This window comes from Mucilaginibacter gossypii (assembly GCF_017569325.2).
GTDB lineage: Bacteria > Bacteroidota > Bacteroidia > Sphingobacteriales > Sphingobacteriaceae > Mucilaginibacter > Mucilaginibacter gossypii.
Window position 1 is genome coordinate 4,725,720 of sequence record NZ_CP071878.2, and the last position, 115,343, is coordinate 4,841,062.

Here is a 115,343-nt window from a genome sequence, read left to right on the forward strand (position 1 = left end):
ACTGTGCCGAAAGTATAACTGCCACCAATAATTGGAATGGGTTATTATAGTGCAGCTCAGTAACCGGGTTAGGCTGGTTTTTAGAAAAATAATCAACAAAATGGCGATAGCGTTCGGCTTTTAACATTAGTTCACTGGTTCACTGGTTCATTCGTTCATTAGTTTATTGGTGCTTTGCTTATGGCAAATACATCCTTATAAACCACTTTCCAAAACTATCAAACTTTTCACCAATGAACGAATGAACCAGTGAACTACTGAACCATCTTAAAATAGAAAGGTTCATAAATCACTTATTGGGTTTTGGTTTTCGATTCGCATCGGTAACCTTTTCAACAATTATGATCTATGAACCAGTGGGGGAATCCGCAATAAATACTAACGTAAGCTTTTTGAATAATCCAGGATCTGGTGTATAGTTTGCACTTTGGGTTTCCTGATCAGCAGGTCCAAATCAGCACGAATTGAATTGTAAAAAATCACTTCGTCGGCGTCCAGATTTTCTTGTACATTCCTGTTCATTTCAGCTTCGTTAGCTAATGCATTTAACGTTTTTGTAAAGGTTTCATCCATAAGCTTATTTTACTATAATTTTTATATGGTTTATAACGGTGGCTTAAAGATAATATTTTGTTAAATGAAAATTAAATGAAATTTTTATTTAACAAAATTAGCTACCGGAAGCTATGAATTACGTTATTGCAACAGTAAATAACTTTATATCAGAAACTAATGAAACAATAACGGAATTTTAGACAAAAAATAAGGTTAGAATATTATTATCCGGTTTAACCTAAACAATAATATCCTAACCTTTATATCTAATCTCTTATACCGAAAAACTAATTTTTCAGGCTGAGCTCTTTGCTCTGCATCATTTTGCGGAGGTTATTAAGGGCATAGCGCATACGGCCAAGGGCGGTATTGATGCTAACATCGGTAATATCGGCAATCTCTTTAAAACTCATATCCCCAAAGTGGCGCATAATGAGCACCTCCTTTTGTTCGGATGGAAGCAGTTGGATCAGTGCTTTAAGATCTTTATGGGTTTGATCCCTAACCATCTTGTCCTCGGTACTTTCGTCATAATTACCAAGCACTTCAAAAATGTCGAAATCATCGCCATTGCTGATCATAGGCGCACGTTTTTCACGGCGAAAATGGTCAATCACCAGGTTATGTGCAATACGTGTTACCCACGGCAAAAATTTACCCTCTTCGTTATATTTACCGGCTTTAAGGGTGTTAATCACCTTTATAAATGCATCCTGAAAAATATCTTCGGCAAGGTATTCGTCTTTTACCAGCAAATAAATAGAAGTATATATTTTTGATTGGTAACGCCTTATCAATTCTACTAAACCGGCTTCGTCGCCGGCTACATATAGATGGATTAGATCCTGATCACTCTTCAATTGAAAATCCATAGAAAGTACTACTTAAAACTTAATTCTTAGTTAAAACCTTTTAAAGTAAAGTATATTCTATAGCGTGCTCCTTAGGGGTTAAAGATTTGTTTGCTCAAATAAAATAAATTATTGGTAAAATAACAAATAAAATTTTTTTTTTCGCGCCCTACTTTACTATTAATCGGTATAATTACCTATAAAACCATCATTTATTTGGCACACTTCCGTTAGACTTATTTTTAATACCGAAGGTTTAATCATTCGCCAAAATAAATTTTTTAAAAAGTAGTTGTTAAAACAACATTAAGTTTTAAAAAGTCAGCAAACTGTAAACTCCAATATTCCACGTAGTTTAATCCAATAAACAATCAAAACTCATTTGGATTCTGCTAAATTTTTTAGGATTTTTGCATTCGCAAAATAAAGTCCATAGCCGATAGCCCATAGACCATGGCACTGATTTAGCTATGGTCTATAGGCCATGGACTATCGACCAAAAAACAGCATGAGTAAAGAAGCAGAAAAAGATCCGCAAAAGCATATTATTATAAAAGGCGCAAGGGTGCACAACCTTAAAAACCTTGATGTGGCTATTCCCAAAAATAAACTGGTGGTAGTTACCGGCATGTCGGGTTCGGGCAAATCATCGCTCGCTTTCGATACTTTGTACGCCGAAGGTCAGCGCCGCTATGTGGAAAGCCTTTCATCATACGCCCGCCAGTTTTTGGGCCGTATGAACAAGCCCGATGTTGATTATATTAAAGGCATTGCACCGGCTATAGCTATTGAACAAAAGGTAATTACCTCAAACCCACGTTCAACTGTTGGTACATCAACCGAGATCTACGATTATTTAAAACTGCTTTTTTCACGTATCGGTAAAACGATATCGCCCATATCAGGCAATATCGTAAAAAAAGACTCAGTGACCGATGTGGTGAACTTTGTGCTTTCATTGCCTAACGAAACCCAGGTAACCATTCTTGCTCCACTTCACCCGCACAATAACCGGAGCCTTAAAGAAGAGCTTGCGGTATTGATGCAGAAAGGTTTTGTTCGTGTTGAATATAATGGCAAACTTTCGCGTATCGAATCTTTATTAGAGGATGAAACAGTAGAGAACGTTCCTTTAATGGCGGCTGAACCAATAGTCGAGATCAAAAAAACAAAGACAAAAAAAGTAGCTGCAGAAACTACCGAAATTGATCAACAAATTGTAGTACGCATAGTTGTTGACCGCGTTACCAAGAATGAAGAAGACGAAACTATTAGCCGCTTAGGCGACTCCATACAAACCGCCTTTTTTGAAGGCAAAGGCGATTGTTTTGTTCGCTTCCAGCAACCTGACAACGATACCGAGCATGAGCGCTTTTTTTGCGACCGTTTTGAGTTAGACGAATTAAAGTTTGAAGAGCCTACGCCAAACTTCTTCAGCTTTAATAATCCGTACGGTGCCTGCAAAAAGTGCGAGGGTTATGGCAAGGTGATCGGTATTGACGAAGACCTGGTTATTCCAGATAAAAGCAAATCCATTTATGAGGGGGCCATTGCACCCTGGCGCGGCGAAAAAATGCGCGAATGGAACGATGCACTGGTAAGACATGCCTTAAAGTTCGACTTCCCTATCCATCGTCAATACAATCAACTAACCGAAAAAGAGCAGCGCCTGCTCTGGACCGGCAATAAGTTTTTCCGTGGCCTTGACGAGTTTTTCAAAGAAATGGAAGAACAAACGTATAAGATCCAGTACCGTGTTTTGCTGTCGCGATACAGGGGCAAAACTACCTGCCCGGAATGTAAGGGCAGCCGATTACGAATGGATGCCTCGTACGTAAAGATCAATGAAAAGTCGATAACCGATGTGGTACTGATGCCGCTGGATAAAGCCTTTGAATTTTTTAAATCGCTTGAACTCAGTGAAACTGAGACCAAAATCGGCAAACGCTTGCTGATGGAAATAACCAACCGCCTCGGCTTTTTAAATGATGTGGGCTTGAGTTATTTAACGCTCAATCGTTTATCAAATACACTATCAGGTGGTGAGTCGCAGCGAATCAACCTCGCTACGTCATTGGGCAGCAGCCTGGTAGGTTCAGTGTATGTTTTGGATGAGCCAAGCATCGGTTTGCACCCGCGTGATACTCAAAGGCTGATCAGCGTATTAAAATCCCTCCGCGATGTGGGCAACACCGTATTGGTTGTTGAGCACGAGGAAGAGATCATGAAAGCTGCCGATCACATTATTGATATTGGTCCGGAGGCCGGTACCCATGGCGGCGAGCTGATTTTTACCGGTACTTATAACGAAATTATAAAAGACGATAAAAGCCTCACCGGCAAATACCTGAGCGGCAGGGAAGAAATAGCTATCCCAGCAAGCCGCCGCAAATGGCACGATTTTATTGAAATAAAGGGCGCGCGCGAAAACAACCTGAAACACGTTACCGCCAAATTTCCGTTAGGCGTACTTACTGTTGTTACCGGCGTATCCGGCTCGGGTAAAACCAGTTTGGTAAAACGCATCCTTGCCCCCGCTGTTCAAAAGGCATTGGGCAATTATTCGGGCGAACAAACAGGTTCATATGATGCTATTGATGGCGATTACAGCAAAATTGAACAAGTTGAACTGGTTGACCAAAACCCGATAGGCCGTTCATCGCGCTCAAACCCGGTTACTTATGTTAAAGCCTGGGACGAGATCCGCAACCTGTACGCCGCTCAGCCGGCAGCAAAAGCCGCCGGGCTAAAACCCTCTGCATTTTCATTTAATGTTGAAGGCGGCCGTTGCGATGTTTGCCAGGGCGAAGGTGAAGTTAAGATAGAGATGCAATTTATGGCAGATATCTTTCTTACCTGCGAAACCTGCGGGGGGCACCGTTTTAAGCAGCATATTTTAGATATCCAGTACAAAGAAAAAAATGTATCGGAGATCCTGAACATGACCATCGATGAGGCAGTTGAATTTTTTGCCAAAGAGCCTAAAATTATTGCCAAGATAAAGCCATTAGTTGACGTTGGTTTGGGATATGTTCAGTTAGGCCAGTCGTCAAATACCTTGTCAGGTGGTGAGGCCCAGCGTATTAAGCTGGCATCGTTCCTGGTAAAAGGCAACAACACCAATAAAACACTGTTTATTTTTGACGAACCTACCACCGGTTTGCACTTTGCTGATATTAAAAAACTGCTGAAATCATTTGATGCCCTGCTTGATCATGGCAATACCATCATTGTTATTGAGCATAACATGGATGTGATCAAATGTGCAGACTGGGTTATCGATATTGGCCCGGAAGGCGGCGACCGCGGTGGTAAAGTAGTATTTGAGGGCGTTCCTGAAGACCTTCTAAAACAAAAAGACAGCTATACGGGCAAGTTTTTAAAAGAGCGGTTTTAATTTAAAGTGCTCGTATAACAAAACGGGCACTTTAAAATTTGCTTTATAAACATATTCCTATTTTAGGCCTTTCTCAACCAATGCCGGAATTGCCCTGAAAATCCCGGCCCAACTCTTTGAATATCAGCCTTGGTATTCCAAACGTGAATATTTATATTTACCTAAGTCTTCCATACCTTTTTAATCTGAAACATCCGTTTACAGCAATTAATTTTATTACTAATACCTAAATTTCATTATCATGCCAGGTACAAAAGAATTTTATGACACTATCCGTGCGTCTGTATTTAAAGGCCACATTTTACAAAGCCAGATTGACGGTATCGAAGCCATTTTAAAGGCCGCAGCAGATGCCGGCGTTACCGATCAGCGTAAAGTAGCCTACATGTTAGGCACCGTTTACCATGAATGCGCAGGTACTATGCAGCCGATAACTGAATTTGGCAAGGGTAAAGGTCATCCCTATGGCGAAAAATTTAAAATGGGCGGTGGACCAGGTCACCGTGTTCCTTATACAACGCCCGATCAGCTTTATTATGGCCGCGGTTTTGTACAATTAACATGGTACGAGAACTATGACGCCATGGGCAAGCATTTACATCTCGACCTGCTTAACCATCCCGAATTGGCGCTTCAACCTGATATAGCTGCCAATATCATGATTAAAGGTATGACAAAAGGCATGTTTACCGGCGTTGGCTTAGGCAAATATTTTGACACCACCCATGCCGACTGGATCAACGCCCGCCGTATTATTAACGGAAATGATCACGATGTGCTGATTGCAGGTTATGCCAAACATTTTTATAAGGGATTGACCGGTATTGATGCGTAGTAAAGTTAGATTCAGTTGCCAGGTTTATCGGTGCCAGGCAACTGAACCACTATATAAAAACTTATAAGTATTTTCGCGTTGTTGAAACGATGGAAATAGTTAACCTGATAGAGAAATACAACGACCTTGGCATAGCCGATGTGATTGACCACAACCGGTTTAACCTCATTTCTATTGACCATCACTCTACACGGATTGAAGGCTCAACATTGACAGAGGTAGAAACACAAGTGCTGATCAACGAAGGGCGCACGCCCAATGGCAAGCCATTGGAAGAAAGCTTGATGGTAACTGATCATCATGCAGCGCTTCTTTTCACCATTGAAAACGCAAGGGCAAAAAAAGCGCTATCCGTTTCTCTTTTAAAGGAGATTAATTCTTTGGTGATGAAGAATACCGGCAAAGTATACAATACTATGCTGGGTACCGTGGATTCCCGAACCGGAGCATTTCGAAAAGGCAACGTCACTGCAGGTATCTCCTATTTCCCGAATTTTGACAAAGCAGAACGGTTGACGAGCGACCTGGTAAAAAGGCTCAAAGAATCCATCGGTCCCGCCTTATCTGTTGCTGAACAGTTGAATCTTTCCTTTGATGCACATTTCAATCTCGTAAGTATACATCCTTATTATGATGGCAATGGACGCACCTCGCGATTATTAATGAACTACATTCAGGCATATTATAATCTTCCATTGGCAATAGTGCGGAGTGAAAATAAAGTAGCCTATATCCAGGCGCTGATTGATACCCGCGAACAGAAGAATATTGAAGTATTTCGTGAATTCATGGCAGGTGAGTATTCTTTTTTGCTCAATCAGGAAATTGAAAAGTTTGAAGAAATGAAAAAGCCATCAAAAGGAAGTGGTTTTACTTTTCTATTTTAATTTTAGCCATCGCCGGCAATCAATCATCCCCGCGTAATAATCAGCTATTCATTCACACAGCTAACGCAACATTTAATATATTAGCTTAAATGAATAAGCTGATCACTTACCTTTTTGTACTATTCTCCATTCAGCTTTGTTCCTGCCATACGGATACTTCTTCCGATCAGCACAAAACCGTTTTTAATATCAATCTTGAAGAAGGCCTTACCTCGCTTGATCCTGCCTTTTGCCGTAATCATTATACCATTTGGATGGACAACCAGCTTTATAACGGCCTGGTACAGATCAACGACAGTTTAAAAACCATTCCCTGTATTGCTGAAAGCTGGGAAACATCAGCTGATGGTTTATTATATACCTTCCATCTGCGTAATGATGTATATTTTCATGACGACCCTCATTTTGCAAATGGTACAGGTCGAAAGGCAGTGGCCTCAGATTTTGCTTATAGCTTCGGTCGTTTGATCGATCCCAAAGTCGCTTCATCCGGCTCATGGATCTTCAGTGATAAGGTAAAGGATAAAAGCGCCTTCATGGCACCTAATGACAGTACTTTCCAGATCAGGCTTAAACAGCCTTTCGCTCCCTTTTTAAGCTTACTCACGGCACAATATTGTTCTGTAGTACCCAAAGAAGTGGTTGAGTTTTATGGCAAGGACTTCAGGAGTCACCCGGTAGGTACCGGCCCCTTCAGGTTTAAATACTGGAAAGAAGGCGAAGTACTGGTGTTTTTAAAAAACGAGCATTACTGGGAAAAAGACGAAAAAGGCAACCGCCTCCCCTACCTGGATGCCATCCGTTCTACCTTTATTGCTGATAAGCAAACTTCATTCCTGGAGTTTGTAAAAAAGAATATCGATTTTTTGAATGATATCGACGGCAGCTATCGCGATGATATCCTCACCAAAGTAGGCAAGGTAACGCAAAAATATAAGGGTAAATTTATACTCAATACCGCTCCTTACCTGAATACCATTTACCTGGGCATGCTGGTTGATACCACTTTGCCCATTGTAAAAAAATCGCCCTTAAAAATACTTAAGATCAGGCAGGCCATCAACTACGCCATCGACCGCGAAAAGATGATCAAATACCTCCGCAACAGTATGGGTACACCGGGCTACGGAGGTTTTGTGCCCGAAGGCATGCCAGGCTTTAACGGCACCGGGGTAAAAGGTTATATATACGACCCGGAAAAAGCCCGTTGCCTGCTCCGAGACGCCGGTTATCCCAATGGTAAAAACATGCCCGAAATTACCCTGGCTACCACCGTTGGTTACCGCAGTTTAATTGAGTATGTACAAGGCCAATTGGAACGCATTGGTATAAAAACAAATGTAGAGATAACCCAGGGTGCCAGCCTGCGCGAACTGATCTCAAAAAACGGCATCAACTTTTTTTACGGCTCCTGGATAGCCGATTATCCCGACGCCGAAAACTACCTTTCTGTATTTTACTCCAAAAACAAAATCCCTTTCGGCCCAAATTACACCGGGTTCAACAACAAAAGGTTTGATGAGCTTTTTGAGCAAACCTACCAGGTAAAAGATGACGAAAAACGCTTCGCCCTCTACCGCCAGATGGATAATCTGATGATGGAGCAATCACCCATTGTAGTATTATACTACGATAAACTGGTAAATCTGTATCAAAACAACATTAGTGGCTATAGCCTTAATGGTCAAAATTTATTGGTACTTAAAAAGGTGGTGAAGCGGCTTTAGTGATTAGAGGTTGGAGGTCAGAGATTAGTTGTACTTGGCTCGTCGCTACTTCTAATCACCTGACAAATTTCAAAACCTTGCGAAACCTATTACACAAAAAAATCCCGGAGGGAAAACCTACCGGGATCTCTTTTATAAAGTTTTTGCAGGGTTATACACCTAACAACAACCTTGCAGGATCTTCAAGCAATTGTTTAACCCTTACCAGGAAGCTTACCGATTCACGACCGTCAATGATGCGGTGATCATATGACAGGGCAAGGTACATCATCGGGCGGATCACAACCTGTCCGTTTACTGCTACCGGGCGCTCAATGATATTATGCATACCTAAAATGGCCGATTGCGGTGCATTAATGATCGGCGTCGATAACATCGAACCAAATACACCACCATTGGTAATGGTAAATGTGCCGCCGGTCATTTCAGGGATGGTCAGTTTGTTTTCGCGGGCTTTACCGGCAAGTACCACAATGGCTTTCTCAATTTCGGCAAGGCTCATGCTATCAGCATTGCGGATAACCGGAACAACCAAACCTTTAGGGGCAGAAACAGCGATAGAGATATCAGCAAAGTTGCTGTATACGATCTCTTCGCCCTCAATACGTGCACCAACAGCCGGCCAGTCTTTCAAAGCCTCGGTAACCGCTTTGGTAAAGAACGACATGAAGCCTAAGCCAACGCCATGTTTCTCTTTGAATTTATCTTTGTATTTACCGCGTAATTCCATGATCGGCTGCATATCAACCTCGTTAAAGGTGGTAAGCATTGCCGTTTCATTTTTAACCGATACTAAACGCTTAGCAACGGTTTTACGCAACGAAGTCATTTTCTCGCGTTTCTCGTCCCTGGCACCGCTTGCTACAACAGGAGCAGCAGTTTGGGCAGCCGGAGCAGGAGCGGCAGGTTTAGCTGCCGGAGCTTGCGCGCCAAGGGCATCACCTTTAGTAATACGGCCGTCAACACCTGAACCTGATACTGATTTTGGATCAACACCTTTTTCGGCTAATATCTTGGCGGCAGCCGGTGATGGCGTACCTGATGCATAAGTTTTAGCACTTTCGGCAGCTGCACCACCACGTGGCGATTCATCGGTAGCGCTAACTACAGCCGGGGTTACCGGGGTAACTGCAGGTTGTGAAGCACCAGCACCTTCAATAGTACAAACTACGGTACCAATCGCTAATACATCGCCTTCTTTAGCTATTGTTTTTAACGTACCTGCTTTTTCGGCAGTAAGTTCAAACGTAGCTTTATCTGATTCCAGCTCGGCAATAGCTTCATCCATAGCAACAGCGTCGCCGTCTTTCTTAATCCACCGAGATAATGTAACCTCCGTGATAGATTCACCTACCGGTGGTACTTTAATTTCGACAGATGCTGATGCGGCAGCCGGAGCGGCAGCAACAGGGGCCGGAGCAGGAGCGTTTACAACAACTTCTGGCTGTGGCTGTGCTACAGGAGCAGCAACTTCAGCGCCTCCATCTTCAATATTGGCAACAACAGCGCCAATTGGTAGTACATCGCCTTCATTGGCAACGATTTTTAAAGTACCGGCTTTTTCGGCAGTAAGCTCAAAAGTAGCCTTGTCTGACTCAAGTTCGGCAATAACCTCGTCCATTTCAACGTGGTCGCCGTCTTTCTTTCTCCAGCTCGAAAGGGTCACTTCTGTAATTGATTCGCCTACGGTAGGCACCTTAATCGCTAAGCTCATATTATAGTATTGTAGATTTTATATTTTTTAATGGATTATATCAGGATATTTAATTGACGGATCAATCAGCCCCGGCATCAGCCATTTTCTTTGTTGTTTTTTTAACAGCTTCTTTAACAGCTTTACCGGCTGGGGCTTCAAAAGCTTTTGAAACTATGTATAACTGCTGGGCAGCATGCTGTTTAGCAAAACCGGTTGCGGTACTGCTGCCTTCTATCCTTGAAATAACGCTCAGGTTAATCACCTTATCATTATGGAATTTACGGCAAATGTATGGCCATGCACCCATGTTTTCAGGCTCTTCCTGTACCCAGATAAACTCTGCCTTTTCATATTTGGCTTTGATCTTCAAAATTTGAGTAACCGGAGTTGGATAAAGCTGCTCTACACGTACAATAGCAACGTCCTTACGGTTATCAGCCTGTTGTTTGTCAAGCAGGTCATAATAAACTTTACCTGTACACAGCAACACGCGTTTTACCTTTTTAGGATCAACATAAGTATCATCTATCAACTCGTGGAATTTACCGCTGGTAAAATCTTCAAGTGGCGAAACACATTTAGGGCTACGCAACAAACTTTTCGGGGTAAAGATGATCAATGGCTTGCGGAAATCGCGGTGCATCTGACGCCTTAAAATATGGAAGAAGTTTGCAGGTGTAGTACAGTTGGCGATTTGAATATTATCATCGGCACAAAGCTCCAGAAAGCGCTCAACCCGTGCAGATGAATGCTCAGGGCCCTGGCCTTCATAACCGTGAGGCAATAACATTACCAAACCGTTGCCACGCTGCCATTTAGTTTCGGCGCTGGCGATGTACTGATCAACAATGATTTGTGCACCATTAAAGAAATCACCAAACTGGGCTTCCCAAATAGTTAAAGCAGTTGGATTTGCAAGCGCATAGCCGTATTCAAAACCTAAAACACCATACTCAGATAATAAAGAGTTATAGATGCTTAATTTAGCTTCGGGGTTAATGGATGCAAGCGGTGTAAATTCGTCTTCCGAATCAACCAGCGTCAATACCGCATGGCGATGCGAGAAAGTACCACGTTTTACGTCTTCACCACTTAACCTGATAGGGTAACCTTCTTTTAACAAAGTTCCGTAAGCAAGCAGTTCGCCCATGGCCCAGTCAAACACTTTGGTTTTGTTCACCATGGCACTGCGGTCTTCAAACAGTTTCTCAATTTTCTTGAAGAACTCTTTATTTGGTGGTAACACAGTGATCTTATTACCAATCTCTAATATGGTTTCTTCGGCTACAGAAGTATCAATAGCTTTTACCAGTTCTTTATGGCTTGCCAGGTGCAATCCGCTCCAGGCACCTTCAAACATGGCAATAGTATCAGTAAACCTTTCTTCTGATTTTACTTCATCTAGCTTTTGCTGTAACTCATCTTTGAAGGTTTTTTCGATAGATTTCAGGAATTCAGCATCTATACTGCCTTCATCTATCAGTTTTTGATTGTAAATCTTTAAAGGGTTAGGGTGCGCGTCGATAGCCTTGTATAACAGCGGCTGGGTGAATTTAGGCTCATCAGCTTCGTTATGGCCATAACGGCGGTAGCAAAGGATATCGATAAATACGTCCTCATTAAATACCTGCCTGTATTCCATAGCCAGGTTTACTACATAAGCCAAAGCTTCAACATCATCACCGTTTACGTGGAAAACCGGCGAAAGCACAGTTTTGGCAACATCGGTACAATAAGTACTTGAACGGGCGTCTTTATAGTTGGTGGTAAACCCTATCTGGTTGTTGATAACCAGGTGAATGGTGCCGCCTGTGCGGTAACCATCCAGTTTTTCCATTTGTAAAACTTCATATACTATACCCTGTCCGGCAATTGAAGCATCGCCATGAATCAGGATTGGAGCGATCTTTGAATGATCGCCGCCATATTTAAAGTCGATTTTTGAACGGGTGATCCCTTCAACAACCGGGTCAACAGCTTCCAGGTGCGATGGGTTAGGGCAAAGGCTCAGGTGAACTTTTTTACCGCTTTTGGTAAGCACGTCGGTTGAAAAACCTAAGTGGTATTTCACGTCACCACCAAAAGGCGATTCAGAATCGTAGTTTTTACCTTCAAACTCAGAGAATACCTCTTTATAGGTTTTCTCCATGATGTTGGTCAACACGTTCAAACGCCCGCGGTGCGCCATACCGATGATAAACTCCTCGATACCCAGATCGGCGCCTTTTTTAATTACCGAATCCATTGAAGGGATCAGCGCTTCGGCACCTTCCAGTGAAAAACGTTTTTGACCAAGAAATTTAGTACCCAAAAAGTTTTCGAAAGTTACTGCTTCATTCAGCTTGTTAAGCATTTCCTTCTTTTCATCAAGGGTAAAAGAAGGTGTATTACGACGGCTTTCCATCCGCTCTTCAAACCATTTTATTTTAATGGGATTGCGGATGTATTTATATTCCGTACCTATTGAACGGCAGTAAGTATCCTCAAGCAACTGGCGGATATCGCGCAATTTGGCGGCACCTAAACCAACTTCAACACCGGCATTGAAAACGGTATCAAGGTCGGCTTCGCTCAAGCCAAAAGTTTCAAGCTCCTTGCCTGGGTAATAATGGCGGCGTTCGCGAACGGGGTTTGTTTTTGCAAACAAATGTCCGCGCGATCGGTAACCATCTATCATGTTTAATACATTGATTTCTTTTAAAAAATGTTCAGGAGTAGCTTCGCCAACGGCAGCGGGCGCAATTGCTCCGGCAGCATCGGTATCTTTACCAAAATCAAATCCTTCAAAGAATTTTTGCCATCCAAAATCAACCGATTCCGGTTCCTGTTTGTACTGTTCGTATAGGGAAGATATGTAGGCAGCGTTTCCGCTATTTATATAATTGAGACGATCCATGTGAAACTGATCTTTAAAACGGTACAAAAGTAATGATATACCGCTATATACTTCATAATTAATTGTAAAGAAATTTAGCCATTATTAGGCTTATTTTACCCATTGGGGTGAAAACTCAAATTATGGCGTGTTGTTTTGAAACGGATATAAAATATTTTGATACAGATAATATTTAAGCGCTAACCAAATCCCCTGCTTCATCAATAGATGATGGCTGCCAGGTATTCACAAAATCGGTTTTGGCTTCAAGCTCTTTGGGCAGCTTGGTAACTATAGCATATTTGCTTTCCTTAGCATCGTTAACACCGGCAATAAAGGCCCAGTTACCCCAATTGCTGGCCGGCGAATAATCAATAAGCTTTTCTTCAAAATAAGCAGCCCCCTGTACCCAGTCGGCTTTGAGGGTGTTTACTAAATAGCCCGCTACTACCTGCCGGTTTTGATTACTGATATAGCCTGTAGCATTAAGTTCATGCATTGCTGCATCAATAAGGGGCACTCCTGTTTCGCCGTTTTTCCATTTTTGGAGCAACAGGTCGGCGTCCGGTGCAAGGTCGGTGCCCTGAGCTTCGTCTTTAGCTTTGATAAATTTTTGGCCGTGTTTTTTAAACATGAACCTGAAGTAATCGCGCCAAAGCAATTCAAGCTTTAACAGGTTACCATTACTGCCATATTTCTGAATTTCCCAGTAAACCTGCCTCGGCGAAATACACCCTATCGAGATCCAGGGAGAAAGTTTTGAAGAGCAATCAGAGCCGTTACGCCCATTTTTTTGTTTCAGCAGCTGGTCTGCATTGGCAAAACACTTATGCATTTGCACCAAAGCCGCTGTTTCGCCCCCCTGAAAATATTCAGTAGCGCGCATATCGTCAACAGGCTCGTTTAAACCTAATTGCTGCAAGGTTGGCAATTCGCCGGCATCGGTAATTTCCGGAACACTGATATGATCGGGTTTGGGTACGCACGGGCGAACATTACTGTCACGTTCCACCTTCTTTTTAAAAACCGCGAAACTATCCGGGATATCCTTAATCGGGAAAGGAAGATCTTCCTTATGATACATGGTATGACCGATGAAATGCTTGAGGTTAAGCCTCATTTTCCATAGCGCAGTTTCAACCTGCTCGGAGATATTGGTTTCCTCGTAGGCTACCTCACGGTGATGATAAACTTCATTTACCTGGTATTCCTGTGCAAGCTGCGGGATCACATCGGCAGGGTTACCAATGCGGATGATCAATTCGGCACCAAAACCCTGTAAATTTTTGCGGAGATCGGCAACAGCCTCTAAAAGGAACCTCGCCCTGAAATTCCCTGTTTTTGAAGCCCCCGTTTCGGTATGTTGAAAATAATAAGGATCGAAACAATAAACCGGCAGTATTTTATCAGCCTTGCGTACAGCTTCTAACAAAATTTCGTTATCATTTATGCGCAAGTCGTTTCTAAACCAAACCAGAATAGTTCTATCACTCATAGTTAAACAGGGGTTAACTGAATAATAATAATGCAGTATGCAAATTTGCAATTTATTTGCGCTTCATGCACATTTTACCACAAGATTATGACATCACCCAAACATTCAATTATTTTATTAAACTAAGTAAAATGCTGTAGCTATATAAAATAATTACACCTATAGGGGGATCAGCGTGTAAATATACGTAAATACAGGCAATTAAGTTATATACCTGCCCGGGCGGCTATCCCCCGTCAACCGTTAAAGATCGGGAGCTTTATTGATCGGCTTTGATCTTCGCCCTGATCACCGAATCTTTTTGGGCAGGGCTAAGCTTGTAATTAAACCGGAAAAGTGCCCCCTCAAAATCACCATATGAAGGATTAGGAATAACAATATACCTTTTGCCAAATTCTGTTTGCAGCTTTTGTGTAGTAGCCGTCCTGCTTTCTTCGGCCGGGTGATTATCATACAGCAGGTCAAAATCGGGCAGGTTATCGCCGCAAAGCAGCAGGATGTTATGTGTTTTTAAAACGTTAAGACGGCGCGCTTCCTTGCTCGATGAAGTAGTTTTCAACTGCAGGTGTTCATCATCGGCATTAGGCAATCCATACAATTGCAGATTTTTAAGCGTACTTGCCCGCTCATTTTCATTACGGTTGGTGATGTAAAATATCGTGACCCCTTTTGATGCAGCGTACTTAAAAAAAGTAGGTGCGCCCGGCACTGTATCAGCAAGGGCTTTGTCGGTCCATTGTTTCCAGGTGGCATCGCTGTAATCTAAGTTCTGTAAGGCGCGATGAGCATCATACGGGCTATTATCCAGAATGGTTTCGTCAATATCGGTAACAATAGCCAGTGGTTTATCACCGGGGTTCTTAATCCCTTCATCAACCCTGAGTTTAGCTACGTTATAGGCCTGAAAGCATAATGCCTTGTACTCCGCCGCCCGCTGCTGCCATAATGAAGCCCAGATCTTACCATCGTTGGTAATGCTGGAATTAGGATTGGCTGTTTTTTTAACAGATGAGCAGGCGCTGAATAACAACAGGCCAGATAGTAGATAGCTATAGCTTTTTTTCATATGGGTTGATTAAAAAGAGTGCCGGTCGAGACCTTGTCAAAGACTCATGCGGAAAAAGTACGCTGGCGTGCTTCGACGAACTGCCATATAAAAAACGGGTGTCATGCTGAGGCCCTCAAAGCATGGTGGGCAGGGCCCCTGCGCGCGACCCTTCGACGGGCTCAGGGTGACAGCCCCCTTTGCTTAATATTATTTCATTTTCAGAGTCGCTCGATTTAAACACTCCGTATGATAGGCATCTTATAACAGCTCCGGCTTTATTTTATCCTTAAACTCCTTGGCAAATTTATTGAGTTTTGGCTGGATAACAAACGCGCAGTACGACTTATTAGGATTATCGTTGAAATAATTCTGGTGGTAATCTTCGGCGCTGTAAAATGTGCTTGCCGGGGTGATTTCGGTTACGATAGGATCGTCAAAAACATGCTCGGCAGTTAGCGTTTTGATCATCGCTTCCGAAGCCTGCTTTTGTTCATCTGTATAATAAAATATAGCCGAGCGGTATTGTGTGCCCACGTCGTTACCCTGACGGTTAAGCGTTGTTGGGTTATGGGTTTTAAAGAAAACCAATAATAATTCATCAAACGAGATCACGTCGGCGTCATATTCCAGGTGAATCACTTCGGCATGGCCGGTAGCGCCTGTACAAACCTGCTCATAGGTTGGGTTTAAAACTTTACCGCCCATATAACCCGAGGTTACTGATGTTACACCTTTAAGCGATTGAAAAACGGCTTCGGTGCACCAAAAGCAACCGTTGCCGAAAGTTATTTTTTGAATGTTCATATGTCCTGTTTTATCAAAAGTAATGCCTGTTTAAATAGTTAGCTATGAGGCGGATTTGAATATGTCAATTAAATTACCAAACTTAGTGTTTAACCTTATATTAAACCTATTAATTATGAAAATTGCAGTATTGATTGCCCGCGTTTTGCTGGGCCTGGTCTTCGTGGTGTTTGGTTTAAACTTCTTTTTCCAGTTTCTGCATATGGCCCAACCGCCCATGAGCGATAAGGCACAGGCATTTAGCGGCGGGTTATTTGGTTCAGGCTATTTTTTTCAATACATGAAGGTAATTGAAATAACCAGCGGCCTGTTTTTAATTATCAACCGGTATACCGCATTGTTTGTGTTATTGCTGCTGCCTATTGCACTTAATATATTCCTGTTCCATGCCATTTTGGCACCGGCCGGTTTGCCAATTGGACTGGCGGTTATAGTTTTAGAGGTATTTTTGCTGTTTGCCTATCGCAAGTATTATGCGAGTATTTTTACGGCCACACCAACGGTGTAAATATCTGCCTTATGAACAAATGCGCCTTAGTTATTACTATCCTTACGCTTTCATTCAATCATGCATTTGCTCAGGGTGAACTGAAAACATACGAAGCAAAAGCAACCGCGAGAGACACCAAAATATATCATCTTACATCCATCGATGGTAAAAATCAAACGGTGAAGATCGTTCCTGACTATGCAAACCATGTGCTTAAAATGATTTGCCTCAAAGATATTATTACAATAGATGATTTTTGGGGAGAAACTCCTGACATTAGGTTATTGAATAAAAACTTTATTGAGATTAACTATGCAGTAAGAGGCGGATCGGGAGTTGGGTTAGGAAATACTCTGATCATCTGCGTGGAGGGCCAACATCTATACAAGGCCATGCATGTTTTAAGATATCTTACCGGGGAATCCGGCGAACAACAGGAAGAATACCGCATTAAATTACATTTGGTTGGCAACAGTATTAACAACTGCAAATTAAAAGTCAGTGTACATGATTTTGTTGATTCAAAACCTCGCCCTAAAGAAAACTATGCCTATGACACTAACACAGTTTTAGCCTTCGACATGCAGCAAAATGTCTTTTACAGCGTTAAGCAAGACATATTCGATCACTTTATCACAACAAGAAACAAGACCAAACAAAAAATTGCAGGTAATTTCCCTATGATCATTTTAGGTAAGGAAACTTATTACTTTATAAATGACAGATGGTATTCCGGCAATCTTAACAAAGAAATGTTTGAGTTTCGATAAATCACATGGTCTTCTTTTGCCACGGCGGCCAGAGGCCGCCTTAATAGTTGCCACTCGCCGGAGGCGAGCGGCGGCGATTAGAGGCTTACACCATCTCCCGCTCAAAAATTTCCTGGATCATTCCTACCTGCTCTGCGTAAATGGATTTTTTGCGGGTGCCGAAGTACAAGGTGTTCTCAATTAAATTATATCCTTCCCAAAGCAGTTTGATATTGCCGCTGTCCCGCTCCTTTCTTGAAAGGAAATCAGGGATCACGGCTATGCCCTTACCATTACTCAAACAACGGATAATAGAGCCCATGTTAGGGACGATGAAATTAGGCTTAAAATCAGGTCGTTTGCCAAAGTTAATATGCCAGAAGCGCCGCAGGTGTTCCATATCGCCCGATGAGCCGTACCAGGTTTGGGCTTTAAGCCAGGTTTGAATCTGGTTTAGGTCTTTTGTTTTCAATAGTTCATTAAATTCGTCGGTTGGCGTTTGCGCCCCGGCAAGCACCACTATGCGTTCCTTAAAAAAGGGTTTATATTCCAACCCTTTGTAATCGCCTTTATGAGGCGTAACAATCATATCGAGGATGCCATTGTCCAGGTCGGCCAGCATTTCGGGGTATTCGCCAAATTTAATGATCACATTAAAAGGCAATGTGGGCAGGTAGGATTCAAGCGTAAACTGAAAAGTTTCAAAGCACATGCCTATGCTAATAGTAGGCACATCTTTTTCAGTACTTTTATGAAAGTGCCGTTCGGCATCCTCCAGTTTACAAATTGCCTCCAGGATATAGTTGTATAAGATCTTCCCCCGCTCTGTTGATACCATTTTACGCGAAGTACGATCGAACAATTTGTAGCCCACATAGCTTTCCAATGAGCTCAAATGCAAGCTCACGCCCGGCTGCGAAATAAACAGCGCTTCGGCCGCCCCGGTTAGCGACCCGGTTTCATAGATCGCCTTAAACGTACGGAACCATTCAAAATTAACCATAGTCTATCTATTATAATTATGATACAAATATATAAATTAAACTATTTTAATAATGAATTAAGCCGCTGTAATTTTGATGAAAATTAAAACAGAAAATAAATGACAAACATATTTGTAATAAACGGAGGGCAGCTCTTCGGTCACTCCGGCGGAAGATTTAACAAAACTTTATTGGATACTACCGTGCAGTATTTTACCGGTCATCCCGATTTTGAAGTTCGTTCAACCGACGTAAACCATGAGTACGACCCCATGCAGGAGGCCGAAAATTATAAATGGGCCGATGTGATCATTTACCACACCCCGGTTTGGTGGTTCCAGGTACCGCATGCCTTTAAAAAATATATCGACGAAGTTTTTACCGCCGGATATCAAAACGGCATTTACCGCAGCGATGGCCGCACAGCCGAAAATCCCGGTGTTAATTATGGCACAGGCGGCTTAATGCAGGGCAAAAAATATATGCTTACCACATCGTGGAACGCGCCTGTTACAGCTTTCACCTTACCCGGCGAATTTTTTAACGAACGCAGTGTTGACGAAGGCCCCCTGTTTGGCTTTCACCGCATGAACGCTTTTACCGGTATGCAGGCTTTAGAAAGTATTCACTTTTATGATGTAATGAAAAACGCTAATATTGAGGAGAACCTGCAACGCTACCAGGAACATTTAAACAAGCTATTTACCCAAAACAACCCAAGCCATGAAAATTTACTTAACAGCCTTAGTGAAGTGTAAGGCCGGCACCACTGCCCAAATGAAAGATTTTTTGGATAAGCTGGTAGCAGCATCCCGCCAGGAAGAAGCCTGCCTGCAATACGAGCTATACCAATCAACAACAGATGAAACCCAGTTTATTTTTCATGAAACCTGGGCCAGCCAGGAAGGGCTTGATCAGCATGTTAAGCAGGAGCATTTTCAGTTATTCAGTAAGCAGATTGCTGATATTATAGACGGCCCGCTTGGGATATATAAAACCGATAGGGTGCATTAAAATTAATAGTTAACAAAACGGCCCCCGGTTTCCACCGGGGGCCGTTTTGTTATTTGCCGCAGGTTTTATTGCAATCGCCCGAGGCTTTGCACGATTTGCTGCAGTTGTCTAAACACGTTGGTCTGGTGCATGACTTTGCGCATTTGGTGCAATGGTTCATTTTGTTATTGCAGCAAGGTGTATTAGCAAATGAAATATTAAATATGGTAAATAGCATCACAGTGGTGATGAAAAGAAACTTTTTCATGATTTTTAATTTGAATTTTTAATAAAAAGATACACTATTAGAAACAGGCAGATGTCTTTTTATTAAGCTTTCGGAGGGTTCCAGCAGGCGTTGGCGTAATCGGATAAATTGCCTGCAAGATAAGGCAGAGCAACATTGTTATTAATTACAACGGTAACAGGCCCGGCCTTGAAAGGTTCAACTTTTAAAAAGCAGCAATTGTTGCACGATAGCATGGTCATGCACATACCACCGTCACATCCTTTTTGACCGCCATGCTGTTTCTGTGGCATATGATCCATATGACGACAGCATTCTTTCGACATATTATTCACAGGCGCCGCTTTCCCCGGTATTACGGAAATGAGCACCATAAAAATTAACATGATAAAGGCGATTGCTTTCATTGAATTTTGAAACGTAATGTTGAAGCGAATAGTATTAAACACTGAGAAGTTGTTTTAAATTTGACGAATATCGTTTACAGGTAAATAAAACTTCATTGCCGTTGGTTTTAACCAACGGAATAAAGCATGCACAACAAGAGGGCTTCAGCCCAAATCCGCTTGCATAATTAGGCTAAAGCCAGGAGTTTTCGGCTCTTAATCCGTTGGTTAAAACCAACGGCAATTAATATTCTTGATGAATGTTTTTTGTAGAGACGCATCACATGCGTCTCCCGTAGGACAAGCCGTGCTTAATAGGCGAGCAAGCGTAAAATGCATGCGGGAAGACGCATGTGATGCGTCTCTACATTTGGAAATCATCGTTTTTAAACAGCCTCTAAGATGTAGTTTAATATTCTACACATAATTTAGCATAAAGCGATCCCCCCGGTTAATTTATACTATTCCTTTGCTTTTGGCCTATTATTTATAATTTAGTGTCCAAAATACATTTAATCCCAAACGATATTATGTCATCAATAAAAACCCACCGCGTCGGGGCTTATAAGTTTGCATGCATCCTTGCCGTCCTGACGCTGGCCGCGTTAAAACCTTTTGCCCAAAACCGGCAGAAACTTGATTTTGATAAAAGCTGGCGCTTTAACCTCGGCGCTGTCGACAACGGCGAAAAAACAACGCTAAATGATAGTAAATGGCGAGTGCTCAATCTGCCACACGACTGGAGTATTGAAGGCCAATTTTCAAAGGATAATCCCGCTACTCCCGAAGGCGGCGCTTTGCCCGGCGGCATTGGCTGGTACCGTAAAACGTTTACCGTTCCGGCGGCGTCAAAAGGCAAGCTGGTTTATATTGATTTTGATGGCGTATATCAAAAAAGCGATGTGTGGATCAATGGACATCACCTTGGCTTCAGGCCAAACGGGTATATCTCGTTCAGGTATGAACTTACTCCTTACTTAAATTTCGGCGGTAATAACGTTATTGCCGTTAAGGTTGATAACTCGGTACAGCCAAACTCGCGCTGGTACTCAGGTTCGGGCATTTACCGCCATGTTTGGCTGGTTACCACCAACAAAATCGCCATCGATCATTGGGGCACTTATGTAACTACGAGCGATATCAGCGATGCGTCTGCCAAAGTAAATGTACAGGTGCAACTGCATAATAATGAGGTTTCACCATCATTATTTATTAGCACTAAACTTTATGATACCACCGGTAAAATTGTTGCAATCAGCGAACAGGCTACATTGTCAGCACGGGTTAAAAACGCTGTACTAACTACTGATAATACGCTCACTGTGAAAAACCCGGTATTATGGTCAGTTGAGAAACCTTATTTGTATAAAGCGGTTACACAAGTTCTGGAAGGCAAAGATGTGATTGATGAATATACCACTACCGTAGGCATTCGCTATTTCAATTTTGATGCAGATAAAGGCTTCAGCCTGAACGGGAAGCCGATGAAGATCTTAGGTGTTTGTAATCACCATGACCTTGGCAGCCTTGGCGCAGCCATTAACAACCGCGCGTTGGAGCGCCAGTTGCAGATGCTCAAAGCGATGGGCTGTAATGGTATCCGCACCTCGCACAACCCTCCGGCACCCGAACTGCTCGACCTTTGCGATAAAATGGGTTTTATTGTGATGGATGAAGCCTTTGATTGCTGGGAATGGAAAAAGGCTACTTACGATTATCATCTGTACTTTAAAGAATGGCATAAACGCGACCTGGAAGACCAAATCAAACGCGACCGCAATCATCCAAGCATCATGATCTGGAGTATCGGCAACGAAATCCCGCAACAGGCGGATACCAGCGCGTTACGCATTGCGCCTGAGTTGGCGGCTATTGTTCACAGCCTGGATAAAACCCGTCCGCTCACTACGGCTAATGACCGTCCGGATAGCACCAATAAAATTATAAAATCGGGTGCTATTGATTTGGTTGGTTATAACTATCACCAGTTTGATTACGCTAAATTCCATGACCGTTACCCGGGTAAAAAGTTTATTGCTACTGAAACTACTTCGGGCCTGGAAACGCGTGGTTATTATGAAATGCCTTCGGATAGCATCAGGGTTTGGCCGCCAAGCTACGATAAACCTTTTGTAAGGGAAGGGAACAATGTTTCGGCATATGACAACACCCGACCACCCTGGGGCTCAACCCATGAAATGACCTGGAAAGTGATGAAAAAATACGACTTCCTTTCGGGCATGTTCATCTGGACGGGCTTTGACTATCTGGGCGAACCAACTCCCTATTCATGGCCATCGCGCAGCTCCTACTTCGGTATTATTGACCTGGCCGGCTTCCCTAAAGATGTATATTATATGTACCAAAGCGAGTGGACCAATAAAAATGTGCTCCACATCTTCCCGCACTGGAACTGGCAGCCCGGTAAAATGATCGACATCTGGGCATATTATAACAATGCCGATGAGGTTGAACTTTACCTGAACGGGAAATCATTAGGCATCCAAAAGAAAACCGGCGACGACCTGCACGTGATGTGGCGTGTAAAATACGAGCCGGGAACCTTGAAAGCTATATCACGCAAAAACGGCAAAACCGTGTTAACCCGTGAGATCCATACCGCCGGGGCTCCTGCAAAAATCGAACTGACTGCCGACCGCTCGCAGATCAAAGCCGATGGTCAGGACCTGTCATTTATCACCGTAAAAATATTGGATAAAGACGGCAACGTTGTACCTGATGCTGATAACAAGGTAAACTTTAAGATTGCCGGCGAGGGCTCCATTGCCAGCGTTGACAACGGCGATCCGGTTAGCCATGATCCGTTTAAAGCTGATTACCGAAAAGCATTTCATGGCCTTGCGCTGGCCATGGTACAGGCCAAAGAAAAAGCCGGCACGATCACTTTAACCGCTTCTGCTGATGGATTGAAAAGCGCTACACTGGTACTGAAAAGTAAATAACATCACCCCCGGCCCTCTCCAAAAGAGAGGGAGTTTGGACGTATAAAAAAACGCACCCCGTCTCCCTGTAGATGGGGTGCGTTTTTTTATAAACCGAAGGGCCTTTAAAACGGAGGGAAAGTTTTTTGTAGAGACGCATAATTGCGTCTCCCGGCGGACAAGCCAATTCAAAAGGCTTCTGATTTCGTTCGAAATTGCATGCGGGAGACGCAATTATGCGTCTCTACATTTAAAACAATCAAAGTCAAACGGTTTCTAAGTTTCTGCCGACATTTACGCCTAATGACACTTTGATTACCAATTACAAGCCCCCGCGTAAAAATGTATCAGTGTTCCCCACTTCTGTATAAATTGCCCTGTGTTTGCCCTATTAATTTTGTGCTATCATTTAAAAACAACAAAAATGGCAAAGACAATTTTCATTACCGGTGCATCACGTGGCTTCGGTAAATTATGGGCCGAGGCATTACTGCAAAGAGGCGATAAAGTAGTAGCAACCGCTCGTAACCTGAGCGCTTTGGATGACCTGGTAAATAAATATGGCGACAATATTTTACCGCTGCAACTGGATGTTAATGATCGCGCTGCAGATTTCGCAGCCATCAACAAGGCAAAAGAACATTTCGGCAGTATTGATGTGCTGATCAACAATGCAGGTTACGGTTTATTCGGCAGCGTTGAAGAAACTACCGAGCAGGAAGCCCGCGAGCAGATGGAAACCAATTTTTTTGGACTGCTATGGTTATCACAGGCAGTGTTACCTGTAATGCGTGAACAAGGCTACGGCCATATTATCCAGCTTTCGAGCGTACTTGGCCTCGTTACTTTACCTGTGCTGGGTTTATATAACGCCTCTAAATTTGCGGTAGAAGGTTTAAGTGAAACCCTGGCCGCCGAAGTAAAAGGCTTTGGAATAAACGTTTCCCTGATTGAACCTAACGGCTTTGCAACTGATTGGGCTGGCGCTTCTGCCGCGCAAACCGTGGCAATGCCCGAATATGATGCTGTACGGGCGGCTTTCCAGGCTGGTTTAAATGACACCGATATTTTCGGTGTACCGGAAGCTACTACAGATGCTGTGCTGAAGCTGATTGACACCGAAAACCCTCCGTTGCGTTTATTCCTGGGTAAACACGCACACCCGTGGGTTAAACAAACTTATGAAGGCCGTGCTGCTGAGTGGGAAAGCTGGAGCGAGGTATCTGCCGCTGCGCACGGTAAATAATATGGTATAGCCTATTAATAATCAGACCATGCTTTAGGCTTTAAGCATTCAGCTTCTGATATAAATGGTATTATTTGATATAATCTACGCCGCAATTCGGCGTAGATTTGTTTAACTTTATTCATCATGCAGCATTTTAAAAATTTGGCCGATATGCACCGCTCCAATGGTTTCCCGATGCCGGAGAACCCACTCTTCAGCCTGTACAGGTGCACCCACACCTGTGGGTTTGGCGAAAGAGAGTTTACATCTGATTTTTACATGATCGGGTTTAAAAAACTTAAAGCAGGCCAGATCATGTATGGCCGTACAAAATATGATCACGATAACGGCAGCATGATGTTCATCAAACCCCGGCAGGTGATCCAGTTTAACAGTGTGGAGTATGATGAGGATGCGTTTATCATGTTCATCCACGAGGATTTTCTGAACGGCCACTTTCTGCATAACGAAATAAGCAAATATGCTTTTTTTGACTATGAGGCAAACGAAGCCCTGCACCTTTCGCCATCGGAAGAGCAGATCATGTGGGACCTTTATTACAAGATAGAAGCCGAATATCACAATAACACCGATGAATATAGCCGCGATATTATACTTACGCATATTGATTCTATCCTGAAATATTCGCAACGGTTTTACAAACGCCAGTTTATTAACCGTACAGAGCTTTCGGGTAAAACAGTATCAAAGTTTAATGAAGTGTTAGCAGCTTATTTTACCAACGGCTTATTGCTAAGCCAGGGATTGCCCTCTGTTAACGCGTTGGCCTCACAACTTAATTTATCACCTCGTTACCTAAGTGATATGCTTAAGCAGGAAACAGGAAAAACTGCTATTGAACTGATCCACATTTACCTTATAAACGAGGCGAAAAACCGTCTTAAAAGTGATTACCAAAGCGTTTCTGAAATAGCATACGAACTTGGCTTTGAGAACCTTCCATATTTTTCACGATTGTTTAAAAAGGAAACTGGTATCAGCCCTAACCAGTTTAAAAAACAGTTGGTAAATTGATAAACTAAGGCACTTACGCGGAGAAGTCCAATTTATTTATATTAAGTTTCTGTTAACAAGCCTTTCGGAATAAAACGATTTTGTAATTTTGATTACAATCGTTTTCTTATGAAACTAAAACTCATCGCCGGCATTATTCTTTTATGTGCGGCATTACAATCCTTCGCTCAAACTCCGGGAAAAATTGAACAAACAGGACAGGTACTATTGCCCAACGGCTGGAAGCTTAGTCCCGCGGGCAGGTCTTTACCGCTTGGCGATCTGCCGTTGAACATGCAGCTTTCCGTATCCGGTAAATTATTAGCTGTTACCAACAACGGCCAAAGCACCCAGTCGGTACAGCTCATCGACCCTAAAAATGAAAAACTGCTTGACGAGGTAGTGGTTAAAAAATCATGGTACGGGCTGGCTTTTAGCCGTGATGAAAAAAAACTATATGTATCAGGCGGTAATGACAACTGGATCCTGGTATTTAATATAGCCGGTAACAAATTGGGCACCCCGGATACCATCAAATTAGCACCGAATGCCTGGCCCAAAAATAAGGTTTGCCCTACCGGCATGGTAACTAACAAAAGTAACAACCGCCTGTATTCGGTTACGAAGGAAGACAGCACTCTTTATATTATCGATCCTGATAAAAAAGACATCCTTAAACAGGTAAAACTCCCTGCTGAAGCTTACAGCTGTATTTTATCGCCCGATGAAAAAACGCTGTATATTTCGTTATGGGGCGGCGATATGCTTGGCTTTTACAACATAGCTACGCAAACACTCAGCACCATTAAAACCAGCAGCCATCCTAACGAACTGCTTTTAGATAAGAAAGGGAAATTCCTGTATGTGGCCGATGCGAACGACAATGCGGTATCCGTAGTAAATACTTCAACTCATAAAATAATAGAAACCATTTCTACAGCGCTTTATCCTACCCGCCTCACCGGTTCAACCAGCAACGGCCTGGCCTTATCGCAAAACGGGAAAACGCTTTATATAGCCAACGCGGATAATAACTGTCTTGCTGTATTTGATGTTACTATGCCGGTTAGCAGCAAAAGCAAGGGCTTTATCCCGGTAGGCTGGTACCCAACAAACGTAAAGGTATTGGGTAATAAAATCCTGGTATCAAACGGCAAAGGGTTTTCATCAATGGCCAATCCTAAAGGGCCGCAGCCTGTTAAAAAAACAGATAACAGCGGTTACAAGCAAGGGGCTATCAACAGCCGGGAGCAATACATAGGCGGTTTGTTTAAAGGCACGCTATCATTTATCAACAGCCCGTCGGATGCCGAACTGAAAACTTACACCAGACAGGTTTATGCCAACACGCCGTTTACTGCTAAAATTGCAAAAACAGCCAAAGGCGAAGAAGGCAACCCCATTCCACGCCGCCTGGGCGAAAAGTCGCCCATTAAATATGTGTTCTATATTATTAAAGAAAACCGCACTTACGACCAGGTTTTAGGCGATATGCCGCAAGGGAACGGCGATACTTCGTTGTGCATCTTCGGTAAAAAAGTAACGCCTAACCATCACGCTATTGCCAATGAATTTGTATTGCTTGATAACTTTTACGTTGATGCAGAGGTAAGCGCCGACGGCCACAACTGGAGCATGGCTGCCTATGCTACCGATTTTGTAGAAAAAACATGGCCAACCAGTTACGGTAGCCGCGGTGGCAATTATGATTTTGAAGGAACCCGCAAAGCCGCCTATCCGCGCGATGGCTTTATATGGGATTATTGCAAACGCGCCGGTGTAAGCTATCGTACTTACGGCGAGTTTGTGAGCGATGGTAACCCCGGCAAAGCAAACTTAAAATCGCTTGAAGGGCATTTTTGTATCAAATCGCCGGGCTTTGACCTGAATGTGAAAGATGTTAAAAGGACTGAGATCTGGGCCCATGACTTTGATTCGTTACTCACTATAAATGCGGTGCCGCATTTTAACACCGTGCGCATTTCAAACGACCATACCAGCGGGCAGCGCAAAGGCGCCATATCGCCCATCGCCGCCGTGGCCGATAATGATCTTGCCATTGGCCAGTTCATTGAGCATTTATCACATAGTTCGATCTGGAAAGAGTCGGTGGTTTTTATTTTGGAGGATGACGCCCAAAACGGCCCCGACCATATTGATGCCCACCGTTCACCGGTGTTTGTAGCCGGTCCGTATGTAAAACGCAACGCTGTGATCCACGGTATGTATTCAACCTCGGGTGTTTTGCGTACTATCGAGCTTATTTTAGGCTTGCCGCCGATGAGCCAGTATGATGCCGCAGCTATGCCGCTGTATGATTGCTTTACCAGCAAGCCCGACCTTACACCATATACTGCTAAGCCGGCACAGGTTGATTTGGAACAGCGCAACATAGCAGTAAACGAGAGCAGCAAACGTTCTGAGTTGTTTAATTTTGCCAAAGAGGATGCTGTGCCGGATATCGACCTGAATGAAGTGGTTTGGAAGTACGTAAAAGGAGAGGCATCTGTCATGCCTGCGCCAAAAAGGAGTGCCTTTGTAATTTTAGAACCTAAAAAAGAACAGGATGATGATTGATTTGTTAACTTCGTTGAACCGGAAGTTGTCCAATTAACGAATTCTTAATACATTGGTTTAAGGCCCGGTTTATGATTTATAAAGCCGGGCTTTTACATTAATTATACACCTATGATCACTCATTTAGAAAACGACCACATTAAAGTAGCTATCGACACCAAAGGCGCTCAACTGAGTTCATTTATCAATAAAGCTACAGGTATTCAACATATGTGGCAGGCTGATGAAAAAATATGGCCGTGGCATGCCCCCAATCTTTTTCCGGTAGTGGGCGGCCTCATTAATAATGAACTTTTGGTTGGTGGCGAAAAGTATTCCATGTCGCGCCATGGTTTTGCAAGGCAGTCGGAATTTTTCTTATTAGAGTCGGATGAGACATCGGCAAGCTATTCGTTACCAAACTGCGAAAACACATTAAAGGTTTATCCTTTTAAATTTGATTTACAGATCCTGTACCACCTTATTGATAACGCGCTTAGGATTACCTATAAAGTGATCAACCTCGATAAAAAATCGATATATTTTTCTGTTGGCGGGCACCCGGCTTTTAACGTTCCCTTTAACAAAGGCGAAAACTACGAGGACTATTACCTGGAGTTTGAAACTGAAGAACATTTTAACACCCACCTTTTATCAAAAGATGGCTTTTTTAACGGCGTAACCCATCCTGTACCAACTCCCAACAAAAAACTTTACTTAACCCGCGACTTGTTTAAGGATGACGCGCTTGTTTTTAAAGATCTAAAATCGCGTATGGTAACTATTAAAAGCGATAAACATGATCAAACCTTAGCGCTTGAATTTCCTCATTTCAATTATCTTGGTTTATGGGCCAAACCGGGGGCTGATTTTGTTTGCATAGAACCATGGCTTGGCTGCGCCGATACCGAAGGCAAACACGTTGACATTAAGGATAAAGAAGCTATCCAAAAATTAAGCGTGGGGCATGTTTTTGAATCGGCCTATTTTGTTTGCTTATAAACATTTGGGTTACAATAATTTTATACTTCGGTAAAACATTTTTCGCATTTTTTCTCTTTCATAGAAAGAATCACTTAAATATTAAAACTATGAAAACTAAAGTTTATTTATTAGCCCTCACCATGCTGCTGTCATTTACAGCGTTGAACACCTTTGCTGCTGATAGCCACGCGCTTACCCCCCTAAGCAAGGAAGAAATAGCAACCATGACAACCGAGCAAAAACAAGCCCGTGTTGAGGAGATCAAGGCCCGTGTAAATGAGATCAAAGCAATGGATAAATCGGAGCTTACCAAAGCTGAACGTAAGGAATTGCGTACCGAATTAAAATCAATGAAAAAAGAAGCCAATGCTCTTGGCGGCGGTGGTATTTACCTTTCAGTAGGTGCTATCATCATCATTATTTTGGTATTGATCCTGATATTATAATTTGAATCGTCTTGTATAAAAAACGCCTCCGACGAAAATCGGGGGCGTTTTTGTCGAAAAATATCGTATGCTGCTAATGTTACAACAACAGACAATCCTGCTGAAACCTACGATTGGAAACTAATCGTTATGTTTTACGTGCGTACTCACCACGAAGTACTTTAACGAAATCGACCTCTTTTCTTGGAAGAAAAAAACCGAGGATGCTATTTGGATTGCGGATGCATATTTGTATGTGGTTTTTGCGCTGAATGCCAGATCCGGGAAATGCTTCACCACCTTCCATAAAAGCGCCACGCACCGAGTCAAAAAGCTTAATATTGGAGTTCCCGTCTTTGATGAATTTTTCATGTAAGGCAAATATCCTTTCGTTCATGAACTCAATTACGGCACAGTCTAACTCCCGTTTAAGCTTATCCTTATGCTTATCACCTTTAATATCAGTATTTTCAGGCATTGGTTTACCAAGGGCATTATTGGAAAGCTTCATGAGGGTGTAGTATGCTGAAACAACCTCAATATATTTACTATCTAAAAGATCACAACAGTTACCAAGGTCAATCACTGCTCCAATAACCGCCGCCTCTTTAATCTTTTTCCGCTTTACGTAATCTTCCGCCCATTCTAACGCACGTGTTTCATTATACTCCCAAAAGTACATGCCATGCCCAAGCCAGTCATATGGCTTTTCGCTTTTTTTGATTTGATCGGGATGTTCTAATAATTTATCGCAGGTTTCGCGGTCGCAACCATGAAATCCTATAACCAGATTGGGCCTGCTATCATACATAATAATCAGGCATCGGCTTTCTCAAGTTCTTTGTAGGGTTGGGTATAGTTACCTGCTTCATCCAGTATACCAGCAGCAATAAAAGACTTAAGCGCCTCTTCCTTTGTCAAGGATTTCTCGAGCTCTTTAGCCAATTCTATTAATAACTGCAGATCTTTCTCACTCATATTCGAAGTCTTTCTCCTGGTTAATTAACACAAATCTACAGATATGGTTTAATATCTGCAATATCCCTCTTTTATGAAGAACCACACTATTGCATCGTTTAATAACCTATTCTTTCAATTAACAATGCCTCCGGCGCAAACCATAGTACACAAAAAAGCCCCCGGATATTTCCAGAGGCCTTCAATATATCTTAATTGATTATTTACTATTTTTTGCTGCTGTCGGCTTTAGGAGCTGCCGGTGTAGCAGACGGTGTTAATGCCGGAGTTGATGAAGGAAGCGCGTTGCTTGGTTTTGAAGCTTTTTCAATTTGCTCACGCAGCGCAGGATTGTCTGCATTGTTTGATGAGCCGCCTTTTACAGCAACGTTAATAGCCAATGATAACACCATAAGGGTGATAGCTAACGCCCAGGTACCTTTTTCTAAAAAGTCGCCGGTTTTTTGTACGCCCATTAATTGTGATGAGCTTGAAAAATTTGATGCCAAACCACCGCCTTTAGGGTTTTGGATAAGTACGATAAGCCCTAACAGAGCGCATACAATTACGGTAACAATGATTAAAACGATATACATTTCTTTATATTAATTAGTTTTCTTCTCTAACTCCTCAATTTGGCTTGCAAAGTAACGGCTTTTTTCCGGGAATTTCAACATCAATTTTTTGTAAGTTGCAATAGCTTTGTGATATAACATCTGGTCGATGTAAATCTGGGCTAATGTTTCACTTACCAGGTCATTTCTGTCTTCCGAGCTCTTCTTTGCTTTGTTCTCATTATCGAGCTTATCAATTGATGGCGGCCTGATCTGGGGCTCCTCTTTAATAAATTTCTCAATGATGATGTCTTCCTTTCTTTTTATCTCCGGCACATCGGGCTGAGGGGTTTTCTCCAGCTCCTCCAGAGATTGCGAATGGAAGATATTTTCATAATACTGATGCTGTAATGCATCGGCAGTCTGGCTATCAGGCGCTACAGGTTTTTTGGGCTGTTCAACCGTTTCAATATTATAAGGCTGATAAGTTGATGCATATTCCTTACGGGTTTTATCTAACCACCACATAAAGGTATAAGGCATTTTCTCGTCGTTGTACTTTGATAAAACCTCCTGCTGTTCAGTAGCTTCAATTTCTGCCGGCTGCGGAGCCGACTCCTGCGATATCGCTTTATCATCATTCCTTGTGTCAACAACCGAGTTATCAAACAAAAAATAATCCGTGGATGCGATATTACCGATTATCCATTTTTCAGTTACATCGTCCCTTACGTCTTTAGCTTCATCAACTGTAACTGGCGCCTCATCAGCCACCTCTGTTTTATCGTTTATCGCTGCTTCCGCATTAACATTAGCACCAACAGGTTCATTCACATTAGCCTGGCCTATACTTATATTCTCGATCCCAACAATTTCATCGTAAACCTCATCATCTATATCGTGGGTAGATGAAATTGATTCCCCATTGGGCTCAGTTGCAACTGCTCCCGGATCAGCAACTTCCGTTACCGGTTCTGCATCTGCAATTTCAGGCTCAGGATCATCGATATTGATAAAATTGAAACTGCTTTTATCCTGATCTGTGCCTGCGGCTAAATCTTCGGAGAAAGGTGGCAGTGTATCAGCCAGGTCATCAACAGCTGGACCAATATTAAAATAGTTTTCGGAGGCTGGTGTATTATTTACCGGAACAACATCAAGCAGGTTAATTACCTGTGATGAATTTACCGGAGAAAGGCCTTCGGGCTCCTGAATTAATTTATGCAGTAAAACGGGTTTGTAATAAACGGCCGCGCGCTGTATATCCTTATTGGTACCGGCATGGGCAAGCAAAGCACGCAAAATACCGCTTTGCGGGTAGGCATCAACCAGTTGCTGCAGGTTATAACCATAAAAAGAACCTGTTTCGGCCGGGTTGGCCAACAGTTCATCTAATATTTCGTATTGCCTGCTATTCAAATATTGATCCACGTGGTTGAAAATACAAATTGCCTACCAATTAGAAAAGGCTGCGTTAAAAATATCATCAATTAATTGCTTGTTAATTTGCTGTATAAGCCCCTGTTCCTGCGAAGAAATATCTCCCTTGTAATTGGCAAACTTAGTAAAACTTTGCTCAAAACTAAGCTTTTTATCCGCCGGAGTTTTCGCGGCATCAAATGAAAATTTAACACGCACGGTAATAGTAAGCCTGTTGGCATTAGCAATTGGCGCAACGTTGTTCGCCGTTGCCTCGATAGAAACCGGGGCGATAGAATAACCGGTAATAGCGCCCGACATAGTTGCATCAGCCTCGCCGCGGACTAAGCTTAGGCTGGTTTGTGTACGGATCCTGTCTTTTAACGCTTCGGTAAAAGTTTGGCTCAGGTTATTTACAACCAGCGGCGCGTTGTTTTCAAAAAACTGCACATTGATGGTCTTCAAACTGGGCGGGATTGATTGATTTTTAAGCGTGTAACATGATTGGCATATAAATATCAGCACACACACCGAAATAATCCCCAAAAGTTTTTTCATCAATTTTATAAGTTTAGTTCTTTTATTTTCCTGTATAACGTACGCTCAGAAATCCCCAGTTCATTAGCGGCAAGTTTGCGTTTACCCTTATGTTTTTTCAAAGCCTTACGGATCAGGTCTGATTCTTTTTCAATCAGCGATAATGATTCCTCTACTTCTTCAGCATCATGTGTTATATTAAAACCGTCGATAGTGTTGCTGTTACTGCTGGTGTTTGTAACGGTATTAACGGGTTGTTGTAAAGTAAATTGTGGTTCGTTATTACCATGCAGCTCAATATCGCGGTAAAGCTGATTTAAGGTTTGCGGATTATTGGCATAATGCGGCGAAACACCGCCATGCTCAATAATATCGGCCACCAGTTTTTTCAACTCTACCATATCCCGCTTCATATCAAACAATACTTTATAGAGGATGTCGCGTTCAGAAAAATCCTCTTTAGGCTGATTGTCCAAACGCATCGGCAGGTTACGCGCGCCGGCCTCATGCGGGATATAGGTAAGCAGGGTTTGGGCAGTAATGATCCTGTCGCGCTCAAGTACAGCCAATTGTTCGGCCATGTTTTTTAACTGCCTTACATTACCCGGCCACGAATAGTTGGTTAATACCTGCTGCGCTTCTTCATCAAGCTGGATGGGCGGCGTACGGTATTTGTCGGTAAAATCAGCTGTGAACTTGCGGAACAGCAGAAACACGTCTTCTTTCCTGTCGCGCAATGGCGGAATCTTCAGCGGTACCGTGTTTAAACGATAGTAAAGGTCCTCACGGAATTTGCCGTTCTTCACCGCGTCATACACATCAACATTGGTTGCAGCGATAACGCGTACGTTGGTTTTTTCCACTTTCGACGAACCTACTTTGATATATTGCCCCGATTCGAGCACCCGCAGCAAACGGGCCTGGGTACCCAGCGGCATTTCAGCAATCTCATCTAAAAATATGGTACCACCGTTTACGGTTTCAAAATAACCTTTACGTTCACCAACCGCGCCCGTGTAAGCTCCTTTTTCGTGACCAAAAAGTTCCGAATCGATAGTACCTTCAGGTATGGCGCCGCAGTTAACGGCAATAAAAGGCCCATGCTTGCGCGGGCTCATCTGGTGTATGATGTGCGAAAAAACCTCTTTACCACTACCACTCTCGCCGGTAATCAATACCGAGATATCAGTAGGTGCAACCTGGTTTGCTATAGTTATAGCCCGGTTAAGCAATGGCGAATTGCCAATGATCCCGAAGCGTTGTTTTATTTCCTGTACTTCCATTTTAAAAAAGATTCAAGAAGTCAAGAGTCAGGAAGCAAGATTTAAGAAAAGAAAAACCTTCTCTCAAATATAGCTTCTTAATATCTTGTCTTTTACTTTTACGTAAGGATGTGCTTTATTCATCATCTGAGTTTAAAATGTATTCTCTAAAAGAGAATATCATTTTTTGAACTTCAACAACAAGGTCTAAACACTCCTTTAATTTATCTTTAGAGCCGTAGCCCCGTCGTTCACATATTAATAATTGGGTCTCCACTTCAAACGATGAAGTAAGAGACGTTGTTAAGAACTCGGCAAAATGCGCCTTAGTTCTCTTACCTGAACCTTCCGCTATGTTAGACGGAACTGAACAGGAACATCTGTTTAATTGGTCAATCAGGTTATATCTTTCCTCGATAGGTAATGCTTTACAATAATCATAAGTTAAATCAGTAAGATCCATCGACTTTTGCCAAATCTTCAAGCTCTTAAAATTATGCCTCATCATTATCTGATTCCTTATACTTTTCTTTCTTGATTCCTGACTCTTGACTTCCTGCCTCTATACAACCTTACCTATCAACGTAGCAGTTGTGCTGCGCTCAATCAACACGTTTACGTATTGTCCCGGCTTGTAATTTTCACCAACCGGGAAAATCACCATCGCGTTTTGATCGCTGCGGCCACAATAGTCTTTGTCTGATTTTTTGGAGAAACCTTCTATCAGTACACGTTCTACTCGGCCAATGCGGGCCTGCATTCTGTAAAAAGAATATTCCTGTTGCTTGGCTACAATTTCGGTTAGGCGTTTTTGTTTTACCTCTTCCGGTATGTCATCGGCATAGCGTTTTGCCGCTAAGGTACCCGGCCTTTCGCTGTATTTAAACATGTAGGCAAAATCATACTTTACGTAATCCATCATGCTTACAGTATCCTTGTGCTCCTCATCTGTTTCGCTGCAAAAACCGGTGATCACATCGGTTGAAATTGCACAATCCGGAATGATACGACGAATAGCGTCGATCCTGTTGATGTACCATTCACGGTCATAAGTGCGGTTCATCAGGTCAAGAATACGGCTGTTGCCCGATTGCACCGGCAGGTGGATATAATTACAGATGTTATCGTATTTATTGATGGCGTGCAGCACCTCATCGGTGATATCCTTTGGATGCGAGGTTGAAAACCTAACCCGCAGATCAGGATCGATCAGTGCCACCATTTCTAACAGGTTAGCGAAGTTTACCCCTCCAACCTCCCCCAAGGGGAGGCTTTTATCATTTTCAACGCCTGCTTCAATTTGCCCTTCTAAAGCCCTCTCCTTTGGAGAGGGTTGGGGAGAGGTCCATTTATATGAATCTACATTCTGCCCTAATAAAGTAACCTCACGATAACCTCTGTCAAACAGGTCGCGGCATTCGGCAACTATCGATAAGGGGTCGCGGCTGCGCTCGCGGCCACGGGTAAAGGGTACCACGCAAAATGAGCACATGTTGTCGCACCCGCGCATAATGGATACAAATGCATTGATGCCATTGCTGTTTAAACGCACCGGGCTGATATCGGCATAAGTTTCCTCACGGGAGAGCAGCACGTTAACTGCCTTTTGACCATCATCTACCTGGTTAATGAGGTTCGGCAGATCGCGGTACGCATCCGGACCAACCACAACATCAACTAATTTTTCTTCTTCCAGGAATTTTGATTTGAGGCGTTCGGCCATACAGCCCAATACACCTACTACCAGGCCCGGATTTTTTACCTTGGCAACCGTAAACTCTTTTAAACGGTTGCGTACGCGTTGTTCGGCATTTTCGCGGATAGAACAGGTATTGATGAAAATAACATCGGCTACGCTATAGTCGGCAGTGGTTTCAAAACCGCTTTCGGCCAATATCGATGCAACTATCTCACTGTCAGAAAAATTCATGGCGCAGCCGTAGCTTTCAATATAAAGCTTGCGGCCATTATTTTTAGCTGTTTCGGCTTTTAACATTAACGCCTCACCCTGCCTGCTCTCATCATGTGTTTTATCCGGAATAAGCAAATCCATCATTTATATAAAAAATTAGTTTGCAAAAATAAACAAAATTTAAATACCTAAATGACATATTGTCAGTATTAAATAAAATCTCATTTATTTCAAAAAAAACGGGTAACACTTTCGCGTTACCCGGTTATCTTATTCAAATAAACCGTTACTTATTGCGTTAAAGCTACAGTGGTGGTATTATTGATTTGCCAGATAGCTGCACCGATCGTAGGGAAGCTTACTCCCTTGGTACTACCTTTAACACCGTTGTCCTGGCCAAAATAGTAAAGTGGATGCCCTTTGTACACCAGTTGTGTTTGTCCGAATACGGTTATCACATCAAAGTCGGCTTTATTTAAAATAGAAGGAACATTCTGAACCGCCGTTACCGCATCGATTGGCCAGTTAGCATCATGTGCCGCCACACCTGTACTGAATTTATTTGTCTTAAACGTATCCTTAGTAAACAGGTACAAAGTACGGCCATTGGCATCTGTGATATATTGTGAATTTTCAGTTCCGGCGATACCTTTGCTTGTGTATTGGTTACCATCATGCCCTATCAGTTGCGCGTAGGAAACCATAACGGTGTAATCCGGCTTGGCTATAAACCATGATTTGCCAACGCCATCACCGTTAACATCGGTAACTGCCACGTCTTTTACATAATAATATAAAGGCCAGCCTTTATAGGTAGTTTGCTTGTTGCCGTCGGCATTAGTGATAACGCCGAAGTCGGCAGCTGCCAGGCCGGTACCTATAGGTGGGTTTTCTTTATAAAAGGCAGGCCAGGCTACAGCGCATCCACCGGTACAAGTTGAAACGTTTGCGGCATCATCAGAGAACAGGTACAACGCACGGCCGTTATTATCCGTTATGATACTACCAAAAGTTGCGTTTGAGGTAAGCTGTACGCCGGTAACAGCTTTAGGTGTCGTTGGATTGTTGTCGTGATTTTTTTTGCACGATGCCGCTAATAAAGTTAGGGCGATTGAGCCTGTCAGGGCTAAGTACATTTGTTTTCATCGGGGGTCTTATGATGTTAGTTATGGATATTTATAAACATAACGCCCTGAAATTCCCGAGGATTGCTTTGCAGTTAAACAAAACCTTTATTTGAGTTAAACGCCGGCATATAATCCCGCATTAACAATGATGAATTAAGTATGAGTTTTAACAAAAAATAACTTATCCATCCGCTACGCTATAACAAAAGTTGCTACCTTGCTGTTAAGCATTAAAACACAAGTAAAAGTAACACCGGTAAATGGCACTCAATTTTTTAAAGCACCAGTGGCAAAAAAAAACGTTCAAATTTGTGCTGATACCGGTTATAGTGATATTGCTGCTGGCCGTAGTAGTAAACAGGTATTGGTCGCCCATTTTGGCCGGCAAAGTAAAGGATGTGGTATTAAGCAGTAGCGACAGCCTTTACAAAGCCGATTTTTCGGACGCCGAGCTGCATATCCTGCAGGGTAAAATCATTATTTACAATATAACCCTTAAGCCGGATACAACAGTTTATAATCAAAAAAAGCGTTTACGCCTGGCCCCCAATACCCTGGTTGAGCTTAAGGTAAAACGGCTGGTGCTTAATCATGTGCATCCATTTAGCCTCTATTTTCAAAAAAAGCTTAATATTGGCCAAATCATCCTGAATGAGCCACGCCTGAATGTAAGCTACCAGCTAAACCATACCAGGGATACTGTTGTTAAAGATCGCCGTACAGCCTGGCAACGCATCTCCAAAAGCCTTAGGTCGATCCATATCGGCAGCATCCTGCTCAATGATGTTAACCTGAACTATGAGGATTACTCGGGTAACAAGGTGGCCATTTCCAAACTTAAAGAGCTAAACTTAAGTGCAAACGACCTGCTCATTGATTCGGCTACACAATATGATAAATCGCGCCTGCTTTATTGCAAAGATATCGTCACCGAATTAAACAATTACACCGGAGAAACACCAAGCGGCTTGTACACTTATAAGATCAGGCATCTTAAACTCTCCACCCTCACATCACGCCTAAATATCGAAGGACTTGCTATGCAACCTACTAAATCGGACGTTTTTTTTGATAAAAGCAAGAAAGACCGGCTGGGCTTACTGGCCGATTCTGTGCAGCTAAACAATTTTGACTACCTAAATTATCACAAATACCGCACAGTTTCTGCTTCAAGCCTAACCATGACAAATAGCAAGATAACTGCTTTCACCAATCCGGGTAAGAAACCAGATCCTATAACCGATAAGGTTAAAACGTTCCCCAATATGATGATCAGGAAATTAAACCTTGATTTAAGGATCGACACCATGAAAATCCGGCACGTTGATGTGGTTTATAACGAGTTCAATAAAAAATCTCAAAAAACAGGCACCGTTACCTTTAATAATACCAGCGGGGCTATTTATAATATTACTAACAATCCATCGGCCATAGCCAAAAACAACATTACCCTTGTTGATCTGACAACCTATTTTATGAACCGCGGCCGGCTCGATGTGCAATTGAAATTTAATTTAAGTGATGAAGATGCCGCCTTCAGTTATAAGGGCACATTAGGACCAATGGAATTTGCAAGGCTAAATCCAGCTACTATGCCTTTGGCTATGGTAAAAATGACATCGGGCAGTGTAAAAAAATTCAGCTTTGATATCCAGGCCAACAGCAAGGTATTTAAAGGCAAGGTTGATTTTTTATATAACGATTTAAAGGTGGTATTATTAAAACCAGATACTGCTAACGACCGCTTTAAAAGGAAATCGATCATGTCGATATTTGCTAACCTGTTTGTGATCAGGCGTAGTAATCCTGATGATAAGGGAAAGCTCACTTCGTCATTAGTAATATATAAGCGACCTAAAGATTCGCCTTTTTTTAAAACGGTTTGGAAAACCTTACTCACCGGAATCAAACCATGCATCGGCCTTGATGAAGAAAGCCAAAAAGCCACTAAAGACCGCATCGACGAGCACCTCAAAAACAAGGAAGAACGGTTAAAGAATAAGGCACAACGCCAAAAAAGAAAAGCAGAGCGAAAAAAGCTGATGGACCAGGGGAAGTTTTGATTTGAAAATTATTCAATTTGAAGATTTGAAAATGGAGCCCCTCGAGTTTTCTTCCGCCGCTGTTGGTGTTCGGAAGATAAAATTTGGGCGAAAATGTTCATTTAAAAAAGAGATGACTTTATCTTCGAACACCTATGATGAGAACACCCACAACGGCGGGGTATTGATTGGGGAACTTGTTATAAAAACAACTGATCCCGACGATTGTCCCAAAAGTATAAGAGATGAACAGATGTTTCTGTAACCCGGTAAAATAGAGAAGTGTGTTTACTGATAATTGCAATTCTTACATTGACATCTATAGATGTAGCTTTATACATAAGTGGATATTCTGCTATTAGAGCTACGATGTTTTCAGTCTTTTCTAAAAATTTATCAGCAACTTTTTTTCCGAAACGGATTTCAATAAAGTCGTAAACTGCTATAAATGTTTCGTCCGCATTTTGCGTAGATAGGATTTCTAAACTCATCTTCTGTTTAGAACATTCCTAAATCCGGTGTATGGAGTTAATTTTCCCTCATCAGCTTGTTTTAGTGATTCTTTAACTCCCTTAACCACGTAATCCGGGTAAACTTCGCTTTTTTGTTCAAAAGATATTTTCATGGCTTTCATCACTGCTTTTAAAGCTGCCATCTGCTCCTTATTCTCAGGGTAAACAATTAATGCATCCATATAACAAATATACTAATTCCTTAAAGCTATTTAAAATCCCGGGCGCCGTTCGTGTCCCCTCAGGATCTCTTTTTGAGGATCATGAATTATCCGCAAATTTTTCCTGGATAGAGTAAAGCTTCGTTCATATAGTATTCGACTAAGGCTAACCGTAAGATAATTATCAGCCTTAGGGTCCTCTCCCGAGAGTAATAGCCCATCAAGAGGCAGTAGCCATTTTGTTAATTAAAAAGTTAAACACCTGGTTATTGCCTCTATTGTTATATTTAAATGTGAACTCATTCAGGTATGATTGCAAATGTCTGAGCGATACTTTATGGTATTGACCATATATCCCCCGTTTTAACAATGTCCAAAAGCCCTCAATCGTATTGGTGTGATACTCTCCCCGGGCATACTCTTCTTTTTCCTTGTTTAATACCTGATGTTCACGGAATATTTTATTTAAACCGGCATATCCACCAAAGCCGTCCGTTACAATAGTAGCATCTGTGCTCACTGATTGTTCAACAATGGGTTTGAGCGTTTTCCCATGTGCCTTATCTATGACCTGAAGCTTTAGACGGCCATCCCGCTCCAATAACCCAATCACGGGCTGTTTATCCTGCATGCCGGTGACCTGCAAATTATTATCGCGCCTTTCCTGCCGCTTTTTCTTTGAGTGATTGGCTTTTTTACCACCTAAATAAGTCTCATCTACCTCAACAATACCCTTAAACAAACCGCCATCCCCGCCGTCCCGCATGGCTTCCCGTATCCGCATCTGCAAATACCAGCCTGTCTTACGATTGCATCCCAGATCCCTGCTTAACTGACGTGCAGATAACCCCTTTTTCGCATTCAGCATTAATGAAATAGCCAAAAACCATTGCGGCAAAGGAAGTTTGGTGCCCTCGAAAACAGTGCCGACCAAAACGCTATAGCTGCGGTTACAGCTATTGCAAATATGCCGTTGGCTTTCCTGGCGCTTGCTGCTCCGTTTGCTGTTGCAATACGGGCATTCTGGCAATCCTTGCCATCTTAATCCCTCAAGATAGTCTATGCAACTGGACTGATCTGGAAAACGCTTAATCGTCTCTATGATATTCATTATCATAAATATACAAATTATTCCTGCCTTTTCATGGGCTATTACTCTCCCGAGAGCCCCTGAGGGGACGGAAGTTAATTTAAATTGTGAGCGACCCGAGGGAACGGGGTCTTTCACTTTCAAATCTTCAAATTAACCCATCTTCAAATAAGCCTTATTGCAGCAACAACTTCAAATTAATCCCAAAATTGGTAAATGATGTATTAAACGTTTGCGAAGTATAGGGCTTGGTAAGGTTTGAATCATAAAACAAATTCAGGTTAAAGCGCTGGTTGATCACATAATCAACAGATGGCCTTACGGTAATATTTTGTGCACCCGATGAGATCTCAGCCGATTCAACATCGGCACGGTAAATGAGCGTTTTATTATCGCGTAATGAAAAATCAAGCTTAAAGTTCACGTCCTTATGCTGGATGCCTTCAAACCAGCCAAACGGAAAATGGAAATCTTTGGTGTGGTAACCAAAACCAAAAACAATGATCTTTTCATTTTGCTGCGCCAACTGGCTGTTAAGCATACTTAAGCTGAGCGAGCGGCTCTGGCGATATTCGGCATTGGCGGTCATGCTGTTTTTGAAGCGTACGCTTGCACCCAGCAAAGGCACAAACTGCTCAAAAATGGTAACCTGCGAAAACTGGTACAACGGCAGGAAATCATTATTTAAATCGCGCGAAGTGGCAGCGCCGTTGGCCTCGCGATATTGCAGCAACGAGGTAAAGCCGCTTACATTATATGATGAACGGTAACCATGGCTCAGATCAAACGAGTCAAAAATATCCTGGAACCAGGAGATCTTACCTAAGCCATTGTACGTTACCTGCCAGTTAGGAATAGGAATTTTTGGGAATTGCGACAGGTTACTGCCCGAAGCATTTTTACCTGCATATGCTGCCAGAAACGCCGGCACCAGCACATTTTGCGAATTTGGCCCGTAACCATCGGCATAGCCATCAGCAACCCCTGCCGAATTTGGGTTGGTACGCCCTAATCTTTGCGATATCACAGCGCGGGCATCCAAAAATTTCTGAAATGTAGATGAAACATTGTTTATCCCCTTTGCCGATTCAAAGGCGGTACCAATGGTAAGGAACGATACACTGTAGTTACCCGATGTAACCGGGCTTAATGTTTCGATACTATTGCTCGATGCCAGGTATTTGAAATTAGCCTGGTAATTATGATCCTGGGTTTTAAATGCACTAAGCTCAATCCGCAGATCTTTAAATGGTTCAATAATCCCCCTGAAGTGCATATCCTCGTTTAACGATGTGGTATACAACTGATTTTGCAGGGTATCGGTGGTGATCCAGCCGTTGGCAACTGCTTTAGCCCGGATATCTGTTTGGCTGCCCAATAAAAAGCCTAACCCGGGGGCATTACCATCTGCACCAAAAAAGCCCGACTGCGGTAAGTATCCCGGTAAAAACGTTCCCTGTGTACGGGTATAGGTTGCGCTTAGGTTTTTAACACTGGTTAGCAGGCCTATCAGGATATTGCTCTTTTTATTGTTAGGGTTATTGGCCTTACGGATAAAAGGGAACTTGTTATACAGCGACACCATATTCAGGGTTGGGTTAAGCTGGATTGCCCTTGAGTTTTGAATACTGTTACCAACATCATAAGCGGTGCTATTGATAGCAAACAGCGGCTGTGTTTGCCAGTTAAAGTGTGTACTGTAACGAGCTACTGCCGATATCCAATCCAATCCCGGGATTTTGTTAATAGGTACCGTATAATTAAAGTTGATGGTGTGGTTATAATTGGTTGTACGGCCCAGCTTTTTTAGGTTATCCCAAAGGGTATCGCGCTTTAAACCATTGATACGGCCGGCGGGTTCATCCACAACCGAAAGATTGGTAGCATCAATATCCATCTGCAATGATTTCGACAGGTTCCAGCCTATACCATATACACGGGTAATGTTGAAATATTTATTAAATGTTGTTGTCGGGATAGGGATATAGTTATTGGGATCATTATCGCGCAGGGTATTCTCCGAATAAAAGCGGTTAAAATTGATGCTGAAATTTAATCGCGACGGCAGCAGGCTAAAGTTCAAATCGCGGAACAGGGCCAGCATATTGCTTTTGATGATCTTGGCAAATGGGCTGTAGTATTTGGGCTGATTGGTATAGTTATAAGCGAGTGTGAGATTATAGGTTTTCTCCACATCATTCTGCGTCACAAAATCATGATGATTGTATTCGGTGTAGGCATAAGTGGCATTAAAGTTTTCAATATCCCAAATATGGTTGAGAGCATTTTGGTTTGTACGTGCCTTATGTACGTTGGTAAAGTTGATGCTTTTACGGGTGGTAATATCAATAGCCGCATTCCGGATAGAGTCGCGCTCTTTGGTGCTGGTTGCCGCCGCCAGCGACGCCTTCAGCTCAACATCCGGCGCTCCGGGATCATATTGCGGCATGCTCCTTTGTGATGACAAATTGATGTATGCCGGGATATGGATGCCGCTTTTATCCGGAAAAAACTTACCAAGCTCAACATTGGCCGATACGTCATAGGTTTGATCATCACTCTGGCTCCGGTCATTCAGCCTTGAATCAAGGGTACCGAAACCAATAGTTGTTTTACTGCCCGATACGGTAATATCGGCAAAGTCGGCAAGCTTGGCATCAATCCTCGCGGTAGCGGCCCATCCCCCGCGCTGATCAAAATCGGTAAGGCGCAGCTCATCATACCAAACAGTTCCTGATTTATCCAACCCATCATCGGGCAAAACATTTGTGCCTTTATATGGATTGCGCACGCCAAGCATAATGGTACGCAGCTTGCTTAAATCGGGCTGGCCCTTGATATAAACTACCTTATCACCCTCGGTGTATTTAAAAAGCTGGTTGTAGGCCACGTTGGAGTGATTACGTGCAAGCTTTGCCCGGATCAGCAAATCAAGCTCCAGGTCCATTTCATTAACATCCGGCCATATTGCTCCTGCATCGCTGGTACCCGGCTGGGTTATTTTTAAAGGCAATTCGTACTCATAATAGTTATCCTGGTAATCAACCCCGAGGCGGATAAACGCGTTCAGGTCATTATCCTTCAAATAATCACCCTCGGCATGGATAAACATTTGCATGCGTTTGTATTTGCGCAGGTCATTATAAAAAGTACGGAAGGCGGCCCTTGAATATCCATCGCGCAGGCTTTTTATATTAAGGGACAGTGATTGCTCGTTGAGCTTGGTATTGGTTTGCAGGTTATTGTAATTACGCTGGCGGTTAATACCGGGCGGCACCACATAAGGTATAGGCGTGCGGTTACCGTTCTCTTCAATATTTACGGCCTGCACGTCGATAGTCGAATTATCCATCGGCGGGTTTTGGATAGCCGGATCGGCAATAACATTCAACGGATTTTTTTCGGTATTGAAAGCACGCCACTCGCCGCGCACCAGTTCCAGGGTCGCAAAACGCAGTACTGCAGTATCGGCAAAGTTGGTCATGAACATCCGCATAAAACGGATTGCCTTAAAATCCTGGATATTGCCCACTTTTGATTGATAATCTGAGATTGGGATGCGGAACTGGTACCAGTTAACTGCCTGTGTTGTGCCGTTGGGCAGTTTTACCTGTGCGGTAACTTTATCGCTGATGTAATTTTGCCCTACAACCATATCTGCCGGGCGCATGGATACTTTATATTGAAAATATGAATCTTCCTGGCTCATGTTGTTGTCCCGGTTAATATCCTCGCCATCGGGCAGGGATGTTGAAGCCGAGTTTTGCAAGCCAAGCTCGGCCTGCGATTGCTGCGCCGTTTTCGAGTTACCGTCGGTGCCGTTGTATTTGCTATAACGGTCGAGGATGCCGGCACGGGCCTGGTCGAGCGCCGCGCCCTGGTAATACTGATAATCATCTGACGAAGGGTCGGCAGCGATGGTAGTAGCGGCCTGCGCGTTCAGTTGTCCTTTTATCTGCTGAACAACCGGGGCAAATTTGGTTTGTTCATCCTGGTCATTCATGCCGTCCAAACCAACATCCTGCAGTTTACGGGCATCGGGGTTGTTATCAAAAGCATTAATAACCGGCTGTAGTTTAGACACCCGCCCCCAGCTGGTTTCATCCACCTTGGTCAGGTCGCCGTCAACAGGCAAACCATTTTCCAGGCTTTTACGTCCATCTTTTAAAATATCTTCTGATATCGAACCTAAGTTAAAGTACAAGTCGCCACCAGCCGAGTTTGGTTTGTATATGAACGGATCGAGCATCCAAAACTCGATGTAGGATACGTTCAACGATTCAAAATCATTTGTTTCCAGCTTCCTGAACATACCACCCCAGCGTGTTTTAGGGTTTTGCAAGGTACCATCGGGATTAATGCCGGTGGTAGCATAGTTGTACGGCCCACGGATACTTGGATAAAAAGCCATGTTGAGCGTAGCCAGGCTAATCGGTTGCCCGGTAGCCGACTGCTTGTAAGGGAAAACTTCCTGCTCAATTACCTGCCTTACATAATGGTTGGAAAGCTCGCTTCTTGATATGGGGATGGAACCTGTATTGGTATAAAATATCGGGTCGATATTATAAAATGCCAGGCGGGCACGGTTATAACCATAGCTCAGGTTATCAAACAAAGCCGATTCGCCGAATAGCTGCGGCGTTCCTGAAATTTGCCAGCTGTTAGCTCCTTTAATATCTATTACCGATTGACTGTTCTCAAAATCGTCAAGATAAGATGTGCCGTGTTTGGAGCCGGCAAAATTCAATGCACCGGGACTTCCAGGCATCAGTTTGGCAAACTCGCCATAAAAATTAATGGACGATGGCACTTTGGTATGGATGCCGGGGATCTTATCAACCAACCTGGTTAAAAACCTGGAGTTTGAACTGTAATTGGCATCAAAGCCCCAAATGGTATTGGAGATAGATTCTTCGCCGGCAATTTCATTTTGGGTGATAGGCTGCTCGGTAAGGTGCATCAAAGTAGCACCTAACTGAAGCTTATCGCTGGCATGATAATCAAGCCGGGTGCCGTACAATGACTTTTGCTGTACGCCGAACAATTCATTATTCTCTAACTTTACGGTAATAGGCTGGCCGGAAGATAACAGTGCCTGGTTCAGGATCCTGATCCGCCCGGAATTGTAATCAACCGTGTAATCGTTCCCCTCCTGCAATTTTACCGTACCAGCGGTTACGTTTACTGATCCCTGCGGAATGTTAACTGCATTTAGTTGGTACTCTGAACCACCCGTTGAGGTATAAGTTCCCTTAATTACATACCTGTTTAATGCCGGGAAATATTGCTGCGCGATGGTTTTGGTTGAGTCATACAATGGCTGATAAACGTATCGTTTAACCAGGTCAGTCTCGCCCGGGGTAAATTTGGATGCCAGGTCCGAACCAAAAGGCTCCACCACCGGGAACGAAATCCGCCCGTTTTGCGAATCGATGGTGATTCCTTCTAAAAAGTCAAAGTAGCCATCCGGTTTTTTATCGCTTTGCTGGTTGAGGTTATCAAGCCCTGCTACCTGGAGCCAAAGTTTACCTTTTAGGTTTTGCCCCTCTTCCATTACCGTTTTTTCGATCCCCGTTTTATCATCAAGGCGGGTTACAGTTAGCTTAAAATTGGTAGGGGCTATTTGAAAAGCACCGAGGGAGTAAATGTTTTTCATCATCAAATCCCAGGTAGGCAGGTTGGTTTTCAATAACTCGCCTTTCAGCAATTTCACAAAAAGCACATTAGGCGTATTGGGATTAACCGCAACATCGCTGCTAAATTCACCCACCTGGTATTGTACACCGTTAACAGTATACTGGTAAGCAACCGCCAGCACCTCGTCGTTATTTAAGGGATAATTTAGTGAGATGTAACCTAACTGCGGGTGCAGGGTATATTCCTTATCAGTAAGCTTGCGGGCGTAAGTTAGTTTTGAATAGTTATCCGTATTGCCCGATCCCTGGAAAAAGCTGGCGACATCATTGGAGTTGGTGAGCCTTACATTTTGCGGCAAAACAGATAACAGGTTGTTTGATTGCTGAGCGAAACCTGGCCCTTTAAAACCCGCAGGCAGAGCGCTGCCGCCGCCTACTATCCTGGTTTTATTGTATGGGTTATTTTCACCAAGGTCCATGAAAGCCAATATATCGCGCGAATCGGTAGTTACATTGGTACGGTTGGTTGTCCAAACCTCAATTTTAGTAATGTTTACATTGGAGCTGATGATTGGGATATTGGCAAGCGCCCTGTTATAATTATTCCTGAAATATTGCGACAGGAAGAAGTGCTTGTTGGCCTCATAATCGGCAGGGGTCAACCTAAATTCACCCTGTTGCGAACCATTGGTAATAGTTATCGTTTTTGACTGTGAGCGTTGCTGCGAAAAGATACTGGTAACATCCAGCCGTCCAAATTTCAGCTTGGTTTTAACGCCAAAAAGCGCCTGACTACCGGTGATCAGCGTGGTATTAAGCGGCATACTAACCGTACCGGCTTCAATTTTCTGAATGATCTCGTCGGGCGAGCCTGTATAATCCAGCTTTATCTGGTTTTCAAACTGGAACTGCGCGTCGGTATTGTAATTGGTGGTGATCTTTAACTTATCGCCTATATTACCGGTTACGTTGAGTTGAATGCGCTGATCAAAATTAAAGTTAAACTGGCTGCGCTGGCGGGTGTTAAAAAGCGGGTTTTGGTTTTTATTTATCTGCCCGGCCATGATCATCTCTGCTGATCCTTGCGGACGGATATCAATCACCGAGCTGCCAAAGATCTGCTCAAACGTCCGGCTCCTGACCTTTATAGGCGGTATAAACCCTGGCTGCTGCGAATCATAGGCATAATTATCTGCCAGTTGCTGAAAATAGCCCCGCTGGGTCGATCGTTCTTTAAGTTTTAAATATTGCTCAAACGTAAGATACTGCGGGGGGCGGTAAAGTAAATTACCTACCCTTTCGTATAAAATATAACGGTTTGTGGCCGGATCATATTCAATGGTACGTACCAGGCCTGCCGGGTCGGTATTGAAAATACCTTCCCTCATCCGCTGGCTTCGTGGCGCGGTCAGGTTTATTGGTGCATTTGATTTGGTTGTATCATTTTTAGCCGCAGGCGAGGGCTTTTGTTGTGCATAAACATTTCCCAGCCCCCCGAACACCACAATGAACAACACACTTATAAGTGTCTTATAAGTAAATACTTTGATCAAAAGTTAGTAGATATTTATCCGTAATTATAGCGTTTTTAACGCGAACTTAATTAGTTCTTCAACCGTTAATTCGCCATTATTTTTCTTGATCTCCTGGTCTAATACCTTTTCGGCAACGTTACGCGCAAAGCCCAGCATTACTAATGCAGATAGTGCTTCATCCTTAACCGTCTGGCTCACCGGCACAACAGTTAGAGTATCGGGGCCTTCCTTACGCAGCTTATCCTGCAGCTCCAAAATAATCCGCTGAGCCGATTTTGGCCCAATTCCTTTTATCCGCTGGATCAATGAAACATTACCGCTCACAATAGCCGCCTGGATCTCGGCCGGGCTTATGGACGATAACATCATCCTTGCCGTATTTGGCCCGATACCCGAAATAGAGATCAAATGTAAGAACAACCTGCGTTCACCTTCTGTAGCAAAGCCGTAAAGTGTGTGCGCGTCCTCCTTTACATGTAACCATGCAAAGAGTTTACATTTTTCGTCGTCACTAATGCCCGAATAGGTATTTACCGAAATATTAATATGATACCCTACCCCTCCCGCATCTATAACCACATACGACGGGCTTTTGAACATTAGTTTTCCACTAATATAATCATACATATATTATTACTTTATTAATTTTTAAACAATGATGTTAATGGCAGATAGCTTTTACAGTGATTATCCAAAGATAAAATTCCGGCGTCATTATGTTCATATAATGACAAACAAAAAGCTGCGTTATACTCACCTTAAAAAACAAAGACGCTAAGTATTTAAATACCAGCGTCTTTATCAAAAATGTATTACTAACCCTACTCAAACCCTCCCTTCCGGGGGAACTTTAGAGGGAGTTCTATTTAACTGTTGGCGGCAGCTTTTGCCTGTGCATCAACCACTGCAATAGTAACCATATTTACAATTTCACGTACCGAACTGCCTAACTGCAACACATGCACGGGTTTTTTTAAGCCAACCAATATCGGCCCAACTGCTTCGGCGCCGCCTATTTCCTGCAAAAGTTTATAGGCAATATTACCCGACTCCAGGTTAGGGAAAATCAGTGTATTGGCCGGTTTACCATTGAGTGTTGAGAACGGGAAGTTATCATCAAGCAAATCAGCGTTAAGCGCAAAGTTGGCCTGCATATCGCCGTCGACAACCATGTCGGGGTATTTTTCGTGCAGTATCGCTACTGTTTCCCTGGTTTTTTCCGGTATCTCCCCTTCGTTCGAACCAAAGTTGGAGTATGATAATACAGCTATCCTCGGGCTGATATTAAATTGCTTTACCGAGCGTTCTATCAGCACGGTAATATCAACCAAATCATTCACACATGGGTTTACGTTCACCGTTGTATCGCCAAAAAACACAGGGCCTTTAGCGGTGATCATCATATACATGCCCGCAACACGGTTCACACCCTCTTCAGTACCGATAATTTGCAGGGCAGGTTTCACTGTGGTTACATAGTTTTTGGTTAAACCTGAGATCAGCGCATCAGCACGGCCAAACTGCACCATACAAGCGCCGTAGTAGTTGCGGTCTACCAATTGCTTTTTAGCCTCGTACAGGGTAATCCCCCGGCGCTGGCGTTTGTTATACAGAAACTCGGTATACTCATCCATATGCTCACATCCTTCCCGTGGATCAATAATATGAACATCGCCCAAATCAAGGTCATTATCATGGATGATCTTTTTGATCCTGTCGATATTGCCCAGTAAAATAGGAGTGGCAATACCTTCCTCTTTCACTATCTGCGCCGATCTTAAGATCTTATAATTATCAGCCTCGGCAAATACAACGCGCTTAGGGTTCTGTTTTGCTTTAGCGGTAAGGTTACGCAGCAGCTTATCATTAGTACCCAGGCGCACCCTCAGCTCCTCTGCATACGCATCCCAATCGGTGATAACCTTACGGGCTACACCTGAAGCTATGGCCGCTTTTGCCACCGCCATGGATACCTCGGTAATCAGCCTTTGGTCCATTGGTTTCGGGATGATATAATCCTTGCCAAATTTCAGGTTAGTAAGGTTATAAGCGAGGTTAACGGCTTCGGGAACCGGCTTTTTAGCCATTTCGGCAATGGCGTGTGTAGCGGCAATCTTCATTTCCTCGTTAATGGCAGTAGCTCTTACATCCAGCGCACCTCGGAAAATGTAAGGGAAACCAAGCACGTTATTTACCTGGTTAGGAAAATCGGAACGGCCGGTTGCCATAATAATATCATCGCGTGTGCCGGCTGCAAGGTCATAATCAATTTCGGGTACCGGGTTGGCCATAGCAAAAACAACGGGCTTTTTAGCCATGGTTTTCAGCATGTCGGGGGTTACCACATTACCTGCCGAAAGACCGACAAATACGTCGGCATTTTTCATAGCATCGGCCAGTGTTTTAACATCTTTGCGGTCAGTAGCAAACTCCATCCTGATCTCGTCAAGATCGGTGCGTTCCTGGTTTAGCACACCATTGATATCAAACATTACCAGGTTCTCTTTTTTAACCCCTAATGACAGGTACATTTTTGAACACGATACCGCGGCGGCACCTGCACCGTTAACTACCATTTTTATCTTATCCAGCTTTTTCCCCTGGATTTCGCAGGCGTTCATTAAAGCTGCCCCCGATATAATGGCGGTACCATGCTGATCATCATGCATTACGGGAATATTCATTTCGGCCTTCAGCCTGCGCTCAATTTCAAAGCAGGTTGGCGCCGAGATGTCTTCTAAATTTACGCCGCCAAAAGTGGGCTCAAGCGCTTTTACAATGTTTACAAAGTCATCTACACTTTTGGGGTTCAATTCAAGATCAAACACGTCAATATCAGCATAGATCTTGAACAGGAGACCCTTACCCTCCATTACAGGTTTGCTGGCCTCAGGGCCGATGTTGCCCAGGCCAAGTACGGCAGTACCGTTGCTGATCACGGCTACAAGATTACCTTTGGCGGTATATTTATAAACATCTTCGGTATTGTCAGCAATCTTTAAACATGGTTCAGCCACACCGGGCGAGTAGGCCATGGTTAAGTCGCGCTGCGAATTTGTTGGTTTGGTAGGTACAACTTGTATCTTTCCGGGACGGCCTTGCGAGTGGTAATTCAGCGCGTCCTGTTTTCGGTTAGTTTTATTCATTTTTTTCAAATTGAAGCGCCCAAAATTACAATTCTTTTTATGGAACAAACATAAAAAAGCCCCTTTTTGCGATTATGTTAAAAAGAGGATAAAATATGGTTAAAGTTTTGATAAGATATGTTTAAAAGAACGGATTTGGCAATGTTCTATTTTTTCTTCTTTGCCTTCTCCAAATTTTTCTGAACCCTGAACTTTACAATTTTGGTGATCAGCTCAAGAGGCATAGGCTCATCAAGCGGAAACTGAACCGAGCCTTTGGCTCCCTTATAACCTGACAATTCTTCTTTAAATTCTTCCAATCCCTGCGGGGCCGGATAAAAACCAATGTGATTTTTGAAGCCACCAAAGTGCACCAGATTGCCATTGAGCACAAAGGTTGGAATAGCGTATTTGATAGCCTCCTCGGCATCTGGCGCAGCGGCTTTGATCGTTTCACGCAACTGTTGCAGTTTCCGCTGTACACCCTCCGGGAAACCGGCAATATATTCGTCAATATTTTCCTTTGGCTTTTCCATGCTGATGAGTGGTTGGTTGAAATAAATCTACGAAGCTTTTTTCGCTTTTGGAATCATCTCTTGCGCTCGTTTACAAACCTACCGTGTACCCATATCTTTTAATTATTATTATGAATTAAAAGAAGATGTCATTTCGACGAGCCTGTTGGGAAATGTGCGAATGTGGTGAGGAGAAATCTTATACATCAAGCTCTAAACTATGTAAAGCGGCTCTACAGGGCGTATAAGATTTCTCTTTCGCTCCTATACTTAGGCCTGCCCAGCTCTGTCGAAATGACATTTTTTTAAAGATATGGGTACACGGTAGGTTTGTAAACGAGCGTAAGTTTAAAAACTCCGGGTATAGCGGTCTAAGCTGCTTTTGCTCCGGCGGCCGGAGGCTGCTTGATAGTTGCCACCCGTCAGGAGGCGAGCGGTGGTGAGGGGGGTTAACAGGGTTAACAGAAATCGGGGTTATTTATACTCAAAACGCTGAAAATCAACAAAATAATCAAAAAACGGTGTTAATCCCCAAAAGCCATGGTTCGGCTGGGGCCAAGCGGTGGAAAAATGACTTTTATAACTTTATAAAAATAAAAATCCGAAAGCTGGATCTCAACTTTCGGACTTGCAGACATTGGAATCTCCGAAAAAAAATTAATTCTTTGAATACTGCCCGTCATCCTGCACATTGGCAGCAACTTCGCCGGCAGATACTTTTAACATGGCCCCCACTGTTGCCCGGTTAGTTTTAAGATGGTTCCAAACTTTAAGGTCTGATACTTCACAGCCAAACATATCAGCGATAGAAGCAAGCGTTTCGCCTCTTTTTACTTTATGGTGGGTTGGCATTCGGCGTTCGGATTTTGCCGGGGTATATTGAACAGCGGCATAAGTAGCGGGCCTTGCAGGTGTTGGTTGCACAGGCGCATCAACGCCATTTAATACATTATATAATGCAGCATAATGATCTTTTGCAGTTTGAGGAATAATAAGCCTGCGCGGTGTTTTAGGACTTCCGTTAACTACCGCCATCCTGTACGATGGGTTAAGGATCGTAATCTCTCTTAAACTCACATCAAGCGCCTGGGCAACATTACTTAACGGCACTACCCTTTTTACCATCACCGTATCGGTACGGGTAGAGAAATTGCAGGCTTGTGCAACAATGTTATGTTTATTAAAATAATGCATCACATAATTCATGGCAATGAAAGCAGGCACATAGCCACGGGTTTCAACAGGCAGGTACTGGCGGATGCTCCAAAAATCGGTTACACCACCGGCCTTTTCAACAGCGCGTTCCACATTGCTTTTACCGCAATTATATGAGGCAATGGCCAGTAGCCAGTCGCCAAATTCCTGGTAGGCATCCTTCAGATAGGCAGCCGCGGCATAGCTCGATTGGATAGGGTCACGGCGTTCATCAACATAGTTATCCATGTTTAAGCCATAAGTTTTTGCCGTGGTGCCCATAAACTGCCAAAGTCCTGTGGCCCCTACCCTTGATACCGCGTTCGGATCAAGCTTTGATTCAACAATCGACAGGAATTTTATTTCTTCGGGGATCCCGGCTTCGCGGAAAGCCTTTTCATATATGGGGAAGTAATATTTGGTTAAGCCTGCAACCTGGCCCATTTCATCGCGGTTGTGCATATACAGATCGATATAACCCTGTACATATTCATTATAATCAAGCTGGATATCTTTACGAATGGAATCTAACCGGCGCTTGTACAAACCTCCGTATGTACTTACCGGCAACGACTGGTTAAGCACCGGTAAAATAGTAGTGTCGGCGTTTACAATATCGGGGTTAAATTTGGTTGCCCGGCTTATTTGCTTAATTGACTTTGCCGAATTGGTTGTGTTTGTTTCGGCTTGTAAAACTTGGAGTGATAAGAGGCAAATGGTCAGCGTAAATAATCTCTTCATTTATTCAGGGATTTGATTAATTTATAATGCCCAAAGCATCAGCATTTTACTAAAATATCATTTTTTATTATAGATCGAGAAAATATTTGGCAAAATCTAACAGTTGCTGTTCGCCAAAGTGCTTTGTTAATAACTGTAAACCTAACGGCAAACCGTTGCTGTTATTGCCCGTAGGTATTGATATGGCCGGTACACCGGTTAATGAGGCTTGTACGGTAAATATGTCAGAAAGATACATTACCACTGGATCTTTCTCTTCCTTACCTATTTCAAAAGCCGGTTCGGGCGCCGACGGTACCAATATAAAATCATACTCTTCCAGTATTTCATTAGTTTTTTCCTGGATCAGCCTGCGTACCTTTTGTGCTTTAGCGTAGTAAGCATCGTAATACCCCGCGCTCAAAACAAAAGTACCCAGCATAATACGGCGCTTTACTTCGTTACCAAAACCCTCAGAACGGGAACGTTTATAAGTAGACTGTAAATCTGTAGCCAGCGGACTGCGATAACCGTAATGCACACCATCGTACCTTGCCAGGTTTGATGATGCTTCGGCCATGGCCAGGATATAATAAGTTGGCACCAGATAATCCAACAATTCAAAAGCTATCGGGGTAACTGTATGCCCATCGGCACGCAGCTTATCGATGTATTGTACAAGGTTGTCTTTTACTTCGGTGTCAACACCAGGGCTTGATATGGCTTCCTGCAGGTAAGCTATCTTCTTTTTTCCCGGCTTTTGAAGATTAGTATATGATGCAGGCGGCGGAGTTTGTGATAACGTACTGTCATATTCATCCGGACCTGCGAGTACTTCCAGCAATAATGCAGCGTCTTCTACCGATTTAGTGATAGGACCAACCTGGTCAAACGATGAAGCATAGGCGATAATACCATGCCTTGAAATTGTGCCGTATGTTGGTTTTAAACCAACAACGCCGCAAAATGAAGCTGGTTGCCTTACCGAACCACCCGTATCCGTACCTAAAGCGGCATGGCACATCCCTGCTTGTACGGCTACAGCCGAACCACCTGACGAACCGCCTGCAACTTTAGTTTCATCGGCATGGTTTTTTACCGGGCCAAAGTATGATGATTCGTTGGTGGCACCCATAGCAAATTCATCGCAGTTGCAGCGCCCAATGATCACCGCATCTTCGGCCAGCAGGCGTTCAACCACAGTTGATGAAAAGATGGAAGTGAAACCGGTTAAGATTTTTGAGGAGGCACTAACCTGGTGCCCTTTATAGCAGATATTATCTTTAATGCCGATAACCATACCGGCTAATTTGCCGGCGGTGCCATTCTTTATTTTGTTGTCAACGTTTTTTGCAGCAATCAGCGCTTCATCAGCAAACACTTCATTAAAAGCATTTAAATGAGCATTTTTTTCAATTTCAAGCAAATAGCCTTTTACAAGACCTTCAACAGTAATTTCTGCACGTTGCAACCCGCTCTTTATTTCGGTTAAAGAGGAATAAATATTAGCCATGGGGCTAAAATAAAAAACTTATCCGTTGAAATAAGAAATAAATCAACAGATAAGTTCATATACTCAATAAAAATGGCATTAAAACCTAATCCCTGTTAGGGTATTAAGCTTTTTTTTCTTCAGATGAAGAAGATGAGCCGTCGCTGTTTTGCGCGTCTTTAAATTCCTTAACGCCTTTCCCTAAGCCTCTCATTAATTCAGGTATTTTTTTACCGCCGAATAATAAAAGTATCGCAATGATGATCAGAATAATTTCTGGTGCGCCTAATCCACCCATGATTTTAAGTTTTATGTATGATTAATATTATATTATGATTTGTATTCTTCTTCTTTTTCGGTATCCAGATGACTACCGGTAACAGTCTTATCTAAATTGATATGACTTTGGTGTTCCGGCTCGGCCGGGGTATTTACATGATAATCGCTAATAGCGATTGTATTTGGAACAGTATTTTCAACAACCGGCTTTTCGTGCTCAGCTGCAGCTTCCGGAGCTTCGGAGGCTTTTTCATCTAAAAGCGGTTTTTCTTCTTCTACTTTAGGTGCAGGTTTTTTTTCCTCGTAATTATTGATCTGGTTATTGATCTCACGTTTAACATCTTCAGAGGCATCTTTAAAGTCGCGGATACCTTTACCCAGGCTCCTCGCCAGGCCGGGCAGCTTTTCGCCGCCAAATAGCATCAATGCTGCAAAAAGTATCAGTACCATCTCGCCCGTACCAATATTTAAAAATAACAAAACTGAACTTAACATAGCATTCTGTTTAAGGATACAAATATATACAATTAAAATTTCTTATAGTTCATAACTAATTAGTTAGGCGCCAGCCAGATCTTGGGGTTAACGGGTGTTGTTCCTTTATAAATTTCAAAGTGCGCCTCCGTTTCTCCTGTCGATGGATCAGTTGCCACCGTGCCGATAGCTTGTTTGGTGCTCACTTTTTGCCCACGCGCAACAGTTACCGACCGTAAATTACTATAAGCTGTAAAATACTCCCCATGCAATATAATTACCAAATAGGTCCCGCTCACATCACCCACTTTTACAACCGTACCATCAAATACAGCCCTAACAGTACTGCCCTGGTTAGTACGGATATCAACACCTGTACTTTCACTCCTGATACCCTCAGGCGTGGTATAGGTACCAAATCCCTGGGTAATTATTCCGTTGGATACCGGCCATGGTAAACCACCGCGATTACCCAAAAAGTCGTTCGACAGCTTAGCGGCCTCAGGCGTGGCGTTCAATACACTTGATGTACTGCGCGCCGCAGCCGGCTTAGCCGGAGCCGGTGCAACAGGCGCTGGCTTATTTTCGGCCTTTGCTTTGGCTGCGGCCAGTCTTGCGGCTTCTTCAGCCCTGCGTCTTTCTTCTTCAGCAGCCCTGCGCCTGGCTTCCTCAATTTCCCTGCGGATAGCCTCATTAATGGCACGGGTTGTTTTAACGATCTTGGCCTGCAGGTCCCTCTGTTGTTTTTTCAGGATCCCTTCATGCTGCGACAGATCGCTTACCACCTTAACCTGGTTATTACGTTCATTACCCAGTGTTTCTTTTTCCTTTTGCTGATCTTTCAAGAGATCATTTTTTTCATTCTTGGTACGGTCAAGCTCATTAATTTTAACATGCAGCTCTTTTTGTGTACCCTGGATATAGTTTGCCTGCCGCTCACGGTAGGTACCAAACTGCTGTAAATATTTTAACCGTTTATAGGCCTGGTTAAAGTCTTTTGATGCAAAAAGGAACATCATCTTATTATAGGCGCTCTGGTTGCGGTATGCAAACAGGATCATGGCTGCATACTCCTTTTTAAGCTGATCCAACTGCGACTGTAAGCTACGTACGTTATTATTGCTCTCAGAGATTTGATTATCCAATAATCTTACTTCAGAGTTGATATTTTCAATTTTTTCCTGCCGCAGGTTTATCTGTGCCTTCAGTATGCTTAGCTGCTTTAATGAAGCCTTTTTATTATTTAAAGTTTCATTGTAATCTTCATTTAATTGTTCAAGCTCTTTATTCAGCTGTGCTTTACGACGTTTCAGTTCGTCACTGCTTTGTGCGTGTACATTAACTGCTGCCAGTACCAATAGTAAAAAGAAAACTGCTTTTATAAACTTCATCAAATAAACATATTAATTATTTACCAGGCTCGTACCCATCAGGAATGCTGAACGGATAGTTTTGCTGTACTTCAAAATCGGCCTTAGTATAATGCAAATTAACTTGTATTTTTTTATCTTTTACTACTGATGCGATATCTATTTGTGCCGGCAATACCCGGTTTGTTGCTTCGATAAAGGTATTATTGGTAACCTGTAATGATTGCGCCTGGCGCTGGTTATCTAAATTGGTTTGCGTAACCTTATTATCCGGACCAAGTATCAGCTTGTAAACCAGATCGTTCAGGGAACCGCTCAAGGTTGTATTGCCATCGGCATGGTCAAAGGTCGACTGCTCGTTCAGCAGTTCGGGCACCGCGTTGCCAATCAGCAATGACTCGAGCGTTTTATAATTAACCTCTTTGCTGGCGTAAGTATATATATAACTGAATGGCTTTTTAATGTAAACGTTTTGCAAGCGGTTAATGATCATAATACTGTCGGGTGTTATCACGGCGCGGGCCGCTTCAATGCCTAATACTGCTGTGATGGAAACCCAAATCCTTTTATCTTTTGCTATCCTGATATTCAGGGTAACATCATTGCTGTTATTATTGATGCTAAGCTTGGTTTTTGCCTTGCCCGCAAATGTTGTAAAATTGACCTGGTTTGCCCTTATGGCAGCCAGTTTGCCGGCAATATCACTCGTCCTTGCTGTCGAATCTGCCTTACGGGTAACCAAAACTTGTTTACGTGCTTTACAGCTTAGCATTACCAGCAGGCAGCAAGCTATAAGTAAACTATTCGCTATATTTTTTTTCATTTATCTTACGATCTAAAACAGGTGACTGCTCACCAAAGCCTTTCGCCTTTTTCCAGTTAGTTACGGCAGCATCAGTATTCCCGAGGAAAAACAATATATCACCATAATGTTCATACTTAACCCCGCTATTGTCTTTATCATGCGTGAGGGCCTTCTCCATCCATTCTTTTGCCTGGGCATATTTTTTTTGTTTAAACAGTATCCAGGCATAAGTATCTTCAAACGATGCCGTATTAGGCTGCAACTCGTTGGAATGTGCCGACATTGCTGCCGCCTTTTCCAGCTGCTCATTCCTTAACGATAAATAATAAGCATAATTGTTTAAAGTGAATGCATTATCCGGATTGTAGGTTAAAGCTTTCTCATAACTTTCGTCAGAGCTTTTAATATTCTTCAACTCATGATAGCAATCGCCCAATAATGAAAAACTTAACGAAAGTAGCTCCTTATCCTGAAGTTCTAATGAAGTAGCATTTTTAAGATAACCAACTGCCTTATTGTTATCCTTTTTTTGTGCCCAGGCCACACCAACAAGATAGTTCATCCAGGCCTGGTTCGGAAATAATGACAATGCGTTTTCACCATCTTTAATAGCGGCATCAAGGTCATTGTCGCCTAAATCCAGGCGCACCAGCTGTTCCTGAACATTGTACACCTGGTTATTAAGCTGGGCCGATTTTTTAAGTACTGGCTTTGCCTCTTTATATTTGGTATTCTGGATCAGCATATCGCCGTAAATAGCATAAGCCCTGGCATCGTTAGGATGGGCAACGGTCAGGATCCGGCTTAATTCAAGCGCGCTGGCTTTAGCATTAACCTCCGGAAACTTAGGAAAGTATCCCGATATAATATTAATTTTTTGGTCGATGCCGATATCCGGAATGGCAAATCCCTGGGTAAGCTCATTAAAGCTGGCTTCGTTATTCTTTTTATCGCGATAGATATCGGCCAGCGCGAAGTGCACCAAACCATTTCGCGGATCAAGCTTTTCGGCTTGTTGCAATACTTTAAGCGCTTTATCGGCAAACCCGTTCGAGTTGTAAACTTCGCCAAGGGCCAGGTAGTAACGGATCTCCCCGGGATTAGCGGCTATCTGCTTTTCCAGTTCAGAAGTGGCCTGGTCAATTTTTCCCTGCTTTAAATAGATTTTTTGACGATTGGCTAAAAGATCATCACTCGGGCCGTTCAATTTTTCAATCTCATCATATACCTTAAGGGCATCATCGTACCTTTTCAGGATGGTAAAAGCATTGGCCTTGTCAAAATAATACGCCGATTTATCCGGGTTAAGCCTGATCAGCTGGTTAAAAACATTTTCAAGCTTATCAATGGTATTGGTTTTTTCGTAGCTATCGGCCAATGCCGCCCAATACCATTCGTTATCCTTATTTATTGCTACAGCCTGCTCTAAAAGAGGCTCAGAAGCTGCAAAATCATTTTGCTGCCTTTTAAGGTTTGCCAGTTCATATAAAGAAGCATCATTTGCAGGGTCGGCCTGTAAAACGCGCTCAAACATTTCGGTGGCAAGCTTATAGTTCTCAACCGTTTTTTCGCGCAGGGCCGAAAAGAAAAGCTGCTTAACCATAGCGCTGTCCTGATAACTCATCACCTTACCTGCCGATGCCAGTGTTTTATTATCGCCGTTCTTTTTATGCTGAGCCTGAGAATTTAGAGGCAAGATGGCAAGAGGCAAGAATAAAGACGCAAGAAAAGGCGCAGAAAACAGGTGTGTTTTCCGTGTACTTTCTAATTTAATATTGCTTTTACCAATCTTCATTCTTCTTGTTTCCTGACTCTAATGGTCTTGACTATATTTCTTTCTTGCTTCCTGACTCTTATAGTCCTGACTCTAATTACTTCCCTGTGTGTCCGTAGCCGCCTTCGCCCCTTTGGGTTTCGTTCAGTACTTCTACCTGCTCCCAGTTAACACGCTCGTGTTTGGCAACTACCATCTGGGCTATCCTGTCGCCGGTATTGACCTCAAAATCTTCTGTCGAGAAATTGATGAGTAATACCTTGATCTCTCCGCGATAATCGGCATCAATAGTGCCCGGCGAATTAACAATACCGATACCATGTTTAAATGCCAGGCCGCTTCGCGGGCGGATTTGCGCTTCGAAACCCTCGGGCAATTCAATATATAAACCTGTTGGAATGAGTTTACGTTCCATTGGTTTAAGCACTACCGCAGTTTCTACATCAGCACGCAGGTCCATGCCTGCTGCATGAGCAGTTTCATAAGCCGGTAAACTATTTTTTGATTTGTTAATTATGCGGATGATCATCGTTTAAATATAGCTTTTAACTCTTTGCGTTCAAAGTAATACGCTCCAGCCGCAAATAAAAGTAAAAGCCCGTTACCAACAAAAATATTACGTTTAAATACTGAAAACGACAGAAAAACAAACAATACCGAGACAATTATATACGCAAGGTTCTTTTTTAAGTTATACGGGATGGGATAATTTTTTTGCCCCCACAGGTACGAGAGCACCATCATGGTAGCATAGGCCGCGAACGAGATCCACGCCGAAGCCATATAGCTGTATTTAGGAATAAGCAGCCAGTTTAAAATAACGGTTAATACCGCCCCTACACCAGATATATATAAGCCATACCGGGTTTGGTCAGACAATTTATACCACACCGAAAGATTCATATAAATACCAAGGCTCAGGTAACCGAACAACAAGGGCGGTACAACGCCAAGGCCCTGCCAAAACGGATTGTAAACTATATGATGTTTCACCTCATGCGTTTCCTTTCCTACTATAAGAGTAGCCAGTATATCAACATTGGCAATAAGTGCTACACATATAATGGCCACCATAATTACAAAGTACGTCATGATGCGGGCATAAGTTTCGCCCGAATTTTTGTTTTTTGCATGGCTGAAGAAAAACGGTTCGGCACCTAACCTGAAGGCCTGCACAAAAATACTCAGAAATAATGCAATCTTGGCGCAGGTGCCATAAATGCCCACATGCGTATCGGCGATACTTTGGGGCAGCATTTGCTTCAGCATCACCTTATCTAATGACTCATTAATGATGAACGATATATTGGCTATCAATATAGGCCAACTGTATGCAAACATTTCGCTTAACATGGCACCGTCAAACTTCAGCTTCATTTGCAATATCTCGGGCAATAGCAATAATATGGTAAGCCCGCTTGCTATTGCGTTAGCTAAAAATACATATCCTACCCAATTGGGCCTGTACCAACCTGCCATCCACGCTCCGGATGGCAAATGGTGATTTATTATAAACGGAACGCCGAACAGAAAAAACAAATTGAGCATCATTACAAGGCCGATATTTGAGCATTTGATAATGGCGTATTTTATGGGGCGGCCTTCTGCCCTGATACGGGCAAAAGGAATTACGCAAAAAGCATCAAGCACTAAAATTACGAGGAAGCACTTTACGTAAAAAGTATAGTCGGCATGATCTTTAGCGACGCCGGCCTGCATGTAATTGACAATAGGATTTAGAAATAGTACACAAAAAACCAGGAATATTACTGATACCATTATAACAACACCAAACGCATTATTATAAACCTGCTGTTTGTTATCTGAACGTTTTTGCAGGTACCTGAAATAGGTAGTTTCCATACCAAAAGCCAAAATGGCGTTAATGATAGAAGCACTTCCATATACCGATGTAAAAACGCCGTTAGCATTTACCGGCAGGGTACGGGTATAAATTGGCGTTAAAACAAAGTAGATCATCCGGGAAATGATAGTACTTAAACCATATATAGCAGTTTGCCCGGCGAATTTTTTTATAGTAGACAATGGAGATATTCGATTTAATGGGTTTGTATTTAGTTACAAACGCCTTTTAACAACCTCAAAATTACGATAGTTTTTCAATTCGCCTTCATGGCTTTCAACAGCGGTCACTTCGGCGTCCTGAGGCCCTTCGTTACACCATTCCAAAAACATTTCGAGTGTAGAATTATCAGCTTCGGCTTCCATGTATACATCACCATTGGGCTCGTTGAGCACAAAACCGCGAACACCAAGCTGATCGGCAACTGCTTTTGTTGATTTACGGTAAAAAACGCCGTGTACTTTGCCTTTAACTGTAATATTAATATGTTTGATCATCAGTATTATCGTATATTGATATTGCAAAGTTAACTTTTTCCTGCTAAGCAACCTTTTAACTTTACAAGCGTAATCACTACAAAACGCATTACATTTTATTTTGATTGATATAACTCTAAAATTCTATTTTATGAAAAAAATTATTTTTTCTGCCCTGATCATTGCTCTTACAACCTTTTCGGCTTTCGCTATTTTGGGCAACTGGAAAGTGAAAGACGATGAAGCCCAGGTAACTTTTGAAGGCCACAGGGTAAGCGGTTCATTCAGCGGCTTAAAAGCCGATATAACATTTGATAAAGACCATCCCGAACAAGCTAAAATTTCGGCAACTATCGATGTTACAACCGCAGCAACCGGTTTCTTTATTAAAACCAGCCACGTAAAATCGGCCCTGGGTGCCGACGATTATCCAACCATTAAATTTGAATCAACCTCGGTATCAAAAAGCGGTAACGGCTACGTTGCCAGCGGCAAGCTAACCATGAAAGGCAAAACCAATCCCGAAGCCATCCATTTTACGTTTGACGAAAAAGGCAGCGAGGCCGTGTTTAAAGGCGATTTTAAAGTACTGCCTCCTAAGTATGGCATCGACAGAAGCGGCACACCGCCCGAGGTTACTATCCATTTAGTTGTGCCGGTGAGTAAAGGATGATATCTGCACGAATCCTTGTATAGATTGCTTATAATTTAATCGAATTACACGAATGTTTCCTTGACGTTATTCGTGTAATTCGATCTAATTTGTGAAAATTAGTGTCAATTATATCAGTTTCTTTACTTTGGTTTCGGGTGTGATCTTAAACCCATCAAGGCCGCTGATCAGGTTCAGGCCCGGGGTTTTGCCTGCTTCAAGCGTGCCTTTTTCATCGTCGATACCCAGGTATTCGGCTCCATTACGGGTACCCCATTCAACCAGGCGCGGTAAGCTTATGGAAGGGAACTTTTGTTGAATAGCTCGCATCTCGCTCAGTAAACATAATTTGCTGTTTGATGCAAGGCTATCAGTACCAAGGGTAATATTAAAACCCTGGTCAACAAAAAGATCAATTTTAGGTAAACGCCCCTCAATATAAAGATTGGCATTAGGGCAAAAACACCAGTTTATCTTCCTGTCAAATCGTTTTATGAAATAAATATCTTTTAGGTTGGTACAGGTATTATGTACCAGCAAAACCTTTTGTTTGTTAGAGAGCAGCGGGATAATAGATTGTACAGAGTTACGGGCCTGTGGCTTGAAATAGGATATATCCATACCAAAATGCTCGTACAACTCTAAAAAAGCACCAAGCTTATACCGGTAAAATTTGTTCTCATCCTCACACTCCTGGTTATGGATACTGAGCAGGTTTTCATCGTTGGTATCGCTGTGCTTTTTAATCAGCTTAAATAACTCCTTTGATACCGAATACGGTGCATGCGGGGTTATAGAACATGAGCCGGGCTTAAATTCATTGAGCAGAGCCAGCGCTTTTTCAAAAACTTCAGCAGCCTTTTCGGGCAAAAAACCAAAAGTTTCAACAAAGGTATGATAGTATAATTTGCTTTGTTTTTTCATCGCAACACTGTTATTAGTGTTGGAGATATCACCAACGGCTACAATGCCGTTATCATACATTTCCTGATCGGCTTTAGCTATGGCATCAAGAACCTCCTGCTGATCGGTACTGCGTAAAGATTGAACGTCTTTTATAAAATTTACCAGGCCGCCTTTGGGCTTTACTTTATCTTTTAAATGAGAAAGTTCGGTATGGCAATGCGTATTAATAAATCCGGGGCAAATAACTCCGCTTACTTGTTGCACATGCCCGCTGGGAGGCTTGTTACTATCGGTAACAGCGATGATCTTACCCTGATCATCAACAGTGACTATACCATTTTTAATCGGATCGGCATAAACAGGAAAAACGTAATCGGCTCTAAAACTTTTCATTAAAATTTAAACTTGGTATCGTAACACATAACGTTTTTCAAAACAATCTGTCCTGCAAAATAAGTACAATTAACTTTTAGTTATTGTTTTTTATTAGCCAAAAAAGAATGACTTTAAAAAAAGATAGATTTTTTTAAATTTAAGTACTTTTGCACTGTGAACAATACAAAAGATAAAATCGACATCCGCAGCCTGAGCCTGAATGCTTTACAGGAGCATTTTATCCGTATGGATGAAAAAGGCTTCAGGGCAAAACAGGTGTATGAATGGCTTTGGAAAAAATCTTGCTTTTCTTTCAACGAGATGAGCAATATTTCAAAAGAACTCCGTGCTAAACTGGATGCAAATTTTGTAATTAATAATGTAAAAATTAATTCTTCACAGGTTAGTGCTGATAAAACTATAAAAAATTCTTTTATTTTACACGATAACCACTTAATTGAGGGCGTTTTAATTCCAACTCCCGGCCGTATGACGGCCTGTGTATCATCGCAGGTGGGTTGTAGTCTTACCTGTAAATTTTGTGCCACCGGCTATATGGAGCGCAAAAGGAACCTCAACCCTGATGAAATTTACGACCAGGTAGTTTTAATTGATCAGCAGGCCCGCGAAAACTACAATCAGCCTTTATCAAATATTGTTTACATGGGCATGGGCGAGCCGTTGCTCAACTATGCCAATATGATGAAGTCGATAGAGCGCATCACCTCCGAGGATGGGCTTAACATGGCTGCCAAACGCATTACCGTATCAACAGCCGGCATTGCCAAAATGATCAAAAAACTGGGCGACGACCAGGTAAAATTTAACCTTGCCCTTTCCCTGCATGCGGCAAACGACGAAAAGCGTAATACTATTATGCCCATTAACGAGCAAAACTCGTTAAAAGCCCTGGCCGAGGCATTGAAATATTACTACGCCAAAACCAAAAACCCGGTGACCTACGAGTACATTATTTTTGATGGTGTGAACGATGGCATCCAGGACGCTATGGAGCTGGCTAAATTTTGCAAACACCTGCCCTGCAAGGTCAACATCATCGAATACAATCCTATCGCTTTTGCCAGCTACATCAATGCCGGCGAAGATAAAGTTGAAGCATTTGCTGATTACCTCACCAAACAAGGTATTAACACGCATCTCCGCCGGAGCCGCGGCAAGGATATTGACGCCGCCTGCGGACAGCTCGCCATCAAAGAAAAAGATAAACTGGCCGAAGTTTAAAAAATCCGTATTAAATTGAGGGCATGAAATTACTGCGTGCCTACTTTTCAGATTTTGCCGCCCTGCTGTTCCCGGAACTTTGCCCGGCCTGCCAGGCCAGCTTGGTAGCAGGTGAGCGTATCATTTGCAGCGATTGCCGCTTTAATTTACCCTTTACCAATTTTCATCAGCAGCCTGCTAATATTGTAGCCCAGCAATTTTGGGGTAAAATTAATGTTGAAGCTGCCTACGCGCTCTATTATTTTCATAAAGGAGGAAAAATCCAAAACCTGATGCACCATTTTAAATACAAAGGCATGCACCAGATCGGCAATCTGCTTGGCGCCATAGCAGGGGCACAGCTGGCCGCAAATGATATTTTTAATACGGCAGATGTAATTATTCCGGTGCCGCTCCATCAGCGCCGCCTGCGCGAACGTGGCTACAACCAAAGCGCCTGCTTTGCCCATGGCCTTGCCGAAAAGTTAAAGGGGGTGGTTGATGAGCACAGCCTTGTACGTACAGTGGCCACTAAAACTCAAACTCAACGATCACGCTTTGCCCGGTTTGAAAATATGCAGCATGTATTTGCTGTTAAAGATGCGGCTGCACTTGAAGGCAAACATGTATTACTGGTCGACGATATAGTAACTACCGGCTCAACGCTTGAAGCCTGCGGCGCGGAGTTATTGAAAGTTCCTGGTTTGAAGTTGAGTATAGCTACCATAGCCTATGCGGTGTAGGATCATAATCGAATAAGATTATACTAATCATGCCATTGCGAGGAGCAACATAGGAATAAGTCAGGGATGCGACATGGCAATCGCATGTTATACAGGGCGGTCATGCTTCCATGCGATGGCCGCGCTATCGCAATGACACCTGTTTTAGTACCGGGATTTAAACAAACTAACCTCTAATCTTCAGTCTCTAATCAATAACAGCCTACTGCTGCTGGTACCTGCTTAATTTATCGTAAAGCACCCTCGGGTCAAAGGGTTTAAGGATATAGTCATTCATTCCGGCATTGTTAATCTCGCCCATTTGGTTGCTGAGCATAGAGGCCGTAAGGGCAATGATTGGTAACTGCTGGAAATAAGCTTCTGTTTTAGCGCGGATAATGCCTGTCGCTTCCAAACCGCCCATTTCGGGCATGTGGATATCCATCAGCACTACGTTGTAGTTGCGGTTGGTTTCAACCTTTTCAATAGCTTCAATGCCGTTTTCGGCAAAATCAGCGCTGGCACCCCATTTCTTTAATATCTTATTAATGAGCAGGCGGTTAATCTGATTGTCATCTACTACTAAAACATTTATTTTAAGTCCTTCTTCCACGTTATTACTATTTCTGTTCGACTGGTAGTCTTCTTTTTTAAAGCCTATGGTAAACCAAAATGTTGATCCCTGTCCTGGTACGCTGTCAACATTTATGCGCGAGTCGTGCAGTTCAATTAACCGCTTGCTGATAGCGAGGCCAAGGCCGGTACCTCCAAACTTGCGTGTAGTATCCAGTTCGGCCTGCTTAAACTGCTCAAATATAGTACCCAGTTTATTTGCTGCAATGCCTATGCCGGTATCAATTACTGCAAACCTGATGCGCACATCCTGTTCTGATTGCTGAATCACTTTCAGATCGATGGTAACTCCACCTTTCTCGGTAAATTTAATGGCATTACCAACAAGGTTTAGTAATATCTGGATAAGTCGGGTGCGGTCGCCCAAAATCACTTTGGGTATAGCCTCATCAATGCTTTTGCTAATATATATATTTTTTTCGGCGGCTTTATACTGCATGGAGCTTGTTATGCTTTGAACAAGCTCGGTTAAATCAACCCGCTCCTTCTCCAGCTCAACATTCCCGGTTTCGATCTTGGCAAAATCAAGCACATCATTGATCAGTGTCATCAGGTTTTCGGCCGAGAATTTCAGGATGTTAAGGTTTTCCTTTTGCCCATCAAGCGGATCATCCTCTAGTAACAAATGCGACATACCAATTACGGCATTCAGCGGCGTACGAATCTCGTGGCTCATTACCGATATGAACATATCTTTGGCGCGACTCAGCTGTACAGCTTCCTCCCGGGCATTAATGAGTTCGATTTCAGCCTTCTTTTTAGCAGTTATGTCAATGATAACCTCTATGTATTTATCAACTTCGCCCTTACTGTTAATAATCACCGAGTTGATCACCGAAATCCACAAAGGCTGCCTGTCTTTCCGGTAAACCAGCAGGTCAACCTCAAACGATTGTTTATTGCGGGATAACTCCCGTGCCTTTTGGATAATAGATACGTCGGTAAGCTCCCCTTTTAGCACATCGCCAAGATGGTTGTCTTTCACATCAAGCAAAGTATAGCCGGTTATTTGCTCAAACGCTTTATTGACCCACTCAACCTTACCATCGCTGTTATTAATTACCACGCCACTGGCAGTACTGCTGGCCACCAACGAAAGCATGTTTACCTGCTCTTCGGTTTTCTTACGTTCGGTGATGTCAACCATTACAGCTATCTGTCTTTCAACACTGCCTGTTTCATTAAATAAAGGGCTATTTGACAGAAAGATCCAGATCGGGGTTTTGTCCTTTTTATAAACTTTTATTTCAACTTCATATCCCCGTTTTTCCTCTACAGCTTTTACTGCCGCCTTAAACACATTAAGGTCGGTATCTTCACCAACCAGCATGGTACCAAACATTTTACCACGCATTTCGTCAAACGTATAACCTGTTATATTCTCCAGGGCTTCGTTCATCCAGATCACCTCGCCCGTATTACTGCGGATCAGGATGCCGCTTGGCGATTTACGAGCCGCGAAGGACAGTATCTCCAGTTCCTGTTCTATTTTTTTACGCTGGGTTATATCAATAATAACCCTGATAAATTTATCTGTTTGGCCGGCACTGTCGCGGATCACCGAGTTAAATACCGAGATCCAAACCGGTTCACCACCTTTTTTATCTATCAACAAGTCTACTTCGTAAGATACCTGGTTGCGGATGGCTTCATCAAGCCGTTTTACAGCTTCGGCATCCAACGGTACACCTTTAAGCACATCGCGCAGGCGCCGGTTTTCTACATCGGCCTGGTTATAGCCGGTTATTTGCTCAAAAGCTTCATTGGTCCATATCACCTCATCTGCCGCATTGCTGATAACCACACCACTGGTAACCCTACTTGCCACCAATGATAATAATGCCAATTCATTGGCCACCTTTTTTTGATAGCTGATATCGCGCCCGCTGGCAAACCATTTATCACTTTTAAAAGTTACCGACCAGCTGATGCATTTAATATCGCCCGACGGTGTTATAATATTTGCTTCTATTTCGAAATGGCGTTGCTGCCTGCCTAATCCTTTTTTCAGGGCCGACAGCGATTTAGCCCGCTCTTCTTCCTGGAAAAAGCTCCAGATAGGTTTACCTATAACCTCAACGGTCGAATAGCCTAAAACAGATTTGGCAGAACGATTGATTTGCTCAATGATAAAATCCCGGTCCATAATGCAATGGATATCAGGAGAACTGTCAAAAAGATTATGAAACTCCTGATGGCTTTTCAAATTTTTCTCCAATTCAAGCTTCTGTTTCCGGAGCAGCAGGTGCGACATGACCTCATCGGCCAGTGTGCGGAGCGCATCACGCTGTTCGGCTGTGAGCTTACGCGGCTTTGTATCAATCACGCACAATGAGCCAAGCCTGTGGCCATCCGGGTCAATCAACGGCGCGCCGGCATAAAAGCGTACGCCCATTCCATTGGCTGCGGGATTATCCTTAAACTCCTCATCTTCTTTGGAGTCGGCTATTTCAAGAAGCGCATCAGATTGGATGGTGCGGTTACAAAAAGCGTCGGCGCGGGGTGTTTCCCCCACGTCGACGCCGTATGCTGATTTAAACCATTGTCTTTCTGCATCAAGCAGCGTTATCAGCGCTACCGGTACCTGGCATATGTAGGAGGCTAAACGCGTAATAGCGTCGTACTCCTTTTCAGGCATGGTATCCAAAACATTGTATGATTTAAGCGCTGCTAAGCGCTTATCTTCTATGTTTGATGGATCTTCCTGCCTTAGTGTCATTTTTTACTCTGAGTCCTTATCTCTGTACAACGGGAAGTCGTACATTAACTTGTGAACCCTTTTACGGATTTTCTTGATAGAATGTTCATTTTCAGGATCAGAAATTACAGCATCTATCAATTCAACAATATGCTCCATATGTTTTTCCTTCATCCCGCGGGTGGTGATAGCCGCAGTACCTACACGGACGCCTGAGGTTACAAATGGCGATTTATCATCATATGGCACCATATTTTTATTCACGGTGATATCGGCAGTTACCAAAGCATTTTCGGCAGCTTTGCCTGTAATATTTTTATTACGAAGATCGATCAGCATTAAATGATTATCGGTACCGCCAGATATGATCTGATAGCCCAGCTTCACAAATGCTTCGGCCATAGCATCGGCATTCTTTTTAACCTGCACAATGTATTTCATGTAGCTATCGCTCAAAGCCTCACCAAAAGCTACTGCTTTAGCAGCTATGATGTGCTCCAACGGGCCACCCTGTGTACCTGGGAACACGGCCATATCCAACAATGACGACATCATCCTGATCTCCCCTTTTGGAGTTTTGATGCCGAATGGGTTTTCGAAATCCTTACCCATCATAATTAAGCCGCCACGAGGGCCGCGTAAAGTTTTGTGGGTAGTAGTAGTAACGATGTGGCAATGTGGCAGCGGATCAGTTAACAAGCCACGGGCAATTAAACCTGCCGGGTGCGAAATATCAGCCAGCACCAAAGCACCAACCTCATCAGCCACTTTGCGGATAAATTCATAATCCCAATCGCGCGAGTAAGCCGAAGCTCCTGCGATGATCAGTTTCGGTTTTTCGCGCAGGGCTACTTCTTTTAACTGAGCATAGTCAACCAAACCAGTTTCTTTACTTACACCATAAAAATGAGGTTCATATAATTTACCCGAAAAGTTAACGGGCGAACCATGCGTTAAGTGACCACCATGTGAAAGGTCAAAACCTAATATTTTATCGCCCGGCTGCAATACAGCAAGCATAACTGCCGCGTTTGCCTGTGCACCAGAATGAGGTTGTACGTTAACCCACTCGGCATTAAACAATTGCTTAGCGCGCTCGATAGCTATGGTTTCAATTTCGTCAACCACCTGGCAGCCGCCGTAATAGCGTTTGCCCGGTAAACCTTCGGCATATTTGTTGGTTGCAACAGAACCTGCAGCTTCCATAACCTGCCTGCTTACAAAATTCTCAGATGCTATAAGTTCAATGCCCTCTTCCTGGCGTTGCTGCTCTTCATCCAATAGCTTAAATATCAGTTTATCTCTTTTCATTGTGTGTTTTTAACGGCGCTAAGTTACACAATTGATATAGATTTGAGATGTGAGATATAAGATTTGAGATACCGCAATGTTAAATTTTACTTAATAAAAAGTAAACATAATATTATTTGCTATTCAGGCTTTTACAGCGAATAAATTAATAGAATTTCATACAGCTACAATGACTATAGATTACTCATGCATTGCAGGTTTAGAATTTAAGTTTATCCGGATCAAGCCGATTATCCCAAAACATTAAAAGCTCGATAATATTATTGGCTTTTACACGATAAAACAAGCTTACCTGTTTTACAACGACACATTTATGTGTATCACTTTGTTTAGAATAGGGATAAAGTAACGGGTTATTGGATATGTGACCGATCACTTCATTGGTACGTTTAACAAAGGCTATCACCTCTTTAACAGTCCAGTTCTCATCAAGATATTCCAATATCTCATAATAGGTAAGTTCTGCAACAGGCGACCAAATGACAATCTCGTGTTGCATCATTTATTCAGAAAACGAGATTGTATTTTAGCCATTACCTCTTTGTGGGGAGTACCTTTACCTTGATCAAGCTGATTTTTTGCTTTATCAATAGCTTGCTGAACCGGTGTTGGAAGATCTGACCAAAAATCATTTTCGGATAAGCCCAACAATGAGTTTATTTCATTAAGTATATTATCATCGTTACTCTGAATTATCTTTTCTACTATTTTATACTTTAATGCAATATCCATAATTTGAAACTTTATTATAAAGTTAATAATTTTGATTTTAACTTTCCACTTTCGGTGAAATCCAAAAGTTATTATAACCCAACCCAATTTGGATATCTATCAGCTCCTGTTGCAACATTTCAAGCACCGCCAAAAAGTTATATACAAAATGAACTTTGTTTTCAGATTCTTTGGCGATTGCTTTAAAATCGAGCATTTTATTAATCTTAAGCAGATCAGCAACTGCTTTTTTTTGTTTTTCGATGGTGTAAGGATACTGTACTACCGTGTGTTTCACCTCCTCGCTGCGCCTGGTGAAATAGCGGATCATCCGCTCATAAACAACCATAAGACGGTAAAGGGTTAATTCGGATAACTCTTCGCCGGGGACGGCCACTTTTTCAACCTGTTCGAGGTCATGTTTGATATTGCCGCGCTTTTCCTGTTTAAATCGCTCATCTTCCATGGGCCTGATCTCTTCACACACCTCTTTAAACTTTTTATACTCGATGAGTTTCCTGATCAGGTTTTCTTTGGTGTCCGGGTCATCGCCGCCCTCTTCGGTGCCGTAACGCGGCAACAGCATTTTGGCCTTAATGCGCATAAGTGTTGCTGCCACGAAAATAAATTCGCTGGCAATTTCCATATTGAGGCTGCTCATCTGGTGCAGGTAGTGCAAAAAATCATCGGCAATTTTTGCTATTGGGATATCGTGAATATCCAGCTCATCGCGCTCAATGAAAAACAGCAGCAGGTCAAACGGGCCTTCAAACTGGGGTAACCTAATGGCAAAACTATCGTCGGTCATAAAATCCGGTCAAAAATAAACATTTCGGCCGGATTCATCGCAGTAAGAATTAAGCTGCAAAGCACAGACTTTCAGGTTTAAAAACAAATAATCCACTGCCTCTGTTGATCATCACAATATGCCTTAACCAAACTGTTTTGTTTGGCATATCCTGTTTGTTAAGTAATTTAATATCTTTATATACCCTGAATGTAACAATAATTAGTTTATTTTGCAGGTTAAATATCCTTACGAATGTCAATGCAGGTACCGGCCGGGAATTTATTACAAAAAATAAATTATCCATCTGATTTAAAGCTACTTAATGAAACAGAGCTTGAACAGGTATGCAAGGAACTACGCCAGTATATTATTGACGTAGTATCAGTTAATGGCGGGCACTTTGCCGCCAGCCTGGGTGTGGTTGAACTTACCGTAGCGCTACAATACGTACTTAATACGCCATACGATCAGTTAGTTTGGGATGTTGGGCACCAGGCTTACGGCCATAAAATACTTACCGGCCGCCGTGATGAGTTTCACACCAACCGTATTCATGGTGGCATCAGCGGCTTCCCAAAACGTTCGGAAAGCATATATGATACTTTTGGTGTAGGCCATTCATCAACTTCTATATCTGCCGCATTGGGCATGGCTGTTGCCTCTCATTATAAAGGCGAAACAGACAGGCAGCATGTAGCCGTAATTGGCGACGGCTCGATGACCGCAGGCATGGCCTTTGAAGCACTTAACCATGCCGGCATTGAAAACTCCAATCTCCTGGTGATTTTGAATGACAATAACATGGCCATCGACCCTAATGTTGGCGCATTGAAAGAATACCTGACTGACATAACCACGTCAAAGCCATACAACCGCTTCAGGGACGATATTGCCCACGTACTGGCCAAACTATCATCCATTGGCCCAGATGCCTTTAAAGTAGCCCAAAAACTCGAAAAAAGCATTAAAGGTACCCTGCTTAAACGCAGCAACTTTTTTGAAGCGCTTAAGTTCCGTTATTTTGGCCCTATTGACGGGCATGATGTTAATCATCTGATAAAAGTTTTAAAGGACCTGCGCGATATTCCGGGGCCTAAATTACTGCACTGTATCACGGTGAAAGGTAAAGGCTATGCCCTTGCCGAAAAAGACCAGACCAAGTGGCATGCTCCGGGCTTGTTTGACAAGATCACCGGCGAAATCAAAAAAACTAAATACGATAAGCCTCAGCCTCCTAAATACCAGGATGTATTTGGGCATAGTATCATTGAACTGGCCGAGCAAAACCCTAAGATCATGGGTATTACGCCGGCGATGCCATCAGGTTGTTCATTAAACCTGATGATGAAGGCCATGCCTAACCGTGCGTTTGACGTAGGTATTGCCGAGCAGCATGCGGTAACTTTCTCCGCCGGTTTAGCTACCCAGGGGCTCATTCCGTTCTGCAACATTTACTCCAGCTTTATGCAGCGGGCTTATGACCAGGTGATCCATGACGTGGCCATACAAAAGCTCAATGTAGTATTTTGCCTTGACCGTGCAGGATTTGCAGGGGCTGATGGCGCTACCCACCATGGCGCTTATGACATGGCCTACATGCGCTGTATCCCCAATATGGTGGTATCTGCCCCCATGAACGAGGAAGAACTGCGCAACCTGATGTTTACTGCCCAGCAGGAAAACATGGGACCATTCGTGATCAGGTATCCACGTGGCAATGGTGTTATGGTTGACTGGCAGCGTCCGTTCAAAGCCATCCCCGTAGGCAAAGGCCGTAAGGTTTGTGATGGCGATGATGTGGCTATCCTGTCTATTGGCGCTATCGGCAACGAGGTGATTAAAGCCACTGCCGAACTCAATGCCGAAGGTTATAACCCGGCCCATTACGATCTCCGCTTTGTAAAACCGCTTGATGAAGCTTTATTACATGACGTATTCAAAAACTTTAATAAAGTAATTACTGTTGAAGACGGTTGCATTGAAGGCGGCATGGGTAGCGCGGTACTTGAATTTATGGCCGATAATGGCTATACCAATATCCAGGTTAAACGCCTGGGTATCCCTGACAAGTTTATTGAACATGGCGACCAGCCCGAACTATGGGCCGACTGTGGCTTTGATGCCAACGGTATAGCCAGGCAAGTACGTAACATGGCTGAGAAACGCAATGTGAATACGATAGCGTCGTAATGCAAAATTGTTATTACGTACAAAACATAAAAAGCGACTGATGGTCGCTTTTTATGTTTTGTTAAAATTCTTTAATCACGCAGAGCCCCAACTAATTCGCTTTATACCTCGCCAAATCATTGTATATAGCACGGAATGAACTACGGATACCAAAGGTTAACATTGATGTTTTATCATTAAACTGGCTATTCTTTTCACGGCGTACCAGGCCGCCAAGCTCAAACCTTAAGTTATATTTAGGGTTGATTAAATAGGCCACTTTTCCCTCCAGGTAAACCATATTGGTGGTTAAGCCCTGCCCGGTGTAGTTGCCATATAACCTTGCCGGGTCACGATAACCTTGAAAAGGGTCTTTACCATAGTTCAGGCCATTGATATCAAGCCCGTAATGCCCATAGTCAAGCTCTCCTGAAAAATCAAACCTTTTATATGAATAGTTAAGCAGTCCAACTACTTCACGGAAATTGGCGCCCCAGGGATGTCCTATCGGCTCGCCATTTTCAGTGTAATTGATCACCGAAAAACGCTCTGAATAGGTATATGGTTTAACATTATTTGTCTCGAGCAAATAATTTAAGCCTTTAACATTAAACAGGTTAGCCCCCCTTACACCCAATTGAAATCCGTATTTATTGCGAGAGCTCCCCTTACTTGAAAAGAAGCTTGAAGACTCAAATTCGTCAAGGGAAAACTGACCATAAGCGGTGATGCCATCAGTTAGCTTATATTTAGCTGTAAACCCTATCAAAGCATTATCGGGTGAGCCATTTGAAGCTTCAACAGGCCTTAAAAATATCACTGGGTTGATGTAAGTAAAATCAAACCCGCGTTTATGCCCTAAATCATCCTTAGCAGCCCATATCACCGCATCAAAGAAACCCAGTGATAACCGGTTAGATACGTTCCAGTCTAAATAGTGAAATACACCAAATTTTTTCCTGTCCCCGTTATCTACTTTTATCGAAAGCGGGTCATCAAAATAAGTCCACATTGCCATATAACGTACATTGCCCAGCGTAGCCGTTAGCTTGAAAAATGGATATGGTGACGCATAATCAGATAATAATAATGACCGGTAGCCATCGCCAACAAAGGTTTTATCGCGCCCCGCGCTGATGTTCAAAAACTTTATCGGTGTATACGAAACGTTAGCCGTGATATATGACCAGCGGTACTCATTGCCGTAAATACCAGCGTACGCCTGCCCTGGGGCTATGCCAACCTGGTTAACGTAGGTTTGTAAATAATTAGGTAATACCGCGCGGTTTTCATATCCGGCCACATTATACGAAAAGTTTTTTCCGAAGGTACCGCCCAACTGGATCCCAAGTGTACCAAAATTGGTGTTCTTTTTCCCTGAGAAATCACGGCTTAGATTAAAGTCGGGTAATAGATCGGCATAGAAGGTGGAGTTGCTGCTCTTAACATCAATCTGATGTTCATTAAAAAAACGCCCTTTAAGATCGTTTAAGTTCATCAATGAGTCATAGTGAACTTTCAAAAGTGAGTCATCAACCATAAATGGTTTTAATGAACTATGTACCCTTGTTTTGGTTGAATAAACATCCTCATTTAGTTTCTGGTAAAACTGGTAGTTATAAGGTTGGTATATTGACTGGGCCTTCGCAAACCCGCTTATCAAAAGCAGTAAGATAATGCTTGTAAATATTCTCTTCATATAATGGTTTATATGGTTTTATACTTGGTTATTCAAAATAATTAGGTGTGCTAAACCCGCCTTTTTTCAGATATTCGTCTTTTTTTACCAATTGCAGATCTGCCAGTACCATATCGGTCACCAATGCCTGCATGTCATATTTTGGTTTCCAGCCGAGCTTGTTATAAGCTTTGGCAGCATCTCCAATTAACAGATCAACCTCTGTCGGCCTGAAATACCTGGGATCAACTTTTACAACAGTTTGCCCAAACCTCAAAACCGCCAGGTTCAATCCAAGCGCGACGGCCCTTTCCTCATCAATATCAATAATCACCCCACGCTCGTTCTCATCCTTTCCGCTAAATTCAACTTCGATACCCAACTCCATGAAAGCCATCCTGATAAAATCGCGGACGGTGGTTGTTACGCCGGTTGCTATTACAAAGTCTTCGGCCCTTTCCTGCTGCAGCATCAGCCACATCGCCTCTATATAATCTTTGGCATGCCCCCAATCGCGCTGCGCCGAAAGGTTGCCTACATACAAACAGTTTTGCGAGCCAAGGGCTATTTTTGATGCTGCCCGGGTAATTTTCCGGGTAACGAAAGTTTCGCCCCTTACCGGGCTTTCATGGTTAAACAAAATCCCGTTGCAGGCATACATGCCATATGCTTCGCGATAATTAACTACAATCCAGTAGCCATATAGTTTTGCCACCGCGTAAGGTGAGCGTGGATAAAAGGGCGTGGTTTCACTTTGGGGCACAGCCTGCACCAAACCATACAGCTCGGATGTGGAAGCCTGGTAGATGCGTGTTTTTTTGGTGAGATCAAGAAGCCTTACAGCTTCAAGAATACGGAGTACACCAACACCATCGGCATTGGCAGTATATTCGGGAGTTTCAAAGCTCACTTTTACATGACTTTGTGCTGCCAGGTTATAAATTTCATCGGGCTGAACTTCCTGTATAAGCCTGATCAGATTTGTTGAATCGGTGAGGTCGCCATAATGCAGGCTGAATTTAACACCAGACTCATGTGGGTCATGGTATAAATGATCTATCCTGTCGGTATTTAATAAGGATGAGCGGCGTTTAACCCCATGTACCTCGTAGCCCTTCTTCAGCAAAAACTCTGCTAAATAAGCGCCATCCTGACCCGTTATGCCTGTTATTAAAGCCTTTTTCATTAATTATGACCGTAGATATATTAGGTAGTACAATAATATCCAATTTTATTGTAATTACTCCTATAACGCTCAATATATAGGTTTAGGCAAGGCGTTATACTACAGTTTAAGGAAAAAAATATCCGGCCTAAAAAGTTTTACAAAAGATTAAATTCCGGCAACGGTATCTTCCAGTTCCCGGTACCAATCTGCTCCGTATTTACGGATGAGCGGATCTTTCAAAAATTCGTGAACGCGCACTTTCAACTCATCACCAAATGAACATGCAGGGCTGCAGATACTCCAACGGTCATAGTTTAAAACATCAAACTCGGGATAAGATGTTATGCGGATAGGATATAAATGACACGATATGGGTTTTTTCCAATTAACGGCACCTTCTTCGTACGCTTTTTCAATACCGCATTTCGTAATGCCGTTTTCCCATATTACATAGGCGCATTCTTTATTGGTATCAACACAGGGCGTAGTATAATCCCCTTCAAAATCGGTTACATAAACCCCTTCCTTTTCAATGGTTTTGATTCCTTTGGCGGTAAGGTAAGGCTTTACTTTGGGATAGATCTCTTTCAGGATATCGAGTTCATCGGCATTAAGTGGCGCGCCCGAGTCTCCTTCAAGGCAGCAGGCACCCTTGCATTTATTTAAATTACATACAAAATTCTCTTTTACCACATCCTCGTGCAGTAATACATTGCCAACCTCAATCATTATCTTTTTTTAAATCAATCTTTTATAGGGTTCAAAGGATATTTAAGTCCTGCAGCCGATTTCAGGTCCATTGTTACGCTGCCTATCAGCACTTCAACGTGGGCCTTTACCGGGATCCTGTTCTTATCGTTGGTAACCCAAAGGTACAACTTGCTGTTTTTCCGAAAAATACGCCCCGGAATAATTGCCGGGCTAAATTTAAGACAATTAAACTTACCAAGCGAACATTCAACCGTTTCAGTGCCAACATAGGTTATTTGCATACTGTGAAACCCGTCTTCCAGGAAATATTGCAGATCAAAAGTATCGCCCTGTTGCAGCTTTGAAACATCAATGGCCCGCGCAAAATAATAAGCCGATACAAAATCAAAGGATTCGCCTTTATACCCGAATGTTCCTTTATTTGCGGTTACCTTCTTGTCTTTCTGATCGAACGTAACATTGTCGGTATGCCTGTACTTACCTTCGCGCCTGTTTTCAGTATAAAAATAGGGCATCAACGTTGTTTGATCTACATATGATTCATAACGGTTGCGTACCTTGTAAAAAAGGTCGAAAGAGCCGGCGGTTTTGCCTTCGGCCACGAGATGAAATGTAGGGCGGTCATTATATTTCTTATCACTGGCCTCTACCTTTATGGTAGCTTCGGCAGCAGTAAAAAAACCGTATTTCATCTTGTAGTCCAGTTGTTCACCTGCTTTAAATATCGATTCATTGATCTTTTTCAGTTCCTGGGCAAATCCACCCTTGCAGCAGGTTATAAAAAGCAGTACAGTAAAAAAGTTTTTATTTATCAGCAGTTTCTTCATTGATTAATAGCCCTTTTTAGCCGGGGCTTGTGATATGACAACTGCTATTATAAATGGTTTAAACTTGTTTTTATTGCGCACTGCCGCTTAAATACTTAATCCTTACGCTTATAGATAGGTACTGTTGAGCAAGGCTCACCAAACATGAGGCTTTTAACCACAGCACTCAGCTTTTTAGTCAGCTCAACATAAGCAGATACCGGCACTTCGGTATCGCCGCAACCTTTCAACACAATCCGCTGCCCACGGTATTGCTCAAAATCTGCTTTGGCTATTTCCTTTTCAAAAAGTACAGTTTCCAATACCTCTTTATCCCCAAAAACAATTTCGCGGGCGTAAGGGGCCATCCGATTGGCCAGCAGCATATATGCCCAAGCTGGTACAATAGCATCGGCAGTGCAGGTGATACCTACATTTTTACTCTCGTATTGCGCCCAGTCATGTTCTTTTATAAAGTCCCTGAAATCTTTCTCGCGAAGGATCAGGCCATGGAACAGGTTATCTTTAATATCATAAATGACGCGATCGCCGGCAGGATAAAAAGAGGCCGGGTCTAAGGTAACGAGGCCGCTCTGAGCTACCTTGTTTATTATGTTTTCCTGGATATCCATATCTTTTATATGAAAGCTAAAAGCTGAAGGCATAAAGCCTAAAGCCGCTGAGCTTGATTATCAATATTTTTATAAGCAGCTGAAAGCAGAACGCACAAAGTTTAAAGCTAATACTACTTAACTGCCCTATATAAAAGCCCGTATATAAACAAAAAATCCGGGAACGGCTTAACGCTGATCCCGGATGCAAATTTACTTTAAATTTTGTTTAGAAGAATTTAGCCCTGTTATCTTTTACAATTGCATTATCTTTTAATGCATCCAGCACCTGGCCTTGTGAACGTTGCAAAAGCGCCTGGTTAATTTGTTCTTTTTGTTTAATAGCGTTGGTTAGTGCCGGCGGGTTAGTGAAACCATTAACCACATATACATAAACACCTTGGGCACCATCAACAGGCTTTGAAATTTTGTTGATTGCCGAACCAAAGATTGAACCGATAACTTTATATTCTGCCGATTGACCTGGAATAATAGGATTGGCAAATACAATGTTTTCAACCGGAACTACCTTGCTGCCTACTTTTTGGGCAACCTGGTCAATTGAAGTACCGCTGCTAAGGGCTGTGTCAAATTTCTCTTTCAATTGTTTAGCTTTAACCTCATTACGTACCATTGGCTCAATTTGCTTTTTAACAGCCTCAAGAGATAACGTACCTTTAGGTTTAATTTCAGTAAGGCGGCTTACTATATACTGGTCGCCTACGGTAAATACTTTATCAGTAATATCGCCTTTTTCGGCTTTGTAAGCCCATCTAACCACGTCACGCGCGTTATCCAGGCCAGGAAGACCAGAAGCTATCGCGGTAACATCTTCGGCGGTACGGGGTTTCAAACCTTCTTTTTTTGCTTCTGCCTCAAAATTATCAGGTGTTAATGAAGCTAAGAATGCCTGGGCTTTGCTGTAAGCTACTGTTTGGGTTTTGCTGCTTGCAGTTAACGGCTTATCAACTACACCAACTTTAACCAGTTTAACAGAACCTTTTTGATCTTCAACCTGGATAACGTGGTAGCCAAATTGTGATTTTACAACAAGAATATCGCCTTTATTTGCTTTATAAGCAGCATTGTAATATTCAGGAACTAAATTGCCCTGACCGCCCATTGAGCCATTGGCGTCAAATGAAGGAATTTCACCGCCCTTTACTGCGCTGCCTTTATCGGCAGAGAAAGCTGTTGCAAGTTCAGCAAATGATTTACCGCCCTGGATTAATTTTTTAATTGAATCGGCTTTAGCTTTAGCTTTTTCTTCACCGCCTGCAGATGCAAGGTCGATCAGGATATGCCTGGTTTTAACCGAATCGAAAGTGGTTTTGGTATCAACCAGCTTAGCTATTTTGTAGCTGCCGTTTTCAAGGTAAGGACCATAAACAAAACCTTTAGCCGCGCTAAACATGGCAGTATCCAGTTTAGGATCAAGGCTGCCTTTACGCTGGTAAGCCAAAGGCGCTTTGGTTTCGGCATTGATCTGCACAAAAAGCGAATCGTTAGGCGTAGTTTTGAATTCATTGGCTAACTTATCAGCTTGTTGTTTAACTGCCGCCGAGTCTTCTTTCGAAGGAGCTGCGTTAAAACTAACGTATTCAAAATTCCTTAACTCCTGCGGAGTTTTAAATGAAGCTTTGTGTGCATCATAATATGCGCTGTAATCAGCATCGGTTAAAGTAACTTTAGCATCAGGAATTGAAGCATAATCAAGCGATACATATTTAAAGTTAGCCAGCTTGTTTTTTGCTTCGTAATCATCTGTAGCTTCAAGCGAGTTTACATACAGGCCGTTGGTAACCAAAGTCATATATTTGGTAGCTTTTTTAGCTTCTATCAGGTCGATCACAAAATCGCTCCAGGCTTTTTTCTGAGCAGGGTCGGCTTTGCCTGATTGCAGGTAGGCTTTGAACTGATCATACCTGCTACGATCAAACTGACCGGTTTGCTGATCGGCAAACTGGCGGGCTATCTGCGGGTCGGGATTGTTATCACCGATCATTACGTTCATTTCATCATCACCAACAGTAAGGCCAAGTTTTTCAATTTCTTTGCCTATCAGCAACTGGCTTAAATACTGGTTCCAGGTAGTTTCCTGCAAATAGCTTGCTATTTGCGGAGAGATACTTTGTCCCTGTTGTTTAAACTGTGCAGAGTTTTGCTCCAGCTTTTCGTTGAATTTGTCATAGGGCACTTTTTCGCCGTTAACAACGGCAAGCTCGTTACTATCGTCCCTGAAAAAGGAACCGCCCGATCTTACAACTTCGCTCACAATAAATGCAAGCAGCGCGAAACCAATAAAGAATGCGAGAATCTTCCCCATCCTTTCGCGCAAAAAACCCATTATACCCATATTACATTTATAATTATTCTATTCTTTTTAAGAGGGCGCAAGATACAATTTTTAACAAAATTCTATAACACAAAATTTTCGTTAAAAAAAGTCATTATTGTGTCGCTTTTTCATCAACATGAAACAGCCCGGTGCTGCTTTTAAAGGTAGGGTTTAAAAGCTTATCATCACTTTCAAAGGTATTGCCGTTCATAACATTACCGCCGCTAAGTGTGGCCTGAACAGGTTTATTAGAGTAAACCCGCTTGGTTACCTGGTCCCAAAATAATTCGTTTGATTTAAAGGTTTCGCCTTTGGCGTTGGTGGCAACTACGTTGCCATGAAACTCAATCAGCTTTTCCTGCTCACGCTGAATGCCGGTATCTGCAATGATATCGCCTGCAAACTGACCAGTTCCCCGATCATAGTAGTCGATCTTTACGCCTTTAGGCATAATTTTATAAGGTTTCTTGATCTGGTATTCGACCATCAACGGTGCAGTAAGATGGATCTCCACTTTGGCCGAATCGCTCATGATCAGATCAAGCCCTGTAGTGCGCTGGGCTACAGTATCAACCTCATTAGCTGAAATTTCCCTAACCTTTTTCAGGTCATTTTCGCACGAAGACAGGAAAGCCGCCATTGGCAACAGTAACAGGCATAATGCCGGTATGTTAACAGCTGGGCGGCTCATGACAACAAATTAGTCGAATTTATACTTGGTAAACCACTTATCGTTAAGAGTAAAGCCAAGGTGAATATTAACGTAGTTTTCTTTAACCAAACCGTTAACCAACGAACCGCGCTGACCTATTTCTGCCGCGATATTAATTTTATAGTAACTGCCGTTATTTGAGCGCAAAGGCAAGCCAACACCTACAGTACCGGCATAACGCTTAATAGTAGTACCGTTAATGTGCATGTAAGTTTGATCGTATATAGCTCCTATGCGGTAATCAACAGTGGCAAGGTAGTTTCTGATGGTTGATATGTTTGGGGTATATGAACCACCAATATTGAAAGTTTTGCTATCCTGTAAACCCTGATTTACGCCGGCAATTGACAAGTCGGACCATTTGCCCATAGAGTAATCTGCACCAACCAAAAATTTACCATCACTTTGGAAAGAGATCCCGAATCTGTTGATCTGCGGTAATTTTAATTTTGATTTAGGCCCGGTTGTGCTAACCACGCTATCGGCAGCTATGTCCTGGTTTCCGTTTGCATCGTTAAAGTACTGGCTAACAATAAAGCTGCTTTGCGTGTGCAGTTTTGTACCTGCAGATGCCGAATAGCCAAATACAAGGTGCTTGGTTTCAGACAAATCAAATGAATACTGCAAGCCGTAATCATAGTTGATACCACCAATGGCATTGCTCGATTCAATTTTTGAGTTGATGGCACCTGCCAGACCAGGAATTTCGGTAGTAGCGATATCTTTAATATTACCAAATATGTACGATACGTTTGCACCTAATAACAAATGCTTACCGATGCCAAAACCATATCCCAAATATGCTTTTGATAAACTACCATCGCCGCTGTAACTGTAATTTGTTACGTTGGTATCGGCAGGAGAACCCGAGGTTCCTAATTTATTCACCGTTTTTTTAAAATTATAGCCGCGCTCACTGTATGGCAATAAACCAAAACTCAATGCCGAACGTTTTGAAGTAGGGATGGCGAACGCGATGTGGTTAAGCCTGAAATTGCTGTTTTTTTGGCTTGCCGAACCGGTTTGCGACAGATTTAAAAAATTTGCATATAAGCCAACATCAATGGTTGTAAGATTAATGGCACCGTATGAAGCCGGATTTATTACGTTGATATTGTTAAAAAGGCTTATCCTGTTTGTAGCTACAGCTATACCGCCCATACCTATGTTTTGGCCCATCAGTTGAGGATCAATATCACCAATACCGTAACGTGAATATGGAGAGCTTGAAGTTGCCGTTGATTGCGCATGTGCTGAAAAAGCGGCAACAGCCAATAAAAGTGTTATAAAAAACCGGGTATATTTAATCATTATGCTTTTGTATAGCTGCGTTTAATCCTTTTAAAACCAAATATGGTTCAATTTTTATGTAGCGGGCAAAGATGCTATTTTTCAATAGAGTATCAAAAAAAATGCTGTCGCCCCCGCTTAGTATAATGTTCAGTTGCCCCTCGCCGGTTTTATAACTTTCAATAAAACCGGTAAGCTCATATTTTATTCCGTTTTGTACTCCCGAACGGATGGCTGTGGTTGTATTGTTTCCGTATGGCGTATCAAAACCGGCATCGGGTTCAATAAGCGGCAAACCTGCCGTATAATTGTTCAAAGCCTTATAACGCATATTTAAGCCCGGCGATATGCTGCCGCCAAAATAATTTCCTGCGGTGTCAACACCATCATAAGTAATGGCTGTACCCCCGGTTATTATCAGGCTATTTTGCCCCGGGAACATATGATATGCTCCAATAACAGCTGCCAGCCTGTCGGGCCCGAGGGTTTCAGGGGTTAAATAATGGTTATTTATTCCGCTTGTCATTAAAGTATTGAAATGCGTCAGCGAAATTTTTTGCCCCAGCCCGGCCTGCCATGTTTCTGTATTTTTTTTTACCGACGACATGATTGCCTTAACAGGATGGTATTTGTTAAGCAAAGCATCCAGTACCGGCATATCAATGGTTGCATATTGGCTAACCTCAAGTATTTCATCCAGTTTAAAAACCGCGATTTTGATGAGCGTATTACCAATATCGATAACCAGGCTGGTCATCAGGCCCTAACTATTGATAATATTGATTCAAAAATAGCTAAACCATCTTCATTGGCTAACAAGGCGTCGGCAGCACGCTCCGGGTGTGGCATTAAGCCAAATACATTCCTACCTAAGTTTGTAACACCTGCAATATTTTCCAATGATCCGTTAGGATTTGCATCAGCAGTAATATTGCCGGCCTCATCGCAGTACCTGAACATTACCTGGTCGTTATCGTTAAGGGCTTTGATCACATCTGCATCAGCAAAATAATTACCTTCACCATGTGCTATCGGGATCCTTAAGGGTTGCTGCGGATCAAGCTGAGCGGTAAGTAATGATTGAGTTGTTTGCGGTTTTAAGTAAATGTTGCGGCAAATAAATTTGCGATTGGTGTTGTGCAATAGCGCACCTGGCAACAAACCGGCCTCAGTCAATATCTGGAAGCCATTGCAAATACCCATTACATAACCACCTTTGGCTGCAAACTGGATAACCTCCTGCATAATTGGCGAAAAACGGGAAATAGCGCCCGAACGCAGGTAATCACCAAATGAAAAACCACCGGGCAAAACAACAAAGTCAACACCCTGCAGGTCATGATCTTTATGCCATAACCTTACCACTTGCTGACCCATCACTTTCTCTAATACATATATGATATCCTCATCACAATTAGAACCGGGAAATATAACTACTCCAAACTTCATCAGAATTATTTTTTAAATTGAGGTTGAACCTAAATAGCTTATTATATAGTTTCAGGCTACAAAACTAACATAACCGCCGAAATAAGGACGAATGTAAAAGTTAAAATTTGTTAAACTGAAAGTAAATGATGCTGATAAACAACAACAAATACAGTATTTCATAAAACCAGCGCTTGGTTGCATACAAAAAATAATAGGCAAAAAACACCGTTACCGGTACTGCACAAAGCAAAAAATGGCTCAGGCGAAATTCCGAATTGAGATAAAATGAAAGTGCTGTGATCAGAAAAATAAAAAACAAAAGCTGGAATGTTTTACGAATCTGCACGTAACTTTTAAAGAAATTTTGCTGCAGCTTAAAAAAACATAGCACTAATATTACAATTACCGGCACCAGCAGCAGGTAGTTATAGGAGTTAATGCTGATATGATCGGGAAATTTTTTGCCTAAGGGCGACCAGATATGGCTAAACCGGGGCAGCATATCATTCATAAAATAAATAACCGCAAGGAAAAAGAACACGGTTACATACCCTAATATCGAAATAACCCATTCGCGCCAGTTAAACGGCCTGAATATCATAAGCGCTATCCATATAACTAGGAACAAATAAATAAACGGAAAATAAACAAGCGATCCCACCGCCACGATCAACCCCAAATCATAAGTTGTTGACTTAACATCCTCCCCCTTATACAGGTTGAATAATTTAAACAACATCCAGATGAGTAAGAAATTACATAAAAGCGGGGCACTTAAAGTTAAAAAGGGCGTAAACAAGCCCGAAAGCGTGATATACATCAGCGCCGGCAAAAAGGTTGGCTTGCCTAATAAATTATGATGATTAATTAACGAATTAAGCAATAAAGCCTGGATAAATACAAGCCCGCCGGCCAGTATCACATTAAGCAACGGCGAAAACGCGTATTCATATTTTACGGGTACCAGCAGCCGTGCAAAGGGTTCCACAAAAATAAACTCAACCTTTTCGGGAACCTGCACCATGAAACCTATCCGGAGCACGAACAGCAAAATAGCCAGCCATATAATATTAAGGGGATTATAGTTCCTGAAAAGATTGATCATATGCGCGGCCGTGTTTGCGGTTGCAAAATTAGCAGAAAAACCGCTTAAGTTGCAATGCTTTACTACCTTGTATACTGCTTTACCAGTTTATCAACAATAGCGGCGGTTTCATCCGGAAAATCAACTACAATCTTTTTACTGTCGTTGATCCAGTGGTTTAAATGGCCATTAAACTTATCATTTATTTCGCTCACCACCGGAACACCCAACCTGGAGGCCGAAAGCGCGTTACACTGCTGTTCGTATTGCCCTTTCATGGGTATCATCATCACCTTTTTCTGTAAAAACAGGGCCTCGGCGGGGCCTTCAAAACCGCCCCCGGTAAGCAAACCTGTACAGCTTGCCAGGCTTTTGTTAAAAGCTTCATTATTTATGGGGAAGATCTCCACATTTCCTGATTTGTAGGCTTGCTTTTGCCGTTTTGAAAACACCTGCCATTTAACCTCTTTTTCGGCACTTAAATATTTAAGCAGGGTTTTGTCATCATAGGCCGGCAGGTAAACTGCATAATGGCCCAGGTCGGAGGTTTCCATCTGCCTGATCTCGCTCCGGATTACAGGGGTATTGATAAAAGTATCATAGCGCTCAAAATGGAAACCTACATGATAGGTAGTAGGCGAATAGTTTTTTAAAAGCCATTGTGCAAAAGGGTCTTTTCTTTCGGGACGTGGTGTTTTGGGCGATACAAACGAACACTGGTGACTTAAAGATACCGACGGTACACCCCGTAATTTACAAGCCCAGGCACTTACAGGTTCAAAATCATTGATGATAAGGTCATATTGTTTCAGGGGAAGGCTCCGCAGATCGCGCTGAAACTGGCGCAGGTTCATGATTTTCCAGGTAGCCCAGTTATCTACGCCGCCATTGGTACCAAATACAAAGCTTACACCATGAAAGCGATATTTCAGGGGTTGTGATAATGATACTTCGGCTTCGGTGCCGCTCACCAGCAGGTCAAGCTCGCCGTATTGTTGCAGCAAGGGCACGATTTCCCTTGCCCGGCTTATATGTCCGTTACCTGTTCCCTGTATACCAAACAGTATCTTCATTAAAATAAATTATTTTCAAATAGGATGATGATTATGCTGCGCAGATGCAACGGATGCACTGATTTATCCGCAACAATATTCAGGGGCTTAATTTAGTAAAGAAAAATGTTTTCGGTAAGTAATTTAATCGTGTTCGTGTTTAAAGCGCTCCAACAAGTTTTTAACATCGAGCATAGCGTTCAGATCTTCTGAATCAGTTTTGTCTTCTTCATCAGCATCTGTATTGAAATCATCCGGCTTGTATTTAAACACTTCCCATTTGCCATTGTGATATTCAAGAGCGCTTAAACTTTCTACCCAATCGCCCGAGTTGAGGTAAAGTACCGAGCCTGTATTTTGTGTAGACGTAATTTCCCTGATTTCGGCATGGTGAATATGACCGCAGATCACGTATCCGTATTGTTTATCGACAGCCAGATCGGCCGCGGTTTGCTCAAATTGGTTAATGAATTTTACCGCCTCCTTAAAACTGGCTTTCACCTTTTGCGAAAAGCTCATTTTTTGCCTGCCAATAGCGGTAAGGAACCAGTTCACAAAACTGTTGATCAAAATCAATGTGTCATAACCAACCGCCCCGAGTTTAGCCAGCCATTTGGAGTGCTGCATGGTAACGTCAAACACATCGCCATGAAAGATCCAGGCTTTTTTGCCATCGATATTTAACACGAGCTTATCAAGCAGCTGAAAAGTGCCCATGTTAAAATCGGTAAACTTGCGCAGCATTTCGTCATGGTTGCCGGTTAAATAATAAACCGGGATGCCATCGGTAACAAACTTCAGGATGCGGCGCACCACTTTCATGTGCGCTTCGGGCCAGTATGATTTACTAAATTGCCAAATATCAATAATATCGCCGTTAAGGATAAGGATTTTGGGCTTGATGCTTTTTAAATATTTAAGCAACTCTTTTGCGTGACAGCCGTAAGTACCAAGGTGCACATCAGATATTACCACAATATCAACTTCGCGTTTTGCCATTAAATTAAGGGGGCTATTTTACAGGCCGGCAAGATATGCCGGGAAACAACATTTTCATTAATAAAGCAACGATTACTCGTCGTCCTCATCTTCGTTAACAGTCAATTCATATGGACTTGCATAGAAGCAGCCGACCAAGATCAGCAACCCTATAACTACCAAATAAGCATACTCAAAATTCATCACAAAGATTTTTACAAATGTCTGAAATTTAACATTATCCTACTGTTAAGACTACATTAAATATAAAAGGTTACTTTGCTGTATTAAATTTATTTTTGATCTGTTAAGTTGTTTTAAGTGGTGTTGTAAATGAATGCGGATAAATTTAAACCATTGCCTGGCATTAAGCATTCCCATACGCGGGTGCTTGTATCTGTTAGCCGGCGATGATTCGGCAATGAGGGGCATAGTCGTTTCAACCCGCTTGCGGCATTTGATGATCAGGTTTTTGGCATCTTCCTTACTGATCTTATTGGCAGCCATTTTATCGCTTACCGCATTGGGGACTGTTGTTTTAACCGGCGGAAATTTACCTAACAACAGCAAGATCCGGCCTTCCCAATTAATGCCTTTTTTAGTTGGCTCGCAATTGCCGTGGGTACAACGTTCAAGCGCGATTGATGAACCCAGCGTAGCCTGCATAATATGGCTGTAAACCTCGGCAAACGACCAGCCGCCATCTTCCGGGGTAACATCAAACAACTCATCGGGGATAACATCCAGTTGTTTGCGGTATTCATCAAGGGCTGCATCAATAGCTTTACGTTCTTTGGCGATACTCATAAAAGTAAAGTTAACTCTTTTAAATGAGCAATATGCACGGGCACATCCTGAGGTTTTTCCGCATTAAAAGGATTAAAATAAATAGCGTCCATTCCAAAATTAAGCGCCCCGCGGATATCAGCTTCGATGCTGTCGCCAATCATCACACTTTCTTCTTTAGAGGCCCTGGCCAGGTCAAGCGCGTGTTGAAATATGGCTTTGTCCGGCTTGTTAACGCCAACATCTTCGGAGATGATAATGTTCTGAAAATATTTGGCCAGGTCGGTCCCCGCGATTTTTATCCGTGTTGAATCTTTAAACCCGTTCGAGATCAGGTGCAGGGTATATTTTGATTGCAGGTATTGCAATGTTTCGTGAGCATGCGGAAACAAGTTGGTTTTGGTAGGGCAAAGCTTTACGTAAGCATCCTCAAAATCAAGCGGCATCAGGTCGGGATGCAAACCAAGATCAGTAAAAGTTGATTTGAAACGGGCCTCGCGCAGTTCATCTTTGGTGATCTCGCCGATATGATACTGTGCCCAAAGGCGATGATTGTTACGGGTATAAGTTTCGATGAACAACTCGGCAGATTGCAAACCAATTTCGCCAAGCTGGTGAATAACATATAACTCATGCAGAGCCTCTTCGGCATTTTTATCAAAATCCCAGATGGTATGATCGAGATCAAAGAAGATGTGTTTGTATTGTTTCATGTCGGATTTCGGATATTCGATTTCTGAATTTTTTTTATTTCCTATTTATAAATCGAAAATTCAAAATTAAAAAATCTTAGTTGCTAAATCCGAAATCGAACATCCGAAATTCCAAATCAAGATAAATTCCGGGCTCAAGTTATTGCAATGCTTTGAATTGGGTCTTAAATGAAAAAAGCGGAACGGATACTGATTTATGACTTCCATCTTTATACAAAAAGAGGAACATGACGTGGTCATATTTCAGGAAACCATTTAAAACATCTACTCGTTTGTGGCTTTCATTGTCAATCACATAGCAGTCAACCATCCTGGTGGTGCAATCATTATCATCACACTTCTCAAATTTTAAGCGTGCTGTCAGTCCTTTTTCTATTTGCACTTCAAACTCTCCTGTCGAATTTTTAATGGTTTTGGCGAAGGCAATGAAAACTCCGTTGGTTTGATTGATATTGCTTGGTATAATAACCGAGATAAACACCGGCCGGGCCACCGATTTGTTTTTGGCTATGGTCATAGTCAGGTATTCAGTTGCGCCATCATGATCGTACGGCACATCTAAAAACATGATAGAACCCTTTGCTTCTGTCTGGATATCCCATGTGAATTTTTTAATAGCAAGGTTGGCTGCATCCTGGATATCTTTATTTGTACCCTGAGCGTGGCAAATTGTTGTCAAAAAACCTATGAGGATTACAAGCGCGAATATAAATTTCATGAATATTTAAGTATGCATTAAATATAATGGAAAACTATATGGCATCGGGCAATCATTAGAATAAATCCGAAATCGAACATCCGAAATTCGAAATCAAACTACACTTTTTCCCCAAATGCCAGGTCGCCCGCATCACCCAGACCAGGTACAATATAAGCTTTGCTGGTCATTTCGTCATCAACAGCGCAGAGCCACAGCTTGGCTTTTGGGAGATTGGCTTTAACATGCGCCACGCCTTCGGTGCTGGCAATTACAGCGGCAATGTGCAGCTCCTTTATTTTATACTGAGCCATCAACTCCTTACAAACCGATACAATACTTTGCCCGGTAGCCAGCATGGTATCGCACAAAATAAAGATCTTATCATCAAGGTTAGGGGTTGAGATATGATCCACCTGGATCAAAAAGCTGCCGTTGCGTTTCACCTTGCGATAAGCTGTGATAAATGCAGAGGGCGACCGGTCAAAAAACTGCATAAAGCCTTGGTGAAAAGGGAGCCCGGCCCGTAATATAATACCCAGCACCGGTTCGTCGGCCGGCATATTAACACTGGCTGTACCCAGCGGGGTTTGAATTTCTTTGGTTTCGTAATGTAATGATTTGCTCAGCTCATAAGCCAATATAACTCCTAACCTTTCCTGGTTCCGCCTAAAACGCGCCTTATCCTGCTGAATAACGGCATCCCGTAATTCAGCCAGAAACTGGTTGGCAATGGTATTGGTTTTATTGAGGATGAAAATCATGCTTAAATTTAAGCGTTTTTGAGCAATAATTTCACTATTTGTTTATTAAATGTCATACTGCACCATGAGAAGGATAATAAATTTTGAATATATGTAGTTAACTACGTAGATTTGTACATAAATATTAAAGTCATGGATACTACACCTGTTATCAGCTCACTCAACAATACTTATTGCCAGCAGATCATTGATATCATTTTACCAATTCAGCAAATAGAATTTAATGTGCCAATCACGCTTGAAGCCCAGCCCGACCTGCTTGATATTGAAAGCAATTACCACCAAACCGGCGGCAACTTTTGGGGAGCGATATATAACGAACAACTTGTTGGCACCATAGCCCTTATTGCTTTTGGAGATAACGCTGCTGCAATACGCAAAATGTTTATGCTTAAAGAATACCGGGGGAAGGAGCTGGGCATCGCGCAGTTACTACTTAATAATCTTATCGATTATTGTAAACAAAACAACATTGCCCACATTTATTTAGGCACAGTTGAGATGCTGAAAGCGGCCCATCGTTTTTATGAAAAAAATGGCTTTACCCGCCTTGCCAAACAGGATTTGCCTGAATCATTCCCGCTTATGGCTGCGGATACTATTTTTTATCAGTTACATTTGAACAATTAACAGCGGTATAATGAATGTTATTGACGAATCGGGAATTTTAGCAATTTCAACAAGGTTGCAGCGCCTGGCCGAGCAGCTGCGCAAGGAAGGCGTACTTATTTATAAAGCCAGCAATATTGATTTTGAACCCAAATGGTTCCCTGTTATTTACACTTTACATTTTAAGCCGCTTTTAAGCGTAGTGGAAATCGCCGCTGAAATTGGCTACACCCACCCTTCCACCATCAGCCTGTTAAAGGAATTGGAAAAAGAGAAATTGATCCGATCAAAAAAGGACAAGGCCGATGAAAGGAAGCGGCTTATCATGTTAACAACAAAAGGTCAGGAACTTATTGTGCGCATGAAACCCGTTTGGGAAATTATGAAAGCGGCCGCCGCGGAAATTGCCGATACCCAAAACAACCTGATGAAGGCTATTATTGAAGCCGAAGAGAAGATAAAGCAGCAGAGTTTTTTGGATAGGGCGTTACGTTTAAAGGCAGAAATATAATTTATTACCCCCGGCACAACAATGTTGACATACGGTTGTCATTACCATGTACTTATTTTGATTTGCAAACCCTGTTTCTGGATTATTTGTATTTTTACATAACAACATGGATTTTCAATTAACATCTCAATATAAACCAACCGGCGACCAACCTGAAGCTATAAGGCAGCTGGTTGAAGGTATAAATAACGGCGACCCTTATCAAACCCTTTTGGGGGTTACCGGATCGGGCAAAACCTTTACGGTTGCCAATATTATAGCACAAACACAAAAACCTACGCTGATCCTGAGCCACAACAAAACATTAGCGGCACAGCTTTATGGCGAGTTTAAGCAGTTTTTTCCCGAAAACGCGGTGAACTACTTTGTGTCGTACTATGACTATTATCAGCCGGAGGCATTTATCCCTACAACAAATACCTACATCGAAAAGGACCTGCAGATAAACGAGGAGATAGAAAAGCTTCGCTTACGTACTACTTCGGCTTTAATGTCGGGCAGGCGCGATGTGATCGTGGTATCGTCTATATCCTGCATTTACGGTATGGGCAACCCCGATGATTTTGCCGACTCGGTTTTCAAATTTGCCGTAGGTACCCGTATCAGCAGGAATGCTTTTTTACATCGCCTGGTCGAAATTTTATACGCCCGCACCACTGCCGATTTTAAACGAGGGACATTTAGGGTGAAGGGTGATACCGTCGATATTTTTCCGGCTTACCTGGATTATGCCTACCGCATCTCCTTTTTCGGTGATGATATCGAAGAGTTAAGCGCCTTTGATATCGGCACAGGTAAAACCATCGAAAAAATGACACACATGGTGGTTTATCCGGCCAATCTGTACGTTGCCCCCCGCGAGCGTTTTTTACAATCCATCTGGGCGATACAGGAAGAGTTGGAAACCCGCAAAAAACAGTTTATCGATGACAGCCGATTCCTGGAAGCCAAACGGCTGGAAGAAAGGGTTAATTACGACCTGGAAATGATCCGTGAGTTGGGTTACTGTTCCGGCATCGAGAACTACTCCCGCTTTTTTGACGGGCGCAAGCCTGGTGCGAGGCCGTTCTGCTTGCTCGATTATTTCCCGGAAGATTACCTGATGGTGATTGATGAAAGTCACGTAACCGTTCCGCAGATCAGGGCCATGTATGGAGGTGACCGTTCGCGCAAGATCTCGCTGGTTGATTATGGCTTCCGCCTGCCGGCGGCTTTGGACAATCGCCCACTTAATTTCCAGGAGTTTGAAAACCTTGCCCCGCAAACTGTTTATGTAAGCGCTACTCCCGGCGATTTTGAACTTGAAAAATCGGGTGGTGTGGTGGTTGAACAGGTGATCCGTCCGACAGGATTGCTTGATCCGGTGATTGATGTTCGCCCGGTGATAAACCAGGTGGATGACCTGCTTGACGAAGTAGATAAAACCATTAAAAAGGGCGACCGCGTACTGGTAACTACCCTAACGAAACGTATGGCCGAAGAACTGGCCAAATACATGGACAGGCTGGGTATTAAATGCCGTTATATTCACTCAGGAGTAAAAACACTGCAGCGCGTGGAAATTTTACGTGGCCTGCGCCTTGGCGAATTTGACGTATTGATAGGTATCAACTTACTGCGTGAGGGATTGGATTTGCCCGAAGTATCCTTAGTGGCTATTTTGGATGCTGATAAAGAAGGGTTCCTTCGGTCAGAACGCTCATTGATCCAAACCATAGGCCGTGCAGCACGTAATGACCGTGGCCGTGTAATCATGTATGCTGATACCATAACCGATTCGATGCAGATCACGATGGATGAAACCAACCGCCGCCGCGAAATTCAGATTGCGTATAACACGCAACATGGCATTACACCGCTAACGGTTGGCAAAACGCGCGAGGAAATTATGGAGCAAACCTCGGTGGTCGACTTTAAAGGCGGTGTACAGCAGGCTTATGTAGAAACCGATACGCTGACTCTTGCCGCCGATCCGATAGTTCAATATATGACCAAAGCCGACCTGAAAAAATCAATCGACAACACCAAAAAAGATATGCTTGCTGCAGCCAAGAACATGGATTTCCTTTTGGCCGCCAAGCTCCGCGACGAGATGTTTGCTTTGGAAAAGATGATGGAAGAGAAGTTTTAATTTGAAAATTTATTGATTTGAAGATTTGAAAACTACAGTCCCCACATTTTCAAATCTTCAAATTGCTTTATTTTCAAATTAAAACAGCGTCAGCTATCCCCAAATCATAATAAAACAATTTTACCGTTATATACCTTATATTTGTAAGCTCAAAATTAACAGTATGATTCTTATTCGTTTCCTGATCATATCTATCTGTATATTATACATTATTCGCAGCCTGGCTCGTTACCTGCTGCCTTTTCTTTTTGAAAGTGTTGTGAATAAAGCCCAGCAGCAATATCAACAGCAACAACGTAATTACAATGAAGGCCCAAAACCTGATGGAAAAATCAGGATCGACCATATCCCGCAGCCTAAAAAAGGCAGTGTACCCGACAGTGAAGGTGAATTTGTTGATTACGAAGAAGTAAAATAAACCTAACCAATAAATCATGGACACCAACCCTGTATTTAGAAGGCGTCAAAATCATAACAACACGCCCGAGTCAATTACGCTGATTATCACCAATGTCATCGTATTTATAGTGGCCACTCAAATTTTTGCCAATTGCACTAAGATTAGCACTTTTTACTGGGTGATCATGGGTGCGCTGGGCGTTTACAACTTTTTCAACATCCGCAAATACCGCGAAGATTACGGCAAAGTGCAGGTTATTGCTTATGTAATATCTATCATTGTGCTGATTGCCATGTTTTTCCTGCTGCGCAGCCGTGCGCAAACCTGTTAAGTTATTCCTTAACAAAACTTATAATTCCTATTCTCATTGTAATTTCTATTTTTGAGGAATATAATATCCATTTCAAAAAACTTAAATGAATAACTGGTTTAAGCGTAACGGCATTCATTTTGCCATAGCTGCAATTTTTTTAGTGATCTGCTTTATATTTTTAACCCCGGCTTTCCAGGGAAAAACATTAGGCGGCAATGACGTTACAAGGGCTCTATCAACCCAAAAAGAAATCAACGATTACAAAGCTAAAGACACTACGATACTCTGGACCAACCAGATCTATGGTGGTATGCCAACCTACCAGGTGTGGGCACCTTATAAAGCCAATTTAACTACATGGGTGGTTACTGCCATAAATTACACTTTCCCAACCCCTGTTGGTACAGTATTGTTATTCTTATTAGGTACATACTTCCTGTTTATTGTGTTAAAGGTTAATCCATGGCTTGCAGCGGCAGGTGCAATAGCGTTTACCTTTTCATCATATAATATCATTTTGCTAGTTGCCGGGCATGCGAATCAGGCCTTCGCCATAGCATTTTTCGGGCCGATACTTGCGGGTATCATCCTTACGCTTCGCGGCAAGCATTTACTTGGTTTCGCGGTTACAGCCTTGTTTCTTGCGTTAGAGATCAGGGCCAACCACATACAAATGACGTACTATTTGATGCTGGCCTTATTGATCATGGTGGGTATTGAGCTTTACCATGCTATCAAAAATAAAACCCTTAACAGCTTTCTAAAATCGCTGGGATATATAGCGGCGGCTACTCTTCTTGCGGTTTCTGTAAATGCATCCATATTATGGAGTACTGCCGACTATGGCAATGAAACCATCCGTGGCAAATCAAATCTCACAAGGCAAGCTGCAGAGCCCAATAACGGTTTGGCACGCGATTACGCCTTTGAATGGAGCCAGGGTGTTGGTGAATGTATTACTTTCCTTATTCCTAACGCTTATGGCGGCGGCGAACAAGGCTCTACCGATCCGGACTCACATGTAATCAAAGCGCTTAATGCAAGTGGAGCCGACCCTAATCAGGTTACCGGCATTTCGGCCAATTATCTACCCTTATATTGGGGTAATAAACCATTCACTGCCGGCCCATTCTATTTTGGTGCAGTAATTTGTTTACTGTTTGTATGGGGTTTAATGATTGTTAAAAACCGTATTAAATGGTGGTTGCTTGGTGCTGTGGTTTTAACTACGCTATTATCATTTGGCAGAAATTGGCCTTTTCTGTCTGATCTGTTCTTTAACTATTTCCCGCTTTACAATAAATTCCGTGCAGTTGATTCAATATTGGCAATTGTAGGTTTCTGCTTCCCAATCCTTGCTGTATTAGCAGTAAACGAAGCTATTATAAATGAAGATAAAGAAAGCCTGTTTAAAAAACTAAAAATTGCTTTTTACATTACCGGTGGCATTGTCCTAATTGTGGCCGTGGTACCTTCATTGCTGTTATCTTTCAGTGTTAGCGAACAACAAGCCGGCGTTATTGCACAAATTGGTCAGGCCCTTAAAACTGATAGTTCAGCCCTTACCCGCGCTTTAATTGCCGACAGGGAATCCATAGCACAAGCAGATGCTATCCGGTCACTTATATTCATTGCTATAGCATTTGGTATTGCATGGGCATTCCTTAAAAAGAAGATCAATCCAACTGTTGCATCGCTTGCTTTCCTGGCGCTGATCCTTGTTGACCTTTGGGGTATCGACAAACGCTATTTAAATCACGATAGCTTTGCGCCAAAACAAGACAATGAAACACCACAGCCACGCGAGGTTGACCAGTTTATCATGAAAGATAAAGATCCTGATTTTAGGGTGTTTGACGCCACACAATCAATCAAAGGCGATGGTCTTACACCATTTTTCTATAAATCGTTAGGCGGATACTCTGCTGCAAGGTTAAAACGCTGGGAGGAGCTTGTCGACAATCAATTAAGCAAAAGCATTAACCAGGATGTTTTGGATATGATGAACGTGAAGTACATTATTAATTCTGATCCAAAAACACAAAACGTAGGTATGCAGGTAAATCAAACTGCCTGCGGCCATGCGTGGTTTGTAAAAAGCATTAAATATGCCGACAATGCCGACCAGGAAATGGTAGCCATCAGCAGTTTTACACCAAAAGATGAAGCTATTGTTGATAAACAATACAAAAGCATTATCGACGAAAAAACTTTGGGAGCAGGTGCCGGCGAAGGCAAAATTGAGCTTACCAGCTACTCGCCCGACCATATGGTTTACACAAGCGGTTCTACCGCCTCACAAATTGCGGTTTTCTCCGAAGTATACTATAACAAAGGCTGGAAAATGTATATCGACGGTGTTGAAAAACCTTATTTCCGTGCCGATTATCTATTACGTGCTGCTCAGATCCCAATCGGTAACCACAAAATTGAGTTTATTTTCCACCCGGCTTCATACTACACCGGCGAGAATATTTCATTAGCAGGTTCAATCCTACTGGTGCTTGCCTTAGGTGGTGCCGCTTATACCGAAAACAAAAAGAAAACTCCGGCTCCCAAACCGGCTGATAAGAAAAAAGCTTAATCAAAGCTTACATTAAAGAAAAGCGATGGGTTGATACTCATCGCTTTTTTTGTGGTACATTATTTATGGGTACATTCATGATAAGAATAATAATCGGTTCACAATCTGAAAAGATTGTAACTTTGAAAAAACCTTATCACAAATAGAATGAAAGAATTAATACAGCAAAACAAATTTGATGAGCTCAAATTTGCCCTCCAAAATTCAAATAGCCAGTTAAAAATACATCAGGTTCTTGCGCGGGCTTTAAACGGCAACCATTTGGAAGAGACTGACTATGGCTTTGAGGCGAATATGTACCAGGAAGAATTTTTAGAAGGTTTTGATTTGTATAAGGTATTAAACAAATCAGAAATTCCCCAAAACCAGCTTCAGGAGTATAAAATTGCATTAACGTTCCTGGTATTTAAAATGGGGGGATTCATAAAACTTTTAGCTGATAAAACCATGCAACAAGGGTTATATCTTTCACAAGTTGAAAACGTATATAAAGTTGATCCCTCCTTAAGAAACGAATTACAGGCGTTTATTGATTTATTAAAAGAAACAAATGATGTGCAGGCCATTGCAAATACCTCCGCTGCAAAAGCGCAAATAAGCCTATCGGTGGCCGATCTGCTCGAAAAGTACGAAATTGGGCAAGATATGCTGCAATTTGCCAGGGGATACGAAGATGCGGGCTTAAAAGACGAGGCTACCCGGATCTACATAAATATACTATCGGATTTTGAATGTGAATCTGCAAAAACATCAAGTAATTTATTCCCTGAAATCACTCACGTTGATACACGTAGTAATGAGGAGATAGAAATTTTTGAAAAAGCTAAAAGTCGCTTTGAAACAATTACAGGCGCCAATCTTCCCACAATAAAAAGAGTTAGACCGGATAATGATGCTAATGCAGAAAAATTAGTTGAAGCGGTAGATAAACATGAAATATCTTTAGAAGTAGAAGAAAATTACCCGATCAGCTTTTGGGACCGGGTTAAACGATTTTTCAGCTAAGGCTCAAGTGGCCTAATCATTAGTACGCCTGTTCTTCAACCAATACCAGCCCAAATTAAAGGCGATAACAAAGTGGTAAAAAACAGTTGGCAACAACCCGTAGTTCCGTTTCATGATATCGAAACGCTCCATCAAACTTTGGCGATGCTTTTTCTTTGACATGCCCCCTACCAGGTATTTGGCCACGTAACGGTTAACGTTAACGATCTTTTTAGCCTTTTTTGCCGCGCGGATTATCCAGTCGATATCCGAACTCAATTGATATCTTGGGTCATAGGGTTCTGCCAGCGAACGCCTGATATAGATAGCCTGGTGACTAATGCTCATGCCATATTTAAAACCGCGCCAGGTAAACTTAGCTGGTGCTTTGTGACGGCGCTGTCCTAAACTACTGCCATCATCGGCTATCATTTCTGTTTCGCCATAATAAATGTCGGCATCCTCTGCAGCAGCAAAAACCGCGGCAACGGTTTCGTTATCATAAAACTCATCGCCCGAATTCATGAAGATCACATAATCGCCGGTAGCTAAAGCAAGCCCTTTGTTCATGGCATCATAAATGCCCTCATCTTTTTCGCTGATGAATTTGGTTATTTGACTTTTGTATTGATCAATTACTTGTAAGGTGCCATCGTTAGATAAACCATCGACAATAACGTATTCGATATTGCTATAAGTTTGGTTGATTACCGACTGTATGGTACGTTCAATATCGCGCACATTGTTATAAACAATAGTAACAACGCTTAACCGGGGACTAAACATCGGCACCTCCCCTGTTTAAAAGTTGATTATAAACTTCGATATGCTTTTTAGCGATCACTTCTTCCGAAAAACTATCCATGATAGTTTGCCGGGCCTGTTGGTTAAGCTTGTCCCTTTCCGGATGCTTAATGATCCATTCCATCCCATCGGTAAAACTTTCGGACGAACGATAGGTTGCGAGGTAACCACTATGCTGATGCTGCACCATATCCGGGATGCCACCTGTAGTAAAAGCGATTACGGGTGTACCACAGCTCAGGCTTTCCATTACAGTGTAAGGTAAATTATCCTCAAGGGATGGGATCAAAAAAGCATCAGCGGCTGCATAATGTAGGGCCAGCTTTTCATCATTATTAATAGTTCCTAAGAAACTGGTTTTAAAAGGAAAGTCGGGCAGGTTTTCTGTGCCCCGGTTTCCAAAAACCACCAGTTCTACCTGATCGGTTTCAGCGCCTAAACGCTGCCTGAGCAGTTCCATGCTCTCTAATAGATATTGAGTACCTTTATGCAGATCTTTACGCGATGGCATAAATCCGCTTAAAAAGATAAATTTATCCGTCGGCAGGCCCGCTTTGGATTTTGCCTCCTTTTTGTTTATCGGTTTAAAAACATCGGTTTCCAGCGTATTTGGAATATTGCTTGCGGCTTTGCCCCGCATCAAACTGCTTTTCTTTACAGAATCTTGCATCCATAAACTTGGGGCGATAATGTTGAAGTCGAGTTGCTGATAAGCCCTATTTTTTTGCTGCCAGATGCGGTGCGAAATATCATCATCGGCAGATTTGATCAGTAGCGGGCAGTTACCGCATTGTTGCTGGTAATGATCGCAGGTATAGCGCACATGACAACCACCGGTAAAGGCATTGCTGTCATGAAAGGTCCACACCACAGGCTTGCCCAGCTTTCTAATTTCGGCTATATGTTTGGGATCCAGAAAGCCATGATTAATCCAATGCAGGTGAATGATATCGGCATTTTTAACATCGGGATGTTTGATTACCGAACGGCCAAACCAGGTAAAGGAAAAAGGTGTACGGCTATCGGGTTTTAGAAAACGTTTAGCCAATATCCGTTCCAGAATAATAGTTGCGGCCGTATATGATTTTTGGATAATATTACGGTTAAAAGTCTTGATATCAGGATTATTTCCAAATTTATAATGTACTATAATTTTAGAATCGATATTTTGGCTAAGTAATGCCCGGTTAAGGCGCATGCAGGCCCTGCCCGCGCCGCCATTACCGTCATACGTATTGAGGTGCACCACTTTTAACATGGCTCAAAAATACATTTATTCATAAAACTTAAACCATATATGAAGAAACTATACATCGTATTGTTTTTGGCAGCACTGTGCCAAACCAGCCTTAAAGCCCAAACAACCGGAAGCTATTTTACATCTAACCCAACCCTAACACCCGATGGCAAAACTGTAATTTTCAGTTACGAAGGCGATCTTTGGAAAGCCGATATCAACAGCCCAGCCGCCACGCGATTGACCGCCATGCAGGGAGAAGAAACCAGCCCGCGGGTATCGCCCAACGGGCAATGGCTGGCCTTTTCATCAAACCAGTTTGGCAACAACGATGTGTACGTGATGCCCCTCGCCGGCGGCGATATCAAGCAACTTACCTATAATGATGCCGGCGATAATGTGGATTCCTGGACCTGGGATTCGAAATCCATTTACTTTAACTCAAGCCGTTACAATGGTTTCAGTGAATACAAAGTAGCTGCTACCGGCGGAACACCGGTGCGGTTGTTCGGTCATTATTTTAATACCATTCACGGCGTTGTTGAACATCCGCAAACAGGCGAGCTATTTTTCAGCAATACCTGGGAGAGTATTTATTTCCCAAGCCGCAAGCATTATAAAGGCGCTTACAATCCCGATATTCAATCGTACAATCCTAAAACCAAAGCCTATAAAAAATATACCGACTGGCAGGGCAAGGATTTCTGGGCCACCCTTGACCAGAAAGGAAACATCTATTTTGTATCCGACGAAGGCAACGAAGAATATAACCTGTACACTTTTATTGATGGTAAAAAAACTGCGTTAACCCAGTTCCCGACATCCATTAAACGCCCGCAGGTAAGTGCCGATGGCAGCAAGGTAGTGTTTGAAAAAGATTACCAGATTTTTGTTTACGATGTGGCATCCAAACAAACTCAGAAGCTAAGCTTAAACCTGTTCCGCAATAATGTACTGCCCAAAGACCAATCGTTTGAAACAGGCGGTAAAATTGATGGGGCAGCATTATCACCCGATGGCAAAAAGCTGGCTTTTGTATCCCGCGGCGAATTATTTGTAAGCGATGCCGAAGGTAAATTCGGCAAAAAACTGGAGCGTAATACCAGCGAACGCGTTACCGAAGTAAGCTGGATGAGCGATAACAAAACCCTCATTTTTGGTCAAACCCTGGGTGGCTATCCTAACTGGTACACCATAGCAGCCGATGGCAGCGGTGCCGAAAAACAGCTTACTACAGATAAAGGCAGCAATCGCCTGTTGAGTATGAATAAAGACCGCACACAAGCCATTTATCTGAGCGGCCGTAATGAACTGAAACTTTTGGATCTGAAAACACTCACATCAAAAACTATTGTTACCGATGAGTTTTGGGGATTCTACAACCCTCCTCCGCGCTTTTCGCCAAATGGCGAGTACGTGGTATACAACGCTTACCGCAATTTTGAGATGGACGTTTTTGTTTATGAGATAAAAACCGGGAAAATACTGAACCTTACCAATAGCGGTGTTACAGAATCGGCGCCATTCTGGTCGCCGGATGGTAAGTATATTTATTTTGCGTCATCCCGTACACAGCCCGAGTATCCTTACGGCTCAAAAGATGCCCACGTTTACCGGATGCCTTTGCAAAAGTATGATGATCCTTTTAAGATGGACAAGTTTACGGCGCTGTTTAAAGAGGAGAAAAAAGACGACGATAAAAACAAAAAGGATAAGGACAAAAAAGCGTCTAACAAAAAGAAACCTTTATCCGAGCAGCCAACGCCTAAACCGCCTGCCGATATTGTGATAGACACCGAAGAACCGATGAAAAGACTGGAACGCATCAGCCCGGAGTTTGGCCAGGCGCAGGGCCCCAATGTGATTCAAAAAGGAGATAAAACATTGGTATACTATGCCTCAAACCATAGCGAAGGTAAGGGGGCGCTTTACCGTACCACCCTTGAAGCTTTTGAAGACCCTAAAACTGAAAAAGTTGGCAACGGCGACTTCGGCAATTACAACATTTTTGGCAACGGTGATAAATATTTTGTACTGGCCGGAGGCAATATCTATACCCTAAACATCGATGCTAACAAAGTGGATAAGTTAGATATCAATTACAGTTTTACCCGTAACATGGCGGGGGAATTTACGCAGATGTTTGACGAAACCTGGGCCGGCCTGGATGAAAACTATTACGATGGCAATTTCCACGGGGCCGACTGGAAAAAGGTTCATGACAGCTATAAAACATTTGTACCTTATATTAATAACCGGGCCGACCTGCGCCTGTTGTTGAATGACATGCTTGGCGAGCTTAACTCGTCGCACCAGGGTTTTTACTCAAATGGCAGCGAGGAAAAGAAAACCCTCTCCTACCGTACCATGGAAACCGGGATCATTTTTGATAACGATTCGCCATACAAAGTTAGCGGTATAGCTATCCGCAGTAATGCCGATAGAGCCGGCATTGATGTAAAACCGGGCGATATCCTGAAAGCAGTGAACGGCGTTACGGTTGATGAAAAGCAGGACCGCAACTATTACTTCAGCAAGCCATCACTTGATAAGGAGATTGAGCTAACCTTTAATCGTGGTGGCAAAGAAATCAAAGTAAAGCTTCACCCAGAGTCAACCGGTGACCTGTCGGGCAATCTTTACGACGACTGGATCAAGACCAATGCTAAAACAGTTGCAGAAAGAAGTAAAAACCGCATTGCCTATTCATACATGAAAAACATGGGCGATGGCGCCCTGGAAGATTTCCTGGAAGATATGGTTGATGATGCCTACAACAAAGATGCCCTTATCCTCGACCTGAGATATAATACCGGCGGTAACGTGCATGATAATGTTTTAAAATTCTTGTCTCAAAAACCCTATTTGCAATGGGCTTACCGCGACGGTAAAAAAACACAGCAATCAAACTTTGCACCTGCGGCCAAACCGATCATCCTGCTCATGAATGAGCAAACCCTTAGCGACGGCGAGATGACCTCACAAGGCTTTAAACAACTGGGCTTGGGCAAAATTATCGGCACCGAAACCTACCGTTGGATCATTTTTACCAGTGGTAAAGGTTTGGTTGATGGTTCTTTTTACCGCATTCCTGCCTGGGGCTGCTACACCCTTGATGGCAAAGACATTGAGAAAACTGGTGTAACACCAGACATTTATGTAAAAACAGATTTTGCTGACAGGATTGAAAATAAAGATCCGCAATTGGATAGGGCTATTGAGGAGATTTTGAAACAGTTGCCTCCTGCTACATCAAAAGGAGAAAAATAATCTGTTCATATTTTATCGAACTATTTTTTAATTTTAAATTGGCTGGTCGTTTATCATGACCGGCCAATTTTTTTCCTAAACAATCGCAAAATGTCTGAAGTAACAAACATTGAAACAAGTGCCAAAGGGCCTGAAAACATTACTCATATTCCGAAAATAGCCTACCCTAATATTAAATCTGTTGTAAGACTATTTTTCATGTACCTTGTTTTTCTGATCATCGTTATAATAACCGCAGGCATTGTATTTATGAATACTCCAAAAGAATTTCCGGCGGTGAGATCGATATTCAAAGTATTGACGAATGCTGCTCCTATACTAATGGCAATACAGTATACTTTAAAAAGGAGTGAAAAACAACAAGGTTATCCATCAACCATAAATTATAATAAAATTGAAGGGTGGCTTATCCCGGTGCTGATTATAGCGGCAACAGCATTCTCAATCATTTTAGAACGAATTTCGGTATTGCTACCAATGCCTTTGAAGGTTCGGGAGATATTTGAGAGGTTGTTCACCAAAGATCTGTTCTCGTTCATGAGTGTTGTTATTATAGCTCCAATCGTAGAGGAAATATTATGCAGGGGCATTATTTTAAAAGGATTATTAAAAAATTATGCACCTAACAAAGCCATAATCATTTCTGCGATCCTTTTTAGCGTACTGCACTTAAATCCCTGGCAGGCTATTCCAGCATTTTTCGGGGGCTTATTTTTAGGTTGGATTTATAATAAAACGCAATCCGTAATTCCGGGAATGATTTTTCATGCTGCCATAAATGCTACAGGATTTGCATTTTTGTTTTTAGGGAACTCCAAACAAGATCTGCCTGATCTTTTTGGAAAGATGTATTATCCGGTTCTGTTGATTTCCGCATTAGTTTTCACTGTATCATGCATCTTCATCAACAAAAAAGTGAAGGTTGCCGTAACCAACCAATCTCTAACCACTAACCTCCAATCACTTATTTAGAACTTATCCAAATAACATTTGTGTAAAGCACTGAGGGCTTTCAAATGTTATTTTTTGTAAATTCGCCGCTCTAAGGCCAGTTAATGGGCTTAACGTCAATTTCTTTTACTTTTCACCTAAAAATCAAATACAAATGGCTTTTGATTTAGATATGATCAAAAAGGTTTACGACCGCTACAGCACACGTGTTGATGCTGCCCGTAAAGCGACCGGTAAACCCCTAACTTTAACCGAAAAGATTTTATATGCCCACCTTAGCGAAGGCGATGCTCAAAAAGCATTTGGTCGCGGGGTTGACTATGTTGATTTTGCACCAGACCGTGTAGCTATGCAGGATGCTACTGCTCAGATGGCCCTTTTGCAGTTTATGCAAGCCGGTCGCCCGCAGGTTGCCGTTCCATCTACCGTACATTGCGATCACCTTATACAGGCTAAAATTGGCGCTGTTGAAGATTTAAGCACCGCTGTTGACGTTAACCGCGAAGTTTATGACTTCCTGGCTTCAGTATCTGATAAATATGGTATCGGTTTCTGGAAAGCCGGTGCAGGTATCATTCACCAGGTAGTGTTAGAAAACTACGCTTTCCCGGGTGGTATGATGATCGGTACCGACTCACATACTCCTAATGCAGGTGGTTTGGGTATGATTGCTATTGGTGTTGGTGGCGCTGATGCCTGCGACGTAATGGCCGGCTTACCATGGGAGCTTAAATTCCCTAAACTGATCGGTGTTAAATTAACCGGTAAACTTTCTGGTTGGACTTCAGCTAAAGACGTTATCCTGCGTGTTGCTGGTATCCTTACTGTAAAAGGTGGTACCGGTGCTATTGTTGAGTACTTTGGAGAAGGTGCACGTTCAATGTCGGCAACCGGTAAAGGTACCATCTGTAACATGGGTGCCGAGATTGGTGCCACTACCTCTATCTTCGGTTACGACGAAAAAGCTGCCGCTTACTTAAAAGGTACAAAACGTGCCGATATCGCTGAACTTGCTGATGCTATTGCCGAGCACTTAACCGGCGACGAAGAAGTTTACGCTAACCCAGAGCAATATTTCGACCAGGTTATCGAAATCAACCTGAGCGAGCTTGAACCACATGTAAACGGTCCGTTTACTCCGGATTTGGCTTGGCCTATCTCTAAATTTGCTACCGCTGTTAAAGAAAACGGCTGGCCTACTAAATTAGAGGTTGGTTTGATTGGTTCATGTACCAACTCATCTTACGAAGACATTACCCGTTCGGCTTCTATCGCTAAACAGGCTATCGATAAAAAATTAAAAACTCAGGCCGAGTTCACCATCACTCCGGGTTCTGAGCAGGTACGTTACACTGTTGACCGCGACGGTTACCTTGCAACTTTCGCTCAAATGGGCGGTGTGGTATTGGCTAACGCCTGCGGACCATGTATCGGCCAGTGGGCCCGTCATACTGACGATCCTACCCGTAAAAACTCTATCATCACTTCGTTTAACCGTAACTTCGCTAAACGCCAGGATGGTAACCCTAACACCCACGCATTCGTAGCGTCTCCTGAAATTGTTACTGCTTTCGCTATCGCAGGCGATTTAACTTTTAACCCACTTACCGACACTTTAACTAACGAAGCCGGTGAGCAAGTTAAATTTGATGAGCCTCAAGGTATCGAACTACCGGTAAAAGGTTTCGCTGTTGAAGATGCAGGCTACCAGGCACCAGCCGAGGACGGCAGCAAAGTTGAAGTTATCGTTTCTCCAACTTCATCACGTTTGCAATTGCTTGAGCCATTCAAAGCATGGGAAGGTACCGACATTACAGGCCTTAAATTGCTGATCAAAGCCAAAGGTAAATGTACTACCGACCATATTTCAATGGCCGGCCCATGGTTGAAATTCCGCGGTCACCTGGATAACATTTCAAACAATATGCTGATCGGCGCTATCAACTACTTTAACCTTACTGCCGATAGCGTTAAAAACGAATTAACCGGCGAGTACGGTCCGGTTCCGGCTACTCAGCGTGCGTATAAAGCCGCAGGTATCGGTTCGATAGTAGTAGGCGACGAAAACTATGGCGAAGGTTCATCACGTGAGCACGCGGCTATGGAACCACGTCACTTGGGTGTACGTGCTATATTGGTAAAATCATTTGCCCGTATCCACGAAACCAACCTTAAAAAACAAGGTATGCTGGGTATCACTTTCGCCGATCCTAACGATTACGAAAAGATCCAGGAAGATGATAACATCGATATCACCGGCTTAACTACTTTTGCCCCAGGCAAACAGTTAACCGTTGTATTACACCACAAAGATGGTTCAACCGAATCATTCCCTGTAAACCACACTTATAATGCCCAGCAAATTGAGTGGTTTAAAGCAGGCGGTGCGTTGAATATCATACGTAAACAAATGGCGTCTTAAGCTGAAAGCCGAAAGGTTAAAGCTATAAAATTGAAAAGCCTCCCCTAACGGGGAGGCTTTTTTGTTGAACGATGGATTAAACCAATAACCGATTGATCACTCGTTCAAGTATTCTTTAATTCCGATATCCAAAATTTATGTTCCTGATCTAAAAAAACCAGATAGAATGTATCATAAATTACATGCCCGATTAAGCAATGCAGACCGTTTACATGGATTCTCGCCCATTTTGCATCCTGGGGAACTTGCTTGGGGTGAGAAAATTCTGTTTTATTACTTGGTGGAAAATCCCCGTATACTGTAAATTTATCGGAGTATTGCTTAAATAAAGGTTGAAAACAATAATTCCATAATGTGTTCAAAGCTTCTCCAAGCATCTTGCTTTCTTGCCATTCTTCAAATCGCTGACCTTGTTCTCTATCAAAATGCTCAAAACTAATTTTGAATAATCCATTATCAACAAGATCCGATACTGACTTTTTCTTTTCTATCGCTTCGGCGATTATGGACTTCTTTTGATTAGGCTTAATCTTAGATTTAGCCATAAACCTCTTGGCGATAGTATTTCTTCATTAACTCCTTATCGATCACAACTTCACACCTATCGGCGGCGCTATATCCCCTTCTGGCGTTAATCCATGGTTCTTCGCTGTGTGTCATATTCTCAAGTTGAGTGGAGGAGATTTTGCTTAATTCTTCAACCGTTTCATTGATAAAATCAACTTGATCTTGAGTCAGTGTGTTTTTTAAAACTTCATCAGGATTATTCTCACCCTCACTTTTCTGATAAGTCAATTCAGTATGAAGGATTGATTTATTTTTTAAAGAATCATAAATTTTCTTCGAAACGGGACCGTGAACCCAAGCTTGAAAATCATCGTCAATAACTGAGTCATTGAAATACGCAAGATGATATCCTTCAATATAGTACAGGATTTTTTGCAATTTTAAATGAGACATAGGTCCCCAATTTTGCAAAATGTATTCCGACAATATGTAAGAATCTATCCTTTTTATATCTTTTACTTCGGTTATCATAATAAGTAATTCTCTATCAAATATATAACTAATTTATTTTGCGAAGGTTTAACTTATGTAATTTAAATTTCCTGTGTGATGAAAAATTCCGACTAACAAATAAGATCAATCAATTGATCTTATTTGTTAAATTAAAATTAAAAATCAATTACTTACAAGCGCAATTAAAATCGATATTTGATACAAAAACAAAAGCCACATGAATATTCACGTGGCTTTTGTTGATACGAGAAGCCAAAAATTAAAATTTATACCTTACAAACGCTTCCATAGCTTCGTATTCAGCCAAACCAAGGCGGTCATAACGTTGAGCAGTGTCACGGGTACGGTCTTCTGCTCTTACCCAGAACTCCCTTGCATCATCACCAGGGAATACCGGAGTATCTTTTTGCGACTGGTGTTTGAAGATCGCATTTCGCTTCCTGATCACCTCCTGTGGCGACAATGGTACTGCCATCTCTATTTCATGTGTTTCAAACTCGTGCCATGCACCACGGTACATCCACAGCCAGCAATCTTCTACCCAGGCTTCTTTACCTTTTAATCTTTCCAGTGCAGCTAAGATGATTTTGAAGCATACCAGGTGCGTACCATTAGGATCTGCAAAATCGCCCGCTGCAAAGATCTGCTGTGGTTTTACTTTTTGAAGCAGGTCGATAGTCAATTGAATATCTTCCTCACCTACCGAGTTTTTCTTCGTTTTACCGGTTTCGTAAAACGGCAATGCCATAAAGTGGATATGATCATCCTCTAAACCGGCATACCTCGCTCCGGAAATAGCTTCCGTTTTCCTGATAAACCCTTTTACGTTTCTGATCTCCTGGGTATCGATCTCGTTTGGTTGTTTGGTTGGGAAGAAGGCACGCATATCTTCATATGATTTTTGAAGATGCGTTGTGTCCTCGCCAATGCTTTTTGTAAAGTCGATAGCAAATTCCATGTATCTCAACACGTCATCATCCCATACGGCGGTATTGCCTGATGTTTGGTAAGCTACGTGTACATCATGCCCCTGGTCTACCAAACGGATAAAGGTACCGCCCATCGAGATCACGTCATCATCAGGGTGTGGTGAAAAAATGATACTTCTCTTTTTAGCAGGCAGTGCCCTTTCCGGCCTTTGCGAATCATCCGCATCCGGTTTACCACCCGGCCAGCCGGTGATGGTATGCTGAATTTGGTTAAAGATATCAATATTGATATTGTATACAGGCCCCTGCTCTACCGCAAGTTGCGCCATGCCGTGGTTATTGTAATCTTCTTCGGTTAGTTTCAGTACCGGTTTGTTAACCTCATTCGCTAGCCAGATCACAGCCTTTTTCTTTAACTGGTTATCCCACACGCAATCTTTCACCAGCCACGGGGTATCAAACCGGGTCAGTTCTGATGCAGCATCTGCATCCAATACAAATTCCACATGTTGTGATAATTGCAGGTAAGTGGCAGGTACTTCACCCGAGATCTCCCCTTCCACCGCTTTTTTGATGATCGGTGCTTTCTTCTTGTTCCAGGCCATCAGGATGATTTCCCTGGCTTTGAAGATGGTACCGATCCCCATGGTAATGGCTTTAGTTGGCACGTCGGCTTTACCACCAAAATCGCGGGCAGCATCACGTCTGGTCAGGTCGTCAAGCGTTACCATCCTGGTACCTGAGTTTGGTGCAGAACCCGGCTCGTTGAAGCCGATGTGACCTGTACGACCGATACCCAGGATCTGAAGGTCTAAGCCGCCCAATTCTTCTATTTGCTTTTCATAGGCTAAACAGAACGCAACAACTTCGTCTTTATCCAAAGTGCCATCAGGGATGTGCACATTGGCTTTATCTATATCAATATGGCTGAAAAGGTTTTCGTACATAAAAGTCACATAGCTTTGAACTGCTGTGGGCTTCATCGGGTAGTACTCATCCAGATTGAAAGTGATCACATTCTTAAAGCTCAAGCCTGCTTCTTTGTGCTGTCTTACCAGTTCGGCATATACCCCTATCGGGGTTACACCGGTGGCAAGTCCCAATACCGCTTTTTCACCTTTAGCTTGTTTCGCGCGGATCAGATCTGCTATCCGGTTCGCTACCGCTACCGAAGCTTCCTGCTGGTTGCTGTACACGCTCACAGGTAACTTCTCGTAACGCGTCTCTTCCAATAAATTTAATCGTGCCATAATTTTCTCAGAACCTATATGTTATATGTTAAAGTTTAAAAAGTCGCTATACAAAAAACCCCCGCCAAGGGCGAGGATTTTTATCAAACCAATTAACAAAAATGTTTATCCTCACCGACATGAGGGTAAAGTAAAGTGCGTATAATAATATGCTGTGCATTATCAATACAAACTTACTAAAACAAAATTTGAATTAAAAGAACTTTTTAAATTTTTTTAATAAGTATTTTATCCAGAAAAGGTATGGTTTGATGCTGAGCTTGGTTAAAATTTGCATTGCCACTCCTTATAAAACGTTATCATTAGATAGAGCAGCGCGGGTTGATTGGTGGAGAGAAGGAAAAATCTTATACGCTATGCAAAGTTGCCGTCATGGTTTGCAAGGCATATTGTATAAGATTTCTCACTCGTTCCTCGTTTCGAAATGACATTTTTATATATAAAGGCAAAAGAGTTCCTGATGGGCAGGAATACTCTTTTTGCTAACCAATTATAAAACATAAATCATGAGAGGAGAAGAGATGCAGGGGTGGAATCGAACCATCCGTTTGCTGCCGGCCAGCACCTGCCATTTAGTTTAAAAATGAACCCCATTTGCAAACTAATCTGTTGCAAATATATAAATATTCTATTAAATCTATATGTTTAGTAGAATTTATTCATAAAACATTCATTTCCCTTAAAGAGGGCATTAATGGCAGCTTTTTAAGCTTATGATCAACGTTGATCAAACTTATTGGAGCAGATCTTTTCGAAAGGAACAGGGTATTGTTCCCCTAATGATTTCTCGTATTCGACGCTAAACTCCTCATAAATTTTCCGGGCATGTTCAATACCTTTGGTACGGCGCAGGGCTTTGAGCTTAAACTTAATGCCGATATCATTGAAAGGATCGATATTCAACACAATACGTGAGATCTCCAGTGCTTTTTTATAATCAAAAGCATCATAAGCCTTTTTTATTACCGGCAAAATAACCGGCATCAGCGCTTCTTCGTACTCCTGCTTAAAATCATCAAGCCAAATTTCAGGAATATACTGCAACAGCCCGCCACGGGCAATTAAGTCGAGATAATTGAACGCAGATGGTTCACCAATATTAGTTTGTTTAAGTGCCTCTCTCACCACAAAATAATCGCAATAAAAATCTTCGGTGCTGATAAAACTATAGGTATCATTTAAAAAGGCAAGTTCCAGGCCATCTATATCCGAAAGTATGTTGCGAAGGTGATTGATGGTCACACCACGGATATTCTTAGTTTTGACCACATCCTTATCCGGCCATAGCGTAGTGGAAATTTTTTTTGATACCACACCATTCTTTTCGCGGCTGTTTAACAAAATAAGAATAAACAGCTGCTTGATCTTGGGACTGAACAGGTAAGTAATATCCCGTTTATTTTTATCATAAACAGTAAACTCGCCCAGGAGGTAAACAGCGTTGGCTTTGTTACCTGTTTCAGTTTCAATTTTTTGTTCGGCAATACGCTCTTCGTTAACAGTAACGGGTTCATCGTTATCCTTTCTCCGCCTTAAGAAAAACACGACAATCCCGCATAACAATACAAATGCAGACGCGCCACCCAATATCCTGTATAAAGTAAAAGATTTGCTTTTGGGCTGGTGGGCGGCCACAAATGCCTCCTGGCTCACGGGCGGCGCGGTAAGTGCAAAGATTTTTATGGTAGACCGGGATGGTGTTTCAAACTCCTGGGTAGTGCAATAAAATACATCCTGCTTAGCATTGTAAAACAGGTTATGGTCTGTTTCTATCCGTTCGGACACAACCGGGATGGTACCGCTTACTACCTGGTACGACCCATCTTTTATTGAAAATTTGTACAGACGTAAACTCGTTTTAGGCCGTTCGTGCGGATAACATAGCACATAAAAAAACTGCTTATCTTTTGATACAATGAGATTATTGGCTGGTACAAACGCTTCTTCATCCGGCTTGATCTCCCAGAGTCTTTTAATGCTATGCTTATCCAGGTTAACCCGGTAGAGGTCATAATAGTGCATCCCGCCTACTACCTGGTTGCCCGACTGGTTGCCGTAGCCGCCAAAAATGTAAACATCGTTGTTTTGGTTGGCGGTACTTGCAGCCGAAAAGAACCGGGGATTGATCACATCGCCGGTGAAGATTTGCTTTTGCCAGGTATCTGAAGCTTTATCGTATTTAAAAAAGTTATCATAGTATTTAAATGACCCGTACCCGCCAAACAGGTAAAAGTTATTAAAGTATTTATCGTAAAAAATATTATGATGATGCCTTTGCTCCATTATGGTCGATTTACCATAAAAATCCCAGTTAAGGCTGTCGAGGTTGAAGGAAGCTATACTTGGAGCGGGCTGCGGGGCTCTGAGCACTTCATATATGTAACATTTATTTTCTTTAAGGTTTACAATACTTTTGCCCAGGTGCAAGGGTACTGCCAGTTTATTTTTGAATGGTTTTGTTCCTACTGCATCCCGCCCGGCATCATAAAACACCAGGGAATCACTCTTGAAGATGAAGAATTGCTCATTTTTTTCATTAAAGTTGATCCCCGCAACCTCATTAAAAGTGTGTATGAATTTCTGTTTCCAAAAGTATGACTCATTGATAAGCCATGCAGGGTTATCAACATGCCCCAGGTTATCTCCGTCAATCGTAAAAACATCATTCCCGGTCCATTCGCTAAGCCGGAAGGTATAGGATTTATCATCATTGCTGACAACCAGGTTTTTAATGGCCATATTCGGCACATCCGAATAATGTTCGTTTTTGCCAAAGGTGATCTTCGCGGTTATTTTACCGTTAAAACCCAATCCGACAGCCCGGTACCATTTTCCGTTTATGGATATGCCTACTTTATCGCCTTTGAGATCAAGATCAACTATCACCTTAAACCATTTACGCCGTTTCAGCATAGTATCGGCAAGGGGGATGCTGAGTTTATTACTCCGGCTATCAATATTGAAATTGAGGAACGAACCATGATTGTAAATCGCACTCAGGCTGTAGGAGTTTCCCTTATCATCGGTTAAGTTTAAAATATAGCCAAGGTGCTGATTATCCCACAATGAAAGGTCGAAACCAATCACCAGCTGATCATGAAAAGTTGGCAGATCATCCTTAAAAACCTGGTAAGACGTGCGCTTGCTCATCAGGCTGTCATTTGAACCAAACTGCAATCCCTGCCCCCTGCTCTCAGTTGCAGACAGCAGTATAATAAAAAGCAATACAAGCTTACATGCCCTTTTTGAAAGCATTAAAACCTTACTTTTTCCCACCATTTATAATACATGTTTAAACTTGCTGATCAGAACAGCGCTACAGGTTAGAATAATGTGCTAAATTATACATTTTTTGAGTACCTCAGGTGGGGGATTTTCATCATTTCGGCCGTCTGTTTGCCGATCAATGTGCAATTAGACCAAACCCGCAATAATTTTATTGGAGGCCATCCCGATCAGTATCACCAGCGCCATTATTGGTGTACGAGTCCACACCCATGCACAGCCTCCCATATTTAACTCATCCATCCGCGACAAAATGTTAAATTTTGGCGATGAAATGTTAAATCTACAGTATAAAATGTTAAATCGCTTGCACAACTAACTATTTAGTTATATTTTGGCTTTCATAATCGACCTTATGAAAATCACAATTATTGGAGTACTGCTATTTCTTGTGGGCACAGTAAGCTTATCAGCCCAAACCAATTACAGCATTAAAGGAATTATAGCCGATACCGTTTCTAATTCTAAATTAGCCAACGCAAGCATCAGCGTTATAACTGCTAAAGATTCTATCCTTCAAAAATTTACCCGTGTTAAACAGGATGGTACATTTGCCATTAACAATTTAAGTAAGGGCAAGTTCATTGTACTGGCCACTTACCCCGGTTATGCAGATTTTGTAGAGCATTTCACCTTAGATTCCGCACACACCACACACGATTTCGGCCGCATCAGCATGCTGCTTAAAGAGCGTCTTTTACAGGAAGTAATTGTAAAAGGAAAAGCGGCAGCCATTAAAATTAAGGGCGATACCACCGAGTTTAATCCTGCAGCCTACAATATCCAGCCTAACTCAAAAGTTGAAGACCTTCTGAAACAGCTGCCAGGTATCGAGGTGGATAAAGACGGCAAGATCACGGCACAAGGCCAAACGGTAAAAAAAGTGTTGGTTGATGGCGAAGAGTTTTTTGGCGATGACCCTACCCTGGTTACCAAAAACCTGCGCGCCGATATGGTAGATAAAGTACAGCTTTATGACAAGAAGAGCGATCAGGCTGCCTTTACAGGTATTGATGATGGCGTGAAAGACAAAACCATCAACATTAAACTTAAGGAAGATAAAAAGAACGGTTACTTTGGTAAGCTTGACGGCGGTATAGGTACCGATGGCTATTACCAGGGGCAGGCCTTATTTAACCGCTTTAAGGGAAAGCAGAAGTTTTCAGTTTATGGTACGCTGGGCAATAACGGTAAAACAGGTTTAGGCTGGGAAGATAATAACAAATATGGCGGCGGTAGCGGCATGGAAATGAGCGACGATGGTGGTTTTTACTTCTATAGCGGCGGAGGTGATGATCTTGATAGTTTTAGTGGCCGATATGATGGCGAAGGTAAACCGATAGCGCGTACTGGTGGCGTACATTATGATACCAAATGGAACGGCGATAAGGAATCGTTAAATACCAATTATAAAATAGGGTCGTTAACCGTTGATGGTACGAGCAATACCCAACAGCAAAATAATTTCCCGGGTAATGTATCAAACACCAACAGCGATCAGAACAATCATAATTACATGTTCCGCCAAAAGTTGGATGTAAACTACCAGGTAAAACTCGACTCAATGCAGAACCTGAAGATCACTGCCGACGGGACGTTAAGGAACAGTAACACCAGGAGCAATTTCGCAACGCAAA

General features: G+C 42.5%; 95 protein-coding genes (2 of these 95 cut by a window edge). 30 read left to right on the top strand and 65 right to left on the bottom strand.

The window, feature by feature from the left end; all coding sequences use genetic code 11:
* The 3 genes from nth to J3L18_RS19750 all read right to left on the bottom strand — a co-directional run.
* Window positions 1-127 carry the 5' portion of an endonuclease III gene (gene nth, locus J3L18_RS19740; protein ID WP_129568630.1) on the bottom strand. The gene continues 632 nt to the left of window position 1, outside the view, so the window shows 127 of its 759 coding nt (coding positions 1-127); it begins with the start codon at window positions 125-127; the stop codon falls past the left edge of the window.
* Window positions 128-378: 251 nt separating this feature from the next.
* Window positions 379-573 (bottom strand): hypothetical protein, encoded by a 195-nt coding sequence (locus tag J3L18_RS19745; protein WP_091174692.1) that lies wholly within the window; start codon window positions 571-573, stop codon window positions 379-381.
* Between the two features lie 269 nt (window positions 574-842).
* Window positions 843-1,427 carry an RNA polymerase sigma factor gene (locus J3L18_RS19750; RefSeq protein ID WP_090534404.1) on the bottom strand — a complete coding sequence of 195 codons (585 nt, stop codon included), beginning with the start codon at window positions 1,425-1,427 and terminating at the stop codon, window positions 843-845.
* Window positions 1,428-1,914: 487 nt separating this feature from the next.
* On the opposite strand from J3L18_RS19750, the gene uvrA reads away from it, so the two are divergent.
* The 4 genes from uvrA to J3L18_RS19770 all read left to right on the top strand — a co-directional run bounded on the left by uvrA (window position 1,915) and on the right by J3L18_RS19770 (window position 8,252).
* Entirely contained in the window at window positions 1,915-4,803 is a 2,889-nt protein-coding gene (gene uvrA, locus J3L18_RS19755; RefSeq protein ID WP_129568631.1) for an excinuclease ABC subunit UvrA, read from the top strand.
* Window positions 4,804-5,044: 241 nt separating this feature from the next.
* Window positions 5,045-5,638, top strand: a complete 594-nt coding sequence (locus tag J3L18_RS19760; protein WP_129568632.1) for a glycoside hydrolase family 19 protein — start codon at window positions 5,045-5,047, stop codon at window positions 5,636-5,638.
* A gap of 89 nt (window positions 5,639-5,727) precedes the next feature.
* Complete coding sequence (locus J3L18_RS19765; protein WP_129568633.1) at window positions 5,728-6,525, top strand: Fic family protein; 798 nt, start codon at window positions 5,728-5,730, stop codon at window positions 6,523-6,525.
* A gap of 89 nt (window positions 6,526-6,614) precedes the next feature.
* A complete protein-coding gene (locus J3L18_RS19770; RefSeq protein WP_129568634.1) occupies window positions 6,615-8,252 on the top strand; it encodes an ABC transporter substrate-binding protein in 1,638 nt (545 codons plus the stop codon).
* A 151-nt stretch (window positions 8,253-8,403) separates the two neighbouring features.
* On the opposite strand, the gene odhB is transcribed toward J3L18_RS19770, so the two are convergent.
* The 5 genes from odhB to msrA form a co-directional block, all read right to left on the bottom strand.
* Window positions 8,404-9,966 carry a 2-oxoglutarate dehydrogenase complex dihydrolipoyllysine-residue succinyltransferase gene (gene odhB, locus J3L18_RS19775; RefSeq protein ID WP_129568635.1) on the bottom strand — a complete coding sequence of 521 codons (1,563 nt, stop codon included), beginning with the start codon at window positions 9,964-9,966 and terminating at the stop codon, window positions 8,404-8,406.
* Between the two features lie 61 nt (window positions 9,967-10,027).
* Entirely contained in the window at window positions 10,028-12,844 is a 2,817-nt protein-coding gene (locus tag J3L18_RS19780) for a 2-oxoglutarate dehydrogenase E1 component (protein ID WP_129568636.1), read from the bottom strand.
* 172 nt (window positions 12,845-13,016) lie between these two features.
* Complete coding sequence (locus tag J3L18_RS19785) at window positions 13,017-14,318, bottom strand: DASH family cryptochrome (protein WP_129568637.1); 1,302 nt, start codon at window positions 14,316-14,318, stop codon at window positions 13,017-13,019.
* A gap of 259 nt (window positions 14,319-14,577) precedes the next feature.
* The gene (locus J3L18_RS19790; RefSeq protein ID WP_129568638.1) at window positions 14,578-15,384 is read right to left on the bottom strand and encodes a 5'-nucleotidase, lipoprotein e(P4) family; all 807 of its coding nucleotides are present in this window, start codon (window positions 15,382-15,384) and stop codon (window positions 14,578-14,580) included.
* 240 nt (window positions 15,385-15,624) lie between these two features.
* Complete coding sequence (gene msrA / locus J3L18_RS19795) at window positions 15,625-16,170, bottom strand: peptide-methionine (S)-S-oxide reductase MsrA (RefSeq protein WP_129568639.1); 546 nt, start codon at window positions 16,168-16,170, stop codon at window positions 15,625-15,627.
* A 115-nt stretch (window positions 16,171-16,285) separates the two neighbouring features.
* On the opposite strand from msrA, the gene J3L18_RS19800 reads away from it, so the two are divergent.
* Together J3L18_RS19800 and J3L18_RS19805 are read left to right on the top strand one after the other, a co-directional pair.
* Window positions 16,286-16,678 (top strand): DoxX family membrane protein, encoded by a 393-nt coding sequence (locus J3L18_RS19800; RefSeq protein WP_175490114.1) that lies wholly within the window; start codon window positions 16,286-16,288, stop codon window positions 16,676-16,678.
* Between the two features lie 11 nt (window positions 16,679-16,689).
* Window positions 16,690-17,430, top strand: coding sequence for a hypothetical protein (locus J3L18_RS19805; RefSeq protein WP_129568641.1), 741 nt, complete (start codon window positions 16,690-16,692; stop codon window positions 17,428-17,430).
* An 85-nt stretch (window positions 17,431-17,515) separates the two neighbouring features.
* Here the strand turns inward: J3L18_RS19805 and J3L18_RS19810 are convergent, their stop codons facing one another.
* Entirely contained in the window at window positions 17,516-18,412 is an 897-nt protein-coding gene (locus tag J3L18_RS19810) for a LysR family transcriptional regulator (protein WP_091174667.1), read from the bottom strand.
* 99 nt (window positions 18,413-18,511) lie between these two features.
* On the opposite strand from J3L18_RS19810, the gene J3L18_RS19815 reads away from it, so the two are divergent.
* Both J3L18_RS19815 and J3L18_RS19820 read left to right on the top strand, forming a co-directional pair.
* Entirely contained in the window at window positions 18,512-19,150 is a 639-nt protein-coding gene (locus J3L18_RS19815) for an NAD(P)H-dependent oxidoreductase (RefSeq protein ID WP_129568642.1), read from the top strand.
* A complete protein-coding gene (locus J3L18_RS19820; RefSeq protein ID WP_129568643.1) occupies window positions 19,116-19,406 on the top strand; it encodes a putative quinol monooxygenase in 291 nt (96 codons plus the stop codon). Before J3L18_RS19815 ends, J3L18_RS19820 begins: the two co-directional genes overlap by 35 nt.
* Before the next feature lie 309 nt (window positions 19,407-19,715).
* Here J3L18_RS19820 and J3L18_RS19825 read toward each other — a convergent pair whose 3' ends face one another.
* Entirely contained in the window at window positions 19,716-20,039 is a 324-nt protein-coding gene (locus J3L18_RS19825; protein ID WP_129568644.1) for a hypothetical protein, read from the bottom strand.
* 509 nt (window positions 20,040-20,548) lie between these two features.
* Here J3L18_RS19825 and galB point away from each other — a divergent pair.
* From galB to J3L18_RS19855, 6 genes are all read left to right on the top strand, one after another.
* Window positions 20,549-22,981: a beta-galactosidase GalB gene (gene galB / locus J3L18_RS19830; protein WP_129568645.1), complete on the top strand. Its 2,433-nt coding sequence runs from the start codon at window positions 20,549-20,551 to the stop codon at window positions 22,979-22,981.
* Window positions 22,982-23,384: 403 nt separating this feature from the next.
* Window positions 23,385-24,206 carry an SDR family NAD(P)-dependent oxidoreductase gene (locus tag J3L18_RS19835; RefSeq protein WP_091174648.1) on the top strand — a complete coding sequence of 274 codons (822 nt, stop codon included), beginning with the start codon at window positions 23,385-23,387 and terminating at the stop codon, window positions 24,204-24,206.
* Between the two features lie 126 nt (window positions 24,207-24,332).
* Window positions 24,333-25,223 carry a helix-turn-helix domain-containing protein gene (locus J3L18_RS19840; protein WP_129568646.1) on the top strand — a complete coding sequence of 297 codons (891 nt, stop codon included), beginning with the start codon at window positions 24,333-24,335 and terminating at the stop codon, window positions 25,221-25,223.
* Between the two features lie 108 nt (window positions 25,224-25,331).
* Window positions 25,332-27,779: a bifunctional YncE family protein/alkaline phosphatase family protein gene (locus J3L18_RS19845; RefSeq protein WP_129568647.1), complete on the top strand. Its 2,448-nt coding sequence runs from the start codon at window positions 25,332-25,334 to the stop codon at window positions 27,777-27,779.
* 111 nt (window positions 27,780-27,890) lie between these two features.
* The gene (locus tag J3L18_RS19850; protein WP_223266125.1) at window positions 27,891-28,760 is read left to right on the top strand and encodes an aldose 1-epimerase family protein; all 870 of its coding nucleotides are present in this window, start codon (window positions 27,891-27,893) and stop codon (window positions 28,758-28,760) included.
* An 89-nt stretch (window positions 28,761-28,849) separates the two neighbouring features.
* Entirely contained in the window at window positions 28,850-29,188 is a 339-nt protein-coding gene (locus J3L18_RS19855; protein WP_090534362.1) for a hypothetical protein, read from the top strand.
* A 127-nt stretch (window positions 29,189-29,315) separates the two neighbouring features.
* Here J3L18_RS19855 and J3L18_RS19860 read toward each other — a convergent pair whose 3' ends face one another.
* The 9 genes from J3L18_RS19860 to J3L18_RS19900 all read right to left on the bottom strand — a co-directional run bounded on the left by J3L18_RS19860 (window position 29,316) and on the right by J3L18_RS19900 (window position 36,944).
* Complete coding sequence (locus J3L18_RS19860) at window positions 29,316-29,978, bottom strand: hypothetical protein (protein WP_129568648.1); 663 nt, start codon at window positions 29,976-29,978, stop codon at window positions 29,316-29,318.
* A gap of 5 nt (window positions 29,979-29,983) precedes the next feature.
* The gene (locus J3L18_RS19865; RefSeq protein WP_189549124.1) at window positions 29,984-30,145 is read right to left on the bottom strand and encodes a hypothetical protein; all 162 of its coding nucleotides are present in this window, start codon (window positions 30,143-30,145) and stop codon (window positions 29,984-29,986) included.
* 206 nt (window positions 30,146-30,351) lie between these two features.
* Window positions 30,352-30,720 carry a preprotein translocase subunit SecG gene (gene secG / locus J3L18_RS19870; protein ID WP_090534360.1) on the bottom strand — a complete coding sequence of 123 codons (369 nt, stop codon included), beginning with the start codon at window positions 30,718-30,720 and terminating at the stop codon, window positions 30,352-30,354.
* Window positions 30,721-30,729: 9 nt separating this feature from the next.
* A complete protein-coding gene (locus tag J3L18_RS19875) occupies window positions 30,730-32,109 on the bottom strand; it encodes a hypothetical protein (protein ID WP_129568649.1) in 1,380 nt (459 codons plus the stop codon).
* Window positions 32,110-32,130: 21 nt separating this feature from the next.
* Window positions 32,131-32,655 (bottom strand): LptE family protein, encoded by a 525-nt coding sequence (locus J3L18_RS19880; RefSeq protein ID WP_129568650.1) that lies wholly within the window; start codon window positions 32,653-32,655, stop codon window positions 32,131-32,133.
* 5 nt (window positions 32,656-32,660) lie between these two features.
* Window positions 32,661-33,917: a sigma-54 interaction domain-containing protein gene (locus tag J3L18_RS19885; protein WP_129568651.1), complete on the bottom strand. Its 1,257-nt coding sequence runs from the start codon at window positions 33,915-33,917 to the stop codon at window positions 32,661-32,663.
* Window positions 33,918-34,032: 115 nt separating this feature from the next.
* Window positions 34,033-34,404 carry a four helix bundle protein gene (locus tag J3L18_RS19890; protein WP_129568652.1) on the bottom strand — a complete coding sequence of 124 codons (372 nt, stop codon included), beginning with the start codon at window positions 34,402-34,404 and terminating at the stop codon, window positions 34,033-34,035.
* A 54-nt stretch (window positions 34,405-34,458) separates the two neighbouring features.
* Window positions 34,459-35,952 (bottom strand): MiaB/RimO family radical SAM methylthiotransferase, encoded by a 1,494-nt coding sequence (locus J3L18_RS19895; protein ID WP_129568653.1) that lies wholly within the window; start codon window positions 35,950-35,952, stop codon window positions 34,459-34,461.
* Window positions 35,953-36,098: 146 nt separating this feature from the next.
* A complete protein-coding gene (locus tag J3L18_RS19900) occupies window positions 36,099-36,944 on the bottom strand; it encodes a hypothetical protein (protein WP_129568654.1) in 846 nt (281 codons plus the stop codon).
* Between the two features lie 251 nt (window positions 36,945-37,195).
* Here J3L18_RS19900 and J3L18_RS19905 point away from each other — a divergent pair, with 251 nt between their 5' ends.
* Window positions 37,196-38,998: a hypothetical protein gene (locus tag J3L18_RS19905; RefSeq protein ID WP_129568655.1), complete on the top strand. Its 1,803-nt coding sequence runs from the start codon at window positions 37,196-37,198 to the stop codon at window positions 38,996-38,998.
* A gap of 179 nt (window positions 38,999-39,177) precedes the next feature.
* Here the strand turns inward: J3L18_RS19905 and J3L18_RS19910 are convergent, their stop codons facing one another.
* The 17 genes from J3L18_RS19910 to J3L18_RS19990 all read right to left on the bottom strand — a co-directional run bounded on the left by J3L18_RS19910 (window position 39,178) and on the right by J3L18_RS19990 (window position 62,020).
* Complete coding sequence (locus J3L18_RS19910; protein WP_091174627.1) at window positions 39,178-39,468, bottom strand: type II toxin-antitoxin system RelE/ParE family toxin; 291 nt, start codon at window positions 39,466-39,468, stop codon at window positions 39,178-39,180.
* Complete coding sequence (locus J3L18_RS19915) at window positions 39,465-39,671, bottom strand: DUF2683 family protein (RefSeq protein WP_091174625.1); 207 nt, start codon at window positions 39,669-39,671, stop codon at window positions 39,465-39,467. The genes J3L18_RS19910 and J3L18_RS19915 overlap by 4 nt, the downstream gene beginning before the upstream one ends.
* A gap of 199 nt (window positions 39,672-39,870) precedes the next feature.
* Window positions 39,871-40,761 carry an IS1595 family transposase gene (locus J3L18_RS19920; protein WP_189549506.1) on the bottom strand — a complete coding sequence of 297 codons (891 nt, stop codon included), beginning with the start codon at window positions 40,759-40,761 and terminating at the stop codon, window positions 39,871-39,873.
* Window positions 40,762-40,915: 154 nt separating this feature from the next.
* A complete protein-coding gene (gene sov, locus J3L18_RS19925) occupies window positions 40,916-47,929 on the bottom strand; it encodes a T9SS outer membrane translocon Sov/SprA (protein ID WP_223266308.1) in 7,014 nt (2,337 codons plus the stop codon).
* A gap of 24 nt (window positions 47,930-47,953) precedes the next feature.
* On the bottom strand, window positions 47,954-48,538 hold the full coding sequence (ruvA, locus tag J3L18_RS19930) for a Holliday junction branch migration protein RuvA (RefSeq protein WP_091174622.1): 585 nt from the start codon (window positions 48,536-48,538) through the stop codon (window positions 47,954-47,956).
* A gap of 239 nt (window positions 48,539-48,777) precedes the next feature.
* Window positions 48,778-51,057, bottom strand: coding sequence for an NADP-dependent malic enzyme (locus J3L18_RS19935; RefSeq protein ID WP_129571807.1), 2,280 nt, complete (start codon window positions 51,055-51,057; stop codon window positions 48,778-48,780).
* Window positions 51,058-51,203: 146 nt separating this feature from the next.
* A complete protein-coding gene (locus J3L18_RS19940) occupies window positions 51,204-51,572 on the bottom strand; it encodes an iron chaperone (RefSeq protein ID WP_129571808.1) in 369 nt (122 codons plus the stop codon).
* A gap of 636 nt (window positions 51,573-52,208) precedes the next feature.
* Window positions 52,209-53,486 carry a lytic transglycosylase domain-containing protein gene (locus J3L18_RS19945; RefSeq protein ID WP_129571809.1) on the bottom strand — a complete coding sequence of 426 codons (1,278 nt, stop codon included), beginning with the start codon at window positions 53,484-53,486 and terminating at the stop codon, window positions 52,209-52,211.
* 67 nt (window positions 53,487-53,553) lie between these two features.
* Complete coding sequence (gene gatA, locus J3L18_RS19950; RefSeq protein WP_129571810.1) at window positions 53,554-54,978, bottom strand: Asp-tRNA(Asn)/Glu-tRNA(Gln) amidotransferase subunit GatA; 1,425 nt, start codon at window positions 54,976-54,978, stop codon at window positions 53,554-53,556.
* Between the two features lie 103 nt (window positions 54,979-55,081).
* Complete coding sequence (locus J3L18_RS19955) at window positions 55,082-55,255, bottom strand: Sec-independent protein translocase subunit TatA/TatB (RefSeq protein WP_175490113.1); 174 nt, start codon at window positions 55,253-55,255, stop codon at window positions 55,082-55,084.
* 32 nt (window positions 55,256-55,287) lie between these two features.
* Window positions 55,288-55,731: a Sec-independent protein translocase subunit TatA/TatB gene (locus J3L18_RS19960; RefSeq protein WP_091174606.1), complete on the bottom strand. Its 444-nt coding sequence runs from the start codon at window positions 55,729-55,731 to the stop codon at window positions 55,288-55,290.
* Window positions 55,732-55,790: 59 nt separating this feature from the next.
* Window positions 55,791-57,101, bottom strand: coding sequence for a murein hydrolase activator EnvC family protein (locus tag J3L18_RS19965; protein ID WP_091174604.1), 1,311 nt, complete (start codon window positions 57,099-57,101; stop codon window positions 55,791-55,793).
* Between the two features lie 16 nt (window positions 57,102-57,117).
* Complete coding sequence (gene lolB1 / locus J3L18_RS19970; RefSeq protein ID WP_129571811.1) at window positions 57,118-57,903, bottom strand: lipoprotein insertase outer membrane protein LolB1; 786 nt, start codon at window positions 57,901-57,903, stop codon at window positions 57,118-57,120.
* Complete coding sequence (locus tag J3L18_RS19975; RefSeq protein WP_189549494.1) at window positions 57,881-59,581, bottom strand: tetratricopeptide repeat protein; 1,701 nt, start codon at window positions 59,579-59,581, stop codon at window positions 57,881-57,883. Before J3L18_RS19975 ends, lolB1 begins: the two co-directional genes overlap by 23 nt.
* 175 nt (window positions 59,582-59,756) lie before the next feature.
* Window positions 59,757-60,188: a dUTP diphosphatase gene (gene dut / locus J3L18_RS19980; protein WP_091174598.1), complete on the bottom strand. Its 432-nt coding sequence runs from the start codon at window positions 60,186-60,188 to the stop codon at window positions 59,757-59,759.
* A complete protein-coding gene (locus J3L18_RS19985) occupies window positions 60,185-61,705 on the bottom strand; it encodes an MATE family efflux transporter (protein ID WP_129571813.1) in 1,521 nt (506 codons plus the stop codon). Before J3L18_RS19985 ends, dut begins: the two co-directional genes overlap by 4 nt.
* Window positions 61,706-61,738: 33 nt before the next feature.
* Window positions 61,739-62,020, bottom strand: coding sequence for an acylphosphatase (locus tag J3L18_RS19990; RefSeq protein WP_311084056.1), 282 nt, complete (start codon window positions 62,018-62,020; stop codon window positions 61,739-61,741).
* Between the two features lie 130 nt (window positions 62,021-62,150).
* Between J3L18_RS19990 and J3L18_RS19995 the strand changes: the two genes are divergently transcribed.
* A complete protein-coding gene (locus J3L18_RS19995) occupies window positions 62,151-62,672 on the top strand; it encodes a YceI family protein (RefSeq protein WP_091174596.1) in 522 nt (173 codons plus the stop codon).
* Window positions 62,673-62,780: 108 nt separating this feature from the next.
* On the opposite strand, the gene J3L18_RS20000 is transcribed toward J3L18_RS19995, so the two are convergent.
* Window positions 62,781-63,950, bottom strand: coding sequence for an amidohydrolase family protein (locus J3L18_RS20000; protein WP_091174594.1), 1,170 nt, complete (start codon window positions 63,948-63,950; stop codon window positions 62,781-62,783).
* Window positions 63,951-64,106: 156 nt separating this feature from the next.
* On the opposite strand from J3L18_RS20000, the gene rlmN reads away from it, so the two are divergent.
* Window positions 64,107-65,174: a dual-specificity RNA methyltransferase RlmN gene (rlmN, locus tag J3L18_RS20005; protein ID WP_091174591.1), complete on the top strand. Its 1,068-nt coding sequence runs from the start codon at window positions 64,107-64,109 to the stop codon at window positions 65,172-65,174.
* 23 nt (window positions 65,175-65,197) lie between these two features.
* On the top strand, window positions 65,198-65,896 hold the full coding sequence (locus J3L18_RS20010) for a ComF family protein (RefSeq protein WP_129571814.1): 699 nt from the start codon (window positions 65,198-65,200) through the stop codon (window positions 65,894-65,896).
* Between the two features lie 202 nt (window positions 65,897-66,098).
* Here J3L18_RS20010 and J3L18_RS20015 read toward each other — a convergent pair whose 3' ends face one another.
* From J3L18_RS20015 to J3L18_RS20035, 5 genes are all read right to left on the bottom strand, one after another.
* Window positions 66,099-69,227 (bottom strand): PAS domain S-box protein, encoded by a 3,129-nt coding sequence (locus tag J3L18_RS20015; RefSeq protein WP_129571815.1) that lies wholly within the window; start codon window positions 69,225-69,227, stop codon window positions 66,099-66,101.
* 3 nt (window positions 69,228-69,230) lie between these two features.
* Window positions 69,231-70,517, bottom strand: a complete 1,287-nt coding sequence (gene glyA / locus J3L18_RS20020) for a serine hydroxymethyltransferase (protein WP_129571816.1) — start codon at window positions 70,515-70,517, stop codon at window positions 69,231-69,233.
* Between the two features lie 199 nt (window positions 70,518-70,716).
* Complete coding sequence (locus tag J3L18_RS20025) at window positions 70,717-71,019, bottom strand: type II toxin-antitoxin system RelE/ParE family toxin (RefSeq protein ID WP_129571817.1); 303 nt, start codon at window positions 71,017-71,019, stop codon at window positions 70,717-70,719.
* Window positions 71,016-71,249 (bottom strand): hypothetical protein, encoded by a 234-nt coding sequence (locus tag J3L18_RS20030; protein WP_091174579.1) that lies wholly within the window; start codon window positions 71,247-71,249, stop codon window positions 71,016-71,018. Before J3L18_RS20030 ends, J3L18_RS20025 begins: the two co-directional genes overlap by 4 nt.
* 37 nt (window positions 71,250-71,286) lie before the next feature.
* Window positions 71,287-72,036, bottom strand: a complete 750-nt coding sequence (locus J3L18_RS20035) for a segregation and condensation protein A (protein ID WP_129571818.1) — start codon at window positions 72,034-72,036, stop codon at window positions 71,287-71,289.
* A gap of 240 nt (window positions 72,037-72,276) precedes the next feature.
* On the opposite strand from J3L18_RS20035, the gene dxs reads away from it, so the two are divergent.
* Complete coding sequence (gene dxs, locus J3L18_RS20040) at window positions 72,277-74,208, top strand: 1-deoxy-D-xylulose-5-phosphate synthase (protein WP_091174572.1); 1,932 nt, start codon at window positions 72,277-72,279, stop codon at window positions 74,206-74,208.
* 91 nt (window positions 74,209-74,299) lie between these two features.
* Here the strand turns inward: dxs and J3L18_RS20045 are convergent, their stop codons facing one another.
* From J3L18_RS20045 to upp, 17 genes are all read right to left on the bottom strand, one after another.
* A complete protein-coding gene (locus J3L18_RS20045; RefSeq protein WP_129571819.1) occupies window positions 74,300-75,886 on the bottom strand; it encodes a gliding motility protein RemB in 1,587 nt (528 codons plus the stop codon).
* A 28-nt stretch (window positions 75,887-75,914) separates the two neighbouring features.
* Window positions 75,915-77,051 carry a GDP-mannose 4,6-dehydratase gene (gmd, locus tag J3L18_RS20050; RefSeq protein ID WP_129571820.1) on the bottom strand — a complete coding sequence of 379 codons (1,137 nt, stop codon included), beginning with the start codon at window positions 77,049-77,051 and terminating at the stop codon, window positions 75,915-75,917.
* Between the two features lie 147 nt (window positions 77,052-77,198).
* Complete coding sequence (locus J3L18_RS20055; RefSeq protein WP_090534958.1) at window positions 77,199-77,762, bottom strand: DUF3109 family protein; 564 nt, start codon at window positions 77,760-77,762, stop codon at window positions 77,199-77,201.
* A 14-nt stretch (window positions 77,763-77,776) separates the two neighbouring features.
* Entirely contained in the window at window positions 77,777-78,571 is a 795-nt protein-coding gene (locus J3L18_RS20060; RefSeq protein WP_129571821.1) for a DUF3108 domain-containing protein, read from the bottom strand.
* A gap of 95 nt (window positions 78,572-78,666) precedes the next feature.
* Window positions 78,667-79,182, bottom strand: coding sequence for a DUF2480 family protein (locus J3L18_RS20065; protein ID WP_129571822.1), 516 nt, complete (start codon window positions 79,180-79,182; stop codon window positions 78,667-78,669).
* A 208-nt stretch (window positions 79,183-79,390) separates the two neighbouring features.
* Complete coding sequence (locus J3L18_RS20070) at window positions 79,391-81,517, bottom strand: peptidylprolyl isomerase (protein ID WP_129571823.1); 2,127 nt, start codon at window positions 81,515-81,517, stop codon at window positions 79,391-79,393.
* A 94-nt stretch (window positions 81,518-81,611) separates the two neighbouring features.
* On the bottom strand, window positions 81,612-82,190 hold the full coding sequence (gene lptC / locus J3L18_RS20075; protein ID WP_091174560.1) for an LPS export ABC transporter periplasmic protein LptC: 579 nt from the start codon (window positions 82,188-82,190) through the stop codon (window positions 81,612-81,614).
* A 9-nt stretch (window positions 82,191-82,199) separates the two neighbouring features.
* Entirely contained in the window at window positions 82,200-83,522 is a 1,323-nt protein-coding gene (gene bamG / locus J3L18_RS20080; RefSeq protein ID WP_091174558.1) for a BamG family beta-barrel-assembly machinery protein, read from the bottom strand.
* Window positions 83,515-84,258 (bottom strand): type III pantothenate kinase, encoded by a 744-nt coding sequence (locus J3L18_RS20085; RefSeq protein WP_129571824.1) that lies wholly within the window; start codon window positions 84,256-84,258, stop codon window positions 83,515-83,517. Before J3L18_RS20085 ends, bamG begins: the two co-directional genes overlap by 8 nt.
* A complete protein-coding gene (gene purQ / locus J3L18_RS20090) occupies window positions 84,258-84,950 on the bottom strand; it encodes a phosphoribosylformylglycinamidine synthase subunit PurQ (protein WP_129571825.1) in 693 nt (230 codons plus the stop codon). Before purQ ends, J3L18_RS20085 begins: the two co-directional genes overlap by 1 nt.
* Before the next feature lie 100 nt (window positions 84,951-85,050).
* Entirely contained in the window at window positions 85,051-86,037 is a 987-nt protein-coding gene (locus J3L18_RS20095) for a DUF6427 family protein (protein ID WP_090534947.1), read from the bottom strand.
* A 62-nt stretch (window positions 86,038-86,099) separates the two neighbouring features.
* Window positions 86,100-87,089 carry a glycosyltransferase family protein gene (locus tag J3L18_RS20100; protein WP_129571826.1) on the bottom strand — a complete coding sequence of 330 codons (990 nt, stop codon included), beginning with the start codon at window positions 87,087-87,089 and terminating at the stop codon, window positions 86,100-86,102.
* 123 nt (window positions 87,090-87,212) lie between these two features.
* A complete protein-coding gene (locus J3L18_RS20105) occupies window positions 87,213-88,067 on the bottom strand; it encodes a UDP-2,3-diacylglucosamine diphosphatase (RefSeq protein WP_091174545.1) in 855 nt (284 codons plus the stop codon).
* 234 nt (window positions 88,068-88,301) lie between these two features.
* Window positions 88,302-88,853: a DinB family protein gene (locus tag J3L18_RS20110; RefSeq protein WP_129571827.1), complete on the bottom strand. Its 552-nt coding sequence runs from the start codon at window positions 88,851-88,853 to the stop codon at window positions 88,302-88,304.
* The gene (locus tag J3L18_RS20115) at window positions 88,850-89,545 is read right to left on the bottom strand and encodes a YjjG family noncanonical pyrimidine nucleotidase (protein ID WP_129571828.1); all 696 of its coding nucleotides are present in this window, start codon (window positions 89,543-89,545) and stop codon (window positions 88,850-88,852) included. The genes J3L18_RS20110 and J3L18_RS20115 overlap by 4 nt, the downstream gene beginning before the upstream one ends.
* Window positions 89,546-89,684: 139 nt before the next feature.
* A complete protein-coding gene (locus J3L18_RS20120; RefSeq protein ID WP_129571829.1) occupies window positions 89,685-90,263 on the bottom strand; it encodes a hypothetical protein in 579 nt (192 codons plus the stop codon).
* A 98-nt stretch (window positions 90,264-90,361) separates the two neighbouring features.
* Window positions 90,362-91,006, bottom strand: a complete 645-nt coding sequence (upp, locus tag J3L18_RS20125; protein ID WP_112651510.1) for a uracil phosphoribosyltransferase — start codon at window positions 91,004-91,006, stop codon at window positions 90,362-90,364.
* 132 nt (window positions 91,007-91,138) lie between these two features.
* On the opposite strand from upp, the gene J3L18_RS20130 reads away from it, so the two are divergent.
* From J3L18_RS20130 to J3L18_RS20160, 7 genes are all read left to right on the top strand, one after another.
* The gene (locus J3L18_RS20130) at window positions 91,139-91,636 is read left to right on the top strand and encodes a GNAT family N-acetyltransferase (protein WP_129571830.1); all 498 of its coding nucleotides are present in this window, start codon (window positions 91,139-91,141) and stop codon (window positions 91,634-91,636) included.
* Window positions 91,637-91,646: 10 nt separating this feature from the next.
* Window positions 91,647-92,126 carry a MarR family transcriptional regulator gene (locus J3L18_RS20135; RefSeq protein WP_129571831.1) on the top strand — a complete coding sequence of 160 codons (480 nt, stop codon included), beginning with the start codon at window positions 91,647-91,649 and terminating at the stop codon, window positions 92,124-92,126.
* A 106-nt stretch (window positions 92,127-92,232) separates the two neighbouring features.
* Complete coding sequence (gene uvrB, locus J3L18_RS20140) at window positions 92,233-94,257, top strand: excinuclease ABC subunit UvrB (protein WP_129571832.1); 2,025 nt, start codon at window positions 92,233-92,235, stop codon at window positions 94,255-94,257.
* 163 nt (window positions 94,258-94,420) lie between these two features.
* Window positions 94,421-94,675 (top strand): DUF4834 family protein, encoded by a 255-nt coding sequence (locus J3L18_RS20145; protein WP_091174527.1) that lies wholly within the window; start codon window positions 94,421-94,423, stop codon window positions 94,673-94,675.
* A gap of 16 nt (window positions 94,676-94,691) precedes the next feature.
* Window positions 94,692-94,988 (top strand): hypothetical protein, encoded by a 297-nt coding sequence (locus J3L18_RS20150; protein ID WP_091174524.1) that lies wholly within the window; start codon window positions 94,692-94,694, stop codon window positions 94,986-94,988.
* Window positions 94,989-95,073: 85 nt separating this feature from the next.
* Window positions 95,074-97,554: a glycosyltransferase family protein gene (locus J3L18_RS20155; RefSeq protein ID WP_129571833.1), complete on the top strand. Its 2,481-nt coding sequence runs from the start codon at window positions 95,074-95,076 to the stop codon at window positions 97,552-97,554.
* Window positions 97,555-97,701: 147 nt separating this feature from the next.
* Window positions 97,702-98,559, top strand: a complete 858-nt coding sequence (locus J3L18_RS20160; RefSeq protein WP_146749936.1) for a hypothetical protein — start codon at window positions 97,702-97,704, stop codon at window positions 98,557-98,559.
* A 12-nt stretch (window positions 98,560-98,571) separates the two neighbouring features.
* Here J3L18_RS20160 and J3L18_RS20165 read toward each other — a convergent pair whose 3' ends face one another.
* Both J3L18_RS20165 and J3L18_RS20170 read right to left on the bottom strand, forming a co-directional pair.
* Entirely contained in the window at window positions 98,572-99,324 is a 753-nt protein-coding gene (locus J3L18_RS20165; RefSeq protein WP_129571835.1) for a glycosyltransferase family 2 protein, read from the bottom strand.
* Window positions 99,317-100,600: a glycosyltransferase family 4 protein gene (locus J3L18_RS20170; protein ID WP_129571836.1), complete on the bottom strand. Its 1,284-nt coding sequence runs from the start codon at window positions 100,598-100,600 to the stop codon at window positions 99,317-99,319. Before J3L18_RS20170 ends, J3L18_RS20165 begins: the two co-directional genes overlap by 8 nt.
* Before the next feature lie 39 nt (window positions 100,601-100,639).
* On the opposite strand from J3L18_RS20170, the gene J3L18_RS20175 reads away from it, so the two are divergent.
* From J3L18_RS20175 to J3L18_RS20185, 3 genes are all read left to right on the top strand, one after another.
* Entirely contained in the window at window positions 100,640-103,849 is a 3,210-nt protein-coding gene (locus J3L18_RS20175) for a S41 family peptidase (RefSeq protein ID WP_129571837.1), read from the top strand.
* A 90-nt stretch (window positions 103,850-103,939) separates the two neighbouring features.
* Complete coding sequence (locus J3L18_RS20180; RefSeq protein WP_129571838.1) at window positions 103,940-104,821, top strand: CPBP family intramembrane glutamic endopeptidase; 882 nt, start codon at window positions 103,940-103,942, stop codon at window positions 104,819-104,821.
* Between the two features lie 133 nt (window positions 104,822-104,954).
* Window positions 104,955-107,222, top strand: a complete 2,268-nt coding sequence (locus J3L18_RS20185; RefSeq protein WP_129571839.1) for an aconitate hydratase — start codon at window positions 104,955-104,957, stop codon at window positions 107,220-107,222.
* A gap of 104 nt (window positions 107,223-107,326) precedes the next feature.
* Here the strand turns inward: J3L18_RS20185 and J3L18_RS20190 are convergent, their stop codons facing one another.
* The 4 genes from J3L18_RS20190 to J3L18_RS20205 form a co-directional block, all read right to left on the bottom strand.
* The gene (locus J3L18_RS20190; RefSeq protein WP_129571840.1) at window positions 107,327-107,767 is read right to left on the bottom strand and encodes a hypothetical protein; all 441 of its coding nucleotides are present in this window, start codon (window positions 107,765-107,767) and stop codon (window positions 107,327-107,329) included.
* Window positions 107,760-108,260: a Panacea domain-containing protein gene (locus J3L18_RS20195; protein ID WP_129571841.1), complete on the bottom strand. Its 501-nt coding sequence runs from the start codon at window positions 108,258-108,260 to the stop codon at window positions 107,760-107,762. The genes J3L18_RS20190 and J3L18_RS20195 overlap by 8 nt, the downstream gene beginning before the upstream one ends.
* Window positions 108,261-108,501: 241 nt before the next feature.
* Window positions 108,502-110,421: a glucosamine-6-phosphate deaminase gene (gene nagB, locus J3L18_RS20200; protein ID WP_129571842.1), complete on the bottom strand. Its 1,920-nt coding sequence runs from the start codon at window positions 110,419-110,421 to the stop codon at window positions 108,502-108,504.
* Between the two features lie 717 nt (window positions 110,422-111,138).
* A complete protein-coding gene (locus J3L18_RS20205; RefSeq protein WP_129571843.1) occupies window positions 111,139-113,700 on the bottom strand; it encodes a Kelch repeat-containing protein in 2,562 nt (853 codons plus the stop codon).
* 361 nt (window positions 113,701-114,061) lie between these two features.
* Here J3L18_RS20205 and J3L18_RS20210 point away from each other — a divergent pair, with 361 nt between their 5' ends.
* On the top strand, window positions 114,062-115,343 hold the beginning of the coding sequence (locus tag J3L18_RS20210) for an outer membrane beta-barrel family protein (RefSeq protein ID WP_129571844.1). The gene runs 1,520 nt beyond the window's last position; only the first 1,282 of its 2,802 coding nucleotides appear in the window; its start codon is at window positions 114,062-114,064; its stop codon lies beyond the right edge, outside the window.

Bases quoted from the DNA above. Each gene is read 5' to 3' on its own strand.
- odhB (WP_129568635.1), bottom strand. From the start codon at position 9,966: ATGAGCTTAGCGATTAAGGTGCCTACCGTAGGCGAATCAATTACAGAA.
- J3L18_RS19835 (WP_091174648.1), top strand. From the start codon at position 23,385: ATGGCAAAGACAATTTTCATTACCGGTGCATCACGTGGCTTCGGTAAA.
- J3L18_RS20060 (WP_129571821.1), bottom strand. From the start codon at position 78,571: ATGAAGAAACTGCTGATAAATAAAAACTTTTTTACTGTACTGCTTTTT.
- J3L18_RS20030 (WP_091174579.1), bottom strand. From the start codon at position 71,249: ATGGATATTGCATTAAAGTATAAAATAGTAGAAAAGATAATTCAGAGT.
- galB (WP_129568645.1), top strand. From the start codon at position 20,549: ATGTCATCAATAAAAACCCACCGCGTCGGGGCTTATAAGTTTGCATGC.
- dut (WP_091174598.1), bottom strand. From the start codon at position 60,188: ATGATCATCCGCATAATTAACAAATCAAAAAATAGTTTACCGGCTTAT.
- J3L18_RS19805 (WP_129568641.1), top strand. From the start codon at position 16,690: ATGAACAAATGCGCCTTAGTTATTACTATCCTTACGCTTTCATTCAAT.
- J3L18_RS19855 (WP_090534362.1), top strand. From the start codon at position 28,850: ATGAAAACTAAAGTTTATTTATTAGCCCTCACCATGCTGCTGTCATTT.
- J3L18_RS20145 (WP_091174527.1), top strand. From the start codon at position 94,421: ATGATTCTTATTCGTTTCCTGATCATATCTATCTGTATATTATACATT.
- J3L18_RS20155 (WP_129571833.1), top strand. From the start codon at position 95,074: ATGAATAACTGGTTTAAGCGTAACGGCATTCATTTTGCCATAGCTGCA.
- J3L18_RS19845 (WP_129568647.1), top strand. From the start codon at position 25,332: ATGAAACTAAAACTCATCGCCGGCATTATTCTTTTATGTGCGGCATTA.
- J3L18_RS19910 (WP_091174627.1), bottom strand. From the start codon at position 39,468: ATGAGTTTAGAAATCCTATCTACGCAAAATGCGGACGAAACATTTATA.
- J3L18_RS20120 (WP_129571829.1), bottom strand. From the start codon at position 90,263: ATGAAATTTATATTCGCGCTTGTAATCCTCATAGGTTTTTTGACAACA.
- J3L18_RS19785 (WP_129568637.1), bottom strand. From the start codon at position 14,318: ATGAGTGATAGAACTATTCTGGTTTGGTTTAGAAACGACTTGCGCATA.
- J3L18_RS19995 (WP_091174596.1), top strand. From the start codon at position 62,151: ATGAAAAAAATTATTTTTTCTGCCCTGATCATTGCTCTTACAACCTTT.
- msrA (WP_129568639.1), bottom strand. From the start codon at position 16,170: ATGAACATTCAAAAAATAACTTTCGGCAACGGTTGCTTTTGGTGCACC.
- J3L18_RS20110 (WP_129571827.1), bottom strand. From the start codon at position 88,853: ATGAGTATCGCCAAAGAACGTAAAGCTATTGATGCAGCCCTTGATGAA.
- J3L18_RS19750 (WP_090534404.1), bottom strand. From the start codon at position 1,427: ATGGATTTTCAATTGAAGAGTGATCAGGATCTAATCCATCTATATGTA.
- J3L18_RS20205 (WP_129571843.1), bottom strand. From the start codon at position 113,700: ATGGTGGGAAAAAGTAAGGTTTTAATGCTTTCAAAAAGGGCATGTAAG.
- J3L18_RS19945 (WP_129571809.1), bottom strand. From the start codon at position 53,486: ATGAAGAGATTATTTACGCTGACCATTTGCCTCTTATCACTCCAAGTT.
- J3L18_RS19990 (WP_311084056.1), bottom strand. From the start codon at position 62,020: ATGATCAAACATATTAATATTACAGTTAAAGGCAAAGTACACGGCGTT.
- J3L18_RS20195 (WP_129571841.1), bottom strand. From the start codon at position 108,260: ATGATAACCGAAGTAAAAGATATAAAAAGGATAGATTCTTACATATTG.
- J3L18_RS19825 (WP_129568644.1), bottom strand. From the start codon at position 20,039: ATGAAAGCAATCGCCTTTATCATGTTAATTTTTATGGTGCTCATTTCC.
- J3L18_RS19865 (WP_189549124.1), bottom strand. From the start codon at position 30,145: ATGAGTGAGAAAGATCTGCAGTTATTAATAGAATTGGCTAAAGAGCTC.
- J3L18_RS19900 (WP_129568654.1), bottom strand. From the start codon at position 36,944: ATGTACTTAGCCCTGACAGGCTCAATCGCCCTAACTTTATTAGCGGCA.
- glyA (WP_129571816.1), bottom strand. From the start codon at position 70,517: ATGAAAAGAGATAAACTGATATTTAAGCTATTGGATGAAGAGCAGCAA.
- J3L18_RS20010 (WP_129571814.1), top strand. From the start codon at position 65,198: ATGAAATTACTGCGTGCCTACTTTTCAGATTTTGCCGCCCTGCTGTTC.
- J3L18_RS20175 (WP_129571837.1), top strand. From the start codon at position 100,640: ATGAAGAAACTATACATCGTATTGTTTTTGGCAGCACTGTGCCAAACC.
- J3L18_RS19840 (WP_129568646.1), top strand. From the start codon at position 24,333: ATGCAGCATTTTAAAAATTTGGCCGATATGCACCGCTCCAATGGTTTC.
- J3L18_RS20165 (WP_129571835.1), bottom strand. From the start codon at position 99,324: ATGTTTAGTCCCCGGTTAAGCGTTGTTACTATTGTTTATAACAATGTG.
- J3L18_RS20190 (WP_129571840.1), bottom strand. From the start codon at position 107,767: ATGGCTAAATCTAAGATTAAGCCTAATCAAAAGAAGTCCATAATCGCC.
- J3L18_RS20035 (WP_129571818.1), bottom strand. From the start codon at position 72,036: ATGACCGACGATAGTTTTGCCATTAGGTTACCCCAGTTTGAAGGCCCG.
- J3L18_RS20105 (WP_091174545.1), bottom strand. From the start codon at position 88,067: ATGGCAAAACGCGAAGTTGATATTGTGGTAATATCTGATGTGCACCTT.
- J3L18_RS19885 (WP_129568651.1), bottom strand. From the start codon at position 33,917: ATGGAAGTACAGGAAATAAAACAACGCTTCGGGATCATTGGCAATTCG.
- upp (WP_112651510.1), bottom strand. From the start codon at position 91,006: ATGATTTTCATCCTCAATAAAACCAATACCATTGCCAACCAGTTTCTG.
- J3L18_RS20130 (WP_129571830.1), top strand. From the start codon at position 91,139: ATGGATACTACACCTGTTATCAGCTCACTCAACAATACTTATTGCCAG.
- J3L18_RS20170 (WP_129571836.1), bottom strand. From the start codon at position 100,600: ATGTTAAAAGTGGTGCACCTCAATACGTATGACGGTAATGGCGGCGCG.
- gatA (WP_129571810.1), bottom strand. From the start codon at position 54,978: ATGGCTAATATTTATTCCTCTTTAACCGAAATAAAGAGCGGGTTGCAA.
- dxs (WP_091174572.1), top strand. From the start codon at position 72,277: ATGCAGGTACCGGCCGGGAATTTATTACAAAAAATAAATTATCCATCT.
- gmd (WP_129571820.1), bottom strand. From the start codon at position 77,051: ATGAAAAAGGCTTTAATAACAGGCATAACGGGTCAGGATGGCGCTTAT.
- purQ (WP_129571825.1), bottom strand. From the start codon at position 84,950: ATGAAGTTTGGAGTAGTTATATTTCCCGGTTCTAATTGTGATGAGGAT.
- J3L18_RS19760 (WP_129568632.1), top strand. From the start codon at position 5,045: ATGCCAGGTACAAAAGAATTTTATGACACTATCCGTGCGTCTGTATTT.
- J3L18_RS19915 (WP_091174625.1), bottom strand. From the start codon at position 39,671: ATGGATGCATTAATTGTTTACCCTGAGAATAAGGAGCAGATGGCAGCT.
- lptC (WP_091174560.1), bottom strand. From the start codon at position 82,190: ATGAGCCGCCCAGCTGTTAACATACCGGCATTATGCCTGTTACTGTTG.
- J3L18_RS19920 (WP_189549506.1), bottom strand. From the start codon at position 40,761: ATGAATATCATAGAGACGATTAAGCGTTTTCCAGATCAGTCCAGTTGC.
- J3L18_RS19780 (WP_129568636.1), bottom strand. From the start codon at position 12,844: ATGGATCGTCTCAATTATATAAATAGCGGAAACGCTGCCTACATATCT.
- J3L18_RS20065 (WP_129571822.1), bottom strand. From the start codon at position 79,182: ATGGATATCCAGGAAAACATAATAAACAAGGTAGCTCAGAGCGGCCTC.
- J3L18_RS19965 (WP_091174604.1), bottom strand. From the start codon at position 57,101: ATGAAGTTTATAAAAGCAGTTTTCTTTTTACTATTGGTACTGGCAGCA.
- J3L18_RS19895 (WP_129568653.1), bottom strand. From the start codon at position 35,952: ATGATGGATTTGCTTATTCCGGATAAAACACATGATGAGAGCAGGCAG.
- J3L18_RS19940 (WP_129571808.1), bottom strand. From the start codon at position 51,572: ATGGAAAAGCCAAAGGAAAATATTGACGAATATATTGCCGGTTTCCCG.
- J3L18_RS20185 (WP_129571839.1), top strand. From the start codon at position 104,955: ATGGCTTTTGATTTAGATATGATCAAAAAGGTTTACGACCGCTACAGC.
- bamG (WP_091174558.1), bottom strand. From the start codon at position 83,522: ATGATTAAATATACCCGGTTTTTTATAACACTTTTATTGGCTGTTGCC.
- uvrA (WP_129568631.1), top strand. From the start codon at position 1,915: ATGAGTAAAGAAGCAGAAAAAGATCCGCAAAAGCATATTATTATAAAA.
- J3L18_RS19860 (WP_129568648.1), bottom strand. From the start codon at position 29,978: ATGTATGATAGCAGGCCCAATCTGGTTATAGGATTTCATGGTTGCGAC.
- J3L18_RS19850 (WP_223266125.1), top strand. From the start codon at position 27,891: ATGATCACTCATTTAGAAAACGACCACATTAAAGTAGCTATCGACACC.
- ruvA (WP_091174622.1), bottom strand. From the start codon at position 48,538: ATGTATGATTATATTAGTGGAAAACTAATGTTCAAAAGCCCGTCGTAT.
- J3L18_RS20115 (WP_129571828.1), bottom strand. From the start codon at position 89,545: ATGAAACAATACAAACACATCTTCTTTGATCTCGATCATACCATCTGG.
- J3L18_RS19810 (WP_091174667.1), bottom strand. From the start codon at position 18,412: ATGGTTAATTTTGAATGGTTCCGTACGTTTAAGGCGATCTATGAAACC.
- J3L18_RS20100 (WP_129571826.1), bottom strand. From the start codon at position 87,089: ATGAAGATACTGTTTGGTATACAGGGAACAGGTAACGGACATATAAGC.
- J3L18_RS19800 (WP_175490114.1), top strand. From the start codon at position 16,286: ATGAAAATTGCAGTATTGATTGCCCGCGTTTTGCTGGGCCTGGTCTTC.
- J3L18_RS20070 (WP_129571823.1), bottom strand. From the start codon at position 81,517: ATGGGTATAATGGGTTTTTTGCGCGAAAGGATGGGGAAGATTCTCGCA.
- J3L18_RS20150 (WP_091174524.1), top strand. From the start codon at position 94,692: ATGGACACCAACCCTGTATTTAGAAGGCGTCAAAATCATAACAACACG.
- J3L18_RS19960 (WP_091174606.1), bottom strand. From the start codon at position 55,731: ATGTTAAGTTCAGTTTTGTTATTTTTAAATATTGGTACGGGCGAGATG.
- J3L18_RS19890 (WP_129568652.1), bottom strand. From the start codon at position 34,404: ATGATGAGGCATAATTTTAAGAGCTTGAAGATTTGGCAAAAGTCGATG.
- lolB1 (WP_129571811.1), bottom strand. From the start codon at position 57,903: ATGAAAAAAAATATAGCGAATAGTTTACTTATAGCTTGCTGCCTGCTG.
- J3L18_RS20180 (WP_129571838.1), top strand. From the start codon at position 103,940: ATGTCTGAAGTAACAAACATTGAAACAAGTGCCAAAGGGCCTGAAAAC.
- J3L18_RS20055 (WP_090534958.1), bottom strand. From the start codon at position 77,762: ATGATTGAGGTTGGCAATGTATTACTGCACGAGGATGTGGTAAAAGAG.
- J3L18_RS20025 (WP_129571817.1), bottom strand. From the start codon at position 71,019: ATGATGCAACACGAGATTGTCATTTGGTCGCCTGTTGCAGAACTTACC.
- J3L18_RS19935 (WP_129571807.1), bottom strand. From the start codon at position 51,057: ATGAATAAAACTAACCGAAAACAGGACGCGCTGAATTACCACTCGCAA.
- J3L18_RS20085 (WP_129571824.1), bottom strand. From the start codon at position 84,258: ATGACCAGCCTGGTTATCGATATTGGTAATACGCTCATCAAAATCGCG.
- secG (WP_090534360.1), bottom strand. From the start codon at position 30,720: ATGTATATCGTTTTAATCATTGTTACCGTAATTGTATGCGCTCTGTTA.
- J3L18_RS19905 (WP_129568655.1), top strand. From the start codon at position 37,196: ATGGCACTCAATTTTTTAAAGCACCAGTGGCAAAAAAAAACGTTCAAA.
- J3L18_RS20135 (WP_129571831.1), top strand. From the start codon at position 91,647: ATGAATGTTATTGACGAATCGGGAATTTTAGCAATTTCAACAAGGTTG.
- J3L18_RS20000 (WP_091174594.1), bottom strand. From the start codon at position 63,950: ATGAAAAGTTTTAGAGCCGATTACGTTTTTCCTGTTTATGCCGATCCG.
- J3L18_RS19820 (WP_129568643.1), top strand. From the start codon at position 19,116: ATGAAAATTTACTTAACAGCCTTAGTGAAGTGTAAGGCCGGCACCACT.
- J3L18_RS20160 (WP_146749936.1), top strand. From the start codon at position 97,702: ATGAAAGAATTAATACAGCAAAACAAATTTGATGAGCTCAAATTTGCC.
- J3L18_RS20015 (WP_129571815.1), bottom strand. From the start codon at position 69,227: ATGACACTAAGGCAGGAAGATCCATCAAACATAGAAGATAAGCGCTTA.
- J3L18_RS20095 (WP_090534947.1), bottom strand. From the start codon at position 86,037: ATGATCAATCTTTTCAGGAACTATAATCCCCTTAATATTATATGGCTG.
- J3L18_RS19745 (WP_091174692.1), bottom strand. From the start codon at position 573: ATGGATGAAACCTTTACAAAAACGTTAAATGCATTAGCTAACGAAGCT.
- uvrB (WP_129571832.1), top strand. From the start codon at position 92,233: ATGGATTTTCAATTAACATCTCAATATAAACCAACCGGCGACCAACCT.
- J3L18_RS19770 (WP_129568634.1), top strand. From the start codon at position 6,615: ATGAATAAGCTGATCACTTACCTTTTTGTACTATTCTCCATTCAGCTT.
- J3L18_RS19880 (WP_129568650.1), bottom strand. From the start codon at position 32,655: ATGAAAAAACTTTTGGGGATTATTTCGGTGTGTGTGCTGATATTTATA.
- nagB (WP_129571842.1), bottom strand. From the start codon at position 110,421: ATGGCACGATTAAATTTATTGGAAGAGACGCGTTACGAGAAGTTACCT.
- J3L18_RS19815 (WP_129568642.1), top strand. From the start codon at position 18,512: ATGACAAACATATTTGTAATAAACGGAGGGCAGCTCTTCGGTCACTCC.
- J3L18_RS19765 (WP_129568633.1), top strand. From the start codon at position 5,728: ATGGAAATAGTTAACCTGATAGAGAAATACAACGACCTTGGCATAGCC.
- J3L18_RS19790 (WP_129568638.1), bottom strand. From the start codon at position 15,384: ATGAAAAAAAGCTATAGCTATCTACTATCTGGCCTGTTGTTATTCAGC.
- J3L18_RS19955 (WP_175490113.1), bottom strand. From the start codon at position 55,255: ATGGGTGGATTAGGCGCACCAGAAATTATTCTGATCATCATTGCGATA.
- J3L18_RS20045 (WP_129571819.1), bottom strand. From the start codon at position 75,886: ATGAAGAGAATATTTACAAGCATTATCTTACTGCTTTTGATAAGCGGG.